Origin of the sequence: Uliginosibacterium aquaticum, assembly GCF_012972705.2 — a bacterium.
GTDB classification, from domain to species: domain Bacteria; phylum Pseudomonadota; class Gammaproteobacteria; order Burkholderiales; family Rhodocyclaceae; genus Uliginosibacterium; species Uliginosibacterium aquaticum.
In genome coordinates this window covers 111,090-224,090 of record NZ_JABCSC020000002.1, presented here as the reverse complement: position 1 = coordinate 224,090, position 113,001 = coordinate 111,090, and the positions used below count along the sequence as shown (strand labels likewise).

The 113,001-nt window shown below is 58.9% G+C and carries 108 protein-coding genes, 2 tRNA genes and 1 pseudogene (2 of these 111 running past the window's edge); 71 read left to right on the top strand and 40 right to left on the bottom strand.

The window, feature by feature from the left end; translation table 11 throughout:
* Positions 1 to 1,264: the 3' portion of a glutamate--tRNA ligase gene (gene gltX, locus HJ583_RS08510; RefSeq protein WP_170021535.1), read on the top strand. Its footprint begins 125 nt before the window's first position; 1,264 of the gene's 1,389 nt are visible here — the last part of the coding sequence; its start codon lies beyond the left edge, outside the window; its stop codon occupies positions 1,262 to 1,264.
* 96 nt (positions 1,265 to 1,360) lie between these two features.
* Here the strand turns inward: gltX and smpB are convergent, their stop codons facing one another.
* Positions 1,361 to 1,810 carry an SsrA-binding protein SmpB gene (smpB, locus tag HJ583_RS08505; protein ID WP_170021534.1) on the bottom strand — a complete coding sequence of 150 codons (450 nt, stop codon included), beginning with the start codon at positions 1,808 to 1,810 and terminating at the stop codon, positions 1,361 to 1,363.
* Positions 1,811 to 1,892: 82 nt separating this feature from the next.
* Between smpB and HJ583_RS08500 the strand changes: the two genes are divergently transcribed.
* Positions 1,893 to 2,348: a type II toxin-antitoxin system RatA family toxin gene (locus HJ583_RS08500; RefSeq protein WP_170021533.1), complete on the top strand. Its 456-nt coding sequence runs from the start codon at positions 1,893 to 1,895 to the stop codon at positions 2,346 to 2,348.
* Complete coding sequence (locus HJ583_RS08495; protein WP_170021532.1) at positions 2,345 to 2,644, top strand: RnfH family protein; 300 nt, start codon at positions 2,345 to 2,347, stop codon at positions 2,642 to 2,644. The genes HJ583_RS08500 and HJ583_RS08495 overlap by 4 nt, the downstream gene beginning before the upstream one ends.
* Before the next feature lie 49 nt (positions 2,645 to 2,693).
* Here the strand turns inward: HJ583_RS08495 and HJ583_RS08490 are convergent, their stop codons facing one another.
* Positions 2,694 to 3,200 carry a DUF4124 domain-containing protein gene (locus tag HJ583_RS08490; RefSeq protein ID WP_170021531.1) on the bottom strand — a complete coding sequence of 169 codons (507 nt, stop codon included), beginning with the start codon at positions 3,198 to 3,200 and terminating at the stop codon, positions 2,694 to 2,696.
* 94 nt (positions 3,201 to 3,294) lie between these two features.
* On the opposite strand from HJ583_RS08490, the gene guaB reads away from it, so the two are divergent.
* The 5 genes from guaB (at position 3,295) to HJ583_RS08465 (ending at position 9,579) form a co-directional block, all read left to right on the top strand.
* The gene (gene guaB, locus HJ583_RS08485) at positions 3,295 to 4,761 is read left to right on the top strand and encodes an IMP dehydrogenase (protein ID WP_101942740.1); all 1,467 of its coding nucleotides are present in this window, start codon (positions 3,295 to 3,297) and stop codon (positions 4,759 to 4,761) included.
* Between the two features lie 120 nt (positions 4,762 to 4,881).
* Complete coding sequence (locus tag HJ583_RS08480) at positions 4,882 to 6,114, top strand: MFS transporter (protein WP_235943787.1); 1,233 nt, start codon at positions 4,882 to 4,884, stop codon at positions 6,112 to 6,114.
* Positions 6,115 to 6,120: 6 nt separating this feature from the next.
* On the top strand, positions 6,121 to 7,674 hold the full coding sequence (guaA, locus tag HJ583_RS08475; RefSeq protein WP_217423355.1) for a glutamine-hydrolyzing GMP synthase: 1,554 nt from the start codon (positions 6,121 to 6,123) through the stop codon (positions 7,672 to 7,674).
* Positions 7,675 to 7,980: 306 nt separating this feature from the next.
* Complete coding sequence (locus HJ583_RS08470) at positions 7,981 to 9,192, top strand: tyrosine-type recombinase/integrase (RefSeq protein ID WP_170021529.1); 1,212 nt, start codon at positions 7,981 to 7,983, stop codon at positions 9,190 to 9,192.
* A 111-nt stretch (positions 9,193 to 9,303) separates the two neighbouring features.
* Positions 9,304 to 9,579 (top strand): hypothetical protein, encoded by a 276-nt coding sequence (locus tag HJ583_RS08465; RefSeq protein WP_170021528.1) that lies wholly within the window; start codon positions 9,304 to 9,306, stop codon positions 9,577 to 9,579.
* Positions 9,580 to 9,634: 55 nt separating this feature from the next.
* On the opposite strand, the gene HJ583_RS08460 is transcribed toward HJ583_RS08465, so the two are convergent.
* Positions 9,635 to 9,889 carry a helix-turn-helix transcriptional regulator gene (locus HJ583_RS08460; RefSeq protein ID WP_170021527.1) on the bottom strand — a complete coding sequence of 85 codons (255 nt, stop codon included), beginning with the start codon at positions 9,887 to 9,889 and terminating at the stop codon, positions 9,635 to 9,637.
* 79 nt (positions 9,890 to 9,968) lie between these two features.
* On the bottom strand, positions 9,969 to 11,318 hold the full coding sequence (locus tag HJ583_RS18955) for a hypothetical protein (protein WP_328824874.1): 1,350 nt from the start codon (positions 11,316 to 11,318) through the stop codon (positions 9,969 to 9,971).
* Between the two features lie 119 nt (positions 11,319 to 11,437).
* Between HJ583_RS18955 and HJ583_RS08450 the strand changes: the two genes are divergently transcribed.
* From HJ583_RS08450 to HJ583_RS08435, 4 genes are all read left to right on the top strand, one after another.
* Positions 11,438 to 12,475: a hypothetical protein gene (locus HJ583_RS08450; protein ID WP_170021526.1), complete on the top strand. Its 1,038-nt coding sequence runs from the start codon at positions 11,438 to 11,440 to the stop codon at positions 12,473 to 12,475.
* A gap of 351 nt (positions 12,476 to 12,826) precedes the next feature.
* Positions 12,827 to 13,042, top strand: coding sequence for a DUF6116 family protein (locus HJ583_RS08445; RefSeq protein WP_217423354.1), 216 nt, complete (start codon positions 12,827 to 12,829; stop codon positions 13,040 to 13,042).
* Positions 13,039 to 13,509, top strand: a complete 471-nt coding sequence (gene tadA / locus HJ583_RS08440) for a tRNA adenosine(34) deaminase TadA (protein WP_170021525.1) — start codon at positions 13,039 to 13,041, stop codon at positions 13,507 to 13,509. The genes HJ583_RS08445 and tadA overlap by 4 nt, the downstream gene beginning before the upstream one ends.
* Before the next feature lie 11 nt (positions 13,510 to 13,520).
* Complete coding sequence (locus tag HJ583_RS08435; protein WP_170021524.1) at positions 13,521 to 14,000, top strand: L,D-transpeptidase family protein; 480 nt, start codon at positions 13,521 to 13,523, stop codon at positions 13,998 to 14,000.
* Here HJ583_RS08435 and ygfZ read toward each other — a convergent pair.
* Positions 13,997 to 15,025, bottom strand: a complete 1,029-nt coding sequence (gene ygfZ, locus HJ583_RS08430; RefSeq protein WP_170021523.1) for a CAF17-like 4Fe-4S cluster assembly/insertion protein YgfZ — start codon at positions 15,023 to 15,025, stop codon at positions 13,997 to 13,999. The genes HJ583_RS08435 and ygfZ overlap by 4 nt on opposite strands.
* Positions 15,026 to 15,113: 88 nt before the next feature.
* On the opposite strand from ygfZ, the gene mltG reads away from it, so the two are divergent.
* The 8 genes from mltG (at position 15,114) to lexA (ending at position 21,260) form a co-directional block, all read left to right on the top strand.
* The gene (gene mltG / locus HJ583_RS08425; protein WP_170021522.1) at positions 15,114 to 16,118 is read left to right on the top strand and encodes an endolytic transglycosylase MltG; all 1,005 of its coding nucleotides are present in this window, start codon (positions 15,114 to 15,116) and stop codon (positions 16,116 to 16,118) included.
* A gap of 2 nt (positions 16,119 to 16,120) precedes the next feature.
* Positions 16,121 to 16,735, top strand: coding sequence for a dTMP kinase (gene tmk / locus HJ583_RS08420; protein WP_235943785.1), 615 nt, complete (start codon positions 16,121 to 16,123; stop codon positions 16,733 to 16,735).
* The gene (gene holB / locus HJ583_RS08415) at positions 16,732 to 17,793 is read left to right on the top strand and encodes a DNA polymerase III subunit delta' (RefSeq protein ID WP_170021520.1); all 1,062 of its coding nucleotides are present in this window, start codon (positions 16,732 to 16,734) and stop codon (positions 17,791 to 17,793) included. Before tmk ends, holB begins: the two co-directional genes overlap by 4 nt.
* 183 nt (positions 17,794 to 17,976) lie before the next feature.
* The gene (locus HJ583_RS08410; protein WP_170021519.1) at positions 17,977 to 18,249 is read left to right on the top strand and encodes an HU family DNA-binding protein; all 273 of its coding nucleotides are present in this window, start codon (positions 17,977 to 17,979) and stop codon (positions 18,247 to 18,249) included.
* 34 nt (positions 18,250 to 18,283) lie between these two features.
* Positions 18,284 to 18,359 (top strand) — tRNA-Val (locus HJ583_RS08405).
* Positions 18,360 to 18,393: 34 nt separating this feature from the next.
* Positions 18,394 to 18,470 (top strand) — tRNA-Asp (locus HJ583_RS08400).
* 86 nt (positions 18,471 to 18,556) lie between these two features.
* Complete coding sequence (locus HJ583_RS08395) at positions 18,557 to 20,446, top strand: SurA N-terminal domain-containing protein (protein ID WP_170021518.1); 1,890 nt, start codon at positions 18,557 to 18,559, stop codon at positions 20,444 to 20,446.
* A 181-nt stretch (positions 20,447 to 20,627) separates the two neighbouring features.
* Entirely contained in the window at positions 20,628 to 21,260 is a 633-nt protein-coding gene (lexA, locus tag HJ583_RS08390) for a transcriptional repressor LexA (RefSeq protein ID WP_170021517.1), read from the top strand.
* Positions 21,261 to 21,526: 266 nt separating this feature from the next.
* Here lexA and HJ583_RS08385 read toward each other — a convergent pair whose 3' ends face one another.
* From HJ583_RS08385 to map, 3 genes and pseudogenes are all read right to left on the bottom strand, one after another.
* Entirely contained in the window at positions 21,527 to 22,552 is a 1,026-nt protein-coding gene (locus HJ583_RS08385) for an Ldh family oxidoreductase (protein ID WP_170021516.1), read from the bottom strand.
* Between the two features lie 576 nt (positions 22,553 to 23,128).
* Positions 23,129 to 25,687 (bottom strand): annotated as a pseudogene (locus HJ583_RS08380) ([protein-PII] uridylyltransferase).
* Positions 25,688 to 25,696: 9 nt separating this feature from the next.
* A complete protein-coding gene (map, locus tag HJ583_RS08375) occupies positions 25,697 to 26,545 on the bottom strand; it encodes a type I methionyl aminopeptidase (RefSeq protein WP_170021991.1) in 849 nt (282 codons plus the stop codon).
* Between the two features lie 290 nt (positions 26,546 to 26,835).
* On the opposite strand from map, the gene rpsB reads away from it, so the two are divergent.
* The 19 genes from rpsB (at position 26,836) to HJ583_RS08280 (ending at position 44,051) form a co-directional block, all read left to right on the top strand.
* Entirely contained in the window at positions 26,836 to 27,585 is a 750-nt protein-coding gene (rpsB, locus tag HJ583_RS08370) for a 30S ribosomal protein S2 (protein WP_170021515.1), read from the top strand.
* A gap of 96 nt (positions 27,586 to 27,681) precedes the next feature.
* On the top strand, positions 27,682 to 28,581 hold the full coding sequence (tsf, locus tag HJ583_RS08365; protein WP_170021514.1) for a translation elongation factor Ts: 900 nt from the start codon (positions 27,682 to 27,684) through the stop codon (positions 28,579 to 28,581).
* A 14-nt stretch (positions 28,582 to 28,595) separates the two neighbouring features.
* A complete protein-coding gene (gene pyrH / locus HJ583_RS08360; RefSeq protein WP_170021513.1) occupies positions 28,596 to 29,309 on the top strand; it encodes a UMP kinase in 714 nt (237 codons plus the stop codon).
* Between the two features lie 10 nt (positions 29,310 to 29,319).
* Positions 29,320 to 29,877, top strand: coding sequence for a ribosome recycling factor (gene frr, locus HJ583_RS08355; protein WP_170021990.1), 558 nt, complete (start codon positions 29,320 to 29,322; stop codon positions 29,875 to 29,877).
* Between the two features lie 33 nt (positions 29,878 to 29,910).
* Positions 29,911 to 30,681: an isoprenyl transferase gene (locus tag HJ583_RS08350; RefSeq protein ID WP_170021512.1), complete on the top strand. Its 771-nt coding sequence runs from the start codon at positions 29,911 to 29,913 to the stop codon at positions 30,679 to 30,681.
* A 2-nt stretch (positions 30,682 to 30,683) separates the two neighbouring features.
* Positions 30,684 to 31,505, top strand: coding sequence for a phosphatidate cytidylyltransferase (locus HJ583_RS08345; RefSeq protein ID WP_170021511.1), 822 nt, complete (start codon positions 30,684 to 30,686; stop codon positions 31,503 to 31,505).
* A gap of 11 nt (positions 31,506 to 31,516) precedes the next feature.
* Positions 31,517 to 32,707, top strand: a complete 1,191-nt coding sequence (ispC, locus tag HJ583_RS08340; protein ID WP_328824861.1) for a 1-deoxy-D-xylulose-5-phosphate reductoisomerase — start codon at positions 31,517 to 31,519, stop codon at positions 32,705 to 32,707.
* The gene (rseP, locus tag HJ583_RS08335) at positions 32,704 to 34,062 is read left to right on the top strand and encodes an RIP metalloprotease RseP (RefSeq protein WP_170021510.1); all 1,359 of its coding nucleotides are present in this window, start codon (positions 32,704 to 32,706) and stop codon (positions 34,060 to 34,062) included. Before ispC ends, rseP begins: the two co-directional genes overlap by 4 nt.
* Positions 34,062 to 36,368, top strand: coding sequence for an outer membrane protein assembly factor BamA (gene bamA, locus HJ583_RS08330; protein WP_170021509.1), 2,307 nt, complete (start codon positions 34,062 to 34,064; stop codon positions 36,366 to 36,368). The genes rseP and bamA overlap by 1 nt, the downstream gene beginning before the upstream one ends.
* 17 nt (positions 36,369 to 36,385) lie before the next feature.
* Complete coding sequence (locus HJ583_RS08325; RefSeq protein WP_170021508.1) at positions 36,386 to 36,883, top strand: OmpH family outer membrane protein; 498 nt, start codon at positions 36,386 to 36,388, stop codon at positions 36,881 to 36,883.
* Positions 36,884 to 36,888: 5 nt separating this feature from the next.
* Positions 36,889 to 37,917, top strand: coding sequence for a UDP-3-O-(3-hydroxymyristoyl)glucosamine N-acyltransferase (gene lpxD / locus HJ583_RS08320; protein ID WP_170021507.1), 1,029 nt, complete (start codon positions 36,889 to 36,891; stop codon positions 37,915 to 37,917).
* A 5-nt stretch (positions 37,918 to 37,922) separates the two neighbouring features.
* Positions 37,923 to 38,360: a 3-hydroxyacyl-ACP dehydratase FabZ gene (gene fabZ / locus HJ583_RS08315; RefSeq protein ID WP_101943476.1), complete on the top strand. Its 438-nt coding sequence runs from the start codon at positions 37,923 to 37,925 to the stop codon at positions 38,358 to 38,360.
* The gene (gene lpxA / locus HJ583_RS08310) at positions 38,357 to 39,127 is read left to right on the top strand and encodes an acyl-ACP--UDP-N-acetylglucosamine O-acyltransferase (protein ID WP_101943478.1); all 771 of its coding nucleotides are present in this window, start codon (positions 38,357 to 38,359) and stop codon (positions 39,125 to 39,127) included. The genes fabZ and lpxA overlap by 4 nt, the downstream gene beginning before the upstream one ends.
* A 14-nt stretch (positions 39,128 to 39,141) precedes the next feature.
* On the top strand, positions 39,142 to 40,281 hold the full coding sequence (lpxB, locus tag HJ583_RS08305; RefSeq protein WP_235943784.1) for a lipid-A-disaccharide synthase: 1,140 nt from the start codon (positions 39,142 to 39,144) through the stop codon (positions 40,279 to 40,281).
* Positions 40,278 to 40,877 (top strand): ribonuclease HII, encoded by a 600-nt coding sequence (rnhB, locus tag HJ583_RS08300; RefSeq protein WP_170021506.1) that lies wholly within the window; start codon positions 40,278 to 40,280, stop codon positions 40,875 to 40,877. Before lpxB ends, rnhB begins: the two co-directional genes overlap by 4 nt.
* Positions 40,874 to 41,665, top strand: coding sequence for a TrmH family RNA methyltransferase (locus tag HJ583_RS08295; protein WP_170021505.1), 792 nt, complete (start codon positions 40,874 to 40,876; stop codon positions 41,663 to 41,665). The genes rnhB and HJ583_RS08295 overlap by 4 nt, the downstream gene beginning before the upstream one ends.
* A 111-nt stretch (positions 41,666 to 41,776) precedes the next feature.
* Complete coding sequence (locus HJ583_RS08290; protein WP_170021504.1) at positions 41,777 to 42,553, top strand: formate/nitrite transporter family protein; 777 nt, start codon at positions 41,777 to 41,779, stop codon at positions 42,551 to 42,553.
* Entirely contained in the window at positions 42,546 to 43,202 is a 657-nt protein-coding gene (locus HJ583_RS08285; protein WP_328824860.1) for an AP2/ERF family transcription factor, read from the top strand. The genes HJ583_RS08290 and HJ583_RS08285 overlap by 8 nt, the downstream gene beginning before the upstream one ends.
* A 96-nt stretch (positions 43,203 to 43,298) precedes the next feature.
* On the top strand, positions 43,299 to 44,051 hold the full coding sequence (locus HJ583_RS08280; RefSeq protein WP_170021503.1) for a HesA/MoeB/ThiF family protein: 753 nt from the start codon (positions 43,299 to 43,301) through the stop codon (positions 44,049 to 44,051).
* Positions 44,052 to 44,060: 9 nt separating this feature from the next.
* Here HJ583_RS08280 and HJ583_RS08275 read toward each other — a convergent pair whose 3' ends face one another.
* From HJ583_RS08275 to HJ583_RS08255, 5 genes are all read right to left on the bottom strand, one after another.
* Complete coding sequence (locus tag HJ583_RS08275) at positions 44,061 to 44,372, bottom strand: hypothetical protein (RefSeq protein WP_170021502.1); 312 nt, start codon at positions 44,370 to 44,372, stop codon at positions 44,061 to 44,063.
* Between the two features lie 122 nt (positions 44,373 to 44,494).
* Positions 44,495 to 45,589 (bottom strand): bifunctional diaminohydroxyphosphoribosylaminopyrimidine deaminase/5-amino-6-(5-phosphoribosylamino)uracil reductase RibD, encoded by a 1,095-nt coding sequence (ribD, locus tag HJ583_RS08270; protein WP_408058195.1) that lies wholly within the window; start codon positions 45,587 to 45,589, stop codon positions 44,495 to 44,497.
* Positions 45,589 to 46,068, bottom strand: coding sequence for a transcriptional regulator NrdR (gene nrdR, locus HJ583_RS08265; protein WP_101943492.1), 480 nt, complete (start codon positions 46,066 to 46,068; stop codon positions 45,589 to 45,591). The genes ribD and nrdR overlap by 1 nt, the downstream gene beginning before the upstream one ends.
* A 121-nt stretch (positions 46,069 to 46,189) precedes the next feature.
* A complete protein-coding gene (glyA, locus tag HJ583_RS08260; RefSeq protein ID WP_170021501.1) occupies positions 46,190 to 47,440 on the bottom strand; it encodes a serine hydroxymethyltransferase in 1,251 nt (416 codons plus the stop codon).
* An 80-nt stretch (positions 47,441 to 47,520) separates the two neighbouring features.
* Complete coding sequence (locus HJ583_RS08255) at positions 47,521 to 48,159, bottom strand: histidine phosphatase family protein (protein ID WP_170021500.1); 639 nt, start codon at positions 48,157 to 48,159, stop codon at positions 47,521 to 47,523.
* 218 nt (positions 48,160 to 48,377) lie between these two features.
* On the opposite strand from HJ583_RS08255, the gene HJ583_RS08250 reads away from it, so the two are divergent.
* The 5 genes from HJ583_RS08250 to ilvN all read left to right on the top strand — a co-directional run bounded on the left by HJ583_RS08250 (position 48,378) and on the right by ilvN (position 53,285).
* Complete coding sequence (locus tag HJ583_RS08250) at positions 48,378 to 48,689, top strand: hypothetical protein (RefSeq protein WP_170021499.1); 312 nt, start codon at positions 48,378 to 48,380, stop codon at positions 48,687 to 48,689.
* A gap of 18 nt (positions 48,690 to 48,707) precedes the next feature.
* Positions 48,708 to 49,187: a CBS domain-containing protein gene (locus HJ583_RS08245; protein WP_170021498.1), complete on the top strand. Its 480-nt coding sequence runs from the start codon at positions 48,708 to 48,710 to the stop codon at positions 49,185 to 49,187.
* 91 nt (positions 49,188 to 49,278) lie between these two features.
* Positions 49,279 to 50,979 (top strand): AMP-binding protein, encoded by a 1,701-nt coding sequence (locus HJ583_RS08240; RefSeq protein WP_170021497.1) that lies wholly within the window; start codon positions 49,279 to 49,281, stop codon positions 50,977 to 50,979.
* Positions 50,980 to 51,319: 340 nt separating this feature from the next.
* Positions 51,320 to 52,984, top strand: coding sequence for an acetolactate synthase large subunit (ilvB, locus tag HJ583_RS08235; protein ID WP_217423374.1), 1,665 nt, complete (start codon positions 51,320 to 51,322; stop codon positions 52,982 to 52,984).
* A 1-nt stretch (position 52,985) separates the two neighbouring features.
* Positions 52,986 to 53,285: an acetolactate synthase small subunit gene (gene ilvN / locus HJ583_RS08230; protein WP_101943505.1), complete on the top strand. Its 300-nt coding sequence runs from the start codon at positions 52,986 to 52,988 to the stop codon at positions 53,283 to 53,285.
* Positions 53,286 to 53,298: 13 nt separating this feature from the next.
* Here ilvN and HJ583_RS08225 read toward each other — a convergent pair whose 3' ends face one another.
* The 7 genes from HJ583_RS08225 to HJ583_RS08195 all read right to left on the bottom strand — a co-directional run bounded on the left by HJ583_RS08225 (position 53,299) and on the right by HJ583_RS08195 (position 61,087).
* Complete coding sequence (locus HJ583_RS08225) at positions 53,299 to 54,396, bottom strand: carcinine hydrolase/isopenicillin-N N-acyltransferase family protein (protein ID WP_170021495.1); 1,098 nt, start codon at positions 54,394 to 54,396, stop codon at positions 53,299 to 53,301.
* 63 nt (positions 54,397 to 54,459) lie between these two features.
* Positions 54,460 to 55,203 (bottom strand): rhamnogalacturonan acetylesterase, encoded by a 744-nt coding sequence (locus HJ583_RS08220; protein ID WP_170021494.1) that lies wholly within the window; start codon positions 55,201 to 55,203, stop codon positions 54,460 to 54,462.
* A gap of 89 nt (positions 55,204 to 55,292) precedes the next feature.
* Positions 55,293 to 56,444, bottom strand: a complete 1,152-nt coding sequence (gene dinB, locus HJ583_RS08215) for a DNA polymerase IV (RefSeq protein ID WP_170021493.1) — start codon at positions 56,442 to 56,444, stop codon at positions 55,293 to 55,295.
* A gap of 17 nt (positions 56,445 to 56,461) precedes the next feature.
* Positions 56,462 to 57,364: a TIGR01777 family oxidoreductase gene (locus HJ583_RS08210; protein ID WP_170021492.1), complete on the bottom strand. Its 903-nt coding sequence runs from the start codon at positions 57,362 to 57,364 to the stop codon at positions 56,462 to 56,464.
* Between the two features lie 73 nt (positions 57,365 to 57,437).
* The gene (locus HJ583_RS08205) at positions 57,438 to 58,121 is read right to left on the bottom strand and encodes a class I SAM-dependent methyltransferase (RefSeq protein ID WP_217423353.1); all 684 of its coding nucleotides are present in this window, start codon (positions 58,119 to 58,121) and stop codon (positions 57,438 to 57,440) included.
* Positions 58,122 to 58,307: 186 nt separating this feature from the next.
* Positions 58,308 to 59,234: a DUF808 domain-containing protein gene (locus HJ583_RS08200; protein ID WP_170021491.1), complete on the bottom strand. Its 927-nt coding sequence runs from the start codon at positions 59,232 to 59,234 to the stop codon at positions 58,308 to 58,310.
* Between the two features lie 59 nt (positions 59,235 to 59,293).
* Positions 59,294 to 61,087: a glutamine--tRNA ligase/YqeY domain fusion protein gene (locus HJ583_RS08195; RefSeq protein ID WP_328824858.1), complete on the bottom strand. Its 1,794-nt coding sequence runs from the start codon at positions 61,085 to 61,087 to the stop codon at positions 59,294 to 59,296.
* 226 nt (positions 61,088 to 61,313) lie between these two features.
* Between HJ583_RS08195 and HJ583_RS08190 the strand changes: the two genes are divergently transcribed.
* Complete coding sequence (locus tag HJ583_RS08190; RefSeq protein ID WP_170021489.1) at positions 61,314 to 61,640, top strand: PilZ domain-containing protein; 327 nt, start codon at positions 61,314 to 61,316, stop codon at positions 61,638 to 61,640.
* Positions 61,641 to 61,690: 50 nt separating this feature from the next.
* Here the strand turns inward: HJ583_RS08190 and HJ583_RS08185 are convergent, their stop codons facing one another.
* The 3 genes from HJ583_RS08185 to ppsR form a co-directional block, all read right to left on the bottom strand.
* Positions 61,691 to 62,017 (bottom strand): cupin domain-containing protein, encoded by a 327-nt coding sequence (locus HJ583_RS08185; RefSeq protein ID WP_170021488.1) that lies wholly within the window; start codon positions 62,015 to 62,017, stop codon positions 61,691 to 61,693.
* 132 nt (positions 62,018 to 62,149) lie between these two features.
* Positions 62,150 to 64,747 carry a sodium-translocating pyrophosphatase gene (locus tag HJ583_RS08180; protein WP_170021487.1) on the bottom strand — a complete coding sequence of 866 codons (2,598 nt, stop codon included), beginning with the start codon at positions 64,745 to 64,747 and terminating at the stop codon, positions 62,150 to 62,152.
* A gap of 227 nt (positions 64,748 to 64,974) precedes the next feature.
* The gene (gene ppsR / locus HJ583_RS08175; protein ID WP_170021486.1) at positions 64,975 to 65,805 is read right to left on the bottom strand and encodes a posphoenolpyruvate synthetase regulatory kinase/phosphorylase PpsR; all 831 of its coding nucleotides are present in this window, start codon (positions 65,803 to 65,805) and stop codon (positions 64,975 to 64,977) included.
* Positions 65,806 to 65,950: 145 nt separating this feature from the next.
* On the opposite strand from ppsR, the gene ppsA reads away from it, so the two are divergent.
* The 5 genes from ppsA to HJ583_RS08150 all read left to right on the top strand — a co-directional run bounded on the left by ppsA (position 65,951) and on the right by HJ583_RS08150 (position 70,779).
* Entirely contained in the window at positions 65,951 to 68,323 is a 2,373-nt protein-coding gene (gene ppsA / locus HJ583_RS08170; protein ID WP_170021485.1) for a phosphoenolpyruvate synthase, read from the top strand.
* Positions 68,324 to 68,423: 100 nt separating this feature from the next.
* A complete protein-coding gene (locus HJ583_RS08165) occupies positions 68,424 to 69,515 on the top strand; it encodes a M23 family metallopeptidase (protein ID WP_170021484.1) in 1,092 nt (363 codons plus the stop codon).
* Between the two features lie 139 nt (positions 69,516 to 69,654).
* The gene (locus tag HJ583_RS08160; RefSeq protein WP_170021483.1) at positions 69,655 to 69,894 is read left to right on the top strand and encodes a hypothetical protein; all 240 of its coding nucleotides are present in this window, start codon (positions 69,655 to 69,657) and stop codon (positions 69,892 to 69,894) included.
* A gap of 18 nt (positions 69,895 to 69,912) precedes the next feature.
* Complete coding sequence (locus HJ583_RS08155) at positions 69,913 to 70,338, top strand: bactofilin family protein (protein WP_101943529.1); 426 nt, start codon at positions 69,913 to 69,915, stop codon at positions 70,336 to 70,338.
* Between the two features lie 3 nt (positions 70,339 to 70,341).
* Positions 70,342 to 70,779 carry an NfeD family protein gene (locus tag HJ583_RS08150; protein ID WP_170021482.1) on the top strand — a complete coding sequence of 146 codons (438 nt, stop codon included), beginning with the start codon at positions 70,342 to 70,344 and terminating at the stop codon, positions 70,777 to 70,779.
* A 437-nt stretch (positions 70,780 to 71,216) separates the two neighbouring features.
* Here HJ583_RS08150 and HJ583_RS08145 read toward each other — a convergent pair whose 3' ends face one another.
* From HJ583_RS08145 to HJ583_RS08125, 5 genes are all read right to left on the bottom strand, one after another.
* Positions 71,217 to 72,212 (bottom strand): aldo/keto reductase, encoded by a 996-nt coding sequence (locus tag HJ583_RS08145; RefSeq protein WP_170021481.1) that lies wholly within the window; start codon positions 72,210 to 72,212, stop codon positions 71,217 to 71,219.
* 27 nt (positions 72,213 to 72,239) lie between these two features.
* A complete protein-coding gene (locus tag HJ583_RS08140) occupies positions 72,240 to 73,304 on the bottom strand; it encodes an alpha/beta hydrolase (protein ID WP_217423352.1) in 1,065 nt (354 codons plus the stop codon).
* Between the two features lie 98 nt (positions 73,305 to 73,402).
* Positions 73,403 to 74,557, bottom strand: coding sequence for an aldo/keto reductase (locus HJ583_RS08135; protein ID WP_170021479.1), 1,155 nt, complete (start codon positions 74,555 to 74,557; stop codon positions 73,403 to 73,405).
* Positions 74,558 to 74,610: 53 nt separating this feature from the next.
* Positions 74,611 to 75,666, bottom strand: a complete 1,056-nt coding sequence (locus tag HJ583_RS08130) for an alpha/beta hydrolase (protein ID WP_170021478.1) — start codon at positions 75,664 to 75,666, stop codon at positions 74,611 to 74,613.
* Positions 75,667 to 75,689: 23 nt separating this feature from the next.
* Positions 75,690 to 76,547 (bottom strand): (R)-mandelonitrile lyase, encoded by an 858-nt coding sequence (locus HJ583_RS08125; RefSeq protein ID WP_217423351.1) that lies wholly within the window; start codon positions 76,545 to 76,547, stop codon positions 75,690 to 75,692.
* Positions 76,548 to 76,715: 168 nt separating this feature from the next.
* Here HJ583_RS08125 and HJ583_RS08120 point away from each other — a divergent pair, with 168 nt between their 5' ends.
* The gene (locus HJ583_RS08120) at positions 76,716 to 77,624 is read left to right on the top strand and encodes a LysR family transcriptional regulator (protein WP_170021477.1); all 909 of its coding nucleotides are present in this window, start codon (positions 76,716 to 76,718) and stop codon (positions 77,622 to 77,624) included.
* Positions 77,625 to 77,675: 51 nt separating this feature from the next.
* Here the strand turns inward: HJ583_RS08120 and HJ583_RS08115 are convergent, their stop codons facing one another.
* From HJ583_RS08115 to HJ583_RS08095, 5 genes are all read right to left on the bottom strand, one after another.
* Positions 77,676 to 78,848: an MBL fold metallo-hydrolase gene (locus HJ583_RS08115; RefSeq protein WP_217423350.1), complete on the bottom strand. Its 1,173-nt coding sequence runs from the start codon at positions 78,846 to 78,848 to the stop codon at positions 77,676 to 77,678.
* Position 78,849: 1 nt separating this feature from the next.
* Positions 78,850 to 79,518: a Rossmann-fold NAD(P)-binding domain-containing protein gene (locus HJ583_RS08110; protein WP_170021476.1), complete on the bottom strand. Its 669-nt coding sequence runs from the start codon at positions 79,516 to 79,518 to the stop codon at positions 78,850 to 78,852.
* Between the two features lie 22 nt (positions 79,519 to 79,540).
* Complete coding sequence (locus tag HJ583_RS08105; RefSeq protein ID WP_170021475.1) at positions 79,541 to 80,932, bottom strand: MFS transporter; 1,392 nt, start codon at positions 80,930 to 80,932, stop codon at positions 79,541 to 79,543.
* On the bottom strand, positions 80,929 to 81,339 hold the full coding sequence (locus tag HJ583_RS08100) for a (R)-mandelonitrile lyase (RefSeq protein WP_170021474.1): 411 nt from the start codon (positions 81,337 to 81,339) through the stop codon (positions 80,929 to 80,931). The genes HJ583_RS08105 and HJ583_RS08100 overlap by 4 nt, the downstream gene beginning before the upstream one ends.
* Before the next feature lie 77 nt (positions 81,340 to 81,416).
* Positions 81,417 to 82,565, bottom strand: a complete 1,149-nt coding sequence (locus HJ583_RS08095; RefSeq protein ID WP_170021473.1) for an iron-containing alcohol dehydrogenase — start codon at positions 82,563 to 82,565, stop codon at positions 81,417 to 81,419.
* A 519-nt stretch (positions 82,566 to 83,084) separates the two neighbouring features.
* On the opposite strand from HJ583_RS08095, the gene HJ583_RS08090 reads away from it, so the two are divergent.
* The 7 genes from HJ583_RS08090 to kdpE all read left to right on the top strand — a co-directional run bounded on the left by HJ583_RS08090 (position 83,085) and on the right by kdpE (position 92,785).
* Positions 83,085 to 84,044: a LysR family transcriptional regulator gene (locus tag HJ583_RS08090; protein ID WP_170021472.1), complete on the top strand. Its 960-nt coding sequence runs from the start codon at positions 83,085 to 83,087 to the stop codon at positions 84,042 to 84,044.
* A gap of 800 nt (positions 84,045 to 84,844) precedes the next feature.
* Complete coding sequence (kdpF, locus tag HJ583_RS08085; RefSeq protein ID WP_170021471.1) at positions 84,845 to 84,937, top strand: K(+)-transporting ATPase subunit F; 93 nt, start codon at positions 84,845 to 84,847, stop codon at positions 84,935 to 84,937.
* Positions 84,934 to 86,718, top strand: coding sequence for a potassium-transporting ATPase subunit KdpA (gene kdpA, locus HJ583_RS08080; protein WP_170021470.1), 1,785 nt, complete (start codon positions 84,934 to 84,936; stop codon positions 86,716 to 86,718). The genes kdpF and kdpA overlap by 4 nt, the downstream gene beginning before the upstream one ends.
* Before the next feature lie 13 nt (positions 86,719 to 86,731).
* Positions 86,732 to 88,819, top strand: coding sequence for a potassium-transporting ATPase subunit KdpB (gene kdpB / locus HJ583_RS08075; protein ID WP_170021469.1), 2,088 nt, complete (start codon positions 86,732 to 86,734; stop codon positions 88,817 to 88,819).
* Entirely contained in the window at positions 88,819 to 89,436 is a 618-nt protein-coding gene (gene kdpC / locus HJ583_RS08070; RefSeq protein WP_328824857.1) for a potassium-transporting ATPase subunit KdpC, read from the top strand. The genes kdpB and kdpC overlap by 1 nt, the downstream gene beginning before the upstream one ends.
* Positions 89,433 to 92,105 (top strand): DUF4118 domain-containing protein, encoded by a 2,673-nt coding sequence (locus HJ583_RS08065; protein ID WP_170021468.1) that lies wholly within the window; start codon positions 89,433 to 89,435, stop codon positions 92,103 to 92,105. Before kdpC ends, HJ583_RS08065 begins: the two co-directional genes overlap by 4 nt.
* The gene (gene kdpE, locus HJ583_RS08060; RefSeq protein WP_170021467.1) at positions 92,102 to 92,785 is read left to right on the top strand and encodes a two-component system response regulator KdpE; all 684 of its coding nucleotides are present in this window, start codon (positions 92,102 to 92,104) and stop codon (positions 92,783 to 92,785) included. Before HJ583_RS08065 ends, kdpE begins: the two co-directional genes overlap by 4 nt.
* Before the next feature lie 390 nt (positions 92,786 to 93,175).
* Here kdpE and HJ583_RS08055 read toward each other — a convergent pair whose 3' ends face one another.
* From HJ583_RS08055 to HJ583_RS08045, 3 genes are all read right to left on the bottom strand, one after another.
* On the bottom strand, positions 93,176 to 94,120 hold the full coding sequence (locus HJ583_RS08055) for a LysR family transcriptional regulator (protein ID WP_170021466.1): 945 nt from the start codon (positions 94,118 to 94,120) through the stop codon (positions 93,176 to 93,178).
* A gap of 103 nt (positions 94,121 to 94,223) precedes the next feature.
* On the bottom strand, positions 94,224 to 94,634 hold the full coding sequence (locus HJ583_RS08050; protein WP_101943564.1) for a DoxX family protein: 411 nt from the start codon (positions 94,632 to 94,634) through the stop codon (positions 94,224 to 94,226).
* Positions 94,635 to 94,674: 40 nt separating this feature from the next.
* Positions 94,675 to 95,376 (bottom strand): pirin family protein, encoded by a 702-nt coding sequence (locus tag HJ583_RS08045; RefSeq protein WP_170021465.1) that lies wholly within the window; start codon positions 95,374 to 95,376, stop codon positions 94,675 to 94,677.
* 173 nt (positions 95,377 to 95,549) lie between these two features.
* Here HJ583_RS08045 and HJ583_RS08040 point away from each other — a divergent pair, with 173 nt between their 5' ends.
* The 3 genes from HJ583_RS08040 (at position 95,550) to HJ583_RS19325 (ending at position 99,399) form a co-directional block, all read left to right on the top strand.
* Positions 95,550 to 96,458: a pirin family protein gene (locus HJ583_RS08040; RefSeq protein ID WP_170021464.1), complete on the top strand. Its 909-nt coding sequence runs from the start codon at positions 95,550 to 95,552 to the stop codon at positions 96,456 to 96,458.
* 143 nt (positions 96,459 to 96,601) lie between these two features.
* On the top strand, positions 96,602 to 96,907 hold the full coding sequence (locus HJ583_RS08035) for a DUF2325 domain-containing protein (RefSeq protein ID WP_170021463.1): 306 nt from the start codon (positions 96,602 to 96,604) through the stop codon (positions 96,905 to 96,907).
* A 404-nt stretch (positions 96,908 to 97,311) separates the two neighbouring features.
* Entirely contained in the window at positions 97,312 to 99,399 is a 2,088-nt protein-coding gene (locus HJ583_RS19325) for an AAA family ATPase (RefSeq protein ID WP_170021462.1), read from the top strand.
* An 18-nt stretch (positions 99,400 to 99,417) separates the two neighbouring features.
* On the opposite strand, the gene HJ583_RS08025 is transcribed toward HJ583_RS19325, so the two are convergent.
* Positions 99,418 to 100,569, bottom strand: a complete 1,152-nt coding sequence (locus tag HJ583_RS08025) for a methionine aminotransferase (RefSeq protein ID WP_170021461.1) — start codon at positions 100,567 to 100,569, stop codon at positions 99,418 to 99,420.
* 209 nt (positions 100,570 to 100,778) lie between these two features.
* Here HJ583_RS08025 and HJ583_RS08020 point away from each other — a divergent pair, with 209 nt between their 5' ends.
* Entirely contained in the window at positions 100,779 to 101,126 is a 348-nt protein-coding gene (locus HJ583_RS08020; RefSeq protein ID WP_170021460.1) for a helix-hairpin-helix domain-containing protein, read from the top strand.
* Here HJ583_RS08020 and HJ583_RS08015 read toward each other — a convergent pair.
* A complete protein-coding gene (locus tag HJ583_RS08015; protein ID WP_170021459.1) occupies positions 101,099 to 101,761 on the bottom strand; it encodes an RBBP9/YdeN family alpha/beta hydrolase in 663 nt (220 codons plus the stop codon). The genes HJ583_RS08020 and HJ583_RS08015 overlap by 28 nt on opposite strands.
* Positions 101,762 to 101,831: 70 nt before the next feature.
* Complete coding sequence (locus HJ583_RS08010) at positions 101,832 to 102,839, bottom strand: sulfate ABC transporter substrate-binding protein (RefSeq protein WP_170021458.1); 1,008 nt, start codon at positions 102,837 to 102,839, stop codon at positions 101,832 to 101,834.
* 635 nt (positions 102,840 to 103,474) lie between these two features.
* On the opposite strand from HJ583_RS08010, the gene trxC reads away from it, so the two are divergent.
* The 9 genes from trxC to ribA all read left to right on the top strand — a co-directional run bounded on the left by trxC (position 103,475) and on the right by ribA (position 112,076).
* Positions 103,475 to 103,900, top strand: coding sequence for a thioredoxin TrxC (gene trxC, locus HJ583_RS08005; protein ID WP_170021457.1), 426 nt, complete (start codon positions 103,475 to 103,477; stop codon positions 103,898 to 103,900).
* Positions 103,901 to 103,907: 7 nt separating this feature from the next.
* Positions 103,908 to 104,336 carry a DUF2141 domain-containing protein gene (locus HJ583_RS08000; RefSeq protein ID WP_170021456.1) on the top strand — a complete coding sequence of 143 codons (429 nt, stop codon included), beginning with the start codon at positions 103,908 to 103,910 and terminating at the stop codon, positions 104,334 to 104,336.
* A gap of 38 nt (positions 104,337 to 104,374) precedes the next feature.
* The gene (locus HJ583_RS07995) at positions 104,375 to 106,042 is read left to right on the top strand and encodes an FAD-dependent oxidoreductase (RefSeq protein ID WP_170021455.1); all 1,668 of its coding nucleotides are present in this window, start codon (positions 104,375 to 104,377) and stop codon (positions 106,040 to 106,042) included.
* Between the two features lie 137 nt (positions 106,043 to 106,179).
* Entirely contained in the window at positions 106,180 to 106,884 is a 705-nt protein-coding gene (locus HJ583_RS07990) for a hypothetical protein (RefSeq protein WP_170021454.1), read from the top strand.
* A gap of 101 nt (positions 106,885 to 106,985) precedes the next feature.
* Positions 106,986 to 107,675 (top strand): ABC transporter ATP-binding protein, encoded by a 690-nt coding sequence (locus tag HJ583_RS07985; protein WP_170021453.1) that lies wholly within the window; start codon positions 106,986 to 106,988, stop codon positions 107,673 to 107,675.
* A complete protein-coding gene (locus HJ583_RS07980; RefSeq protein ID WP_170021452.1) occupies positions 107,672 to 108,916 on the top strand; it encodes an ABC transporter permease in 1,245 nt (414 codons plus the stop codon). The genes HJ583_RS07985 and HJ583_RS07980 overlap by 4 nt, the downstream gene beginning before the upstream one ends.
* Before the next feature lie 97 nt (positions 108,917 to 109,013).
* Positions 109,014 to 109,757 carry an outer membrane lipoprotein-sorting protein gene (locus HJ583_RS07975; protein ID WP_170021451.1) on the top strand — a complete coding sequence of 248 codons (744 nt, stop codon included), beginning with the start codon at positions 109,014 to 109,016 and terminating at the stop codon, positions 109,755 to 109,757.
* A complete protein-coding gene (locus HJ583_RS07970; protein ID WP_170021450.1) occupies positions 109,754 to 111,037 on the top strand; it encodes a hypothetical protein in 1,284 nt (427 codons plus the stop codon). The genes HJ583_RS07975 and HJ583_RS07970 overlap by 4 nt, the downstream gene beginning before the upstream one ends.
* 394 nt (positions 111,038 to 111,431) lie before the next feature.
* On the top strand, positions 111,432 to 112,076 hold the full coding sequence (ribA, locus tag HJ583_RS07965; protein WP_170021449.1) for a GTP cyclohydrolase II: 645 nt from the start codon (positions 111,432 to 111,434) through the stop codon (positions 112,074 to 112,076).
* A gap of 176 nt (positions 112,077 to 112,252) precedes the next feature.
* On the opposite strand, the gene HJ583_RS07960 is transcribed toward ribA, so the two are convergent.
* Positions 112,253 to 113,001, bottom strand: partial view of an efflux transporter outer membrane subunit gene (locus tag HJ583_RS07960; protein WP_170021448.1) — the final stretch only. It continues 760 nt past the right edge of the window; the window shows 749 of its 1,509 coding nt (coding positions 761-1,509); its start codon lies beyond the right edge, outside the window — the gene reads right to left on this strand; it ends in the stop codon at positions 112,253 to 112,255.

Below are 113,001 nucleotides of genomic sequence, written 5' to 3'. Positions count from 1 at the left end.
TATTGAGGATACTGACGTTGCACGCTCTACGCCCGAAGCAGTCCAGGCCATCATTGATGGCATGAGCTGGCTGGAGCTGACCCATGACGAAGGCCCGTTCTATCAGATGCAGCGGATGGAGCGTTACAAGCAGGTGATTGGTGAAATGCTGGCGGCTGGAACGGCTTATCACTGTTACACCCAGCCGGAAGAACTCGAGGTCATCCGTGAGGCGCAACGTGCGCGTGGCGAGAAGCCGCGTTACGACGGTCGGTGGCGTCCGGAGCCTGGAAAGGTTTTGCCTGCTGTGCCGGAGGGATTGCAGCCGGTGGTGCGTTTCAAGAATCCGCTCGAGGGAGTGGTGGCCTGGGACGATCTGGTTAAGGGGCATATCGAGATCTCCAATGCCGAACTGGATGATCTGGTTATCGCTCGTGCCGATGGCACGCCGACCTACAATTTCTGCGTGGTGGTGGACGACTGGGATATGCGTATCAGTCATGTGATTCGTGGTGATGATCACGTGAACAACACCCCGCGTCAGATCAATATCCTCAAGGCTCTGGGGGCGAGTGTGCCGCTCTATGCGCATCTCTCGATGATCCTGGGTGATGACGGCACCAAGCTTTCCAAGCGTCACGGGGCTGTCAGCGTGATGCAGTATGACGAAGAGGGTTTTCTGAAAGAGGCGGTGATCAACTATCTCGCGCGTCTGGGCTGGAGCCATGGTGACGAAGAGGTCTTCTCGCGCGAGCAGTTTGTCGAGTGGTTCGATCTGGATCACATCACGCCCTCAGCCGCGCAGTTCAATACCGAGAAGCTCAAGTGGCTGAATGCACATTACATCAAGCAGACTGAACCGTCAGTGTTGGCGGCTGATGTGGCGAAGCGTCTGGCTGCTCGCGCGGTAAGTGTCGAGGGTGGGCCGGAGCTGGCCGCAGTTGTGGCACTGTACCGGGAGCGTGTATCAACCCTGGTTGAGCTGGCTGATTCGGTGGAGTCATACTTCGTTGAGGTAGCGCCGTCTGCTGAGCTGGCGGCTCAGCACCTGACCGAAAGCGCCTGTTCGGCGCTGGCGTTGCTGGCTAGCAAGCTTGTCCTTGTGAGCTGGGATAAGGTGGCCTTGAGCGGGTTGATCAAGGAAACCTGCAGCGAGTTGGGTCTGAAAATGCCCCAGCTTGCAATTCCGCTGCGCGTGAAGCTGCTTGGTGTGGCGCAAACGCCGTCGATCGATGCCGTCCTGGAGGTGCTGGGGCGTGAGCGAGTGCTGGCGCGTTTGAGGTAAGGCGGGCGGCCTAGCTGCACTCTCCTTATTTGGAGGGTGCAGCCCGTTGCGTGGCGAGGCGCCGAGAACAGCGCTGCTCGCTTTTGCTGCGCTAGGTCAGCGCGTTTTGTCGCGCATGAGGCGTTGCTTCTCGCGTTCCCAGTCGCGTTCCTTTTCGGATTCGCGCTTGTCGTATTGCTTCTTGCCCTTCGCCAGGCCGATTTCCATCTTGACTCGGCCCTTGCTGTAGTGAAGGTCGAGTGGTACCAGGGTGAAGCCGGCGCGTTCAACCTTGCCGATCAATTTGTCGATCTCGTTCGCGTGCAGCAGGACCTTGCGGGTGCGGACCGGGTCAGGCTTAACGTGCGTGGAGGCGGCGAGTAGCGGGCTGATATGCATGCCGATGATGAAAATCTCGCCGCTGCGAATCAGTACGTAGGCTTCCTTGATCTGCGCGCGGCCGGCACGGATGGCCTTTACCTCCCAGCCTTCCAGAACAAGGCCGGCTTCGAAGCGTTCCTCGATGAAGTAGTCGTGAAAGGCTTTGCGATTGTCAATGATGCTCATGATGCTGCGTGGCTGCAGTGTTGGCGCGTGATCCGCTAGAATCGCGCATTCTAGCAGCGACGCAGCAGGCAGCCTCAATCGCATGGCCGAAATCAGAAAGTCCGTTCTTGTTGAACATGGTGCCGACGCTATGTTCAGGCTCGTTGATGGCGTGGAGGATTACGCAGCCTTTCTGCCCTGGTGTGGCGGGGGGGAGGTGCTTGAGCGCAGTGTTGAGCATGTGGTGGCGGTGGTGCATATTCGCTATCACGGGATCAAGGCGCATTTTTCTACTGTGAATGAAGTCGAACCTGGCCGGCGCATCCGCATGCGTTTGCGCGAAGGACCGTTTCGCAAGCTTGATGGGGAGTGGAACTTCACTCCGCTTACTGAGGCGGCTTGTAAAGTGGAGTTCGTTTTGCATTACGAGTTTTCCAGCAGCCTGCTTGAAAAGGTGTTGGGGCCGGTGTTCAGCCAGATTACCGGCAGTTTCGTAGAGGCTTTTATCCGGCGCGCCGATCAGTTGGCCGCTCAGGGTTCCGGAGCTGTATTCAAATGAAAATTGAAGTCTGTTATGCCTTGCCCGAAAAGCAAGAGTTGGTCAGTCTGCAACTGGCAGAGGGCGCAAATATTGAGCAGGCGCTAAATGCGTGTGGTCTGCTTCAGAAGCACCCGGAGATCACGCTCGAGCAAGGAAAGTTCGGCGTGTATGGAAAAATTTGCCGACTTGATACGGCTCTGCGTGACGGTGATCGGATCGAAATCTACCGCCCTTTGATTGCCGATCCGAAAGAGGTGCGGCGCAAGCGTGCTGAAGAGGGGAAGGTCATGAAAAAGGGCGGCGGCGAACTGTAAAAACGCAAAAGGCCGCCCGAAGGCGGCCTTGCTGACTGTCAGGTCAGGCTTACTTGCAGTCTTTGGCCAATTGCGCCTTGCTGCGAGAGATTTCAGCCTGCATCTGCGAATCATCCATCGGGATGTTTTCGCCTTTTTCGTTGGCCTTGCCGACTCGGCCGCCACGTTCGAGCATTGCTATGTTGCGCCGCAGGTCGGAGCAGTAGCGCTCCTTGTCGGCCTTGGCTTCTTGTTCCTTCTTCAGTTTTGCGTCAGCTTCTGCTTTCTCGGCCTGTCGCTGTTTGAAGTCGCGGTCGCGCTCCTCCCATCCTTTAGGGGCAGAGGCTTTTGCTTCAGGGACGCCGGAGGCGTTGGCCACTGGAGGGCTGCCAGCGCTCTTGGGGGCGGCTGCCGGCTCTGGAACCATGTTGCTGCGCACGGCTTTGGCGTCGGTATTGGGAGGCGGCTGGTCAGAAAAATGGGTGCGGCCACTACTGTCTTTCCATGTGTAGACTTGGGCGCCAGCTACCACAGGGAGTGTGCAGGCCAGGGTGATGGCGAGAAGCTTCAGTTTCATGGTGAGTCCTTGAAGGGAGTGCAGGGCCGCCGCTCGGTTTTGCCGGATGGCCCTCCGCCTGTATAATGCCGATTTGCCGGTAAGGATTATAAACATGCGTTTGATCCAGAAGGCGCTGACCTTCGACGATGTTCTCCTGGTCCCCGCCCATTCCAATGTTCTGCCGCGTGACGTCAGCCTTGCTACGCGCCTGACGCGTAACATCAGTCTCAATATTCCGCTGGTTTCCGCAGCGATGGATACCGTAACCGAATCCCGTCTGGCCATTGCTTTGGCGCAGGAGGGTGGCATCGGCATCATTCACAAGAACCTTACACCCAAGCAGCAGGCTCAGGAAGTGGCGCGGGTCAAACGGTTTGAATCCGGCGTCCTGCGTGATCCGATCACTATTCCGCCGACGCTGACCGTACGTGAAGTGACTGCGCTGACTCGCCAGCACAAGATTTCAGGCTTGCCTGTTGTCGAAGGCAAGAAGGTGGTTGGCATCGTCACCAACCGTGATTTGCGCTTCGAAACCAATCTCGATCAGCCTGTATCGTCCATCATGACCCCGCGCGAGCGTCTGGTGACTATCCAGGAGGGGGCGTCGCTCGACGAAGCCAAGGCGCTGATGCACAAGAGTCGCCTTGAACGTGTGCTGGTGCTTAAGGCTAACGGTGATCTGTATGGCTTGATCACGGTGAAGGATATTCAGAAGGCGACTGAGCATCCGCTCGCTGCCAAGGATGCTCAGGGCCGCTTGCGAGTAGGGGCCGCGGTGGGTGTGGGCGAAGGCACTGAAGAGCGTTGTGAGTTGCTGGCTGAGGCGGGCGTGGATCTGATCGTGGTGGATACTGCGCATGGTCATTCGCAAGGTGTGCTGAGCCGCGTGAATTGGGTCAAGAAGAATTTCCCGCAAGTGGAAGTGATCGGCGGCAATATTGCGACTGCCGCCGCTGCGCTGGCTTTGGTGGATGCCGGAGCCGATGCAGTCAAGGTTGGTATCGGTCCTGGCTCGATCTGTACGACACGTATCGTCGCCGGGGTTGGCGTGCCGCAAATCACTGCAATCGATAACGTGGCCAACGCCTTGGCGGCTCACGGCGTGCCTTTCATTGCCGATGGTGGCATTCGCTACTCGGGTGACATCTCCAAAGCTATTGCGGCTGGCGCCAACTGCGTGATGCTTGGCGGTTTGTTCGCCGGAACCGAAGAGGCGCCGGGTGAAACCGTGTTGTTCCAAGGTCGCAGTTACAAGTCTTACCGCGGCATGGGGTCTCTCGGCGCCATGCAGCAGGGGTCGGCGGATCGCTACTTCCAGGACAACGAAGGCGGTAACGCTGAGAAGCTTGTTCCGGAGGGTATTGAGGGGCGCGTGGCCTACAAGGGACCGGTTGGTGCGGTAATCCATCAATTGATGGGTGGCCTGCGCTCTTCGATGGGCTATGTGGGCTGCAGCAGCATCGAAGAAATGCGTGCCAAGGCCGAGTTCGTGGAAATTACTTCGGCAGGTATCCGGGAGTCTCATGTCCATGACGTGCAGATCACCAAGGAAGCGCCGAATTACCAGCACATGGACTGAGTTGCATGGGCCGTCTTCTGATGGCCTGCTCTCAAGACTTCCGGAAATTACTTGATGAATCACCCCGCACCTGCACCTGAACAGCAATCCAAGGGGCGTAGTGCGGGGATCGGTTTCATCATGATCACCGTGCTGATCGACATGATTTCGATTGGCTTGATCATCCCGGTGTTGCCGGCGCTGGTCGGCAGCTTTACCCGTAATCCGGTTGAGCAAGCCTGGTGGTATGGAGCGGTGGCGTTTGCTTTTGGTTTTGCCAACTTCATCGGATCGCCGCTTCTTGGCGCGCTGTCGGATCGCTATGGCCGACGTCCTGTACTGCTGCTTGGCTTCTGCGGTTTGGCTCTGAATTTCTTTGCGACTGCCTTGGCTACTTCACTTTGGATGCTGGTGGCGGTTCGCTTGGTTGGCGGCGCCATGCAGGCCAATGCGGCGGTGGCGAATGCCTATGTGGCCGATATCACACCACCTGAGCAGCGAGCGCGCCGCTTCGGCATGCTTGGGGCCATGTTTGGCATGGGCTTCATTCTCGGCCCCGTGATGGGCGGCATTCTTGGTGCTATCAATTTGCATCTGCCGTTCTTCGCCGCAGGTTCGCTGGCTATCCTGAACTGGTTGTATGGTTATTTCGTACTGCCCGAATCTTTGCCGCTCGAGCGTCGCAAGCCGATCCAATGGCGTACTGCGGTTAATCCTGTTGCATCCTTGCGCAAGTTGAATCAACTCAAGGGGGTGGGACCGTTGGTGGCAGTGATTGCGCTGGCTTCGCTGGCCCAATTCATCTTGCATACAAGCTGGGTTCTGTCCAATAGCTTCCGCTTTGGCTGGGGGCCGGGTGAAAACGGTTGGTCGCTGTTTGCTGTAGGGGTCATGTCTGTGATCGTGCAGGGTTTCCTGCTCAAACATTTCTTGCGCTGGTTCGGTGCCCGCAAGCTGGCTGCGATCGGGCTTGCGTCGGGGGCTGTTGCTTACTTCCTGTGGGGTATGGCGACCCAGGGCTGGATGATGTACGCCGTGATCGGCTGCAATGTGCTGGCATTTGGCGCCATGGCTGCCGTACAAAGCCTGATTTCAAACTCGGCTGAAGCCCATAATCAGGGGCAGACCATGGGGGCTGTGTCTTCGCTCAATAGCCTGATGGCTGTGCTAGCGCCAATGCTTGGTGCTCCATTGTTGGCCACCGTCTCGCATCTGCCGCCGCATGACTGGCGTGTTGGCGCTCCTTTCTTTTTCTGTGCTGCACTGCAGGCCGCCGCTGCCGTGTTGGCCATGCGTTATCTGATGACGCACAAAGCCACGCTGGCGGCCGCTGCGGCCGCAGCTTCCTCTGTTCCCGATTCCGCCACGCCCTGATCCATCATGCACAAGATCCTCATTCTCGATTTCGGTTCCCAAGTTAGCCAGTTGATCGCACGTCGCGTGCGTGAAGCACATGTCTATTGCGAACTGCACTCCTTTGATGTCTCCATCGACTTCATTCGCGACTTCAATCCCACCGGCATCATCCTGTCGGGCGGTCCGAATTCGGTTTACGAGAGTGACTACCAGGCCGATCCGAAACTTTTCGAACTGGGCGTGCCGGTCCTGGGAATCTGCTACGGCATGCAATGGATGGCGCAAGCGCTGGGTGGAAAGGTCGAAGCGGGCAAAGTGCGTGAGTTTGGTTTTGCGGAGATCCAGTCGCACGGCGGTGCGTTGTTTGAGCACCTTGAAGACCGGGTTGGCGATGCAGGGGAAAATTTCCTCGAAGTCTGGATGAGCCACGGCGACAAGGTCACCGCGTTGCCTGCCGGCTTCAAAATCATCGCCAGCAACGCGGCGTGTCCGATCGCAGCCATTGCTGATGAAGACCGCGGCTTCTATGCCGTGCAGTTTCACCCTGAGGTGACGCACACCCTCAAGGGGCGTGACATGCTCAATCGCTTCGTGCTGCAGATCTGCAAGGCGGATCCGTCCTGGACCATGCCGAACTACATCGATCAGGCCGTTGCGAAGATCCGCGAGCAGGTCGGTTCCGATGAAGTGATTCTGGGCTTGTCCGGTGGCGTTGATTCTTCTGTGGCGGCTGCGCTGATTCATCGTGCGATTGGCGACCAACTCACCTGTGTGTTTGTTGATAACGGTCTGCTGCGCCTGAACGAAGGCGAGCAGGTCATGAACATCTTCAACAAGCATCTTGGTGTGAAGGTCATCCACGTGAACGCCACCGAGCAGTTCATGGGCCATCTTGCGGGCGTGACTGATCCGGAAGCCAAGCGCAAGATCATCGGCCGCGAGTTCGTTGAAGTTTTCCAGGCCGAATCCGCCAAGCTGCCCAGCGCCAAGTGGCTGGCGCAAGGCACGATCTACCCGGATGTGATCGAGTCGGCTGGTGCCAAGACCAAGAAGGCCCACACCATCAAGAGTCACCACAATGTCGGTGGCTTGCCAGATACCTTGAAGCTGAGCCTGCTGGAGCCGCTGCGCGAGCTGTTCAAGGATGAAGTGCGCGAGTTGGGCGTGGCGCTGGGCCTGCCGCACGAGATGGTCTATCGTCACCCGTTCCCGGGTCCGGGCCTTGGCGTGCGCGTGCTGGGCGAAGTGAAGAAAGAATACTGCGACCTGCTGCGCCGCGCGGATGCCATCTTCATCGATGAGCTGCGCGCTTTCGACTGGTACGACAAGACCAGCCAGGCCTTCGCGGTATTTCTGCCGGTTAAGAGCGTCGGCGTGATGGGCGATGGCCGCACCTATGAATACGTCGTAGCCCTGCGTGCCGTGTGCACCTCCGACTTCATGACTGCCAAGTGGGCCGAGCTGCCCTACGAGTTGCTGGGCAAGGTCAGCAACCGCATCATCAACGAGGTGCGTGGTATTAATCGTGTGGTCTACGACGTGTCGGGCAAGCCGCCGGCTACGATCGAGTGGGAGTGATTCCACGTCTGGCAGTGCTTGGCATGTACAGGCACAAAAATACACCTAGGCCCGTGATTTTGCGGGCTTTTTTCATGTTTAATGCGGTGCTGGCTGGCATCTTCTGGCACCGTCAAGCAAACTTTTTTCATGGTATTTTGAATGGTACTATCTGGCTTCGATGCCATGATTAGGTCCGATACCATGTAAAGACGCCGCAGGCTGGCATGGTATTGAAGTCGCGGAAAGTATTGTTTTATATAAACAAATATCTTTCTTGGTGGGCTATTTTTAGCATGGTATCAGCAACCGATTGGGGGCGAAAACATGCTGACTGATACCAAGCTGCGCAACCTGAAGCAGCAGGACAAGCTCTACAAGGTGAACGACCGCGATGGCCTCTATGTGGCCGTCACACCAGCGGGCGCGATCTCTTTTCGCTACAACTACTCAATCAACGGCCGGCAAGAGACCATCACCTTCGGACGCTATGGCGTTGGGGGTATCACCCTGGCGGAGGCTCGCGAGCAGTTGGCAGACGCCAAGAAGATGATCGCCAACGGCAAGTCGCCGGCGAAGGAAAAGGCGCGGGACAAGGCCCGGGTCAAGGACGCAGAAACTTTCGACGCGTGGGCAGAGAAATGGCTGCGGGGCTACCAGATGGCTGATTCCACCCGAGACATGCGCCGGGCGGTCTATGAGCGTGAGCTGAAGCCGAAATTCGGCAACCAGAAGCTGATTGAAATCACCCACGAAGACCTGCGGGCGCTGACCGATGCCATCGTGGAACGAGGCGCACCAGCGACGGCCGTCCATTCGCGCGAGGTAGTGCTGCAGGTCTATCGGTGGGCTATCGAGCGTGGCCAGAAGGTAGAGAATCCGGCCGAACTGGTACGTCCGACGACCATCGCCAAGTTCGAACCTCGCGACCGGGCGCTGACGCCCGATGAAATTGCCCTGATGTACCAATACATGGAGCGCATCGGCACTACGCCATCCATTCGGGCTGCAGCCAAGTTGCTGTTGCTGACGATGGTGCGCAAGAGCGAGCTGACCAATGCGACCTGGAGCGAGATCAACTTCAGCGAGGCGTTGTGGACCATCCCCAAGGAGCGGATGAAACGGCGCAACCCCCATCTGGTGTTCCTGTCCCGGCAGGTGCTGGATATATTCATCGCCCTGAAGACATTTGCCGGCGGATCGGACTATGTGCTGCCTTCGCGGTATGACTCAGATTCACCAATGAGCAGCGCGACGCTCAACCAGGTGCTGACGCTAACGTACAGGCTTGCGCAAAAGGAAGGGAAGCCGCTTACGAAGTTTGGACCGCATGACTTGCGACGAACGGCCAGCACGCTATTGCACGAGGCCGGATACAACACGGATTGGATCGAGAAGTGCCTTGCTCACGAACAGCGCGGCGTGCGGGCGGTCTACAACAAGGCAGAGTACCGCGAGCAGCGCACGGCCATGCTGCAAGACTGGGCAAACATGATTGACGAGTGGACCTTGAAACGTTCGAAAGCAGCAAGCAATTGATGATCAGAACTTGGTGCCGAAGAGCGAAGCCAGTTTTAGCCGCTAAAGTGGTTGCAGGAACCTTCGGTTATCGAGCCCTTTTGAGCCGCTAAATCCAGGGAGGGAGTTGCCATGAAATGGACGCAAGAACAGGCTGTAGCCTTTGAATCCGCCTGTGAAATCATTGGGCACCTTATTGGTATAAAGATGGAGCAGATCGAAGCGGAGCTGAATTCTCCCGTTCCCAATCAAGATAGGATCGACGCTCTGCGTGCCGAACGCCGTTCGCTGGCGGCCGAGAGAAATGTACTTCACGTCACAGATACCGAGAAGGTTGGCCGCATCCGTCGTGAATATGGCGCCATGATAAAAGCCTGGGAGTCGTCGCCGACAGCCCCTGCGCAGTAAGCGCTTGATCGCGCCGCGCTGAGGATGTCGGGATGTCGAACCATCTTCGTATTCATCAGCATGTTGATTCGATAGCCCGGTTTATCGAACAGGGGCTGCCGGGACGCATGGCCTGCGTGCCTGACTGTTTACGCGCTTCGATCCATGCTTCGACCTCAGCCAAGTCCCATGCAACGTTTCGGCTGGTCAGAGCAATGCGACGCGGGAATTCTCCCCGCTGCTCCATGTTGAAAATCGTGCGCTCAGAAAGCGGAATCATCGCCAACAACTTCTTGCGATTGATAAGAGTTTTGCTTGTCGTTGCCTGCATTTCTTGGCCTCTTTCAGTCACTTGCAAATATGTGCCTGATGGTGCCTGGTAATGCGGACAGCTTCGACCTATTAATTGGTCACTTTGGTTGACGTCGTGAGCGAGGTTTTTGGCACAAGCGGAACATTGCGGGGATTGATGCTAGAGCTTTTGATACGGCTTGGCGCGTGGTGCCAAGTTTTTGCGCAATGTCCGATTGATTCAGTCCAGACCACTGAAGCATCAGGATCTGCTTTTTGCGGTCGGAGAGCTTCCAGTCCGCCATCAGCCGTGCTTGCTTACGTAGTTCCGCCTTGTCTGCAGGCTGCAGTGTTAGGTTGGAGACATAGTAGAAATAGTAGCTGTCAACGAGCTTGTTGCCCGATTTCACCTGAGGAGTAGCCGGCTTTGCGCACTGCTTGCTGAGTCTGGAAAGCTCAAGATCGAACTGATCCTGAGACCGCAGTGCTTGCCGGTAAGCGGGATTCCACTCGTTACTTTCGAGCTTGGGCCGATGTTCAGAGCAGAACTGATGACTAAGTTGAAATCTTTTGTGTGTCGATGAGTCTTTGGGTTCTTTGGGCTCCACGTCACTCATCTGATTGGGTGTCTCAATGAAGACCGAAAACTCTGTCAGATTCCCGCAGAAGCGGCAAAAGCCGTGCCTCCGCTGGGCATTCAGGCTGACGCCTTTGTTGGGGGCTTTCGATGTCTTGGGGCGTTTGCAGGCACAGTCCCATACCAGTTCAATCAGTGATTCAAGCGTTGCGATAAATTGCTGATCTATCGCGGATTGCTGATCCTTGGTGAGAAGGAACGAGCGTAAGCGAACACATTCAAAAATGTCATCCAGTTCTACGCTGATAGCCTGACACATTGCGATAATGTTCTCAGCTAGTCTTACCATGTCTTTTGGGAGCCATTCGCCGTCCCACGTGCGTCTAAGCCAATCAATAACAGCCTTCAGCTTCCGAATCTTCTCATCAGTAACCGCCAACAAAGAAGACTCCGCCATCGCATCCACGCGCTCAACAGAGATTTCGGCGTGCTCCAGCATTGCTTTAATCTGGTATGCCACGCGAGCGCGCCCCCAATCTACATTTTGTCCTTTGTAAACCAGATCATGTGTAGCAATACTCCACGCATGCTGCAGAAACGTTTTGATCTGAATCTCGAAAATCAGGTCGTCAAGGGGAGTTGGAGGCAACTGGTCGCTTGCTTTGAGTTTTACGTATAGACGCAGATCGTCAAAGCAAAACTCGTCTGGAGACTTGTGTGTCTTCCCTTCCTCAGGAGGGCGGCGGCTCACTAAGTCGCAGATCTCTTCGACGACCTTTAGTGCCTCTGAAATAGAGCTTCTGTTCTCGACAACAAGAGTGCAGGCGAAAAAATCTTCCATCGCCCTTGGATCGGCGACCCTTCCGTATTTTCTTTGCTGACGATCCTGAATTGAGTCAAAAAATTACGTCGTTGCCTGGTGCGCGTGCTGAAAAATTTGTCTTTATCAAAATGTCACAGGAGTCTATCTAAAAAATATGGGGCTGAACCGCACTATAGAAGCCTAGGCTCATGCGCTTGCTAATCCCATCCAGCCGCCTAGCGTGGCTGCCCGAAGATACTCGTTTGGCGCATGAGTATTGCTTCTTCCTCCACGACGAAATCGCGCGCATGCTCGTCGAGTATGAGGGGGCCGACGCCCATAAGGTCAAGTTCAAGTTTTCAAGCGATAGAGAGCGCAAGAGGTTTGAAGCGCTTGCGAAGACAAACGAACCGTTGTCTGTCTTGAAGGCCTTGGGACGACATTCAGAGGCGCGTCGCGTAGTGCTGAGCACGATTACGATGGCCATGGTTTCCGATTGCGCGCACCACATTTACGAGGCTCTCCGGTGCTTCGAAAAGGCAAAGGTAATCCCCGGCTTCAATTTGCTGCGCAAGCCGCTGCTTGACAACTTGATGTACTTCACTTGGATGGTGGCCGACGAGGATGGATTTCACGCGGCGTTTATGTCTGGTGACCCAGCGAAAATCACCCAAAAGGTACTTGGCAACCGCCGTCGCGAGCTTATACAAGCAGCCATAGAGCAAATTGGACTATCTGATTTGGTGCGGACAGATGACCTTCATTCAATGGTTTTTGATGTCAATAATCCAGATGGGCTATATGGATTGTTTCAGCATGCCGTCCATCTGGTGACTGTAGATCGGATTGAGATTAAGACCTCGCCGGAGAATTTCAATTTCATATTCAAACGTCCTGCAGATCCAGAGATCTACAGAATGCTGTACGCGTCACTTCCAACTGCGCTGCTTTACTTGACGTTCCTAGTAATGACGCTTTATCAGCGTATCCATCCTATGGAAAAGGGTACGCGATCTGCGCTCGCATTTCGAGCCATCAATGGGTATCGTTTGCTCTTGGGAGAACAGGCCTCGCTGGCCGTAGCAAACGCCATCGGCAAAGCTCTTTCACCACTTATTCAATGTGCTGACTGCAAGACGCGTCTGAAGGTTACGGTGAGAAATGCCGCGAAGCTTCTTCTTGCTGATTGCTTCCAGTGCACTAAGTGTCGCCGCAAACAACTATTCCCGTTCTCATGGATGTTCTGAACACTCCACGAACGATGCACTTGAAGTGGCCGTTGCGGGCAACGCGCGGACCGTATGGTTTTGAAAGGCAGTGGGCATGTTAGAGCCTGCTGATATCATCTCAGCCTATCGAGGAACCAAATCTTTCGACGTCGAGAGAGTGGCAGCAGCGATCACGGCTGATTGCGGGTGATGTTTTGTCTGGTGTTCGCTGGGCTTCAAGCGAGGAGGGGGCTTGTTTTGGGAACGAAGAAAAATATTTTTGAACATGGTTCTTTTCATGGCATCGAAGGCGATGCATTTTTTAAGTCATTGGCGAACAAGGTTTTTTTTAGTTCGTTGATGACTGAGTGGGAATAAGGCGCGGCGTCCATGCCTGCTTTCTCGCGCCTGATGGCTAGGTTTCTGCCCGGCGCGCTACTCGGGTTGGCGCAACGCCTGCGTTTCCCTCAATTGTTCTTGCTGACACTTGGGCTGTTTCTGCTGGATTTGTTGTTGCCGGATTTCATTCCCTTTCTGGATGAGATCCTGCTGGGCATGTTGACCCTGATGCTCGCCGTATGGAAGCAGCGTAAGGAGCCTAAATGAGTGAGCGAGACGAATACTTCATGCGTGAAGCGCTGGCCTTGGCGCGTGAAGCTGGCGCGCTGGACGAGGTGCCTGTTGGTGCGCTCGTGGTGCTGGACGGTCAGATCGTTGGACGGGGCTTCAATCATCCGATTGGTCGGCATGATCCGACCGCGCACGCTGAGGTCATGGCGCTGCGTGATGCGGCGAAGAATCTTGGCAACTATCGATTACCCGGCTGCGAGTTGTACGTTACGCTGGAACCTTGTGCAATGTGCAGCGGTGCTATTTTTCATGCCCGGATTGCCCGGGTGGTGTATGGCGCGAAGGATCCGAAAACCGGCGTGGCCGGCAGCGTATTTGATCTCTATGCGGAGAATCGCCTTAATCATCACGCGAGCATAGAGGGCGGCGTGCTGGCAGAGGAGTGTGGGCAGATGCTCTCGGCCTTTTTCGCGGCTAAACGCCAGCGCGTGATGACGGCCTGAGGGCAGAGGGCGTGGATCTTCGCGTCAGTATCAAAACCCAGAGCATGACTTTGTATGATGCGGCAGGAGCCACCATCCGCCGCTATGCCATCTCGACGGCCGCGCTTGGCGTTGGCGAGAAGGCCGGGAGTTATCAGACTCCACGCGGGCAGCACCTTGTTCGCGCCAAGATTGGTGGAGGGCAGCCGCAAGATGCGGTTTTCAAGGGGCGTCGCCCGACCGGAGAAGTCTGGACGCCACGGCTTCATGCTCAATTTCCTGAGCGGGATTGGATCCTGAGCCGGATTATGTGGCTGTCCGGTACCGAAGTTGGCTGCAATCGGCTGGGGAGCGTCGATAGCATGCGCCGCTACATCTACATTCACGGTACGCCAGACAGTGAGCCGATGGGCGTGCCCGTCTCGCATGGTTGTATCCGCATGCGCAACCGGGATGTTATCGAGCTCTTCGATTTAGTCCCGGTCGGTACGCTGGTGCTAATCGAGGCCTAGTCGATCGAGTAGGGCAGGGGGGCCAGACTCAGGAGCGGGCCGTCTGGTGCGCCAAGGTGTACTTCGCCAGCTTCGAAGGCCGAGATCTGCATCACGGCCAGCAGATCCACGCCTGCAACAGGCGAGGGTTCCAGCGCGACCAGCTTGCCGCATGATTGTGCACCGAACTCCGGCGCATACAGATCGCTGCCGATGTCCGCATCGTCGGCTGCGGCGAGATGCGCGCGATACATGCGTTTCTTCAACTTGCCGAGGTATTGCGTGCGCGCAACGATTTCCTGCCCGGGGTAACAGCCCTTCTGGAAGTTCACCCCGCCGAGCAATTCGAAGTTGAGCATCTGGGCCACGAATTCGTCTTGTGTCTTTGATGTTATCAGTGGCAGGCCGGCCTGAATGTCCAGCCAGCGCCAGGCCGCAGTGCCGGCTGGTTTGGCGCCGGCGCCGGTCAATGCTTGCCAGAGCTTTTCAACGTTTTGTGCTGGGCAATCAATGATGTAGCGTGATCCGTCGAGGTGGATCACGCGCGCCTCTCCCTGTGAAACATCCAGCGCGTTACTGGGTTCAGCAAGCCCCGCCGCCGCAAGTGCGGCGCCGGCTCCAGTGCCTGCCAGCCCCAGCAGGACGCGCTCGCTGCTGGCGTCCGCAAGTTTCACCTTGGTGCGGAGTACGTACATCGACAGCTTCTTCAGGATGCTGGCGTGCAGGTCTGCAGACAGGGCCAGCAGATAGCCATCGGTGCTGTGCCAGGCAATGAAGCTTGCCAGCATGCGGCCTTTGGGGCTGTTCAGGCTGTTGTGCTGAGCACGTCCAGGCGGGAGTTTCTTGACATCATTCGAGCCGAGGTTGTGCAGGAAGCTGGCGGCTTCTTCGCCGGTAGCCGAAATCAGGCCAAGGTGGCTCAGTGGCGTGAGAACCGTATCGTTGGCAGCGAGCGCTGTTTCGTCACGAGCGGGGAGAAAGCTTACGTACGCCGCGTCGAAGGTGGCGCCTTGGGTCTGCAGAAATGCTTGCAAGTCTGAGGTCATGGTATTTGTCCGGAGGGGGCTGTCTGGGGGTTTCCGTTATTATACGAGGCCGCCGGGCCCGCCCGGCTTCAAGCCCTTCGTATTGTCGATGCTGCGCATTCTTGTCCGTTTCCTGAAGCTGTGTGTATTGCTGAGCGTTCTGCTGCTTGCGACTGGTGCGTGGTTCGGTAGTCAGCCACTGACCATGCGGAGCAACGCCGTGGATTTCGAGATTGTGCGTGGTGATTCCATGAAGCAAGTTTCGCGCACGGTAGCTGATGCAGGCATTAATGTCTGGCCGCCAGTGCTGACCTGGCTGGCTCGCCTTTCAGGGCACTCCATTCGTATCAAGGCTGGCAGCTATCGTATCGACAAGCCGATTACGGCCTGGGAGCTGGTCCAGTTGATGTCGACGGGCGCCAATGCGTACGCAGATGTCACGATTGTCGAGGGTTGGAGTTTTGCCCGCCTGCGCGCCGTGCTCAATGCTCACCCTGAACTGAAGCATGACTCAGCCCAATTAAGCGATGCAGAGCTCATGCACCGGCTCGATCTCGCCGGTAAGACTCCAGAGGGGCTCTTTGCCCCCGATACCTACAGTTTTTCGCGCGGCGCCAGCGACTTCGACTTGCTGTTGCGCGCTCGCCAGAGGATGGATGGGGTGCTGCGGGACGCTTGGGAAAAGCGAGCGGCGGGGTTGCCTTTTAAGACGCCGTACGAGGCCTTGATCCTGGCCTCTGTGGTCGAAAAAGAAACGGGTCGAGCCGCGGACCGGGCTTTGATAGCGTCGGTATTCATCAATCGCTTGCGCATTGGCATGCCTTTGCAGAGTGACCCTACCGTCATCTATGGCATGGGAGCTAGCTTCGATGGCAATCTTCGCCGGCGTGATTTGCAGGCCGATACTCCGTACAACTCCTATACACGCGTCGGCTTGCCACCTACTCCCATAGCATTGCCGGGACAGGCTGCCTTGCAGGCTACCTTGAATCCCGCTCCCAGCAATTATCTTTACTTCGTGGCACGGGGTGATGGCAGCAGCGAGTTCTCACGTACGCTGGATGAACATAACCGCGCTGTGGCGCGCTACCAGAGAGCAGGCAGGAAATCATGACAATGCGTGGCCGTTTCATCACCTTTGAGGGTATTGATGGTGCTGGGAAGAGTACCCAGATTGCAGCCACCATAGACTGGGTGCATTCGCACGCTTACGAGGTCGTGCAATCGCGAGAGCCTGGTGGTACGCCGCTTGGGGAACAATTGCGCGAACTTCTGCTACACGAATCCATGCATCTCGAAACCGAGGCTTTACTGATGTTTGCGGCGCGTCGCGAGCACTTGGCGCAACTTATCGAGCCAGCTTTGAAGCGAGGGACTTGGGTTGTATGCGATCGTTTCAGCGACGCGACTTTTGCCTATCAGAGTGGTGGCCGGGGGCTGCCCGCGGAAAAGTTTTCGGAGCTGGAGGCGTGGGTGCATCCTGGGCTTCAGCCGGATCTGACTTTCCTGTTTGATCTACCGCCTGAAATCGCGGCACAGCGTTTGGTCAGTGGTCGGGCGCATGCAGACCGCTTTGAACTCGAGCAAAGAGACTTTTTCGAGCGAGTGCGCAATGCGTATCTCTTGCGCGCAGAGCAAAGTGGCGGGCGGATTGTCGTGATCAATTCAGCGCGTAGACCAGAGCTTGTTTGTGCGGATGTGCTGGCCCATCTGGAGGAGCGTTTCGCATGAGTCTTGAAGCTTTGCCGGAATGGTTGCAGCCCTTATGGCGTGATCTGCGGGCGCGTGAAGGGCGCTTGCCGCATGCCTTGTTGTTTTGTGGCCCATCAGGAAGTGGCAAGCGTTTGTTTGCCGAGCATCTGGCGCGAGCATTGCTGTGTCAGCAGCGGGATGCTCACGGGGGCGCCTGCGGTCAGTGCCCGGATTGCACCTGGATTGCTTCGGGGAATCACCCAGATTTTTTTACCCTGATTCCAGCTGCTGACGAAGCCGTGGTTGATGATGAAGGGGAGGGCGGTGATGGGGGGAAGAAGGAAAAGGCGAAATCCACCCAGATCGTCATTGACCAGGTGCGCGGCCTTCAGGCTTCGCTTGAAGTGGGGGCGGGCGGGCATGCAGGGGGGCGCCGGATTGTCATTGTCGATCCGGCTGAGGCCATGAATACGGCTGCTGCTAATGCCCTATTGAAGTCGCTCGAAGAGCCGAACGGCTTGGCTATGTATTTGATGCTTAGTCATGCGCCTCGTCGTTTGTTGCCGACGATCCGCAGTCGTTGCCAAGTGATCGACTTTCCGCGCCCGGATGCCGCTGAGGCCGTGGAATGGATGAAGCGTGCCGGCATTGTCAATCCAGCGCTGCTCGGGTTTGCCAGTGGTCTGCCATTGGCTGCTAGAGAACTCGCAGCAGGACCGCTGCAGGTGTCTCGCCAGCAACTTGCAGCCGACTTGTCCAATCTGCGTGTGCGCGATCCTTTGCGCCTGGCTGCAGACTGGGAAGCGCGCTTGAAGGCCAAAGGGGCTGCCGAGGCTGGCTTCACGACGAGTGTTTTGTTGTCCTGGCTGCAGCGCTGGCTCAGTGATGGGGTGCGGGTGGCTCAGGGTTTGTCGCCTCGCTTTTTTGCCGATCATGCTGCTGAATTGCAGCAATTGGCGCGCGGCAATGGGGATGCATGGCTGCACTGCTATCGGGAGATGAACGCCCATCGTCCGTTGGCGCAACACCCGCTTAATCAACGCTTGTTTCTTGAGGAAATTGCTCTAAATCTGTACCGGCGCTTATTGACCCGCTGAATCCAGTCCTGGATAGAGCTAGCTCATTTCCGCGGCTTACGCGGCGCTGCGGCTTGACCATCAATGAGGGGGCTTGTTATAAAACCGGTTCTGGCAAAGGTTTGCCGCCGGAGTGAGGTATCGTACCGGCGATTGATGGAATGACTATCGCAGTTTCAACGCTCAAACATCGAGGGGGTTGTTGTGAACAAATCCGAATTGGTAGAAGTCATCGCGAAGCAGGCAGATATTTCGAAGGCGGCCGCTGGGCGGGCTCTGGATGCCACCATCGCAGCCATCAAGCAATCTCTGAAGAAGAACAATGATGTCACGCTCGTCGGCTTCGGGACCTTTTCTGTCGGCAAACGCGCTGCTAGAACAGGCCGTAACCCCCGTACTGGCGCCGCGATCAAGATCAAAGCAGCAAAAGTTCCTAAATTTCGCCCTGGCAAAGCATTGAAAGATGCTTTAAACTGATTGGCTTAGCGAGCGCTGGTAGCGCTTCGGTTGGGGGCGCTTAGCTCAGTTGGTAGAGCGCCTCCCTTACAAGGAGGATGTCGGCGGTTCGAGCCCGTCAGCGCCCACCAAGTATCCGGTGCTTGCTGTGTTTCAGGTTTTCGCGGAGTGGTAGTTCAGTCGGTTAGAATACCGGCCTGTCACGCCGGGGGTCGCGGGTTCGAGTCCCGTCCACTCCGCCAGATTCAAGACAAAGGCGAACCACGGTTCGCCTTTGTCATATGTGCCGGTCTTCATCCTGCAACTTCTTACTGGTCGCTCATCAATCATGTTTGACGCCGTTCGTAATAATCCAAAAATTGTCCAGCTCTTTCTGGCGCTGATTACGCTGCCCTTTGCCTTCTTCGGCGTTGATGCTTATTTCCGCAATGGCGGCCCGGGTGCCGATGCGGTCGCAAAGGTGGGCAAGGTGGAAATTTCGAGCTACCAGTTGGATCAAGCTGTGCGTGATCAGGAGAACTCCTTGCGCGAGCAGCTGGGTGGAGCGTTTGACAAGGCCTACGTAGAAAGCCCTGCATTCAAGACAGCAGTTCTTGACCGCCTGATCAACGAGACGGCGCTCAAGGGCAGCATCGCTGATAGCCGTTTGGTGGTCAGCGCGGAAGCCGTGCAGAGCTACATCAAGAGCGAGCGCGAGTTTCAGGAAAACGGCCAGTTCTCCTTCCCCATGTATGAAGCCAGGGTGCGTGCAATGGGTCTAACGCCAGCCGCCTTTGAGCAGCGAGTACGGGAAGGGATGGCGCAGCAACAGCTCATGCTTCCGATTGCATACAGTGCATTTGCGCCTGCGCCCAGTGTGCAATACTTCCTGGCGCTTGAAGCAGAAGAGCGCAGCGTGGCTGAGCTGGTATTCGATGCTGCGGGTTACGCTAGCAAGGTCAAGTTGACTGATGATGCAGCGCGCAAGTACTACGATGCTAACCAGGCGCGCTTCCAAACACCGGAGCAGGTGAGGCTTGAGTACATTCAGCTGAGTCTCGAAAGCATTACGCGTAATCTGAATGTTACTGAGGCGGACGCCCGCAAGTGGTACGACGAAAACCAGAAGGTATTTGAGGGTTCGGAAGAGCGCCGAGCCAGCCATATCCTGGTTCAGGTGCCTGCTGATGCAAAGCCTGAGGTTCGGGCTGCCGCACGCAAGAAAGCGGAAGACATTCTGGCTCAAGTGAAATCGATGCCGGCCAAGTTTGCTGAGCTTGCCAAGAGTGCTTCAGATGATCCTGGATCCGCCGAAAAGGGTGGCGATCTGGGCTTTTTCGGTCGCGGCGCAATGGTCAAGCCTTTCGAGGATGCCGCCTTTGCTTTGAAGCAGCGTGAGATTTCGGGCCTGGTGGAAACTGAGTTTGGCTATCACATCATCCAACTGACAGATAGTCGTGGCGGCAAAGCCAAGGGTTATGACGAAGTCAAGGCTGATGCCATGGCCGGGGCGCGTAAGCAGATGGGTAATCAGCGCTTTGCAGAGTTGGCAGACCAGTTCGGGAACATGGTTTATGAGCAGCCGGATGCGTTGAAGCCGGTGGCGGACAAGTTCTCTTTGCCGCTGGTTCAGACCGATTGGCTGGCGCGTGAGGCGTTGCCTCCGCTGCTTCGTAACGCCAAACTTCAGGCGGCTTTGTTTTCGGCTGACTCCCTGCAGAATCGGCGCAATACCGAAGCGGTTGATCTGGGGAATGGGGTGGTCATTTCTGCCCGCATTCTGGATCATAAGCCGGTTGCGACACGTAGTTTTGATGAAGTGAAGTCGCGGGCCGAAGAGTTGGCGCGTGCCGAAGAGGCTTCCAGGCTTGCTTTGGCTGACGGCGAGGTTGCTCTCAAGAAACTGCAGGCTGGCGAAGTCGTATCAGGAGGATGGAAGTCAGCAAAGAGCGTAAAGCGTGGAAGCCCGGAGTTGAGCGCCGATTCACGCAAAGCTATTTTTGCGGTTTCGACTGACAAACTTCCGGCTTACGCAGGCAGTGCTCATGGCGACGCCTACTCGGTGTACCGTATCGAGAAGGTGAATAAGGGTGCGGAAGTTGCTTCGGCTGAGTTGGTGGAGGCGCGGCGTCAGTTTGCATTGACTTTGGGCCAGGAAGACTTGCGTGCCTACATTGCCGGTATCCGCAATCGCCAAGGAGTGCAAGTGAAGACTCGTGAAGCAACGAAGGCAGACTGACCAAGTTTTGTCTATGAAAAAGCCCGCGCATAAGCGCGGGCTTTTTCATTTCTGGTGCCTGATGATCAGAGTTCTAAGCGCCTGATGGTGAGTGTGAGGTGCTAAACACGGATTGCACAAAAATGTACTTGATTTTTTATACAGTACTGTATAAAAATACATTTGTGCACAGGAGCCAAACATGAATAGCGAACTTACCCGACGCCAGCAGGACATTCTGGATTTTATCCGCGGGAAAATTGTTGAGAGCGGTATTCCTCCTACCCGTGTTGAAATTTCCGCAGCTTTTGGCTTTGCGTCGCCGAATGCTGCTGAGAGCCATTTGCGTGCATTGGCGCAAAAAGGAGCTATCAGGCTGGAGTCGGGCTCTGCACGTGGTATCCGCCTGCTGCAGGAGGCGATTGAGCAGGAGCAGGAGAAAGGCTTGCCTCTGATTGGTCGTGTCGCGGCCGGCTCCCCCATTCTGGCTCAGGAGCATATCCAGCGTCACTTGCCGGTTGATCCCGGCATGTTCTCTCCAAGAGCTGACTACCTATTGCAGGTGCGCGGACTCTCCATGATTAATGCGGGCATTCTGGAAGGAGATTTACTTGCTGTTCATCGCTGCAGTGAAGCGCGAGATGGTCAGATTGTTGTGGCTCGGGTAGAGGATGACGTGACGGTGAAGCGATTGCAGCGTCGCCCGCACGGCATTGTCGAGTTGATTGCAGAAAACCAGGATTTTCAACCAATCGTGATCAATACCAAGGACCAAGCACTGATTATTGAAGGGCTTGCTGTTGGTTTGATTCGCGATGGATTTACGCGTCTTTAAGAGTTTTTGTCCTTTCTGGGTGTTCCACTATTTCAGGAAATCAAGGAGTTGTAGCAAATGAAGTCGTCACACAACTATTCAGTCGTTGCTCACAGTCCTTTGCTGGCACAGGCTCAAGCATGCAAGCCCATCGCAGGGGAGGCTGCATTGGCCGTACGGATGTCAATCAAGCCGATGGCGATTCTTGACGTGGTACGCCGACGTGGCCGCAGCTGGGGCCTTCTCGCGCAATACGAAGAGGGGCGTCTGGGTCTGTCTCGCTGAAATCAAGCTTCTATGCGCAGCCCAAGTGACTGGAGCTGTGCAAAAATTTCCGGGTGTAAGGGGACGCCAGCAATCAGATTGTGCTTGCGCTCCTGCCAGCCGCGCTCGCCCGGCCATGTGAATGGGCGGGCGGCCTCACCAAGGTAGCTTAGATAGCTGTCTACTCGCACATGCAGGGTTTCAAGCCCTCCAAATGCATCCGGATTCATTGCGATGAAGAGCTTGCAGGAGTTCGGATCGAGGCCGCTGCGATCCTTTTCCACAATTTCATGGCCGAAAGCTCCGCCAGCCAGTGCAGCGGTCATGAGTTCCATTATCAGCGCCAGACCTGCACCTTTATGGCCGCCAAACGGTAACACTGCTCCGCTCAGGATCGCTTTCGCGTCCGTGCTGGGCTGTCCATTGGCATCAAGGCCCCACCCTGCTGGTAGCTCCCGTCCTTCTCGTAACCAAGTCCCGACCTTGCCGACAGCGGCTTGGCTCATAGCTATATCCAGTACAAGAGGTTCCGCCCCGTTGCTGCGTGGCAGGGCTATGGCAAGTGGATTGTTGCCAATAATCTTGCCTGTAGCGCCCCAGGCGGCCATGGTCGGCATAGCATTGGTTGTGCATAAACCGATCATGCCGGCTTGTGCGGCGTGGCAGGCGTAAGCATGGGCACGCCCCCAATGAGTGGTATGCATGGCGAGGCATGCGCCAATGCCGAATTCGCGTGCGCGCTCAACTGCCTGATCCATTGCTCTGATTGAAACGCTGCGGCCGGGGCCGTTATCACCATCCATCATGCAAGTAGCAGCGAAGCCAGTTTTAAGGCGGATCTGCGGTTTGGCAGTAGCGCGCCCGTCTTTCAGCGCGGCGAGCAGTCCAGGCAGCATCCGCACACCATGAGAAGGAACTCCATGCAGGTCCGCTTCGATCATTATTGATGCTTCTTCGGCTGCCATGACGGCTTCCATTCCCGCCCGTTCCAAGACATTTGAGATACGTCTGGCGAGTTGTTGATGATCGATTCGGATTGGCGTGTCCATGGGGGTCCTTTCTGGAAAGTCTGAAGTGTAAATCCCCTCTAAAGTCCTTGTTCCTGGGGCTAGTGCTTACGGATTGCCACGCAGGCTCAAGATTTTTCCTTGGCGGACGTTACTCCCTTACAGGCGCCAGTATCAAGACTCCTGCGTTTCTCGGTTTCGGGCCGCTGTAAAGCGGCCCGCTTGTGTTCTAGTGGTTAAGTTCGGAGGCTGCTATGTCATCTTTCCTGCTTCTGAAAGAGCCCCTAGAGCAGTAGGGCAAGAGTCTTTTGCGAGTTGTTGCCCCAGAGTGCTGGTTCAAAGAGAGGTGGGGGTGTGGATGTGAGGAAGGTTGAGTTGGGGGCTTGCAGGCTTCAGCTACTGGCTATGAATGCCTTGCTCGAGCGAGCATGCGGAGGATTGAGGGGTGAGGAGGATGATTTGCGTTTGTTGCGACGAATCACGGAAATGAGTGTTGGTTTGCAGGAAGATTCCGGCAGCGTACGTAAGGAGGATCTGAGTGAAGTCGAGGCCCGAATTCTTTGTCGTCACGAGGCTGGCTGAGCAATTTGAGGCGCAGTCAGCCTCGTGTAGTCCGGCCTAGATTCTCAGTGCTTCGAGAAGATCTGCTTCGAGCTGAACTGTTTTGGCGCTATTCCCCAGCAAGGGGCCGCTTACTAGAAAGGTGTCCTCAGCACGTTCGCCAAGTGTGGCAATTTTTGCTGTGTGGAGATTCACTTCATGTGCTGCCAGGATTTTTGCAATCAGGAATAGCAGACCGGGGCGATCGGCTGCAATGATCGACAGGATGTAGTGCTGCCCGCGTTCATCTGGCTGCAAGGAGACGGAGGGAGCGATCGGGAAGTGCTTGAGTTGGCGTGACAGACGTCCACTAGATGGTGCGTCAACCATATCGGCACGTGCTAACTTGGCGGAGAGTTCATGCTCAATTAATGCGATTACATCTCGATAGCTGTCGCGTTCATTGGGGTCCATGACGACAAAGCTGTCTAGAGCGTAGCCGTTGCTGGTGGTGTGAATCTTTGCATCCACGATGCTGTAACCCATGCGCGCAAAAAAAGCGCACAATCTGACGAAGAGATCCTGTTGGTCGCGGGTGTATACCATGACCTGGATGCCGGCTTCGACCTGGCTTGGTCGGGCTTTTACGACAGGCTCGTCACCTCGTGGTCGGTAATATAGCATCCGCGTATGCTAGGCGATTTCGTCGGCGTCGTGGCGCAAGAAGTACAGTGTGTCGAGTTCCCGCCAGAAGGCGCTTTCCGAGTCCGGGCGCAAGCCGAAGAAGCGAAGCTTCTGTCGTACGGCTTCCTGCCGCTCCGAAATACCCATTACTTGATCCGGCTGTTTCCCGCGTAGCAACTGGCGCGATGCCAGAAATAGCGCTTCGAGCAGATTGGCCTTCCAGCCATTCCATACCTTGGGGCTGGTGCCGCGAATGTCGGCGTGGGTCAGGATGTATAGCGCAGCCAGACGGCGTTCCGTTTTGACCAGCGCAACAAATTTTCGGATAACGTCCGGGTCTGACAAGTCCTGTTTCTGAGCAATCTGCGACATTGTCAGGTGGTGCTGGACGAGCCAGACTACCAGTTGGTTGTCCTCTTTCGAAAGACCGTGTTCGCGACAGAAACGGCGCGCGTCGGCCATACCCAGTGTTGAGTGATCGCCGCCACGCCCTTTGGCGATGTCGTGGAAGAGGGCCGCGATGAACAATAGCCAAGGGCGCTCGAATTCACTCGCCAACCGGGTCATCAGAGGATATTCATGAGCATGCTCCTCCATCAGGAAGCGGCGTACGTTACGCAGCACCTGCAGGATGTGCTGATCTACGGTGTAGGCATGGAACAGATCGTGCTGCATCTGGCCAACAATGCGGCCGAAATTAGGCAAGTAGGTGCCCAGGATGCTGTACTGATTCAGACGACGGAACTCATGAGTTTGGCCGCGGGGCTCTTGCAGTAGTTGTAGGAACAAGCCGCGGTTTGTCGAATCACGACGAAAGGCCGGCGTGATTAGTTTGCGGGCGTGCCAGAGGGCACGTAGAGTCCGAACCGTCATGCCCTTAAGCTCGGCGTGCTGTTCCATCAGCAGAAAGGCTTCGAGGATTGCACTGGGATGGCGCTCGAAGATAGCGTCGTCAACAATGTCTAACTGATCGCCCAGGCTTTGAAAGCGTTCATTGATGCACTGAGCCTGCCAGGAGGATAGCGGTTGATAGCGAGCGCCGAGGTTTTGTAGCAGGATAGTGTTGAGCTGGGTGATTTTCTTGGCCGCCAGGTAGTAACGCTGCATCATCACTTCTGAAGCGCGGCGGGCCTTGGTCGCCTTGAGGCCGAAGGCTTTGGCCAATGCCTCCTGATGATCGAAGATCAGCCGATCTTCACGGCGATTGGCAATATAGTGAAGGCGAATACGCACCTGTTGCAGGAGGCGCTCATTCTTGCGCAGGGCATTCACTTCCTCGCGCGTGATGAGGCCATGCCGCGCCAGCTCGCTCCAGCGTGTGCCGAGGCCTGACGCAAGCGCTATCCAGATGATGGTCTGAAGATCACGCAAGCCACCCGGACTCTCCTTGCAGTTGGGTTCGACAGCGTAAGGCGTGTGGTTGAAGCGGTTGTAGCGTTGCTCTTGCTCGGCTCGCTTGGCGTGAAAGAAGCTCTCAGGGTCAAAGCAGCCAGTAGTTCCGGTAACAAAATGCCGATAGAGCGCCTGGCTGCCCGTGAGGCGACGGGATTCGAGCAGATTGGTCTGCACGGTGACGTCGCGGGTGGCTTCTTCAATGCACTCGTCCACGGTACGCACGCTGTGGCCGATATCCAGGCCAAGATCCCAGAGTTGGCCAATGAACTGCTGGATGCGTTCGCTCAACGCAGGATCTGCGTCTCCCCCGAGTAAGACAAGGATGTCGACGTCAGAGCAAGGATAGAGCTCTCCACGGCCATAGCCGCCCACTGCGACCAGTGTGGCATCGGTTGGCATGCCGGTCACCTGCCAGAGTTCGATCAAGATGCCGTCGACCAGCTTTGATCGGCCGTGCAGCATCCGGGTTGGGGTGCCGTGCTGTTCATATTCATTGCGGATCGAGCGCTGGCCTTGCAGCAGGCGGGCGCGCAGCCTTTCGACAATTTCTCGACTCATACGGACGACTCAGTTGCGAGGAATGGACGGGTAGGCCGGGACAATGATCGGCCTGCCTGTAATCCAATCCGGAGCCTTCGGCGCTCCGGCAGAGCTGGTTAGAACCTCTACGCCCTCAGCTGTGACCAGGAGGGTGTGCTCCCACTGGGCTGACAGCGAACGATCCTTGGTAATGATTGTCCAGCCATCCGGCAGCTCAGAGATGGCGGCTTTGCCAGCGTTGATCATCGGTTCGATAGTGAAGATCATGCCTTCCAGAAGTTCGGTGCCCGTGCCGGGGCGCCCGTAATGGACAACCTGCGGCTCTTCGTGGAATTTTCGTCCGATTCCGTGGCCGCAAAATTCGCGAACCACCGAAAAGCCTGCCCCTTCAGCGTGTTGCTGGATGGCGTGGCCAATGTCGCCCAAGCGTGCACCAGGGCGTACCTGTGCAATGCCTAGCCACAGACATTCCAGGGTGATTTGGCATAGCCGCTTCGCAAGAATGCTGCTCTCTCCGCCAACGATGAACATACGGCTGGTGTCGCCGTGAAAGCCGTCCTTGATGACGGTAATGTCCAAATTGACTATATCCCCTTTTTTCAAGGCTTTCGGGCCGGGCACACCGTGGCATACCTGATGATTGATCGATGTGCAGATCGATTTAGGGTATGGGGAGTAACCGGGAGGCGCGTAATTCAGCGGCGCCGGCACACAACCTTGTACCTTGACCATATAGTCATGACACAGACGATCGAGCTCTTCGGTGCTGACCCCGGGTTGGACGAAGGTTTCGATGTAATCCAGTACTTCGGCGGCAAGACGGCCAGCGACGCGCATGCGTTCTATTTCGTCGGCGCTCTTGATGACAATGCTCATTGTGAACAGCTGTTTCATGATCGGGGGAGTATCAAGGCTAACCCAGAAGGCACTACCGGGCAAACCTGTGCGCCAGCTTGAATGCGCTGAGTTGCTTGAGGCTACGGGCTTTGCGCTGCTATAATCATCGGCTAAGTCCAGTTCGGACTTGGCTGGTCGTCCGCAGAACTTCTCTCGGCGGCCGGAAAATCCACACGTTCGCCGGATCGGGTCTGTCTCTTCGGGGCAGCAAGACTGCGCATTGCGCGGCACGGCGAACGGAGGCTAACCCTGATATTGGAGTATCAAAAATGGCAGTGACCATGCGTCAAATGCTGGAAGCCGGTGTCCACTTCGGCCACCAGACCCGCTTCTGGAATCCCAAGATGGCCCCCTTCATTTTCGGCCATCGCAACAAGATCCACATCGTCAACCTCGAAAAGACCCTGGTTAAGTACAACGAAGCCATGGCTTTCGTGAAGAAGCTGGCCGCCAACAAGGGCAATGTGATGTTTGTGGGTACCAAGCGTCAGGCTCGCGAAATCCTCGCTGAAGAAGCCCAGCGCGCTGGCATGCCCTACGTTGACGAGCGCTGGCTCGGCGGCATGCTGACCAACTTCAAGACGGTCAAGGGTTCGATCAAGCGCCTGAAGGACATGGAACAGATGTTTGAAGACGGTTCCGTCGATCGTCTGTCGAAGAAAGAAGCCCTGCTGGCCAAGCGCGAGCTGGAAAAGCTGACCAAGAGCCTTGGCGGCATCAAGGACATGGCCGGCCTGCCGGATGCGATCTTCGTGATCGACGTCGGTTACCACAAGATTGCGATTACTGAAGCCAAGAAGCTGGGCATTCCGGTGATCGGCGTGGTGGATACCAACCACTCGCCGGAAGGCGTGGACTACGTGATCCCGGGTAACGATGACTCGTCCCGCGCGATTCGCCTGTACGCCCAAGGCGTGGCTGATGCCGTGCTGGAAGGTAAGAACAACATGGTGCAGGATATCGTTGCCGCCGCTTCTGACGAATTCGTCGAGGTGCAAGAAGGCGCCGAACAAGCGTAACAAGTCTGCTGCACGCTCGCCGGTGTGGCCCGGATGTCCGGGCTACGCGGCGAACATGTTGTTTCCAAAGTAATTTTTCTGAATTCAGGAGTAAGCATGGCGGCTATTACCGCAAGCATGGTTGCTGAACTGCGCGGCAAGACTGACGCGCCCATGATGGAATGCAAGAAGGCTCTGACCGAAGCTGATGGCGACATGGTCAAGGCCGAGGAAATCCTGCGCGTGAAGCTGGGCAACAAGGCCACCAAGGCTGCTGCCCGCGTGACCGCTGAAGGCATCGTTGGCACCTTCATTTCCGCGGATGGCAAGCTTGCTTCCATCGTTGAAGTGAACTGTGAAACCGACTTCGTGGCCAAGAACGATGATTTTCTGGGCTTCACCAAGTCGGTTGCCGAGCTGATCGCTACGGCCAACCCTGCTGACGTGGCTGCGCTGTCGGCTCTGCCGCTGCAGGGGGCCACGGTTGAAGCCGTGCGTACCGCACTGGTCGGCAAGATCGGTGAAAACCTGAGCATCCGTCGCTTCGAGCGCGTCGAAGCCAAGGGCAAGATTGCTGCGTACATCCATGGTGGCGCCAAGATCGGCGTGCTGGTGGATCTGGTGGGTGGCGAAGAGCAAGTGGCCAAGGATATCGCCATGCACATTGCTGCTTCCAAGCCGAAGTCGCTGGACGCTTCCGGTGTCGATGCTGCGCTGATCGAGTCTGAGCGTCGTGTGGCGATCGAGAAGGCCAAGGAAGCCGGCAAACCGGAAGCCATGATCGAGAAGATCGCGGAAGGCTCGGTGCAGAAGTTCCTCAAGGATGTGACTCTGCTGGGCCAGGTCTTCGTGAAGGCTGAAGACGGCAAGCAGACCATCGAGCAACTGCTCAAGGCCAAGTCTGCCTCCATCGCTGGCTTCAACCTGTATCTGGTGGGTGAAGGCATCGAGAAGAAGGTGACTGACTTTGCTGCCGAAGTGGCTGCTCAAGCCGCTGCTGCCGCTGCTGCACGCTGAACGGAGAACGGAAAATGCCCACTGCCTACAAGCGAATTCTCCTCAAACTTTCCGGTGAAGCCCTCATGGGCGATGATGCCTATGGCATCAACCAGGGTGTGGTGTCCCGCATCGTGGCGGAAGTGGCGGAGGTGACGCGTCTCGGTGTCGAAGTCGGCATCGTGATTGGCGGTGGCAACATTTTCCGTGGCATGGCTGGCGCGGCCTCCGGTATGGACCGCGCCACCGCCGACTACATGGGCATGATGGCTACTATCATGAATGCCATGGCGCTGGGCGATGCAATGCGTGTTGCGGGTGTTGCTGCGCGCGTGCAGTCGGCGCTGAACGTGGAGCAGGTGGTCGAGCCTTATATCCGCAACAAGGCGATCCGTTACCTTGAAGAGGGAAAGATCGTGATTTTTGCGGCGGGTACGGGCAACCCGTTCTTCACCACCGATACCGCAGCTGCTTTGCGCGGTACCGAAATGGAAGCCGAGATCGTGCTCAAGGCAACCAAGGTGGATGGTATCTATACGGCTGATCCGAACAAGGATCCGGCTGCAACCCGTTTCTCGAAAATCTCTTTCGATGAGGCAATCTCACGCAATCTGCAGGTGATGGATGCGACGGCTTTTGCCCTGTGTCGCGACCAGAAGCTGCCGATCAAGGTTTTCAGCATTTTCAAGCCCGGCGCGCTGATGCGCGTGGTTATGGGCGAAGACGAAGGTACGCTGGTGCATATTTGAGGGGCTGATGATGATTCCCGAGCTGAAGAAAACCACCGAACAGAAGATGCAAAAGTCCGTCGAGGCCCTGAAGGCTAACCTCGGCAAGGTTCGTACCGGTCGAGCACACGCTGGCCTGTTGGACCACCTGACGGTTGACTACTACGGTAATCCCACGCCAATCAACCAGGTCGCTAATGTGACCCTGCTGGATGCGCGTACCATCGGCGTGCAGCCGTGGGAAAAGCCCATGATTGCCAAGGTCGAGAAGGCTATTCGCGATTCCGATTTGGGGTTGAATCCTTCGACCATGGGGGATGTGGTACGTGTACCGATGCCCATGCTGACCGAAGAGCGCCGCAAGGATCTCATCAAGGTTGTCCGTCATGAAGCTGAAGAATCTCGTATCGCCATCCGTAATCTGCGGCGGGATGCCAACAACGGCCTAAAAGAAGCAGTCAAGGCCAAGGAAATCTCGGAAGACGATGAACGACGCACGCAGGATGACGTGCAAAAACTTACTGATAAGTACATCGCCGAAGCCGACAAGCTGCTCGCTCAGAAAGAGCAAGAGCTAATGCAGATTTGATGCGCGCGCCGTAATTGTCCGGTTCGCCATTTCATGCTCTCTCGTCTCATCAGTTCGACTCGCGGCATTCCTGAGCGTAATGATGTTCCTGCGCACATAGCCATTGTCATGGATGGAAATGGGCGCTGGGCGCGCAAGCGCCTGTTGCCGCGGGTCGCAGGACACAAGCGCGGGCTGGATACCGTGCGCAAGGTCGTCAAGCTTTGCGTCGATCAGGGTGTTTCGCACCTGACATTATTTGCTTTCAGTTCTGAGAACTGGCGCCGTCCGGCTGATGAGGTCTCATTCCTGATGCAGCTCTTCATGCAGGCTCTGCGTGAAGAAGTCAAAAAGCTCCACAAGAACAACATTCGCCTGCGCGTGATTGGCGATCTTTCTCGTTTTGATTCTGAACTGATCGAAACCATCCGCTCAGCTGAAGCTCAGACTGGCGGCAATACTGCACTCACCCTCTCCATCGCCGCCAACTACGGTGGGCGCTGGGATATTGTGAATGCTGTCAATGCTATGTTGGCCTCCTGCCCCGAGAAGCGGGGGGCATACACGGAAGAAGATCTGGCGCCGCATCTATGTCTGGCCGACGCTCCGGAGCCTGATCTGTATATCCGGACAGGTGGTGAGCAGCGCATCAGCAATTTTCTGCTCTGGCAGTTGGCTTACACCGAGTTTTACTTCACCGATTGTCTGTGGCCAGATTTTGATGAGGCTGCTTTTGCACAGGCGATCGACTCCTATCGCAAGCGTGAGCGTCGATTTGGTCGTACCAGTGAGCAACTGGCCGGCGGCTCCGACAAACAGGACTGAATATGCTGAAGCAGCGCGTCATTACCGCACTGATGCTGGGTGTGGGCATCATTCTGGCCATTTTTTTTCTGCCTGATTGGGCCTGGGGGGCTTTAATCTCTCTGGTTGTGCTGCTTGCTGTGCGTGAGTGGTGCGGGCTGGTCAAGATTGGCGTGCTTGGTCAGCTTGTGATCGCATTGCTAAGCGTGCTGCCTATACTCTATTGCGCCAGCACGCCGCGTGAATTGATTGAAGATCTTCCGTTTTTGCTCGCTGCTCTGTATCTGATTAGTGTTTCGTTCTGGCTGTTTTCGGTTCCCACCTTTCTGTATTTTCGTATGGAACCGGCCGGTTGGTACTGGAAGTACTTCGCGGCAATTCTGATGTTGAGTTCCTGTGGGATGGCAATGCTGGAGCTACGGCGTGCCGATCCTCTGCTGATGGTGGCGGCTATTCTGGTGGTATGCATAGCTGATATCAGTGCCTTCTTTGCGGGCAGGCGTTTTGGCAAACGCAAGTTGGCGCCCGAAATCAGCCCAGGTAAAACTTGGGAAGGGGTGTGTGGCGCGATTGCTGGAGTGCTAGTTTTTTGCTTGTTGCTGTGGTTTTTTGTGCCAGTAATCCGGAATGCACTGAACCTACCGCTCATGTTGATTTTCTCGCTGCTGGCCGTCGCGGTATGTGTAATGGGCGATCTGTATGAATCCTTGCTCAAGCGCGAAGCGGGAGTTAAGGACTCAGGAAGTCTGTTGCCTGGGCATGGTGGAGTGCTGGATAGGATTGATGCAATGCTGGCTTTCATGCCTTGCGCAGGCGCACTGCTTTTGTTTATTCAGCTGGCCTGAGGAGTTCTGGCGTGAAGCAGGTTCTGACTGTTTTGGGCGCGACGGGCTCGATCGGCCTCAGTACGCTGGATGTAGTGAGCCGGCATCCGGAGCGCTATGAAGTCTTTGCGCTGAGTGCCCACCGTCAAGTCGCCAAGCTCGCAGAGCTGTGTCTGCAATTTAGCCCCCGCGTTGCTGTTGTGGCCGGTCCTGGTGAGGCGCTTGAGCTGAGGCGTTTGCTGGTTGGCGGAGTGTTGCCGGAAATTCTGTACGGACCAGAGGCTCTCGAGCTGGTCGCAAGCGCTCCAGACGTCACCACCGTCATGGCGGCGATAGTCGGAGCGGCTGGATTGGGCTCTTGTCTGGCTGCTGCGCGCAGTGGCAAGAGGGTCTTGCTGGCCAATAAGGAAGCTTTGGTCATGGCCGGCGACGTGTTCATGAAGGCGTTGCGTCAATCTGGTGCGGTGCTATTGCCTATCGATAGCGAGCACAATGCCGTTTTCCAGTCGCTTCCTGCAGGCTTTGCCTACGGCCTGAAAGGAAGTGGTGTACGCAAACTGGTGCTGACGGCCTCGGGAGGCCCTTTCCGTCAGTTGGAGCCGGCTTTGCAGCGTACAGTGACCCCAGAACAGGCTTGTGCACATCCGAACTGGTCTATGGGGCGCAAGATTTCAGTTGATTCCGCCACGATGATGAACAAGGGGCTGGAGGTTATTGAGGCGAGCTGGATTTTCGGTATCGATGCAGAGCGGATTGATGTGTTGATCCATCCGGAGAGCGTGATCCATTCCATGGTGCAGTACGAAGATGGCTCTGTGATTGCCGAATTGGGTAATCCGGATATGCGCACCCCGATTGCTCACGCACTGGCTTATCCAGAGAGGATCTGGTCGGGCGTCGAGAGTCTGGATCTCACCCGTATCGCTCGCCTTAATTTTGAAGCGCCGGACTTTGGGCGTTTTCCTTGTCTGCGGCTGGCTTATGCCGCACTGAGGGCCGGGCGGAGCGCTCCTGCGCTTCTCAATGCGGCGAATGAGGAGGCCGTTTCAGCGTTCCTTGAGCGTCGTCTGCGTTTTGATCAGATTGCCCACGTGGTTGAGGCTGTGCTGGATTCGGCGGGGGTGGTTGAGCTGAATGATCTTGATACTGTCCTGGCGGCAGACGCACAAGCTCGCGAGTGCGCGCGTGCGCAGATTCGTTGTCTCGAAACGGTTACTGCATGAGCATCCTGCACTACGCCTTGTCTTTTTTGTTGGCTATCGCCGTCCTCGTAGCTATCCACGAATGCGGCCATTTTCTGGCTGCCCGCTGGTGCGGGGTTAAGGTTTTGCGTTTTTCTCTGGGCTTTGGTCCAGTGATGTTTTCTCGGCGTTTCGGCAAGGATGAGACGGAATTCGTACTGGCGGCTGTGCCACTTGGAGGCTACGTTCGTATGCTGGATGAGCGCGAGGCTCCGGTTGCGAACAGCGAGTTAGAGCGCGCATTCAACACTCAGTCCGTTGGCAAACGCAGCCTCATCGTGCTGGCGGGGCCGTTGGCCAATTTTCTGCTGGCTGTGCTGGTGTATTCCTGTCTGGCTTGGGCCGGCACCCGCGATTTGCCGGCCCGGCTTGGTGCTGTGCCGGCTGCGACAGTTGCTGCCCAGGCTGGACTGCGTGAAGGCGACGTCGTCCTGCGCGTGGATGGCCGGGATGTGCGTGGCTGGAGTGAGTTGCGCGCACGATTGCTGCAGAATGCGCTGAGTGAAGAAGTGCTTGTGCTCGATGTGCAGCGTGGTGAGGCTGAGCTTACATCTTTGAACCTGCCGCTTGCTGGCATCGAGATTGACGAGCGCGCAGCCGACCCGATGTTGCAGCTGGGGCTCGTGCTGCCGCCTCCACGAATTCCGCCAGTGCTTAGCAAGCCGTTGCCGGCCAGTCCTGCCGCACGTGCGGGATTGCTGGCTGGAGATCGCATCCTGGCTGTGAATGCGCAGCACATCGAGATATGGGCTGAGTTCGTTGAGCGGATTGCCTCCTCTGCCGGAAAAGACGTTTTGCTGGAAGTGCAGCGTGGCGAGTCGGTAATGCAACTGACCGTACGGCCTGAAGCCCAGGCTGGTAGCACGCGTGGCCGTATCGGCGTTGCGGTGCAGACAGATGGTATTGATTTGCAGCGCGATTCAATCGAGGTGCGCTACGGCCTCTTCGAGGGGGTGTTTCAGGCGATTACGCAGACTTGGAATACGAGCCGTTTTTCTCTAGAGGTAATGGGGCACATCCTGACTGGGCGTGTCTCTTTACGCAACATATCCGGACCGGTGACCATCGCTGACTACGCAGGTCAGAGTGCCAGCGCTGGGCTTGACACGTACCTGCGTTTTCTGGCGATGGTGAGCATCAGTCTTGGTGTGCTGAATCTGCTGCCTGTGCCGATTCTGGATGGGGGACACTTACTGTATTATGCGATCGAGTACATCCGGGGAAAGCCTCTGTCAGAGCGGCTTGAGGAGCTCGGGCAACGGCTGGGGATGATCATCCTTGCACTACTGATGTCACTGGCCTTTTTCAACGATCTCAATCGGGTATTTTTCGGCTGATGTCAAAGACTTTCACTGCAATCCAGATTGGAGTCCTAGCACTCCTGTCTCCGCTTTCCTTTGCCTACTCGCCTTTCGTTGTCAAGGATATCCGCGTTGAAGGGGTTCAGCGTACCGAGGCTGGTACGGTGTTCAACTACTTGCCGATCCGGATCGGCGACTCAGTCAGCGAAGATGCCGTCGCCAAAGCCATCAAGGCTTTGTATGCCACCGGGTTTTACCGTGATGTGCGTATCGAGGTTGAAAAAGATGTGCTGGTCGTTATTGTTGACGAACGGCCAGCAATCGCGCAGATCGCCTTCTCCGGCAATAAGGAATTTGATGCCAAGGATCTGCTCAAGGGCCTCAAAGAGGTTGGGCTCGCTGAGTCACGCACTTTTGACCGCTCCCAGCTGGAAAAGGCCGAGCAGGAAATCAAGCGCCTCTACCTGACCAAGAGCTACTACGGTGCCGAGGTGAGAACCACGGTTTCACCGCTTGAGCGCAATCGTGTGGCCATCAACTTCGAAGTGAAGGAGGGCCAGGTTGCTCGCATCAAGAATATCCGCATCATCGGCGCATCTGCTTTCAAGGAAGACCGGTTGCTTGGCTTGATGAGTCTCGAGGAGTCTGGCGGCATATTCTCTTGGTTTCGCAATGCGAAGTATTCGAAGCAGCAGTTGCTTGCAGATATCGAAGAGTTGCGTTCCTGGTACTTGGATCGCGGTTATCTGAATTTTTCCATTGAGTCCACCCAGGTTTCCATTACGCCAGACAAGCAGGACGTCTACGTTTCACTTGCTATCAATGAAGGTGAGTTGTACCGGATCGGTTCCGTGAAGCTGGCTGGCGAGTTGCTTGTGCCTGAAAAAGAGTTGCGTGCGCTGGTGACACTCAAGGCTGGCGATGTTTACTCCCGTGCCAAGGTCAATGACGTAACTCGCGCGATTGCTGACCGTCTGGGGAACGATGGTTATGCATTTGCCAACGTGAATGCGGTACCGGAACTTGATGAAGCCAATCGAACGGTTTCGCTGACCTTGTTTGTGGATCCTGCGCGCCGTGCATACGTTAACCGAATCAACGTGGTCGGTAACAACAAGACGCGCGAAGAGGTTGTGCGCCGCGAAATGCTTCAGATGGAAAGTGCCTGGTTTGATCGTGCCAGCGTTGATAAATCCAAGCAGCGCATCGATCGCACTGGTTTTTTCCAGGATGTGTCAATCGATACCGTGCCGGTGACCGATGCCGCAGATCAGGTTGATCTGAATGTGAACGTCAAGGAACGTTCAACCGGCTCGCTTTCCCTCGGTCTGGGCTATTCTGCGACGGATAAACTCGGGCTTATGGCGTCGATTTCCCAGAATAACCTGTTCGGTAGCGGGAATGCATTGTCGCTGGCCGTCAATACAGGCAAGGTCAATCGCACTGCATCGCTGAGTTATGACAATCCGTACTGGACAGTAGATGGTGTCAGTCGCGGCTTCGATATTTATGAACGCAAGACAGATACTGACTCGCTCTCTGTTGGCCGTTATGCCAGCGACGCTAAGGGGGGCGGTGTTCGTTTTGGCGTTCCAATAGGTCTGGATCAACGTATTCATCTGGGCGTTTCAGTTGATAACACGGTGACAACCGTTTACGACGATAGCCCTCAGCAGTACAAAGACTTCGTCAAGCAGTTCGGCGAGGATAATACGACCTTGGCATGGACTGCGGGTTGGTCCAGTGATAAGCGTGACAGCTATCTCTATCCGGTGCGTGGCCTTTACCAAAAGGTCAATATGGAAATTGCCACGCCACCTGCAGAAATGCAGTATGTCAAATTCACATATCAGCTCAAGGATTACGTGCCGGTCAGTACTGACTCTTCACTGATGCTTAGTACAGATTTTGGTTATTCAACCGGTTACGGTGGAAAACCGGTCCCGTTTTACAAATATTATTATGCTGGCGGCATTGGAACTATTCGGGGCTATAAGGATAATTCTCTCGGTGCGAAAGTGACCGATGAAAACGGCAATGAGACGGGCGACACACTGGGCGGAACCAAACGCTGGGTGAATACTGCCGAACTCTTTTTCCCGATGCCTGGTGTCAAGGAAAAGGATCGCAGCATGCGTCTGAGCGTTTTCTTTGATGCTGGTGTTCTTTGGGGGGTGAGTGGTGCGCATTTTGGGGCTCAAGAGATGCGCTACAGTACCGGTCTTGGTTTTCAATGGATGTCGCCGATTGGGCCGCTCAAATTCAGTCTGGGCTTCCCGATTAAGCCGAAGTCTGGTGATGAAACCCAGCGCTTCCAGTTCATGATCGGTGCGGTCAATTAAGCAAAGAGGAGCGGGCAATGCGTGTGCTGGTTGTGGCTTTCTTGTGCGCGGTGCTGGCCCTGCCTGGTATGGCCGCGGCACAGATGCGGATCGGATTCGTGAATGCTGAGCGGGTTACGCGAGAGTCCGCCCCGGCACAGCGTGCCTTGAAGCGTTTGGAGCGCGAATTCGATAAACGGCAGACCGAGTTGCGTAAGATTGAGTCGCAGATGCAGTCCATGCAGGCTGCACTGGAAAAAAACGCTCCTTCTCTGCCGGATACAGAGCGGCGCAGCAAGGAGCGTGAATTTTCCGATCTCAGCCGTGACTTCCAGCGCAAAGAGCGGGCGTTGAGAGAAGACTACGCACAACGCCAGAACGAAGAGCTGGCCGGGATTCAAGATATGGCCAATCGCGTGATCCAGCAGATCGCGGAGCGCGAGAAGTTTGATCTGATCCTGCAGGAGGCGGTCTATTTCAGCCCGAATATTGATATCACGGAGAAGGTGCTTAAGGCCCTCTCTGACATCAGGTGAGCTGCGTGAATTTTAGTCTGCAGGAAATTGTTGAATTGCTGGGTGGCGAGCTGCGGGGTGATGCAAGCGTGTCCATTTCTCAGGTCGCACCACTTGAGCGTGCATCTGTTGGCGAGATCGGATTTGTTGTACATCCTAAATATCGCCAAGCTTTGGTGAGTACCCAAGCTGCTGCAGTGATTTTGCCGGTTTCAATGGCTGAAGAAACTGCCTTGCCGCGTATCATTGCGGCGGATCCCCATCTTTATTTTGCGCGCGTGGCTCAATTACTGAATCCTGCGAAGGGTCCTTCTGCTGGGATTCACCCGCGCGCGGTCGTTCTCTCCGAGTTGCCCGCTTCAGTCAGTGTTGGAGCAATGGCGTATGTCGGAGAGGGCTGTATTGTGGGCGAAAATGTCGTGATCGGCCCAGGCTGTGTTGTCGAGCAAGGCGTTTCGATCGGAGAGGGCAGCACGTTGCGCGCAAATGTAACGGTGTATGCAGATTGTATCGTCGGAAAGAACTGCATTCTGCACGCGGGCTCTGTGGTCGGAAGTGATGGTTTTGGCTACGCTCGGCACAAGGACGGTCGCTGGGAAAAAATTCCTCAGATTGGCCGCGCCGTGCTGGGCGATGGTGTCGAACTCGGTGCAAATGTCACGGTGGATCGCGGCGCGCTGGATGATACGGTTATCGGGAATGGCGTCAAGATCGATAACCTTTGCCACATTGCACACAATTGCGTGATCGGTGACAACACTGCGATGGCGGCACAGGTCGGCATCGCGGGTAGCTCGCGTGTTGGAAGTCGCGTCATGCTGGCGGGGCAGGTCGGTGTTAACGGTCATATCGAGATCGGCAATGACATCCTGATATCTGGCGCCACAGCAGTGACCAAGGACATCAAGCAGCCCGGGGTTTATACCGCCATGTTCCCCGCAGAGCCGCACAAAGATTGGATGCGCAACGCAGCGCGTTTCAAGCGAATCGAAGCGATGTATGAGCGCATGCGAGACATGGAAAAGAAACTGGAAGAATTGGAGAACAAGAAGTGAGTGGGATGGATATTCACCAAATCATGAAGTATCTGCCGCATCGTTATCCGTTCCTGCTTGTGGATCGGGTAATCGAAATGACGCTTGGGGAGCGCATTACGGCGATCAAGAACGTGACGATCAATGAGCCGTTCTTCGTTGGACATTTTCCTCACTCGCCCGTCATGCCAGGTGTGCTAATCATCGAAGCAATGGCCCAGACAGCAGCGATTCTTTCCTTCAAGTCGCGCGGCGCCATTCCGGATGAGAACACCATCCTGTATTTTGCCGGGATCGACAACGCCCGCTTCAAGCGCCCGGTTCTGCCGGGTGATACGCTGACCTTCGAAGCCAAGCTTGAGCGTGAAATGCGCGGTATCTGGAAGTATTCGGCCATCGCCCGGGTCGGCGATGAAATCGCGGCTCAGGCCGATCTCATGTGCGCCATCAAGCAAATCGCATGATTCACGAAACAGCCATCGTCCATCCCTCTGCGAAGATTGCGGAGGGTGTTGAAATCGGCCCCTACAGCGTCATCGGTGAGCACGTCGAGATCGGTGAGGGAAGTGTTGTCGCCTCGCATGTCGTGATCAAGGGGCACACCCGGATTGGGCGCGAAAACAGGATTTTCCAGTTCGCTTCGCTGGGCGAAATTCCGCAAGACAAAAAATATGCGGGTGAGCCGACGCGGTTGGAGATCGGCGATCGCAACATGATCCGCGAGTACTGCAACTTCAACATCGGTACGGCCCAGGATGCGGGAGTCACGCGGATCGGCAACGATAACTGGTTCATGGCCAGTGTGCATATCGGACATGATTGCCAGGTCGGTAACAACACGATCATGGCCAATAATGTGACCTTGGGCGGTCATGTACATGTGGGAGATTTCGCCATTCTTGGTGGTATGGCTGCCGTGCATCAGTTCTGCATTATTGGCGCGCATTGCATGGCTGGCGGTGGTTCTATCATTACTCAGGACATTCCACCTTTCGTGATCAGTAACGGCAGTCCTTGTACCCCGCATGGCATCAATAGCGAGGGCCTGAAGCGGCGCGGCTATTCGTCCGAGGCGATCATGGCGATCAAACGTGCTTACAAGGCGATTTATCGTCAGAATCTGTCGCTCGAAGAAGCCAAGGCCAGCATCTCTGCTGCGGTGGGTGGGGTACCGGAGCTGCAGTTGCTGCTTGATTTCTTCGCGGTCTCCACGCGCGGCATCATCCGCTGAATCCAGGAGGCAGTATGCGAATCGCCATGGTGGCCGGTGAGGCCTCGGGGGATCTGCTGGCCTCACACCTGATCGCTGCCGTGCGTGAACGTGTGCCTGATGCCGAGTTTGTCGGCATCGGTGGTCCGCGCATGCAGGCAGCCGGTCTGCAGTCCTGGTGGCCGGCTGAAACGCTTGCGGTCATGGGGTTTGTCGACGTGCTCAAGCGTTTGCCTGAGCTTCTGCGCGTTCGAAGCGGTCTGTTGCGGCGCCTTAAGGAGGCGCCGCCGGATCTCTTTATCGGAGTCGACGCGCCGGATTTTAACCTTCCGGTCGAGCGCAAGCTGCGTCGGGCAGGTGTTCGTACCATGCATTATGTCAGTCCCTCGATCTGGGCTTGGCGTGGTGGCCGGGTGCACAAGATTGGACGGGCTGCGCAGCACGTGTTGTGCCTGTTCCCATTCGAGCCTGAAATCTATGCCAAGCAAGGCATCGCTGCGAGCTTTGTCGGGCATCCACTGGCCGATGTATTTCCACTTGAAGATCAGCGACTCAAGGCACGCGAACTTCTGCAGATTGATGCGGAAGAGCAAGTGCTTGCGATCCTTCCCGGCAGCCGCAATGGTGAGGTTAGCCGACTGGCTCCGATCTATGTGGAAACCATCAAGCGTTTGGCTGCTGAGCGTCCCGCACTTCGGTTTCTTGTGCCTCTGATTACGCGCAGTACCCGGGATATTTTCGAAAAGGTTCTACATGAGGCCGGTGCGGGTGATTTGCCTATTCGCCTGATGTTTGGGCATGCTCATGATGCGATGGCTGCCTCGGATGTAGTACTCGTGGCAAGTGGAACGGCAACACTGGAAGCTGCTTTGCTGAAACGCCCAATGGTGATCAGTTACAAAGTCGGTAAGTGGACTTTCAAGATCGTGCGGGCCATGGGTTATCTTCCCTGGGTGGGTTTGCCCAATATCCTGGCGCGTGAGTTCCTAGTGCCGGAGTTGCTTCAGGACGATGCCACGCCCGAGAAACTTTCCGCTGCGCTTGGTAAGTGGCTGGATGACGCGGCTGCTCGTGCAGCCTTGGCCGGAAAGTTCGAACAGATGCATCTGAGCCTGCGTCAGAACAACGCGGATAAAGCCGCTGCAGTGGTGCTTGCTGCCTTGGGGCGTGCATGAGCAATCTATTGACATGTGGCGTTGATGAGGCCGGGCGTGGCCCACTGTGCGGGAGCGTGGTGGCTGCAGCAGTGATCCTCGATCCGCAGGCTCCGATCGAGGGGCTGGCGGACTCCAAGAAGCTCAGCCCAGGCCAGCGTGACAGGCTGGCGTTGGCAATCAAGGCGCGCGCCCTGAGTTGGGCGGTGGCTGAGGCGAGTGTGGAGGAGATTGACCGTCTTAATATTCTGCACGCCACCATGCTTGCCATGCGGCGTGCTATCGAGGGTTTGTCCTTGGCTCCTGGTTTGGCTTTGGTCGATGGTAACCGGGTGCCTCCCGGCCTTGTGATGACAGCACGTGCGATCGTCAAGGGCGATGCACTAGAGCCTGCGATTTCTGCCGCGTCCATCTTGGCCAAGACCCATCGCGATGCACAGCTCGAAGAGTTGGATCGCGTCTATCCGCAGTATGGTTTCGCTGCACACAAGGGTTATCCGACTCCCGCACATCTCGCGGCGCTGAGCCGCCATGGGGTAACCCCGGTGCATCGGCGCAGCTTCGGTCCTGTCGCAAGCTTGCTGGCGCAAGGTAATCTCTTCGGCGACGGAGCATGAAGCACATCTCTTCACGTGACAACGCTCAATTCAAGCGCCTGAAGGGGCTTGCCGAAGACGCTCGCAGCCGTCGTGCCGAGGCAGCAACCCTGATAGATGGTGAGCATCTGCTGGAGGCAGCGCTTGAGAGCGACTGGCCCTTGAGTCGTTTGTTGTTGCAGGAGGGTATGGAAAATTCGCCAGTTGTGCGCAGTGCGCTGGCCGCTTTGGGAAAGCGGGGATTGTCTCCGGAAGTGCTGGTGTTGGCTCCCGCGCTCTTCAAAGCATTGAGTCCGGTCGTGACGCCCACCGGTATTCTGGCTGAGATCCCGTTGCATGGGCCGCGGCGGGAAACGGATAGCACTGATGATGTGCTGGTACTGGCCGGCGTGCAGGATGCTGGCAATCTCGGCACGCTGCTTCGCACAGCTGCCGCGGCCGGTTGTCGTCAGGCCTGGCTGGACCGGCAATGCGCCCAGGCTTGGTCACCTAAGGCCATGCGCGCGGGGATGGGGGCACAGTTCCGGCTCGTCATTGAAGAGGGCTGCGATCTCGTGCAACGCTTAGCCAATTGCGATCGGCAGGTACTGGCAACGAGTCTGGCGGATGATAGTGTCTCGCTCTACGCACTTGATCTGCGCGTGCCTAGTGTTTGGGTCTTTGGCTCCGAAGGTCAAGGGGTGCCAACAGATTTGCTGGCGCTTGCAAGCCGGAAGGTGACGATCCAGATGCCTGGAATGATCGAATCTCTGAATGTGGGTGCAGCAGCAGCCGTCTGTTTGTTCGAGCAGGTCCGGCAACGGATTTGAGTTGGAGTGTGGTGGCGTTTTGTCTGGATCAAGGCAAACGCATTTGTGATGTGATGCAATGCAGCACCCTCGCAACAACAGGTCGATACGACCGCTCCGGAGCCCGAATCCATGATTGATCGTCCCCTTGTAGAAAAATCCGCCGCCAGCGGGCAACGCAAGATGAGCTTGCTCGAACGCGACCCCGCACGCTATCTGATGCGCGCGGTGCTCGCTGGCATGTATTTGTCCATCGTGGTCTTCGTGTACTGGGCGTTGTCACATAACTTGCATGGATCTCCATTCGGTAAAGTGATCGCTTCCGCTTTCTTCGGCGTGGGTCTTTCGATCATCGTGTTTACGAATGCCGAATTGTTCACGAGCAACAACATGTACCTCGCGGTTTCGTCCGCAGAGGGGCGTACCACCTGGTTCCAGAGTTCGGTGTTGTGGACGGTCTGTTACGCCGGTAACCTTGTGGGGGCACTGATCGTCGCTGGCTTGCTGTATGGCGCCGGAACCCTGGCAGAACTGCCTGCCGATCACGCTCTGTATGTCGGCGCTGCGCACAAGGTGCATCAGGGCGCGCTGGCCATCTTCATCAAAGGCATTCTTGCCAACTGGGTGGTGTGCCTTGCCGTGCGTTTGGCACTGTCGATGAAGGAAGATATAGCCAAGATCTCGATCATGATTCTGGTGGTTTTCATCTTCCTTTATCTGAGCTTTGAGCACTCGATTGCCAACATGGGTACTTTCTCGATGTCGCTCCTCGGCAACGGCAGCATCGATCTTCGTGACGCGCTCTACAACCTAGTCTTCAGCACCGCAGGCAATATCGTTGGTGGCGCAGTCTTTGTTGGTCTTCCTTTCCGTTATCTGAATCCGGAAGAAGCACGTCCGGGTGCCTGATGACAGAGGCGGCGGCTCCTTTCAAGGAGCCGTTTGCCCTTTCGTCCCTAAAGTTTCTCCATTCAAGGCCGAAATCTCCTCTATCGCCGCCGTTCCAATGAACAGCAGATGGAGGATTGAAGTGAGCCGAGGCAGTGTGTACGGAATCAGCCGCGTTGATAACGAAGTCAGCCGTACCCACGGCTGGCTCGTCACCGTTCAGCGGCGCGGCCAGATCTTCCGCAAGCATTTCAGCGATGGCGTGCACGGCGGCAAGCAGAAATCCTTTCTGGCAGCCAAGCAGTACCGTGATGAAGTCATCGCAAAACATCCACCCTTCTCGATGCGCGAGTACTCCAACATCGTCAAGAAGAACAATCGTTCTGGTGTTGTTGGTGTATGCCGCTACTGTGCCTCCGAAACCCGCGATCTGCCGGAAGAAAAGCAGCGCTGGTTCTGGGTGGCCTCCTGGCCGCTGCCGGATGGGCGCCGCAAACGGGTGAAGTTCTCCGTCAAGAAGTATGGTGAGGAAGGCGCTTTCAAGATGGCCCTCAAGGCCCGCAAGGATGCGCTCAAATCACTTGATGGCGAGTTTGACCCGGGTGCAGTACGGCGCAAGCCAGCACGGCGCCGCAAGGCAGAGGTCGAGCCGGCAAAGCCAGCGCTTTGAAGCGCATCGTGATCCACAGCCCGCAGCCGCAAGGTCTGCGGGCTTTTACGTTCACCGGCTACACTTGCATCTTTGCTTGGGTACAGCGGCTTTGCGATGAATGATGAACAGCTTCTGCGTTACTCCCGTCACATCTTGCTGCCCGAATTGGGTGTTGAGGGGCAAGAGGCCATCTCGGCAAGCAGGGTGCTGATCGTTGGCGCTGGTGGGTTGGGTTCGCCGGCGTCAATGTATCTTGCCGCTGCTGGAGTGGGAGAGATCGTTCTGTGCGATGGTGATACCGTTGATCTCTCGAATCTGCAACGTCAAATTCTGCATGTGGCCGATTCGATCGGCCACAACAAGGCCGCCTCGGGTAAGGAGTGCCTGGCCCGTGTGAACCCCCTCACGCAGGTGCGCGCAGTGGAGTCCAGACTCGATGAACTGGCGCTGACTTCGCTTGTGCAGGATGTTGATCTGGTACTGGACTGTACCGACAACTTTGCGACCCGCCACGCGATCAACCGCGTCTGTGTCGCCGCTTGCAAACCGCTGGTGTCCGGTGCCGCGGTGCGTTTTGATGGACAGGTTTCGGTATTTGATCTGCGTGAGCCAGGCAAGCCTTGCTACCACTGCCTGTTTCCTGAAGGTGAGGATGTGGCCGAAATGCGCTGTGCAGTCACTGGCATCTTTGCTCCGCTGACGGGCATTGTCGGATCCATGCAGGCGGCCGAGGCGCTCAAACTGCTGGCTGGCTGTGGGGAGCCTCTAGTGGGGCGGCTACTGGTGCTAGACGGCCTGGCAATGCGTTGGCGCGAAATGCGTTATGCGCAGGACCCACATTGCACGGTGTGCGGGTCGCCGGCTTGAGGCTTTCGCTCAGGCTGACTGGATGGCGGATACGCCACTCAACTGGCTAATGCCGGCGAATAGCGAATCGAGTTGCTGGCTGATTTTGCTGGCAGCCGTAAGCGCCTCGCCGAACATAAGCAATTCGCCAAGCACCATGCGATCGCTGTTGTCTTCCTTATCCTGATTTAGCAGGCTGGTCAGGATTAGAGCATCGGCCAGCTCTCCAAACCCCGAGCTGAGGTTCGTGGTTGCGCTAGCCGCTGCGGGGGCGATGTTGGGGATTGGAGCGTTTCCGCCAACAAACAGGGCGGAATCGAAGGCGGATACTGCGGGAATCATTTTTAGCGCTTTAGTAGTAGTTCTGTTGAGCGAACTCTACGTTTTTCGCTTGCTGTTTTGTAAGAAGTTTTCTTACAGCGTGATCTGTGCCACAGCGTCAGCACATGCGGAAACACAAGTTGTCAGTTGTGCTTGAATTGGCCCTGGATGCGCAGATCTGGGCCGATAGGCTCAAGGCTGTTGATAGTGAGCCGAGGCGCCTCAGTCAGCGTAGCGAGCGCCGGCAAGTCGAACATGCCTCGCGAGCTGCTGCCCAGCAGGCTGGGTGCGAGGTAGAGCAGCAAGGCGTCAGCTAGACCGGCAGTGATCAGGGCTCCGTTAAGCTGTGCGCCGGCCTCGGTGAGGACTTCATTGATCCCGCGCCGTCCCAGTTCGCGGAGCAGGGCGCTGAGGTCTACTTGATTGTCTGTGCCGGGTAAGTGCAGTACTTCGACCCCCTGGCTCGTGAAATCATCATGGCGTGTTACATCGGCGCGGCAGGTCACAATCAGGGCGCGGCCATCAGCCAGTACGGCTGCATCGGGTGGGCAGCGCAACTGGCTGTCGACGATGATTCGAAGTGGCTGGCGCACAAGTTCGATATCACGCACGGTGAGGCGAGGGGCGTCGGCCAATACCGTACCGATGCCGGTCAGGATGGCGCACGAGCGTGCTCGCCAGTGTTGGCCATCAAGTCGTGCTTCGGGGCTGGTGATCCATTGACTCACACCATTGGCGAGTGCGGTACGGCCATCCAGTGAGGCAGCTGACTTTATCCGGAGCCAGGGGCGGCCGCGCTCCATGCGGGCGACGAAACCTTCGTTGAGCTGACGGGCCTGGTTTTCGAATAGTCCGCAGCGGGTTTCGATCCCCGCCTCACGCAGGCCTTGCAGCCCGCGTCCGGCGACCAGCGGATTGGGGTCCTGCATGGCGCATACAACATGGCGCACACCACTGTTGATCAGGGCTTGGGCGCAAGGGGGCGTACGACCGAAGTGCGAGCACGGCTCTAGCGTGACATAGGCCGTTGCGCCATTGGCCAGCGCGCCGGCCTGACGCAGTGCATGAACTTCGGCGTGCGCTTCCCCGGCACGCTCATGCCAGCCTTCGCCGACGATCTTGCCTTCGCGCACGATGACGCAACCCACGCGCGGGTTGGGCATGGTGGTGTAGAGGCCGCGCGCGGCAAGTTCGAGGGCGCGGGCCATGAAACGCTCATCTTCAGGCTGGAACACGATCAGCTGCGGCTACGTGGGCGGGGTTTCGCGGGGGTGGTGACTTCGCGGATGGCTTCGGAGAACTCCTCCGCATCCTCGAAGTTGCGGTAGACCGATGCAAAGCGGATGTAGGCGACCTTGTCGAGACGCTTCAATTCGCGCATCACCAGTTCTCCCAGTTTTTCGCTTGGAATTTCGCGCTCACCCAAGGAAAGCAGGCGGCCTTCGATGCGATCCAGCGCGGCTTCAACGCTTTCCGCTGTCACCGGGCGCTTGCGCAGCGAGAGCTTCATGCTGCCCAGCAGTTTTTCGCGCTCGTACTCCGCACGGCTGCCATTTTTCTTTACCACCTGCGGCATCTTGAGTTCGATGCGCTCATACGTGGTGAAGCGCTTGTCGCATTCGTTGCAGCGACGGCGGCGGCGGATCAGGTCGCCTTCCTCGTTTTCACGGGTGTCGGTGACCTGCGTCGATGGGGTGCCGCAAAACGGACATTTCATTGTGCGTGCTCGTGCTCGTGCTGTGAAGGGCCTGCCAAATGAAAACGCGACCGGTCTGTACGGGAGAAATCCGTTCCAGAATCCGGTCGCATCAGGTTTTGCACCGTTGTATTGAAGCGGCTTACGCGCCGTACACCGGGAACTTCTTGCACAGCGCCGAGACTTCATTGCGTACGCGCTCGGCGACCGCTTCGTCGTTCGGCGCATCAAGCACGTCAGCCACCAGATGGGCAACGCGCTCGGCTTCGATCTCCGTGAAGCCGCGGGTCGTCATGGCCGGGCTACCGATACGGATGCCGCTGGTGACGAAGGGCTTTTCCGGGTCGTTCGGGATACCGTTCTTGTTCACGGTGATGTGAGCACGGCCCAGAGCGGCTTCGGCTTCCTTGCCGGTGATCTTCTTGCTGCGCAGATCAACCAGGAACAGGTGGCTCTCGGTGCGGCCGGAAACGATGCGCAGACCGCGCTCTTCACCCAGCACGCGGGCCATGACGCGAGCGTTCATCACCACTTGTTCCTGATACTTCTTGAATTCGGGCGTAGCTGCTTCCTTGAAGGCGACAGCCTTGGCGGCGATCACGTGCATCAGCGGGCCGCCCTGCAGGCCAGGGAAGATCGCGGAGTTGATGGCCTTTTCGTGCTCGGCCTTCATCAGGATCACACCACCGCGCGGGCCGCGCAGGGTCTTGTGGGTGGTGGAGGTCACCACATCGGCGTGCGGCACCGGGTTCGGGTAGTAACCGGCGGCGATCAGGCCTGCGTAGTGGGCCATGTCCACCCAGAAAATCGCACCGATTTCCTTGGCAATCTTGGCGAAACGCTCGAAATCGATACGCAAGGCGTAAGCGGAAGCACCGGCAACGATGATTTTCGGCTTGTGCTCGCGGGCCAGAGCTTCCATCTTCTCGTAGTCGATTTCTTCCTTGGCATCCAGACCATAGGCGACGACGTTGAACCACTTGCCGGACATGTTCAGCGGCATGCCGTGGGTTAGGTGGCCGCCTTCAGCGAGGCTCATCCCCATGATGGTGTCGCCAGGTTTGGCGAAGGCCATCAGCACGGCCTGGTTGGCCTGCGAGCCGGAGTTCGGCTGCACGTTCGCGCAGTCGGCGCCGAACAGCGCCTTGAGGCGGTCAATGGCGATCTGCTCGGCCACGTCCACGTACTCGCAGCCGCCGTAGTAACGCTTGCCGGGATAGCCCTCGGCGTACTTGTTGGTCAGTTGCGAGCCCTGCGCTTCCATGACCGCACAGCTCACGTAGTTTTCGGAGGCGATCAGCTCGATGTGATCTTCCTGACGCTGGTTTTCATCGGAAATGGATGCAAACAGCTCGGGATCGATTTTGGCAAGGGAGTCTTTTCTGGAGAACATGGTGTCAGGCCATAAAGCGGAGGGGGATAAAGGCGAATGATAACCCGGCATGGCTGCCCGGGCGAGAGGCAAGGGCTTGTTCAGGCAGAGATTTCGTCGCTGCTCGTCTGCAGGTGGCTGCGTTCGTCCCAGCTCAGCAGAGCCCAGTTGCCGGCTTCATAGCTGATCCAGTTCAGCGTGGCGTTGCTTAGTGGGAAATCCCGCGGCTCCTCCAGCGGCTTGCCGGTGACCAGCCGGTACATGATGTCCATACAGCCACCGTGGCTCACGACGAGTAGATCTTCTCCCGGGTGACGCAGGGCTAGTTCTAGCAAGACAGAGCTGATTCGCTCGGCAAAGGCTGCCAGGGATTCGCCGTTGTCAGGTGGAACGGTTGCGGGCTCTCGCATTCGGATTCGGGGGTAGAGGCCCGGATAGCGTACTTCTGCTTCCGTACGCGTGAGGCCTTGCAAGGCTCCAAAGTGACGCTCGCGAAACCGCGGCTCAAGTCTGGCCTCGGTACCATGCAGGGCTGCTATGGTGGCTGCAGTAACGGCAGCGCGCCGCAGGTCGGAGCAATAAATGGCGGCGAAGCGTTGTGACGACAGGGCTTGTGCGGCAGCAACTGCTTGCGTCAGTCCTCGTGCGTTCAGTGGAATATCCTCATGGCCTTGCAGGCGCTGCTCGGCATTCCAGGCGGTTTCGCCGTGGCGGACCAGACAGATTCGGGTGGGCGGCATCTGTGACATTATTTGAGAAAGTCTGCGGATTCTACCTTCCGCCCCGCCTACGTCGTCTCCCTATTGCCTTCGATGGGTCACCAGCAAAGACTCCACGACCATGAGCCTGCCCTTGATCCGCTGCAGAGTGTGGCGGTGGCACCCTGTCTAGGCAAGGCCCTGCATCTGGCTCGAAGCGTACTGTGCCGGCTGGCCCTTGCCGGGCGTGTTCCCAGAGCTTGAGCGTTGCGGAGCGTCTGGCGCTGCGACGCTTCTTTGATTCTGTCTGCTATCGGCATTCCTGGGATGAGACGCCTTCCGTGCCGACGGATGGAAAAGTCGGACGCATTGATTGGTGGGCGGACGCCTATGACGCTGCCCGGGTGCTGCTTTGCACGATTGGGCATGCCCCGACGGGCGCGTTGCTCACGGATTACAGGCAGCAGATCGAGGGCTATCGTGAAGTGATGCGAGTGATCTTTCCATGGCGCAGGGTTAATGCGCTACTGATGCTCTCAGAGTCCGGAGAGATCAAGTTCGAGCAAGCTTGAGCTGTTGTGGAGGTCCCGATGCTGCTGAGTGATGTACTGGCCATCAAGGGCAAGACGCTCTACACGATCTCGCCGCAGAAAACGCTGGCCGATGCGCTGGCCTTGATGAGCGAGCAGGACGTCGGTTCGCTGGTGGTGATTGAGCGTGGCGCCTTGGTTGGCATCCTTACTTTCCGCGAGGCGCTGGCGGCAATCAATGCTGCCGGGGCACTCTGGCAGGGCGTTTCAGTCGCCGACGCGATGCTGCGTGATCCGGCTGTGGGGGATCCGCGGATGGATCTGTACGAGTTGCGCACCCATTTGGTGGATCACCATCAGCGCTATCTGCCTGTAGTGGAGTCTGGCGTGCTGCAGGGGCTGGTGTCTTTTCACGATGTGGCACGAGCAGTATTGGAGGAGCAGGGCTTCGAGAGCCTGATCCTGCGCAATTTCGTCCGCAACTGGCCTGATGAGGTCTTGCCGATCGGCAAGCCCAGCACGCACTGCTCTGATCGTTGACAGCCTCGTTCAACGTACTCTGGGGTATGCTTCGGGCCCGCGCAAAGGCCCCCAAAGCCTTGCTGCGCCGCAATATCAGCAAGGAAAGCCGATGGAGAAAATCTGGCTGAAAAGCTATCCGGCAGGGGTGCCCGCCGAGATCGATTTGACTGAATACAGCTCACTGGCGGATTTCTTCGCCCGTGGTGTGTCACGGTGGGGCGATAAAGTCGCCTTCATCAACATGGGTGCCGAGCTGACTTATCGTCAGGTCGATGCGCTGTCTGCACGCTTCGCAGCCTACCTGCAGGGCGTACTGGGGTTGCCCAAGGGCGCACGTATCGCTCTGATGATGCCCAATCTGTTGCAGTACCCTGTATGCATGTTCGGTGCGTTGCGTGCAGGCTATACGGTGGTCAATTGCAATCCGCTCTACACCCCGCGTGAACTGGAACATCAGCTAAAGGATTCCGGCGCTGAGGCCATCGTGGTTCTGGAGAATTTCGCCCATACCCTGCAGAGCGTGATTGCAAACACGGATGTCCGGCATGTGGTGGTCACCAGTCTTGGCGAGATGCTGGGCATGCTCAAGGGCTCTCTGGTTGACTTCGTTGTGCGCCGGGTGAAAAAAATGGTGCCGCGCTGGCAGTTGCCTGGGGCTCGCCGCTTCGGCGAGAGCCTGCGTCTGGGCGCACGGCAGACCCTGCGCCCGGTAGAGGTGACACGTGAGGACATCGCCTTCCTGCAGTACACCGGCGGTACGACGGGCGTTTCCAAAGGCGCGATGCTGACCCACGGCAATATTCTTGCCAATCTCCTGCAGGCCCATGTGTGGGTCGGATCCCGGCTTCGCTGGGGGGGCGAGCTGATCGTGACTGCTTTGCCGCTGTACCACATCTTTTCGCTGACCGTGAATTGCTTCGTGTTCTTCATGATCGGTTCGCGCAATCTCCTGATCACCAATCCGCGTGACATGGGCGGCTTCATCAAGGAACTCGGGAAATATCCCTGGTCGGTGATTTCGGGGGTCAACACCCTGTTCAATGCGTTGATGAACCATCCAAAGTTTCCGACCCTGGATTTCTCCAATCTGCGGATGTCGCTCTCCGGAGGCATGTCGCTGCAGAAGACTGTTGCCGAGCGCTGGCGCGCACTGACTGGAAGTACTCTGATTGAAGCCTACGGTCTGACTGAGGCCTCACCCGGCGTGTGCTGTTGCCCAATCGACCAGACTGAATACAACGGCTCGATCGGCCAGCCTGTACCCTCTACCGATATCTCTCTGCGTGACGAGAATGATTGCGAAGTCGCACTTGGCCAGCCCGGTGAGCTGTGCGTGAAGGGGCCGCAGGTCATGCGTGGTTACTGGAATGCGCCGGCCGATACGGCACAGGTCATGACCCGTGACGGTTATCTGCGTACTGGTGATGTAGCGCTGATTGACGAACAGGGCTTCGTGCGCATCGTTGATCGCAAGAAGGACACGATCCTCGTTTCCGGTTTCAACGTCTATCCGAACGAAGTGGAGGATATTGTCTCAACGCATCCGGGCGTGGCGGAGGTGGCTGCGATTGGCGTGCCCAGCGAATTTTCAGGCGAAGCGGTTAAGGTCTTCGTAGTGCGCAAGCAGCCCGGGCTGACGGAAAAGGAGCTGATTGCCCATTGCAAGCAATACCTGACAGGCTACAAGGTGCCACATCTGGTCGAGTTTCGTGACGGATTACCCAAGACCAACGTCGGCAAGATCATGCGCAGATGCTTGCGGGATGAAGAAATTCTGAAGGCCAGAACCCTTGCTGCCAGGACGATATAAAGTATTGCCCGCCATGAAACCTACTGTTTCCTGAGGGTTATTCCGGGCGCTTCGGACACTTGTGTGTTGTCGTCCCCTGTGCTTCAATTGGATCGCGTTTCTCACTTCGGTTTGGCAATTCTCGTGAACTCCGTTTCCTGCTCCGTCCTGCGCTCTGCCCCTGCCGCTTTTGTGGCAGTCGTAGTCGTACGCGTAGTAGTAGGCGTAGGCGGCAACGCGCCGTAACGGGGACGAGTCAGACTCAAGAGATTCAACCCCGCCGGCGCGAGCCGGGCGGGGTTTTTTTATGCCCATCCACGGCGTGTCGGCACTACAGACCAACCAGAACCAGGAGTACACCATGCAGTTGAACGGGGCACAGCTGATCGTCAGGCTGCTCGAGCAGCAAGGCATTACCCGGATTGCCGGCATTCCCGGCGGCGCCGCCTTGCCGCTCTACGATGCACTTTCACAGAGTACGAAAATTCATCACGTTTTGGCGCGTCATGAGCAAGGGGCCGGTTTCATGGCTCAGGGCATGGCGCGTGTGTCAGGCAAGGCTGCCGTTTGCATCGCCTCCAGTGGTCCGGGCGCCACCAATCTGGTCACCGCCATTGCTGATGCCAAGCTCGATTCGATCCCGCTTGTGTGCATCACCGGCCAGGTGCCGAGCAGCATGATCGGCACAGACGCCTTTCAGGAGGTAGATACCTATGGCATCTCGATCCCGATCACCAAACACAATTGGCTGGTACGCGATGTGTGGGATTTGCTTGAGGTGATTCCAGACGCTTTCCGCCTTGCTGAGTCGGGGCGCCCTGGCCCGGTGTGGGTGGACGTGCCGAAGGATGTGCTCACTGCGGTGATCGAACTGGAAGCCTTGCCGGAGCCGGCTTGTCGTGATCCGCTGCCGCTCGTGGAGGCTGCCTTGGTGGAGCGCGCTGCTGGTTTGATCAATGCGGCCCGCACGCCGGTGCTTTATCTGGGGGGCGGGGTGATTGCGGCCGAGGCCTGCACGGCTGCCGTGGCACTCGCCGAGCGTGCCGGCTTGCCGACCACCATGACCCTGATGGGGCTTGGCGCTATGCCAGTCGATCACGAGCTCTCTCTGGGCATGCTGGGCATGCACGGTGCGCGCTATACCAACTATGCGCTCGAAGAGGCTGATCTGCTGATTGTGCTGGGGGCTCGTTTCGATGATCGGGCCATCGGAAACGCCGAAAAATTCTGTCCTAATGCCGGAATCATCCATATTGATATTGATCCGGCCGAGCTTGGCAAGATCAAGCGTCCGAACGTGGCGATTCATGGCGATGTGGCCAGGGTACTGGAGCAGTTGTCCACCAAGGTTCTGAGCAATCCGCGCCGCGAATGGGTGGCGCGCGTGAATGAACTCAAGCGCGCACATCCTCTGGCCTTGCCGGGTGTAGAAGATCCTCGCAGCCATTACGGGCTGGTGCGGGCGGTGGCAGATCTGCTTGATGACGAAGCGGTGATTGCGACTGACGTGGGGCAACATCAGATGTGGGTGGCGCAGGCCTATCCCTTCCGCCGTGCGCGTCAATGGCTTACTTCGGGGGGGCTTGGCACCATGGGTTTCGGGATGCCGGCAGCTATCGGTGCGGCGCTGGAGCAGCCAGAGCGAACGGTGGTGTGTTTTTCAGGCGATGGCAGCCTGAAGATGAACATCCAGGAGATGGATACCGCAGTTGAAGAGTGGGCGAACATCAAAGTTGTGCTGATGAACAACCAGTCCCTCGGCCTCGTGCACCAGCAGCAGGATCTGTTCTACGGGAAACGCATCTTCTCTGCAGACTATCGCCGCCATACCAATTTTCAGAAGATTGCCGAGGGCTTCGGCATGCAGGTCTTCGATCTGGATCAGACCGAAGATCCGCGTGCTTTGCTCGCCCAAGCGTTGAAAACGCCGGGGCCTTGCCTGATTCATTGCTCGATCGACGTGAATCAGAAGGTATTCCCGATGGTGCCTCCGGGCGCAGCCAATACCGAAATGATTGGAGGCTGAGATGAATGCAGAAGTGATTGGGCAAGTGCACAAGGTGGTTCTGGAGCTGACGGTGAAGAACCATGCGGGCGTGATGTCTCACGTCTGTGGTCTGTTTGCCAGACGCGCCTTTAACGTGGAAGGCATCCTGTGCATGCCCGTGGGAGATGGGGCGGAGAGCCGTATCTGGCTGCTGGTGTATGACGATGCGCGTTTGCCGCAGATGATTGCTCAGCTTGAGAAGCTCGAGGATGTGATCCGCGTCGAGCGTCATGCAGCGAATCGTCGCGTATTCGAGCGTCTGGAAGAGTTTTTCCTCTGATCGGCACCCGCGTTCAGATTGCGTGGGGGTAATCCCCCGCGCAATCGCGCACCCAGAGCTTCATGCTGCCTTTGCCCGGGGCCGCGAAGGTCCAGTAAATACTCTCGTGGTTCCAGGTGGGGGGGACGCTGTACGCTTCGCGACAAGCTATTTCCACATCGGTCGCTGGAGCTCCGACCATGTGACGCAAGCGTTGCTCCAGATCTGCTGAGCGGCGTTGCGAGTTTTCCAGCAAGTCGCTGTAGTACCACTCCCAAGGGCTGCCATCCTGCATCACGCGGGTCGGATTCTGCTCTCCAAACGGGCCATTCGGGTCGAAATGGTTGGTCTGTACCAGCAGTCCATCTTTGGCAAGGCGCACGTTATAGCGGCCGTCGCGGGCTATTTCGATGACGGCTGCTGCGTCCGACTTGTCACTGCACAGGGTGATGAACACCGGGGCCGAGAGTTTGGTGCGGGTGATCAGTTCGACCGCAGCCTCAAGCGTATCGATACTCGGGTCTTCAACCAGCAGGCGCAGCAGGAAGAGCGGATCGATGCCGCGTCCGATCGGCTTGAGGCTCTTTGGATTCGGAGCGAAGTTGATGCTGCCGGCGAGTCCCTTGCGACAAAAGGTCAGAACCCCGACCATGCCCTGTACTCCAGCGGTATGCGTGACGCGTCCGGCCGTATTCACATACTCGTAAGCGCGCACCGCCGGAGCCATGACATTCAGGTTCCCCCAGTCCAGGCTGCGCATCAGGCGCCAGCCTTCTGCTGTGCGGACGCAGGTGCTGGAGCAACCGGGCTTGACGAAATTCGAAGCGAGGTGGGCAAAGGTGTATTGACGCTGCATGATCGCCATTTCGGCACGGCTCATCACGCCGACTTCGTCTGCCAGAAAGTCACTGTCGGCGAGAAAGCTGCCAACCTTGCGATACACCGTGTGATACAGCCCCCAAGCAAGCCAGCGTTGTACCGGGAAGCCAAAGTAAGTGCCGCGTAGTGCTTCGCACATGGCGCGAAAGGCCTGCCAGTCGGCCTCGGATGCCCGCAGGGCACCCCAGCGTTCAGCCGGGGCGGCAGCGTCGTGGGCAATACGCAGGGCAGGGCGAGTGTCTTCGAGCATCATGGGGCGAGTCTCCAGCGATCATGCAAATGCGTGTCGCCCGGATTGTGCCCTGAAAAGTATGGCTCAGGGCTTGGCGGCAAGAGGTCTTATGTAGGGAGACAACTCGGGCACTGTGCGTCCCATGGCTTCAACCACCATACGGCCGAGCACATAGGAGCCCTGCTGGTTGAAGTGGGTCTTGTCCGGCACCGTCGTGCCATTGGGGCCGGCCTTGGTCGGGCCTAGTTTGTGGGCTTCGATCTCGCCCAGTTGCTCGAAGTAGCGCTGGCTGATCTCGTGTAGATCGATCAGGGGCACATTCATCTCGGCGGCCACTTTTTTCATGGCAGAGACATGGCCCGGCAGGTCATCTACGATCTTGCCGTCGGCCTGGAAGTAGCGGCGTGCGATCGGTGTGACCAGAACGGGCTTGATGCCGGCGACCCTGGCCTCTTCGATGTAGCGACGCAGATTGGCGGGGTACTCGGTAGCAAGATCGGTTTCACGATCGCCGTGAGAGGCGCTCTGCACATCGTTGTGGCCAAACTGGAGCAGCATCCAGTCCGGCTTCGGAAATTGTGCCGTTGCCCACAGGCCATCCCGGCGATAGGTCTTGGTGCTGGCACCCCCTTTGGCGCGGTTTACGCAATCAACATTGACGAGGTTGGCGCAGAAGCCTGTGCCATAGCCCTGCTTTTCGGTCTGGGTGGAATCGCCAACGAGAGTGATGCGAATCTTTGGGCTGGCAGCTGGGTCTGCCGGGAGCTTGGCGCAGCCCACAAGGCCTAGCAGTGCCAGGATGCCGGTGAAGCGGAGCAGGGAAGGCATGGTGTGACTCGACGGTTGGATGGATTGGCAAGCCTAGCTCAGTGTGGGGCAGCAGGGCTGATCGCTATTGCTGAGTTGTGCGCCGATTTTCAGAATGGCAGGCCGGCTTGCTCGCCCGGCTGCGGGCCCGTTGAGTTCTGCTGTGATCGGCTTTCCAGTTGGCTGACCCGCACACCGAGCAGGCGCAGGCGCTTTCCAAGCTCGACGCGCTTGAGGCATTCTCCGGCAGCACGGCGGATCATGCCGGCATCTGCGGTGGCCTCGGGCAAACTCAGATCCCGCGTAACTGTTGAGAAGTCTTCGTAGCGCAGTTTGATTCCAATGGTGCGTCCGAGCACGCCTTTGCGTTCCAGATCACCCGCCACGCGCTGGCACAGGCGGGTGAAAATTTCGGAGAGCTGGTTGCGATCAGTTCGAGCGTGCAGATCACGTTCGAAGGTGGTTTCGCGGCTGACTGACTTGGGTTCGGAATAGGTCACCACCGGGCGTTGATCGCGGCCGTGGGCTGCTTCATGGAGCCAGCCCCCGTAGTTGCTGCCAAAGTGCTCTTGCAGCCACCACGGAGAGCAGGCTGCCAGTTCGCCGATGTTGTGAATGCCCAGGGCGGCTAATTTCTCCTCGGCTTTGGGGCCGATCCCGTTGACCTTGCGCACTGGCAGAGGCCAGATCCGAGCGGGAATCTCGTCCATCTCCAGCACGGTAAGACCGTCCGGTTTCTCGAGGTCGGAACAGATCTTGGCAAGCAGCTTGTTGGGGCTGATGCCGATGGAACAGGAGAGGCCTGTTGCTGCGCGCACCGCATCCTTGAGGCTTTGGCCGAGCGCACGGGCTTCTCCTGGTAGCTCGGTGAGGTCAAGGTAGATCTCGTCGATACCGCGGTCTTCTATGAGTGGTGCGATTGCGCGTACAGCGGCCTTGAACAGGCGTGAGTAGTGGCGATATGCATCGAAATCTACTGGCAACAGTACGGCATTGGGAGCAAGTCTAGCCGCCTTCATGATGCCCATCGCGGAGCCAACTCCCAGCGCGCGGGCTTCGTAGGTCGCAGTGGTGATCACGCCGCGACCTACGTAATCGCGCAGCCGGGCGTAATGCCAATTGCCATCCCCCGTTTGCCGTGGTGCATCCACGCTGCGCCCCCCGATAACGACGGGTTGGCCACGCAACTGCGGATAACGCAACAGTTCGACAGAGGCATAAAAGGCATCCATGTCGAGGTGGGCGATGCGGCGGCGGGGCATATGCACAGGCAGGAAGTTTAGAGGCGGCTGCGCAACGCACCACGGATTTCAGGATGGCGAAAGTGGTAGCCCGTTTCTATCAGGCGGTCCGGTAATACGCGCTGACCACCCAGCAAGAGATAGGCTCGCTGACCAAGCAGAAGTTTCAGAACGAAAGCCGGTGCTGGTAAGAGCGTCGGACGCTGCAGTATCGCCCCCAGTTCCGCTGTGAAGTCAGCATTGCGCAGCGCCTGTGGGGCGGTGAGGTTGTAGGGCCCACGCGCTGATGTTGTGTCGAGCAGGTGAAGTACTGCGCCAACCCAGTCTTCGATCTGGATCCAGCTCATCCACTGCTGACCGCCTCCCAAGCGCCCACCGAGCCCTAGGCTGAACGGCAAGCGCAGGCGAGCCAGTAGTCCCCCGTGAGGTGTCAGTACAAGCCCGGTGCGCAAGAGGCATACACGGGTGCCGGCCGTTTCGGCGGCGAGGGCCGCTGTTTCCCAGGCGGCGCACAGGCGGGCGCCAAAGTCCTGGGCGCTAGGATTGCTGTAGATGGCATCGGAGCAGGTGGCGTCGCCACAATCACCGTAATAACCGATTGCTGAACCCGACAGCAGTACGCCGGGTTTGTGTCGCGCGCGCTCAATGGCCGCTACGAGTTGCTGCGTGAGGCCGACCCGGCTGCGCCACAGGGTCTGTTTGCGGGTTTCACTCCAGGGGAGGTCGATGATGGGTGCGCCAGCGAGATTGATGATGGCATCGAAGGGCATTTCGGGCCACCATTCATCCAGGCTGCGCAGCGCTCGCACGCCTTCGCCGCACAGGCTGGAAACCTTTTCCGGGCGGCGACTGAGGACTGTCAGACGATGCCCATTGGCAAGCAGGGCACTGCACAAGGCGCGGCCAAGCAGGCCGGTGCCGCCGGTGATCAGGATGTCCATGATTCAGTCTCTCGCGCTGCCGGGGTTCCCGGATTGAACCAGAAAGCGCAGCCGCCTGCACGCCAGCGGCGCTTTATCGCCGATAGCGCAGGATTCGCCCCTTGTAGCGGCTACCATCGGGATGGATGCAGTCGGCGCGGGTGTCGCTGAAAGCAAAGCCTAGTGTGCTCATATGCCGATTGAAGTGCGGACGGTTGCCCCGGTCCGGATCGACGATCAGCACCTCGGCTTGAGCGTAGGCATGACGTTCAATGAAGGCTGGCAGTACGCCGGCTTCGTCGCGCTCATAGAGCACGTCACTGCCGATGATCAGGCCGAAGCGTCCCAGTTCGGTGCAGTCGTCCTGCCAGCCCGTGCGCACGAAGGGCAGAGCACTCATTGCGTTGAGACGCAGGTTTTCCAGCAGGAAGCTGGCTGCGAGTGGGTGAAAGTCGCTGGCAGTGACATCCGCGCCGCGGCGGTGTGCGACGAGGCTGGCAAGGCCCAGGCCACAACCCAGCTCCAGAATGCGTTCGGTAGTGACTATCCGCTCGGCCATCAGGCGCGCAAGAATCTGGCCGGAAGGCCAGAGCAAGCCGAACAGGGGCCAGCTTGCGGGCGGCACGCCCAGCGCTTCGGCTTCGCCATTCGGATCTGAATACTGCTGACGATCGAGCAGCGAGCGGATGTGGAGATCGGCGACGCCGACCACCGAGATGTTTTCGTGCTTGACCTGATAACCCGGCACTGGCTCTACCTGCTTCTTGCCGCCTGCCATGTCGGAAGGCGCGTGAGTCGGAGTTGTGCGGCGGGGAAATGGGCGGGACGGAACGCACAGCCCTGGCGGGCTGGCAGTGCGTGAACGCATTTACGCGGAGCAGAACGCTGCTCGGTTGGTAGTGGGTACAACCGAGCAGGCAGGATACGCGGGCACTCCGCCCTCGTCCAGCCGAGCCTGGGGTTTTTACTGCACCTTGCGCAGGCGGCTGATCAGGGGGGCTAGAAGGCTGACCAGCAGCACGCAAAGCGCACCTGTGAGGATGCCGGCGAGGGCATTGACCAGCGTTGGTAGCAGGCTGGGAAGCAGGGGAATGTCATGCACCCAGACCTCGATCTGCTGCTGCAGGGCGTGACTGCCGGGAATGCCGTGCAGCACGATTGCGCCACCGACGAGAAACATCGCTATTGTGCCGGCCACTGAGAGGGCTTTCATCAGCCACGGGGCAAACCACAACAGACTTTGACCAAGCTTGCGTGCCGCGATGTTCTGCTTTGCGTTGAGGTAGAGGCCCGCGTCATCCAGCTTCACGATCAGGGCCACAAAGCCGTACACCCCGATAGTCATTACGAATCCGATCGTCGCAAGTACCAGAAGGCGACTCATGAAAGGCTCATTGGCCACCGTGCCCAGCGCGATCACAATGATCTCGGCTGAAAGAATGAAGTCGGTGCGCACGGCCCCCTTGATCTTTTCGCGCTCGAAGGCCCGCATGTCGATGCTGGGGTCCTGCAGGGCGTGCAGACGCTCGGCATGCTCGGAAGCTTCTTCTTGAGCATGCAGAAACTTGTGAGCAATTTTTTCGAAGCCCTCGAAGCATAGATATGCGCCCCCGATCATTAGCAGTGGCATGACGAGCCAGGGAGCAATCGCGCTGATCAGCAAGGCGGATGGCACCAGGATCAGCTTGTTGCGCAGCGAGCCGAGGGCTACCGCCCAGACCACCGGCAACTCACGATCAGCACTAATGCCAGTCACTTGCTGGGCATTGAGTGCAAGATCATCTCCCAGCACACCGGCCGTTTTTTTGGCCGCAACCTTGCTCATCAGGGCTACGTCATCAAGGAGGGTGGCGATATCGTCGATCAAGACGAGAAGACTGCTTCCGGCCATGGTTTTCTCTTTCGTGAGGCGTGAAAAAGGGGCTTCTGCGAGCCCCTTCCTGAGCGGGGTTACTTGCCCCAGCTGTCTTTCAGCGTGGTCGTTCGGTTAAATACAAGTTTTCCGCTCTGGCCGTGATCCTTGCGGTCGGCGACGAAATAACCGTGACGCTCGAACTGGAAGCTGGTTCCTGCTGTAGCGTTTGTCAGGCCTGGCTCGATCCAGGTCTGGATTACGCGTTTCGCATTCGGGTTGATCACATCGAGGAAGTTGCGACCACCAGCGTCTGGCTGAGCTTCGGTGAACAGGCGGTCGTACAGGCGGATCTCCGCAGGCGCGCCTTCGGAGGCAGAAACCCAGGTGATCACGCCCTTGACCTTGACGCTGTCAGCGCCTGGCGTGCCGCTCTTGGTGTTCGGCACGATCTCGGCAAGTACCACCGTCACGTTACCGTCGGCATCCTTTTCGCAGCCCGTGCACTTGATGACATAGCCGTACTTCAGGCGTGCCATGTTTTCGGGGAACAAGCGACGGAAGCCCTTTTCCGGCACTTCCTGGAAGTCTTCACGCTCAATCCATACTTCAGGGGTCAGATTGAACTCACGCACGCCCATGGCTTCGTGGTGAGGGTGGACTGGAGCGGAGCAGGGCTCGGTGTGCCCGGTACCAAAGAGTGCGTTCCAGTTGGTAAGTTTGAGCTTGAGCGGATCCAGCACAGCCATGCCGCGCGGAGCTTTTTCGTCCAGATCATCGCGCAAGGCGCCTTCAAGAATGCTGTAGTCGATCCAGCTGTCACCCTTGGAGACACCGATGCGCTCGCAGAACAGCTGGATGGCCTCGGGCGTGTAGCCGCGGCGACGCAGGCCGACGATGGTGGGCATGCGCGGATCATCCCAGCCTTCCACGTGCTTTTCGTTAACCAACTGCATCAGCTTGCGTTTGCTGGTGATTACGTAGGTCAGGTTCAGACGGGCAAATTCGATCTGGCGCGGCAGCGGCTCGGAAAACATGCCGGCGTCGCGCAGTTGGCCGAGCAGCCAGTCGTAGAAGGGGCGCTGATCCTCAAACTCAAGCGTGCAGATTGAGTGAGTAATGCGCTCCAGCGCGTCCTCGATCGGGTGCGCGAAGGTATACATCGGGTAGATGCACCACTTGTTGCCGGTGTTGTGGTGTTCGGCAAAACGGATGCGGTAGATCGCCGGGTCGCGCAGATTGATGTTGGGCGAGCCCATGTCGATCTTGGCGCGCAGGATCATGCTGCCTTCGGCGTGTTTGCCGTCCTTCATTTCGCGGAACAGACGCAGATTTTCTTCGACCGGGCGATCACGCCAAGGCGAGTTCTTGCCGGCTTCGGTCAGCGTGCCGCGATTGGCGCGCATCTCGTCGGCGGTCTGCTGGTCGATGTATGCCATGCCGCGCTCGATCAGCAGTTCGGCGGCGTGGTACATGAAATCGAAGTAGTCACTGGCCTGATACTGATGATGGGTGCCGTTGGCGTCCCACGAAAAGCCCAGCCACTTGATTGCATCGAGAATCGAGTCGACGTATTCCTGGTCTTCCTTCTCCGGATTGGTATCGTCAAAACGCATGTGGCACACACCACCGTAATCGCGCGCGAGACCGAAGTTCAGGCAGATCGACTTGGCGTGGCCGACGTGCAGGTAACCATTCGGCTCCGGCGGAAAGCGGGTACGGATCCGGGCGGGGTCTGGCGCCGCTGCGTCATGCAGGCTGCCCTCGCCAGGCTGGCCGGCCCAGCCACGCTGCGCGAATTTGCCGTTGGCCAACTCGGCATCGATGATGTTTCGGAGGAAATTGGTGGTTTGCGCTGCGGCAGGGGCAGCGTTCTTGTCGGGTGCGCTCACGGGATAGGGTCCGGAATGGAAAACGGGAGGAAACCAGCGGGTTTCGCAAAGCAGCATTCTACCTTTCGACGGAGCCTGTCGGTACTCGGCCGCTTGTGCTGAACTCCCTGAGAGACTTAAAGGGCAGGCCTTCAGTGCAAGCCCGGTGACAGGGCAATACTGGGACATCCTTTGAGTGAGCTTTTACCCAATGCTTGATGCTTCAGACAAAGAGCCGGAGTGCTCCATGCTTACGCAAAGCGAGCGTGAGCGGCGTACTGCTTTGCGCCGGCGCATTGACTGGCCCTTACTGGTAACGCGCACGACGGGGGAGTTGCTGGCATGCCACGCAGTCGATGTCAGCGAAGAGGGCTTGCGCCTGCGCTCGGCTCATGCCTTTGCACCAGGTTCCTTCTTGCGACTGCGTTTGCAGATTCCGGGGCGAGGGGAGTGCATCCTGCGCAGCAGGGTGTGCTATCAGGTACTTGAGTCCGATAGCATTCTGACCGGTGTGCGTTTCGAGCAGGTGCCGCCTCAGTGGGGCGATTGGTTGCGCATGGCACAAAGGCGCTGAAAAACAAAAACCGGCACAAGGCCGGTTTTCTCACTCCATCACAAAAGACCTTACTTCTTCAGGAAGTCTTCACGGATCGGCGTGAAAGTGTCGAGCAGAACACCGGCCTTCAGGCACTTGCAACCGTGCATGATGTTCGGTTCCTTGTAGAGGGTGTCACCAGCCGAAACGATCTTGACCTCGTCGCCGATGGTGAATTCGAATTCGCCAGACAGGACGTGAGTCAGTTGTTCATGCGGATGGTTGTGCATGTAGCCGATAGCGTTATCTGCGAAGTGAACCTCCACCTGCATCAGCTTGCCGTTGTGAGCCAGAATCTTACGGCTGACACCGCCGCCCAAATCTTCGAGTACGCAATCCTTGCCAAATACAAACATGTTTTTCTCCGGGTAAGATCGGTCGATTATAAAACAACGCTAGGGTTTTCCTGCAAGCGGATTGTCCGCTCAAAAAGAAAAACCGGCACAGGGCCGGTTTTTCGAGACAGGTTAGAGGCCCCGGTCGCGGATTTACTTCGATTCGAAAGCTACTTCGTTACTGCCCTGAAGAGAAGCTTCTGGAGCCTCAGTGTTCAGCACTTCAATCCGCATCCCATAGAAGCTGCGATACACGAAGAACAGATTGGCCAGCAAACAGACACCTGCCAGAACATAAGCAAGGCTCTGTTGGCCGTGAGCCACCATACCGACACCCATTTCAACAGCCAGAAGGCCGAAGAGCGTGGTGAACTTGATGATCGGGTTCATGGCCACAGACGAAGTATCCTTGAACGGATCGCCCACGGTGTCGCCAATCACGGCTGCGGCATGCAGGTCGGTACCCTTGGCGCGCAGTTCGGTTTCAACGATTTTCTTGGCGTTATCCCAAGCACCACCGGCGTTGGCCATGAATACGGCTTGATACAGACCGATGATGGCCAGTGAGATCAGGTAGCCGATGAAGAAGAAGGGTTCAACAAATGCGCAGGCCAGCGTGCCGAAGAACACCGCCATGAAGATGTTGAACATGCCCTTCTGCGCGTACTGGGTGCAGATGGCCACGACCTTCTTGGAGTCTTCGGTCGAAGCCTTGGTTTCACCGTCCAGCTTCATGTTGCGTTTGATGAACTCCACTGCGCGGTATGCGCCGGTCGACACGGCCTGGGTGGATGCACCCGAGAACCAGAAAATCGTTGCGCCGCCAGAGATCAGGCCGAGCAGGAAGGGCGGATAGAGCATGGAAAGCTTCTGCACGTCAGCCACGCTGTTCAGACCATCGGTCAGCAGCATGATGATCGAGAACACCATGGTTGCAGCACCTACCACGGCCGTACCGATCAGCACCGGCTTGGCAGTTGCCTTGAAGGTGTTGCCGGCGCCGTCGTTCTCTTCGAGCAGGTCTTTTGCCTTGTCGAAATTGGCGTCAAAGCCAAAGTCCTTCTTCACTTCCGCTTCGATGCCGGGAATGGCTTCGATCGTGGAGAGTTCATACACGGATTGGGCGTTGTCGGTCACCGGGCCATAGGAGTCGACAGCGATGGTCACTGGACCCATGCCGAGGAAACCGAAAGCCACCAGACCAAAGGAGAACACGGCGGCCATGATCTTGCCGTGTTCCGGATTGGCGTTGATAACCTGAGCCAGTTCGCCTTGCGAAACGAGGTAAGCACCGGTCATCAGGGAGACGATGATCACGCCCATCCAGAAGGCCGAGAAATTACCTGCGGTCAGGCCGGCCAGAATGTTCAGACTGGCACCGCCTTCGCGAGAAGCCGTCACAACTTCACGCACGTGACCAGACTTGGTGGAGGTGAATACCTTGACGATTTCCGGAATAATCGCGCCGGCCAGCGTGCCAAAGGTGATGATCACGGAAAGCTGCCACCACAGGCTGGTGTAGGTCACGCCATTGAGGGTGATGCTGCCGATCAGGGCTTTGGAAACCAAGAAGGTCAGGATCAGGGAAACAATGGAGGTCACCCAGACCAGCGAGGTCAGCGGAGCTTCGAAGTCAAACTTGTCAGCAGCGCCATACTTGGCCTTGGCGTAGAGCTCGTTGATCAGGTAGGAAGCGCCGGAGGCGATGATCATCATCACGCGCATCACGAACAGCCACACCAGCAATTGCACCTGAGTGGCAGCTTCCGGAACAGCCAGCATGATGAAGGAGATCAGCGCAACGCCGGTCACGCCGTAGGTTTCGAAACCGTCAGCGGTCGGGCCGACCGAGTCGCCTGCATTGTCACCCACGCAGTCAGCGATCACGCCGGGGTTGCGGGCATCGTCTTCCTTGATCTTGAAAACGATCTTCATCAGGTCAGAGCCGATGTCGGCAATCTTGGTGAAGATGCCGCCAGCAATGCGCAGTGCAGCAGCGCCCAGCGACTCACCGATCGCGAAGCCGATGAAGCACTTGCCGGCAAGAGAGGGGTCGATGAAGAGAAGGATCGCCAGCATGATCAGCAGTTCGGTCGAAATCAGCAGCATGCCGATCGAAATGCCCGACTTCAGCGGAATCGCGTACACCGGGAAAGCTTTGCCTTGCAGCGAAGCAAAAGCAGTTCGGCTGTTGGCAAAGGTATTGATGCGGATGCCGAACCAGGCCACGCCAAAGGAGCCGGCGATGCCGACCAGTGAGAAGGCCAGGATCAGTAGCACTTCACTGGCTGGCAGACCTGCACCGCCCTGGGCGTTCTGAGCGACAAAACCGAAGTAGCCGATGATGATGACGGCAATGAAGGCTTCCAGGATCAGCAGGAACTTGCCTTGCGTGATCATGTAGGTCTTGCAGGTTTCGTAGATCAGTTCAGAAACTTCGGCCATTGAGCGATGAACAGGCAGATTCTTAACCTGGTTGTAGATCACAGCGCCGAAAATCAGGCCCAGCACACAGATCAGAAGGCCCCAGCCCAGCAGCGAACTACCGGTCATGCCATTGAGGAACGTAGCAAGTGCCGGGTCATTGAGCTTCGGCAGGACAAGGTTGGCCTCGCCGCCGTTTGCTATGGCCGGAAGTGAAACTGCGCCGAATGCCAGCGCCAAGAGGCGCTGAAAACGACTTACTAGGGCCTTGCCGCTGCGCGCTAATGCTCGTGCGCCAGCCTGTCCGGCCAAACTTGCAAATGACATAACCGTCTCCTCTTAGGTGCATCTATCAACAAGACACTTTGTATGCTTGCCCGAAGGAACGTTGTGTAAAAAATGAGTCAACGTTTCGGGTGATCGCATTGTTCGTATGCGCCTGCCTATTAGGGTTGACGGTGCTCAAACACCTTTGATGAGTGCGCTGCACAAATCAAAAATTAAAAAGCCCGCGCAGTTTTTATTGCACGGGCGTAGGGGTAAATACCTATATTTCAGTATGTGGAATGATTGATTCGAACCTCCTGCAGAATTTTTGCAGAGATCTCTTCTATGGAGCGGGTCGTCGATTCGATGAATGGAATTCCTTCTCGGCGCATCAGGCGTTGGGCCGCTTCGATCTCCTGTCGGCAGTTGTCCAGGGCCGCGTATTTGCTGTTGGGGCGCCGTTCCTGTCGGATCTGAGACAGTCGTTCTGGTGTGATGGTTAATCCATAGAGCTTGTTGCGATGCTGGGTGATATCTGCTGGTAGTTTATTGCGTTCGAAATCTTCCGGGATAAGCGGGTAATTTGCAGCTTTTACACCGAATTGCATTGCTAGATAAAGACTGGTCGGTGTCTTTCCTGAGCGTGAAACTCCGACAAGGATCACATCGCTCTCGGCCAGCTTTGCGTTGCTCTGTCCATCGTCATGTGCCAGTGCAAAGTTGATGGCTTCTATGCGAGATTTGTAGTCCTCGCTCTCGGCAATTCCGTGAAAGCGGCCAACTGTATGTGTTGAACGCATACCCAGCTCACTCTCCAGCGGCCCGATGTACTGCTCGAAGAGATCGAGATACAGCGCATCGGCCTCCCGCAAGGCGGCTACCACCTCGGCGTTGACTAATGTGCTGACTACGATCGGCCGCCGTCCGTCACGTAGTGCTGCTGCGCGAATCTGCCTGACACAGTCGTGAGCCTTATCGAGACTGTCCACGAAAGGTGCCCGGACATGCCTAAAGCGGCAGTCAGGAAACTGTGCAAGCAGGCTGTGGCCGAGTGTCTCAGCGGTGATGCCAGTGCCGTCCGAGATGAAAAAAACGGTTCGCAGAGAATGTTCTTCCATGAACAAAATCCTTTCCTAACAATCACTTGGTGCGTGATTGGCCGTAGGGGTTCTTTCTGATGCATTGCAGCAATCTGCTCTATAGAATGATCCGCAATACGTCAGTAATCAATAAACCAACCCCAAACAACAGAGAGGTTTTCCCATGAGCCAGCATGTCATCCCTTTCGAAAATCTGCGAATGAGTGACGTTCCTTTGGTCGGCGGTAAAAACGCTTCACTCGGGGAGATGATCAGCCAACTTGATGGAGCGGGTGTCAGAGTGCCAGGTGGTTTTGCTACGACGGCCCAGGCCTATCGAGACTTTCTCGCTCACCAAGGTCTCGCTGACAGGATCAATACCGAGCTTGGCTGCCTGAATGTTGAAGATGTCATTGCCTTGGCTGCAACGGGGGCGCGCATTCGTCAATGGATTGTTGAAACCCCTCTTCCAACTCCGCTGGAAGAAGAAATCAGGGCTCATTACGAGCGTCTGACCAAGGCCGGTGATGGGAGCTTTGCGGTGCGCTCATCCGCCACCGCCGAAGATTTGCCTGATGCATCCTTTGCGGGGCAGCAGGAAAGTTTCCTGAATATCCGTGGTTTCGAGAATTTGCTTCACGCCATTCGTGAGGTTTTCGCCTCGCTCTATAACGACCGCGCCATAGCCTATCGGGTACATAAAGGCTTCACTCATGCCGATGTTGCACTTTCGGTGGGTGTGCAACGTATGGTGCGCTCCGATAAAGGAGTTGCCGGGGTGATGTTCACGCTTGATACCGAATCAGGTTTTCAGGATGTGGTGTTTATCACTTCATCTTATGGGCTGGGTGAAACTGTTGTACAGGGTGCGGTGAATCCTGATGAGTTCTTTGTGCACAAAGCCATGCTTGTGGCTGGCAAGAATGCAGTGATTCGCCGCAGTCTGGGCTCCAAGCTTATTAAGATGGTATTTGCCGACGCGACGGCAGCCGGACGTTCCACCCGGATGCTGGATGTGGCCGAAGCGGAGCGTCAGCAGTTTTCTCTGGCTGATTCCGAAGTGCTTGAGCTGGCCCGATACGCCTGCATCATTGAGAAGCACTACGGCCGCCCGATGGATATCGAATGGGGGAGGGATGGTGAGGATGGCAAGCTGTATATCCTGCAGGCCCGCCCCGAGACGGTCAAATCACAGGAGATCCATTCTCTGGTGCGCCAGAAATATCGGCTTAAGCAACATGGCCGAGTGCTTGCGAGTGGACGTGCCATCGGCCAGAAAGTTGGGGCGGGCCCTGTACGCATCGTGGCCAGTGCTGCAGAAATGAATCGGGTCCAGGAGGGTGATGTTCTCGTGACGGACATGACTGATCCGAACTGGGAACCGGTCATGAAACGGGCGGCAGCAATTGTGACCAATCGCGGCGGGCGCACCTGTCATGCGGCCATTATTGCGCGTGAATTGGGGATTCCGGCCATTGTCGGGTGTGGAGATGCCACCGAGGTCCTGCTTGAGGGAGACTCTGTCACAGTTTCCTGCGCAGAAGGTGATACCGGTTATGTTTATCGCGGTCGGCTCGACTACGAGGTTGTTAGCACCGACATGGGAAATCTTCCCGAGATCCCCGTAAAAATCATGATGAACGTAGGTAATCCGGAGCTGGCATTCGAGTTTGCACAAATTCCGAATGGTGGTGTCGGGCTGGCACGACTTGAGTTTGTGATCAATAACATGATCGGTATCCATCCCAAGGCACTACTCGAGGTTGAGCAAATGCCGGCCAGTGTTCAGGAGGAGATTTTAAGAAAATCAAGGGGTTATGATTCTCCTCGGGGTTTTTTCATCCAGCGTCTGGCTGAAGGAGTCGCTACTATCGCGGCATCATTCTGGCCCAAGCCCGTGATTGTCCGGCTCTCCGATTTCAAATCGAATGAATATCGAAAATTGCTCGGAGGAGAAATCTATGAGCCGGAAGAGGAAAATCCAATGCTTGGTTTTCGCGGTGCCTCACGTTACATCGCTCACAGTTTCAGGGAGTGTTTTGAGCTGGAATGCTTGGCGATGAAAAAAGTACGCGGAGAAATGGGGCTGAGCAATGTTCAATTGATGGTGCCTTTTGTGCGTACACTGGAGGAGGCGCGCGAAGTAGTGCGTCTGCTCGAAGACAACGGTCTGAAGCGTGGAGTGGACGAGCTTAAACTCATCATGATGTGTGAGATTCCTTCTAATGCCTTGCTGGCTGAGCGTTTCCTCGAATACTTTGATGGTTTTTCCGTCGGCTCGAATGATTTGACGCAACTCACCTTGGGGCTGGATCGTGACTCGGGTTTGGTGGCTCATGCATTTGATGAGCGTGATCCAGCGGTCAAGGTTCTGTTGTCGGCCGCAATTAAAGCCTGTAATCGCCTAGGGAAATACGTTGGCATTTGTGGTCAGGGCCCTTCGGATCATGCTGATTTCGCTGAATGGCTCATGGATGAAGGAATTCAGACGATCTCGTTGAATCCGGATACCGTCGTGGATACTTGGCTAAAGCTGGCTGAGCATAGCCGGCACTGACTCCGTTTCAGCAACGCTCAAGGCAAGCAAGGCTCCTCTGGTCGGGGGGTGGCTTGCCTTTTTTGCGTGTTGAAGTGTTAATATCCCGCGGATTCTGCCGATGACAGGCTCTGCAAGAGCTTTATCTTGTAAGTCTGAATTACAACCTGAGTTCGGTGAGCTTTTTCATCTAATTCTCACCGGCTGCGATTTGCAGCAAGCAAGATCGCACGGCGCATCAGGGAGGGATACGATGGCATTTATTCTGCATACATCGCAGGGGGTGGCACAGTCTGGCGTACGCATGCTCAGTCTGAGACGCGTCGTGGCCGGCGCATGCCTGCTGTGTAGTTGCCTTGCAGGCGGCGCATTTGCTTTGGGTTGGGTGCTGGGCCAGCATTTTGGTCCGGCGCAGCAGATACCAGGCATTCAAGCGAGGCAGACTGATCCAGTCAAAGAGCGCTTTACCTTTGATCGCCTGGGTGATGTCAGCGGGCGTTTGCTGACGCTGGAGTCAGAGGCGCGGTCTCTGGTGAAAAAACTCACTGCACTTGAAATGCTTGAGTCCCGTGTTGCCGAACTCAAGACCGGTAAGCCCGCAGTGCAGGCCGGAGTTGGTTCTCAGGCCAAGGGTGGAGCGGGGGGGCGGGTACTCGCGGCGCAACTGTGTGAGTCTGCTGCTGGTCAAGGGGGCGCGAGCGAAATCCAGATCGCAGGCGCAGAAAAGACTCTGACTTGCCTGCAGGATCTGCTGCGCAAGGTCGAAGCCGCTGCGGCAACACGCAGTGTCAATTACATGGCCTTGCCCACACAGCAGCCGCTGCAGGATCAGCGTATCGGCTCGCGCTTCGGTAATCGGGTTGATCCGTTTACTGGTCGGATAGCTTTTCATTCAGGCCTTGATTTCGAGGCTGAGTCTGGTACTCCAATCCATGCTGCGGGTGGTGGCCGGGTCAAGAACGCTGGCTGGGTGTCAGAGCTTGGTTTTGTGATCGAGATCGATCATGGCAACGGCTTGCTCACCCGCTATGCCCACACTTCGAAGATGCACGTAAAAACAGGCGACCTGGTCACGCCCGGACAATTGATTGCGGCAGTCGGGACGACTGGCCGTTCGACCGGGCCACATCTGCATTTCGAAATCCTGCATAACGGACGTTTTGTGGATCCCATGTATTACCTGAATATCGGCGACAAGGTTCCGAATGTCTGAGCGTAAACCTGACCGCATTACACGTACGCTTAGTGGTGCATCTTTTGCCTTGACCATCGACACTTCACGGCAGCGAAAACGGTTTTTGATGCTCTTCGCACTGTGTGTCCTGCTGATGGGGGCCGGAGGCTTTTTCTTGATGCCTTCCAGTGCCGCGCCCGCCTTGCAACTTCACGAAGCGCTTGCCGCCCAGAAGGCAGAGAATGCCAAGCTGCAGGTTGAGCTCTCAGAGCTCAAGATGAGCTTGGGGCATGAGCGTGCAACCCGCGAGTCATTGGAGCGCGAAGTGGCCAGTCAGGCTGAAGCCCTCAAGCAGGCCAACAAGAACCTGAGTTTTTATCGCAGTCATGCGGCCACTGGCGCGCAGGGCGGCCAGTAACGAATCCGGAGTCTCGCCATGTTTGGAAAAAAGAAAGATAGTCCGATCGAGCTGACCAAGCTTTCCAGCCTGATCGCCGGCAATATGGAAGTAATGGGAGATGTGCATTTTCTTGATGGTTTGCGTGTGGACGGACACATCCGTGGCAACGTCTTGCCGCGAAGTGGTGCAAAGAGCCTGCTCGTGCTCAGTGATCAGGGCAGTATTCACGGCAATGTCAGTGCCTACGACGCGGTGATCAACGGCACCATCGTCGGCGATCTGGAGGTTGCACATTTCCTCGAGTTGCAAGCCAGCGCCCGCGTTACGGGCAATATCAGCTATCGGCAACTGCGCATGGATTGCGGGGCGTCGGTTGAAGGCAAGCTGACCCGTCTAGGGGATGCTGAGGACGCTTCCAATGTCGTTGAGCTGGCGGCGACTGCCGCTGGTGGAAGCAAGTAATTCATGACGATTCTGTGGTGGCACTGGATCGTGATCGGCTTCGCGCTTTGCGTGGCCGAGCTTGCCTTGCCGGCACTAGTCTTGATCTGGTTGGGCGTAGCGGCACTGGTGCTGGGTTTGCTGGTGTTGCTCCTCCCCATGCCGATGACACTTCAACTTTTGTTGTGGGCGGTGCTTTCAACCGCCCTTACCTTTGGCTGGCTGCGGTTTTTCCGGCGCAAGCCGGATGATCTGCGTATCGGTAGCTCGTCTGAAGCGCTTGGCGAGATAGGGCTGCTGGTAAAGGATGTAGAGCCTTATGTGCCGGGCGAAGTGTTGTTTCAGCGTCCGGTGCTCGGCTCGGACCGCTGGGCATGTATTGCCGAAGCAAAGCTGAGTGCAGGCTCAAGGGTTCGGGTTTTGGCTGTTGAGGGCAGTTGCGTCCGCGTTGGGGCCGCTTAAACGCCGTGCGACGCGATCCGGATTTGCATCGACGGAGAGAGTCAGCTGCTGCAGCCGCGTCAAACCCTATCGGCACCAAAATATGAAGCCCAAGCGTTTCGGGCTTGGGCTTCGCAGGTCTTTGACCAAGGCACTCACGGCCCGGGTATTCGGCGGTCTGCCGTCAGACTTTTACTGAACTCTCGCCACTGACTGCGGCGGACTAAGAACCATAAAGCCTCCTGTCTCTTGCCTTGCATCGTTCCAAGCAAAGCTGCAAAGGCTTGAAACGCACTCCAAGCTTAGCTCGTGTTGGCTGGAAGACAATGCCTAACTGACGCGGCGTGCTGTGTAAGACGGTGCTTGGCGAAGCGTTGTGCGCCCCAAGACCGCTCCTCGCAATGATGTGAGACATTCAGGCCCTTGCTCCATTCTTCAGGGGCAAGTTACATGATTGGTCAAAGTCCGGTCATTTTCAGTACAGCTTCCGGAAGTCGCTCTCCCTGGATCTCGACTTCTGACAACATGGTCTGGATGCGCCCCAGGTCGTCTGTGCTGAGTTCAAGTGCCACGGCTCTCAGGTTCTCCTCGAGGCGATGTAGTTTGGTTGTGCCGGGGATCGGCACAATCCAGGGCTTCTGAGCGAGCAGCCAGGCCAGGGCAATCTGCGCCGGCGTGGCACCCTTGGCGGCGGCAATCGATTTGAGGACTTCAACCAGCGCCAGATTGGCCTGACGGGCTTCGGCCGAGAAGCGCGGCACGATGTTGCGGAAATCTCCGGCCTCGAACTGCGTGCTGGCGTCGATCTTGCCTGTCAGGAAGCCCGCGCCTAGTGGGCTGAAAGGCACGAAACCGATGCCCAGTTCTTCGAGGGTGGCCAGCAATTCCAGCTCCGGCCCGCGCCAGAACATCGAGTATTCGCTCTGCACGGCGGTGAGCGGCAGCACTGCGTGGGCGCGACGGATCGTGTGCACGCCTGCTTCCGAGAGGCCGAAATGGCGCACCTTGCCCGCGAGCACCAGATCCTTCACGGCGCCTGCTACGTCCTCGATCGGCACGGCCGGGTCCACGCGGTGCTGGAAGAGCAGGTCGATGTAATCGGTACGCAGGCGCTTCAGGCTGGCTTCAACTGCGGCCTTGATGTGCGCCGGCCGGCTGTTGGTGCCCGCGCCGCGTTGGCCCGTCACCGGGTCGATGTCGAAACCGAACTTGGTGGCGATGACGACCCGATCGCGGATCGGCGCCAGGGCCTCGCCGAGCAGTTCTTCGTTGATGAAGGGGCCGTAGGCTTCGGCGGTGTCGAACAGCGTCACGCCGCGCTCGTGGGCAGCGCGCAGCAGGCGGATCATGTCCTGCTTGTCTGCTGGCGGACCATAGATGCTGCCGGTCATGCTCATGCAGCCAAGACCGATGGCAGAGACTTCTAGACCGTTTCCGAGGGTGCGGTACTTCATGTGCATGCTCCTGATGAGGATGTGAACTCAGTGGTCCAGCTGGTGCTTGTGCAGGAAGTCCGACATCAGATCGGCAATCTGCAGGTTGTTCAGGTCGGAGAACGGGAAATGGGTATTGCCCTTGATACCGATCTCCGGCAAATGCACCACCGAAGCATTACCGCCATGGCGATTGATGGCGTCCGCCCACAAACGAGCCATCGCGAGCCGCACACGCCAGCCATCTTGGCCGGGGTTGGCGCTGGGCTCTGTCGGAATGAAGTCCCCGTAGTAGATGACGATGGGAATCTTGGTGAGATTGAGGAACTCGGCCGGAGGGATTGCAACGGCTTCCAAAGCGCCGGCGGAGCTCGCCATGGCAGGGGGAAGCTCGTTCTGCGGAAACACAAAGCCGCTTCCGGGCTCGTAGGAAACGATGGCGCGGATCTGCGGATTCTTCATGGCAGCGAGCCAGCCCATGCCACCGCTGTGCGAATGGGTGACCAGAATGCCCGGTCCGATCTTGTCGAACAAGGCCGAGACGGCATCACTGGTCACCTGAACATCAATCGGGCCGGTATCTGGCGTCATAGCGCGGAAATACTGATCCAGTGCGTCTTTGGAGCGGGAGAACTGCACGCCAGGGAAATAGTCCGGCCACACGCCGACCCGAAACGTGTTGAACCAGCGTTGCTCGTCTGGCATGGCCTCGACGCGGCCGCTCTGCGTGCCGCGTCCGGCCGCACCACGTCGTGGCTGGTCAATCAGATAGGTGGCGAATTGTCGCCGCAGGAAGATGTTCTGGTAACCCTCACGACCGTCTGCAGTTGTCTCCCAGGTCTTGGAGAACTGGCCGAAGCCATGCCACATCACCAGGGGCAGTTTCCTGGCCTTTACCGGCACCTGATAGAAAACCCGGGCGTGATCGCCGTGCAGCGTCTGGCCACCCGAAGAGAGGTTGGTGGTATCAAAAACGCCCGTGCTCTGGATGACCGTGCCTCCTACCGCAAAACTGCCCTGTTCTTGAATCATGAGGGGCTTTGCCGATTTGATCGGACCTGCGAGGGCCAGCGGCGACGCGAGGATCGAGGCGAATGCGAGCATGGCGAGCACGCGAGCACTTTTGTATTGGATATTCATCTTGTTCCTTTGCTCTTGAAGGCCGATTCAAGGCTGAAAATAGACAGGCAAGCGGCTGAAGTGACAGGGCCTTACTTCAATGGGGCTTCGACCCCGCTGAAGGCCAGCACCGCCGGCGGCAGGCGTTCGCCCTGGATCGTGATGGCATCCAACTCGGCGTTCAGTGCCTGCAACTCGGTGGCGCTGAAAGCAATCGTCGCGGCGCCCGCGTTGTCGAGCATGTGAGCCATCTGGGTGGTGCCGGGGATGGGCACGATCCAGGGCTTCTGGGCCAGTAGCCAGGCCAGTGCGATCCGCGCAGGCGTGGTGTTCTTGCGTTCGGCCCAGCGCTTCACGAGGCGTACGAGCACCAGGTTATTGGCCCGAGTTTCGGGGGCGAAGCGGGTTTCGGTCTTGCGGAAGTCGCCGTCGGCAAAGCTCGTTTGCTGATCGATCGAGCCGGTCAGGAAGCCCACGCCGAGCGGGCTCCAGGGCACAAAGCCGATGCCCAGTTCCTGACACAGAGGCAGGACTTCCTTCTCCGGCCCGCGCCAGAGCATCGAGTATTCGCTCTGCACCGCCGTGACCGGCAATTCGGCATGGGCGCGGCGCAAGGTCTGCAGGCCCATTTCGGACAAGCCCCAGTGCAGCACCTTGCCTTGCGCCATCAAGTCCTTGACCGCGCCGGCCACGTCTTCGATCGGCACAGCGGGATCGACCCGATGCTGGTAAAGCAGGTCGATGCGGTCCGTGTGCAGGCGTTTGAGCATGCCGTCGACCGCCTGTTTCACATGGTCCGGACGGCTGATCAGGCCCGGGCGGCGCTCGCCGGTCTGCGGGTCGATATTCCAGCCGAATTTGCTGGTAATCACTACCCGGTTGCGGAAGGGCGCAATCGCCTCGCCAAGAATCCGCTCGCATTCATGTGGACCATAGGCTTCGGCCGTGTCGAAAAAGGTCACGCCGTTTTCATAGGCTTTGCGGATGATCTCGATCATCTCAGGCCGGGCCGGAACCGTTGTCTGATAGGTGCGGGCCATGTTCTGCACGCCGAGGCCGAGGCTGGACACTTCCAGCTTGCCGAGCTTGCGCCGAGGATTTGCCCGCGTGGCTGATTCCGGTATGGCACGGGCCTGCGCCTGTGCAGAACCGGCAAGCCCCGCGCCGGCCAGCGCTGCGCCTGAGGCGACTGCGACCGAATTGCCAAGAAAGTTGCGGCGTGCGCCATCAAATTCGTTCTTGCTCATTGTTCACTCCTCCGTTTCATACGGCCTGGTGTTGGCGGGTGTCAGCAATGCGATCAGAGTGTCTTGGCAAAGAACTGACCGAGCTTGTTCACCGTCTGATCCACGTATTTCGGCACCCAGTAGGTCTCGATATGGGTGGCGCCTTCGATCTTGAACAGCTCCTTGTCATGTGTGCCGGTGGCCTTGGCGAAAGCTTCCTCGCTCATGTACAGGCTGTCGGCCTTGCTGCCGGCAATCAGCAGCAGGGGCTTGTCGATCAGCCCGATCTGGCTGGTCGCATCCCAGCGCATCAAGTCCAGCAGGCTGCTGGTGGTGTACTTGAAGGTCGAGTTCGGATGGGCGTGCGTTTTCCAGTAGTACTCGTACCCTTGGCGATACAGATCAAACGGCAATTTGGCGATCTGCTCGTCGCTCAGATTGGCGTCGCCCGAGTACAGGACGGGGCCGCCCGCCGCCTCCTGAGCGCGTGCAGCCGAGGCCTGCTGTAGACGGGTCTGGATCGTGTTCAGGGCTGAATCCACGTAGCCATTGCGGCGCACCCGACCCGAATTGAACATGCTCAGCGTGGCGATGGATTTGAAGCGTTTGTCGGTTTGCGCAGCCGCCAGCGAGTAGCCACCTCCGCCGCATAAGCCCAGCAGCCCCAGACGTGCGCTGTCGGCGCCTGCGTACTGACTGATGAAATCGGCCATGCCGTGGATGTCTTCAATACGGTAGGACGGTTTGTCCACATTGCGCGGCTCGCCTCCACTGGCGCCCTGGTAGGCGGCATCTGCGGCGATGGTGATGTAGCCACGCTCAGCCATGCGCTGGGCATACAAGCCGGCGACCTGTTCCTTCACTCCACCATTGGGATGAGCGACGACCAGGGTGGGGTATTTTTTGGCGGGATCGTAGTTCGCGGGCGTATAGACATTGGCCGCAATCGTGAGGCCGTTGAGTTTGTAGCTGACGGGGTGGATATTCACCTTTCCCGGCACGTTGACGGAAATCGCTCCGTCATAGGCCAGCGTGAAGGGATTCTGTTTGTAGTCGGCAGCGACGACTGCACCTGACGATGCGCCGACGACAGCGGCCACGATGCTGGCATTGATCAGATTGAGGTTCATGTGAATGCTCCGGGAAATGAAAATTAGCGCGCGGCGGGTGCCGGGGTGTTCTGGAAGACTTCTTTGGCCACCGAGGTGGCCGAGACGGCACTCGGCCAGCCGGCATAGAAAGCCAGATGCGTAATCAGCTCGGACAGCTCGGTGCGGCTCACGCCATTGAGTTGAGCGAGGGCTAGATGGGAGCGCAGCTGGTCCGAGCGATTCATCGCCAGCAGCGCGCTGACGGTAATCAGGCTGCGGTCGCGCTTGGACAATTCCGGGCGCTCCCAGATGTCGGCATACAGCAGCTGATCGGTGAGTTCGGCGAGCTTCGGCGCAGTGGCGCCCATCAGTTGCTGGGCTCGGGAGATCTGCGGCGCCGCCGGAGTTGTGGGGGCGGGAGCAATTCCGTACTGTGCATCGCTGACCTTTTCCATCCAGACAGCGGTTTCCCCGGCCTCATGCTCCTGCACGGACAGATGCGTCATGCTGGCTTCCTGCGTGGCGCCGTGCCAGTGCTTCTGTCCGGGCGGAATCCACACCACATCGCCCTGAGTGATCTTGCGGCGCTCGCCGCCCCAGAACTGCACATAGCCTGCGCCGCGAATCACATGCAGATGCTGCCCGACCGGATGTGAATGCCAGGCGGTGCGAGCTGCTGGCTCGAACGTAACGTGGGCCGCCGATACACGGGATGTGCCCTCGGCTGCAAATAGCGGGGCGACAGAGACCTTACCGGTGAAGCGCTCGGCCGGGCCGATGCTGCCCGGGCGCTGGGCCTCGGCCGTGACCGGAACCGACAGTGCAGTGACCTTCTCCTGTGCTTCAGCCGCACTGGCCGGCAAGGCCAGCAAGCCCGTCAGCGCGGAAGCCAGCAAACGCGGCAATAACTTCGAATCCATTTCATCTCCTCGTGGCCTCAAGCCACAGTGATCCTTCCCGCCGGTTCTCCATAGGGCTCCTGATCATCAGGAGGTCGTGGGAGGCAAGGGCGTGGATTGATCCTAGGTTGCTGCACGCAAATCAACAATGGATGTAAAGTTGCACGACTTGTTCAATATTTTTCATCTATGCTGCGCGCCGGCCTTTCTGAACTCACCGCCTTCATCACCATCGCCGAGGAGCGCAGCTTTCGCGCGGCCGCGCGGATTCTGGGCGTGTCGCCCTCGGCACTCAGCCACACGGTGAAAAACCTCGAAGAGAGCCTCAATACGCGCCTCTTTAACCGCACCACCCGCTCGGTGGCGCTGACCGAGGCGGGCGAGCAGTTCCTGCGCCGCGTGGCGCCCGCACTGGGAGACATCCAGGACGCGGTCAACGAGATGGCCTCTGCGCGTGACCGCCCCTCCGGTTCGATCCGGATCAGCAGCGCGGAGGCGGGGGCGCGAATCTTGATCAGGAATGTGCTGCCAGCTTTTCTGGCGGCTTATCCCGATATTCATGTGGAGTTTGTCGTCGATACCCGCTTCGTGGATATCGTGGCCGATGGCTTTGATGCTGGCATTCGCGTGTTTCAGGATGTGCCGCGCGACATGATTGCCGTCAAGTTCGGGCCCGACTGGAAATTCGTCGCGGTGGCGTCCCCCGCCTATCTTGCGCAGCATGAGTTGCCGCGTACGCCGGAAGACCTCAAACGCCATCGCTGTCTGCGCTTTCGCTTTTCCAGCGGCGCGCTGTATCACTGGGATCTGGCGCACGGCGCGGTCAGTACGACACTCGACGTCGATGGACCGATGACCCTGGGCAATACCAATCTGATGACCGATGCAGCCCTGGCCGGAATCGGCGTCGCCTGGGTGCCGGAATATCTGGTGACCGAGCATGTCGCGGTCGGCCGCCTGATTCACCTGCTGCCCGAATGGAGCCCGACGCTACCCGGTCTGAGCCTGTATTACCCGGCCAATCGTCATCCGCCGGCTGCGCTCAGGCTGTTTACTCAAGCCGTACGGGAGTGGGCGGGTAAATCGGTCGCGGGGTGATCCGGCGGACAGGCACTGCGTATCCGCCGGTAAGGGGAGGGCTTCAGGACTTCAGGACGCGGAAGCTGCGATCAGTGCCACTTTCGGGTTCCGGGGGCGCGGCTGAGCTTGCGCAGCTTTGTCCTCCGGCTGCTGGCGCCACCATGCATGTGTGCTGTTGCCGGCGTGGATATCCAGCCGTTCGCCGAATCGTGGCGTGCTCAGGGCCACGCTGCCTTGTTCGGCCAGCGCGGTGATGCGCTCCAGTGGCTCGGTCCAGGCGTGCAGGGCAAGATCAAATGTCCCGTTGTGAATCGGCACCAGTCGCTGGCCCTTCAAATCAATGTGCGCCTGAAGGCTTTGTTCGGGCTGCATGTGCACATCGGCCCAGGCCTCGTTGTAGGCCCTGTTTTCAATCAGCGTGAGATCGAAAGGGCCGAACCTGTCGCCGATCTCCCGGAAGCCGGGGAAGTAGCCGCTGTCGCCGCTGAAGAACACGCGGCTGTGTGGCGCGATCAACACCCAGGAGGCCCACAGAGTGCGGTTGCGGTCAGTCAGGCTGCGGCCAGAGAAATGCTGTGCGGGGGTGGCGATCAGGCGTAAGGCGCCGACCTGCGTTTCCTCCCACCAGTCGAGTTGCTGGATCTTTGTGGCCGGAATTCCCCAGCCGATCAGACGCTCGCCAACGCCCAGCGGCGTGACAAACATGCCCACCTTGTCTGCGATGGCGAGGATGCTTGCCTGGTCAAGATGGTCGTAGTGGTCGTGCGAGAGGATGACGGCTTCGATGGGAGGCAGATCTTCGCGGGCGATAGGAGCTGCGTGAAAGCGCTTTGGCCCGGCAAAGGAGAAAGGCGAGGCGCGCTCGGCGAAGACCGGGTCCGTCAGCCAGAACTTGCCTTCCAGTTTGAGCAGGACGGTGGAATGCCCCAGGCGCCACAGACTCTGGTCCGGAGCCTGTTGCAGATCAGCGGGGCTCAGGGGCAGGACTTCCAGCGTTGCACCGGGGCTCGCTTCGGGCGATTTTTCGGTCAGGTAGCGCCAGATCCCTTTCAGACTGCCGGCGGAATTAAGGCCTCGCTCCTGGGTGAGGTTGTGGAACTGGCCGTTGGCATAGTGACTGGCGCTCGGCTGCTCGCGCTGGATGTCCGGTGCGGCTTCAAAGATCGACGAGTAGGCCATGATGCTTGTTCCAAGTAGTAAAGGCAGGAGTAGCCAGCGAGGCTTGAGGCGTAAGTGCGGCATCTCAGGCTCCCGTCTGGATCTGCGCGGAGCTCAGCACGGATCTGCCTCGCGCGGTGGGCAGGCCTGAAGTCAGCGCCTGAGCAACGCGCTGCGCCGTAACAGGACGCAGGCCGAGCGGGATCGCGCGCCCGAGCAGTTTGAACAGCGCTGCAGTCACTTTCTCGGCGGCGCGAGGTCTCTGCCCCAAAGCTGCTCGATCACCCAGCAGCAGCGAAGGGCGGGCGATCAGCAGCGCATCGGTTTCGAGTTCAGCCAGCACGTCTTCAAGCTCGCCTTTCACGCGGTTGTAGAACACGCGTGAGCCGGCGTTTGCGCCTGCGGCGCTGACCAGGGCGATACGCCGGGCGCCTGCCGCAAGGGCTGCGTGCGCGACGCTCAGGTTGGCGTCGAAATCCACCGCGCGGAAGGCGGCCTGACTGCCTGCATCCCCGATCGTGGTGCCGAGCGCCAGATAGACCTCGTCCACTGGCGGAAGAGGGGGCAGGGCTTTGAAATCGACCCGATGCACAATCAGCTTCGGGTGTTTGATGGCCAGGCCCCGTCGGCCCAGTGCATGCACTTCGCTGACTGTTTCATCTGCCAGCAGCGTTTGCAGGATGTGTTGCCCGACCAGCCCGGAGGCGCCTGCGATGGCTACGCGCCGTGCTTTGATGTGGCTTGAATCTGTCATTTCCAGCTCCTGAATGAATTTGTTATTTGGTATGAACTTGCGGCGCGCGCGCAAAGAGAAAACGGGCCGAGATCAGCAGGCTCAGGAAGACCAGCAGCGCGCTCACTTCCAGCGTGCGGCCAGTGCGTTGGGCCAGATCGGCCGCGTCTTGACTGATCTGGCCGCCACTGGCGAAGACCACCACCAGCACCGCCAGCCCCAATGAACCGCCAAACTGGTGGGCCACGTTCACGAGGCCGGAAGCGGCGCCGGCATCACGCGCTTCCACCCCGGCCACGCCGGCCATGGTGAGCGGCGCCAGCACCCAGCCTTGCCCCAGGCCGATCAGGATCATCGGCAGAAGCAGGCCGGCAAGGTAGGAAAGCTGTGGCGCGGCAAGCCCCTGCCAGATCAGCCCCAGCACACACAAGGCCAGACCGGTGAGCAACACGCTGCGCGGCCCGAAGCGACGCATCAGACGCGGCACGGAAAACGAGGAGAACAGCTGCGGAATCGTCACCGGCACAAAGGCCAAGCCGGCCAGCATCGGACTGAAACCCAGCACGCGCTGCAGGTATTGCGCGGTGAAGAACCAGAAACCCACCATGCCGGCCAAGAACAGCAGGCGCGCCGCGTAGGCCGCGTTGCGGCTGCGGTCGGCAAACAGGCGCAGCGGCAGCACCGGCTGGCTGGCCCCGCTTTGCACCCACAGGAAAAACGTCAGCAGCAGCACACCGACAGCCATCGCAGAGTGAGACCAGGGCGAATGCCAGCCGACTTCGGCGGCCTCGACGATGCCGAAGACCAGTGCGCTCATGCCCAGCGTGGAGCTGATTGCGCCCGCCAGATCGAACTGGCCGGCATGGCGCGGCGTTTCCTCGATGTAGCGCAGGCTCCCCAGGATCAGCAGCAGGCCGATCGGCAGGTTGATGAAGAAGCCGGCACGCCAGGAAATCAGGTCGGCCAGCAAGCCGCCCAGCACCAACCCAACCGTGGCCCCCATGCCTGCAGCAGCGGCATACCAGGAGAGTGCCCGGGTGCGCTCATGACCTTCGGGGAAATAGACTGAAATCAGCGCCAGCGTGGAAGGTGCCAGCACGGCCGCACCAAAGCCCTGCACGGCGCGGAATGTCAGCATCCAGACCGGCGAAGTCGCCGCGCCGATGGCCACCGAAGCCAGCGTGAAAATGGCCAGACCGGCAATGAACATGTGCCGGCGGCCGAGGATGTCGCCCGCCCGTGCGCCCAGCAGCAGGAAGCCGCCGAAGGCCAGGGTGTAGGCGTTCTGCACCCAGGAGAGGCTGGCCGGCGTGAAGCCCAGCGAGCTCTGGATGCGCGGCAGGCCGGTGAGCACGATCGAGATGTCGATCACGATCATCAGGTAGCTGGCCATGATGATGGCGAGCACCATGCCCGGGTGAGTGACGCGCTTCATTCTTTGGCTCGCCCGGCCAGATACTGCGCATCGCTGACCTGCTCCTGCCAGTCCGCCGCGCTGCCGTCGAGCTGTTCCTGAATCGCGATATGCGTCATCGCGGTAGTGGCGCTCGCGCCATGCCAATGCTTTTCGCCCGGCGCAATCGACACCACATCGCCGGGGTGGATTGCCTGCACCGGCCCGCCCCACAGCTGAACCTGGCCACAGCCTGCGGTCACGATCAGGGTCTGGCCGAGCGGATGGGCATGCCAGGCTGTGCGTGCTCCGGGCTCGAAAGTCACGCTGGCGCCGGATGTGCGCGCCGGCGCTTCGGGCAGGAAGAGGTAGTCGACGCGCACTGCGCCGGTGAAACAGTCGGCAGGGCCCTGCGTGGAGGGCTGCGATCCGCTGCGCGTGATATGCATGAGGGTTTCCTTTCGATCCGGCTCATGGTCGAGTAAATCAGACGGTCGCTTGAGCTGACCGTCTGATGCCGGGGGGCTTACAGGGCGCTCTTGAGAATGCTGCTCACCACATCGTGGGTGTAGATCTCGGCGATGCCGAACCACTTGGCATTACCGAGCACGTTTTCAATCGTTGCGGGTAGGTCGGCCTCGGTGATGCCCAGTTGCGACAGGCGGGTCGGCGTGCCGATCTTGTCGAACCATTTCTCCAGCGCGGCGATGCCTTGCTCGGCGGTTTCCAGTCCGAAGATTTCCGTGGCGAAACGCTGGAACTGCTCCGGATTGCGGCTGTGATACCACTTCATCCAGGCCGGCATAATCACCGACAGGCCCGCGCCGTGCGGCACGTTAAAGAGCGCCGAGAGCGAGTGCTCGATCATGTGGTTCGGGTAGCTGAAGCCGGCCGTGCCGGCATAGGTCAGACCGTTGAGCGCTTGCGTGGAGGCCCAGGCAAACTGGGCGCGGGCATCGTAATCAGCAGGATCAGCCAGCAGGGTCTCGGTGGTTTCGATCACCGTCTTGATGACCGCTTCGACCAAACGTGACTGGAAACGCGGTTGCACCTCGGCGGTGAAGTAGCCCTCGATCGAGTGGGCGATGATGTCGGCGGCGGAATACACGAGGTAGTCGCGCGATACGGTCTGCATCAGCGCCGGATTGACGATCGACACCTTGGGGAAGGTGTGCGGCGAGCCGATGGCGAACTTCTCCTTGGTCTCCTCGTTGGTCACCACCGCGCCATTGTTCATCTCGCTGCCGGTGGCGGCGAGTGTCAGCACGCTGAAGATTGGCAGCGCAGCCGTGATGGAAGCCTCGCGGGTGAAGAGTTCCCACACATCGCCGTCATGCAGCACGCCGGCGGCAATTGCCTTGGAGCTGTCGAGTACCGAACCGCCGCCCACGGCGAGCACGGCCTCGACCTGATGGGTTCGGGCCAGCGCAATCGCCTCGCGCACCGTGGAAATCACCGGATTGCTGACGATGCCGCCGAACTCAACGAAGGCGATGCCCTGCGCGGCGAGGCTTTTACTCACCTTGGCGAACAGGCCATCACGCTTGATGCGCTCGCTGCCGTAAGTGAGCAGCACCTTCTTGATGCCGTGATCAGTCAGATGCTGGCCGATCTGTTGTTCCTTGTCGGTGCCGAAATCGATGGTGGTCGGGTTGAAGAAGGTGAAGTTGTCCATGTGTCGCTCCTGAGGTTTGGGGGTGATGACTTGATGGGCTGAACTTTAGGCTTCACACAAACATTCAACTAGACAGATATCCATTGAATGATTTACAACCAAACAATGCGAATAAGAGGTTTGGCTTAGGGTCTGTTGTCATTCACTCGCCGGTCGCGCTCGTTCAAATGAGCCGCAGAGCAAGGCGTAGCGACGCTGGCAGGGCGGCCCCCTGTCAAGGAGCTGCAACACCGCTCTGTGGATTCATTTGAGCGAGCCCTTCGGGTTGATGCGTATGGCTCGCGCTACTGCGTTGCGTTCCTTGTGCGGGGCGAATTGGCAAACCCGACCCCGCACTGTGTCGTGCGCCTTGTTCCGCAAGCCATACGTTTCAACGCGATCCGGCGGATGAATGTCAACAGACCCTAGCCGCTAACCAAACAGCACTTCGTGTCTTCGTGCCTTCGTGTGAGCCAGGCGTTTAGCACGAAGGCACGAAGACACGAAGGAAGCTTCAACCCAAACAAGCCAGGTACGGCCATGTCCATCAACGAACTGCGCTCCATCACCACCTTCATCCGCACCGCCGAACTGGGCAGTCTGAGCAAAGCTGCAGAGGCTCAGCAGATCACGCCACAGGCCGCCAGCAAGGCGCTGGGGCAATTGGAGCAGTACCTCGGAGTCCGCCTGTTTCACCGCACGACACGCAGCATGTCGCTGACGGAGGAGGGCCAGCGCTTTCTTGAAGCGGCACAGCCCTCCTTGCTCGGCTTGCAGCAGGCTCTGTTGTCCGCGCGCCAGACGCGCGAAGACTTTGCCGGGCCATTGCGCATCGTTGGCCCGCGTTCGGTGCTGCAGCCCGTCATCAGCCCGGTACTGGACGAATATCTTCGCCTATATCCCGAAGTTCAGCCGGACGTGCAACTCGACGACCGCATTGGAAACTGGGTGGAAAATCGCGTCGACGTGGGTTTTCGCATCGGCGCCTCGCCGCAGGAAGGGCTGATCGCCCGTCGTCTGTTTCCGATGCAACTGGTCATCTGCGCCGCCCCCAGCTATTTGCGCAAGTACGGCGTGCCGGAAAACCGTCATGCCCTCAACCAGCATCGCTGCAGCGTATTCCGTCATCCTGGTAACGGTTGTCTTGTGCCCTGGCATCTCAAGATCGGAGATAGCCTGGAGGAGTGGCCGGTGGCCCCGGTCTTCTGTACCAATGACGAGCTGCTGGAGTTGCAGACCGTGCTCGCCGGCGAGGTGATTGGCCAGCTTGCTGCGCCGACTGCAGCCCCCTACATCCGCGCTGGCAGGCTGGTGCCCCTGCTGGTCGAGCATGTGGCGGACAACTACAGCCTCTATGTTTACTACGGCAGCCGTACTGCAATCCCGTCACGGGTGAGGCGCTTCATCGATCTGGCCGTTGACCGGCTCAGCGACAGCAAGGACTTTGTTCTAAGCGCCGAGGAGCTCGCGAGTCGCCGCGCAAGGCTTGTCGGTACATGATTTCTGAGTCTGGCTGCAGCGTTCGTTTTCCTGACTTAGCGCCCGCACTCAGGCCTTCCGCACGCGAGGAGCGAGAGCCGACAGGGTCTCAGAAGCTGTTCACGATCTTACTGCGATGCTGTGATCAGGCTCATGCACTGCTCGGAATCCTCATTGATCAACATAAATTCCGGTTTCTGAGCTGCTTTTCCCCATGGTCTGCTTTGCACAGCAAACCGGCTGCGGCAGCGCAGAGCAGGCTCTGCTAAACCCTGCTTCGCCCCTGCTGACGGCCTCTCGCTACAGATCGTGAGCAGCTCCATCAGAAATGCATGGTGTCGAGGTCTGTTTTCTTGTCCTGCAGGTAGCAGTCACAGGCGAGTTCGATCAATCCCGGGGGCACAGACTTCGATATTGCCCCGCCGGTAGCTGATCAGTGCGTGGTTTTGAAGCGCGCAGGCGGCTTTGGCGACCCCACACGACGCACGTCCAGCATGCAGGCGAGAAACTCGTGGGTGATTGCCTGGGGAAAGCGGTTTTGGGGGATGTATGCACTAGCAGGAAGGCGCCACTGTGCGGTCCTGTAACGCATCCTGCCGGGGTGTTTCAATTTTCTTAACGCAATCTTTACGCGCTTGCATTTCATTCCCACACCGCGTTTACGCCAGCCTTCCTAGAGTTCAGGGCAAGAGAGAACGCGGGTTCTCTCCCTTGCCGGAGAACTCTTTCATGTCTGAATTCATGTGTCTCGCATTGCTGGCTGGCGTAATCGCCTGCGTGGCATTGCTGATTGCGGGCTGCCGCAAACTGGAGGGGCTGAAATGAGCACCCTCTACTGGATCGCTGGCGGCGTCGCGCTGTTGCTCTTCATCTACCTGCTGGTCGCGCTGTTCCGCGCCGAGGAGATGTCATGAACCATTCATCCGTCTTGCAGGTGGGGCTCTACCTGCTGATCCTGTTTCTGCTCGCCTGGCCGCTGGGACGCTATCTGGCCGATCTGTTTGAAGGTCGGGTAGCTGAGCGCTGCCCGCGTCTGGCGGCAGTCGCCGGGCGTTTCTATCGTCTGTGCGGCGTGAATGCCGGGCAGGACATGAGCTGGTGGCGCTACGCCCTGGCCTTGCTGGCCTTCAATGCCATCGGCGTGCTGGTGGTGTATGCGCTGCAACGCCTGCAGGTCTGGCTGCCTCTCAATCCGGCCGGCATGGCCGCGGTGGAGCCCGGCTCGGCTTTCAACACGGCGATCAGTTTTGTTACCAATACCAACTGGCAAGGCTACAGCGGCGAAGCGGCGATGAGCCACCTCACCCAGATGCTCGGTCTGGCGGTGCAGAACTTCTTCTCGGCCGCGACCGGTCTGGCGGTGGCGATTGCGCTGGTGCGTGGCTTCGCGCGGCGCTCGGTAGCCGGCATCGGCAATGCTTGGGTGGACCTGACGCGGGCCACCGTCGGCGTGCTGCTGCCCTTGTCCACCGTGATTGCAGTTTTCCTCGTGGCGCAGGGCGTGGTGCAGAACTTTGCCGGCCCGACCGAAGTCAGCCTGCTGCAGCCGGTTGAATACAGCCAGCCGAAACTCGACGCAGATGGCCAGCCACTCAAGGATGCTGCCGGCCAGGTCGTGACCGAAACCGTGACCGCCAAGACCCAGTCGCTTTCGATGGGTCCGGTGGCTTCGCAGGAGGCGATCAAGATGCTCGGCACCAATGGTGGCGGCTTCTTCAACGCTAACTCGGCCCATCCCTTTGAGAACCCGACTCCGCTCTCCAACCTCGTGCAGATCCTGGCGATCTTCCTGATCCCGGCCGCACTGTGCTTCACGCTAGGCCACATGGTCGGTGACATCCGCCAGGGGCTGGCGATTCTCGGCGCGATGACGCTGATCTTTCTGGTCATGGTGGCGATCGCGATCTGGGCTGAAGGCCAGGCCAACCCGCTGCTCACCGCGCTGGGCATGGATGGCTCCGGCGGCAACCTCGAAGGCAAGGAAGCGCGCTTCGGCAGCGTGCAGTCTGCTTTGTTCGCAGTGATCACCACGGCGGCCTCCTGCGGCGCGGTGAATGCCATGCACGACAGCTTCATGCCGCTGGGCGGGCTGGTGCCGATGTGGCTGATCCAGCTCGGCGAAGTGGTGTTCGGCGGTGTCGGTGCGGGCCTTTACGGCATGCTGGTCTTCGCCATCGAAGCGGTGTTCCTGGCCGGCCTGATGATCGGCCGCACGCCGGAATATCTGGGCAAGAAGATCGAGTCCTACGAGATGAAGATGGTGTCCGTGGTGATCCTCGCCACGCCCCTGCTGATTCTCGGCGGCACGGCCATCTCGGTGCTGGCGTCGGCCGGCGTCTCCAGCATGGCCAACCCGGGTGCGCATGGCTTCTCCGAGGTGCTCTACGCCTTCTCGTCCGCGGCCAACAACAACGGTTCCGCCTTCGCCGGTCTGTCGGCCAACACGCCCTTCTACAACCTGATGCTGGGGCCGGCGATGTGGTTTGGCCGCTTCACCGTGATCGTTCCGGTGCTGGCAATTGCCGGGCGGCTCGCCGCCAAGCCACGTCTGGCTGTCACCGCCGGCACGCTGCCCACGCACGGCCCGCTCTTCATCGTACTGCTGATCGGCACGGTCGTCCTCGTCGGCGCACTGACCTATCTGCCTGCTCTGGCGCTCGGCCCGATTGTCGAGCACCTCAATCTCTTTCTCTGAAAGGAAGCATGACATGAGCAACAAAACTACGCTTCCGCTGCTTGATCCTGCGTTGATTCGTCCGGCCATGCAGCAAGCGCTGTACAAGCTGTCGCCGCGCGCGCAACTGCGCAACCCGGTGATGTTCGTGGTGTGGATCGGCAGTGCGCTGACCACCTTCCTGGCCGTGCAGACCAGCACCGGTCAGGGCGATGCGCCGGCCGGTTTCGTCTGGGCGATAGCCGTCTGGCTGTGGTTCACCGTGCTGTTTGCCAACTTTGCCGAAGCCATGGCCGAAGGCCGCGGGCGGGCCCAGGCCGAAGCCTTGCGCGGCCTGCGTCGCACCACCTGGGCCAAAATTCTGAACGAGCCGCGTCACGGCGCGCAGTGGCAGTTGCGTGAGTCGAGCGACTTGCGCAGCGGTGATGTGGTCGTCGTGTCTGCGGGGGAAACCATCCCCGGCGATGGCGAAGTGATCGAGGGCGTGGCCTCGGTGGATGAATCTGCCATCACCGGCGAATCCGCACCGGTGATTCGCGAGGCTGGCGGCGACTTCTGCTCGGTGACGGGCGGCACCCGTGTGCTGTCCGACTGGCTGGTGATCCGTGTCACGGCCAATCCGGGCGATGCCTTCCTCGACCGCATGATCGCGATGGTGGAAGGAGCCAAGCGCGGCAAGACCCCGAACGAGATTGCACTGACCATCCTGCTCGTGGCGATGACCCTGATCTTCCTGTTTGCCTGTGTGAGCCTGCTGCCTTTCTCGCTTTACAGCGTGGCAAGTGCAGGCCAAGGTACGCCGATCAGCGTCACCGCCTTGGTTGCATTGCTGGTATGCCTGATTCCGACCACCATTGCCGGCTTGCTCTCGGCCATCGGCGTGGCCGGCATGAGCCGCATGATGCAGGCCAATGTCATTGCCACTTCGGGTCGTGCAGTCGAAGCCGCCGGTGATGTGGATGTGCTGCTGCTCGACAAGACCGGCACCATCACGCTCGGCAACCGCCAGGCCAGCGCCTTCCTGCCGGCGCCGGGGGTGAGCGAAAAAGCCCTGGCCGATGCGGCGCAACTCGCTTCGCTGGCCGATGAGACGCCAGAAGGCCGCAGCATCGTGGTCCTCGCCAAGGACAAGTTCAATCTGCGCGGCCGTGATCTGCATGACGCGCACTTCGTCCCCTTCACCGCCCAGACCCGCATGAGCGGCGTCGACATCGACGGGCAGGATGCCCAGCAACACGGCAAGCGCCACATCCGCAAAGGGGCCGCCGAATCGGTGCGCGTCTGGGTAGAAGAGCAGGGCGGCGCCTTCCCCGCTCCCGTGCAGCACAGTGTCGAAGAGGTCGCCAAGCGCGGCGGCACGCCGCTGGTGGTGGCGGACGGGCGCGAAGTGCTGGGCGTGATCGAGCTGAAGGACATCGTCAAGGGCGGCATCCGCGAGCGCTTCGCCGAGCTGCGCAAGATGGGCATCAAGACGGTGATGATCACCGGCGACAACAAGCTCACCGCCGCCGCCATCGCTGCCGAAGCGGGCGTGGATGACTACCTCGCCGAAGCGCGTCCCGAGGACAAGCTCAAGCTGATCCGCGACTATCAGGCCGAAGGGCGGCTGGTCGCCATGACCGGCGACGGCACCAACGACGCGCCGGCACTGGCCCAGGCCGACGTGGCGGTCGCCATGAACTCCGGCACGCAGGCCGCCAAGGAAGCCGGCAACATGGTCGATCTGGACTCCAACCCGACCAAACTGATCGAGATCGTCGAGACCGGCAAGCAGATGCTAATGACACGCGGCTCGCTGACCACCTTCTCGGTGGCCAATGATGTGGCCAAGTATTTCGCCATCCTGCCCGCGGTATTCGTCGGCACCTATCCGCAGCTGGCGCGGCTGGACATCATGCATCTGAGCAGCCCGAGCTCCGCCATCCTCTCGGCTGTGATCTTCAATGCGCTGATCATCATCGCGCTGATCCCGCTGGCCCTGCGCGGGGTGCGTTATCGCCCGCTCGGTGCCGCCATCCTGCTGCGTCGCAATCTGCTGATCTACGGTCTGGGCGGGGTGTTGCTGCCCTTCCCCTGCATCAAGCTGATTGACCTGTTCCTGTCTTCCATGGGAGTTGCATGATGAACACCACCACCGCCCAATTGCCACAATCCATCTGGCGCACGCTGCTGGCTGAAGCGCGGCCTGCCATCAGCCTGTTTCTGGCACTCAGCCTGATTACGGGGCTGGCCTATCCGCTGCTGGTGACAGGTGTCGCGCAGGGCCTGTTTGCCGATGAAGCCAACGGCAGCCTGATCCTGAAAGACGGCAAGTCTGTCGGCTCGGCCCTGATCGGTCAGCCCTTCAGCGACGCGAAATACCTGTGGGGCCGCCCCTCCGCCACCGGGCCGCAGCCCTACAACGCACTGGCCTCCGGCGGCAGCAATCTCGGCCCGCTGAATCCGGCGCTCGTCGACACGGTCAAGGCCCGCATTGCCGAGCAGCGTGCAGCCAATCCGGCGCAGACCGGACTAGTGCCGCAGGAGCTGGTCACCGCCTCGGCCTCCGGCCTCGATCCGCACATTTCCCCCGCAGCGGCGCGCTGGCAGATCGCGCGCATTGCGCAGATTCGCGGTCTGCCCGCTGAGCGGGTGCAGGCTATCATCGAGGCTTGCACCGAGCAGCCTGCCTTCGGCCTGTTTGGTGAGGCGCGCGTGAATGTGTTGCAGGTGAACCTTGCCCTGGATGCCCTGAAGTGACCGACCAAAGGCCCGACCCCGACCGTCTGCTCGCCGCCCTGGAGCGCGAAAGCGAGCAGGCCGCGCGTGGGCGCCTGAAGATCTTCTTCGGCGCCTGTGCCGGGGTGGGCAAGACCTACGCCATGCTGGGCGCGGCCCGGCAGAGGCTTGCCGAGGGCGCGGACGTGCTGATCGGCGTGGTAGAGACCCACGGCCGCAGTGAAACGGCGGCGTTGCTCGAAGGCCTGCCGCTGCTGCCTCGGCGCGAAGTGGCCTATCGCGGGCGAATGCTTGCCGAATTCGATCTGGACGCGGCGCTAGCCCGCAAGCCGGCGCTGATCGTGGTCGATGAACTGGCGCATACCAACATCGAAGGCAGCCGTCACCGCAAACGCTGGCAGGATGTGGAAGAACTGCTCGCCGCCGGGATTGATGTGTGGACGGCACTCAACGTCCAGCATCTGGAGAGCCTCAACGATGTGGTCGGCAGCATCACCGGCATCCGCGTGCATGAAACGGTGCCCGACCAGATCTATGAGCGTGCCGACGAAGTCTCGCTGATCGATCTGCCGCCCGAAGAACTGCAGAGCCGCCTCAAGGCCGGCAAGGTCTATCTGGGAGACGCGGCCGAGTGGGCCGCCGACAACTTCTTCCGCACCGGCAACCTGATCGCCCTGCGCGAACTGGCACTGCGGCGCACCGCCGACCGTGTAGACGCCCAGATGCGCGAATACCGTGCGGACCGGGCGATTGATCGCGTGTGGCAAACGCGTGATCGCCTGATCGTCTGCATCGGCCCCGGCGAGGGCGGCGAGACCCTGGTTCGGAATGCTGCACGCATGGCCAACCATACGCAGGCCGAGTGGATTGCGGTCAGCGTGGAAACGCCCGACATGGCCGGCGAATCCGAATCGCATCGCGGGCGCCGGCGCAATGCGCTGACGCTGGCGGCTTCGCTGGGGGCCGAGGTGTGCAGCCTGAGCGCCGTGAATCCAGCCGACGCGCTGGTGCGCTTCGCCATCAATCGGAACGCGGGCAAGCTGGTACTCGGGCGGGCGCGGCGCGGCGCCTGGCAACGCCTGCTGCACCCCTCCCTGCTGGACCGGCTGGCCCTGATCGAACATGAGCTGGAAATCGTCGTGGTCGGCCTGCCGCATCACGAAAACCGCAAGGAAGCTCCTGAGCGTCGCCTGCCCGTGAACTGGCGCGGCTACGTCTGGGCCATCGCCATCTGCGCTGCCACCACCGCTTTTGCCGCCTTGCTCCTGTCGGTATTCGATCTGGCCAACGTCGTGATGGTCTTCCTGCTCGCCGTGGTGGGCGTGGCCCTGCGCTTCGGGCGCGGGCCGGGCGCGCTGGCCGCCTGCCTCAGCGTCGCGTCTTTCGATTTCTTCTTCGTGCCGCCGCGTCTGACTTTTACGGTCAATGACACGCAATATGTATTTACCTTCGTCCTCATGCTGGTGGTGGCCCTGGTGATCGGCCAGCTCGCGGCCAAGCTGAAGTTCGAGGCGGTGACGGCCGCCGAGCGCGAGCATCGTTCGGCGCAGCTGGCCGAACTGTCACGTGCGCTCTCCGCCGCGCTTTCCACAGAGCAGATCGTCGATGTTGCCCTGCAGAATCTGGCGGGCATTTTTCAGGCGCGCGTCTCCATTCTGCTGCCGGACGCAGACGCCAAGGTGCGGCCAGCGCATGCGCCCGACGGCGACTTCGTCGATCTTGCGGTGGCGCAATGGGTCTTCGAGCATGAGCAGGCTGCAGGCCGCGGCACGGCCACGCTGCCGGCAGCCAAGGCGCGCTACCTGCCGCTGCGTGCGCCGATGCGGGTGCGCGGCGTACTGGGCTTGCTGCCCGGGCATGGGCTGGTGCTGGACGAGCCGGCCATCACCCGTCAGCTGGAAACCTGCATTAGCCAGATCGCCCAGGCGCTGGAGCGGGTGCATTACGTCGAGGTCGCACAGGAGGCGCTGGTCAGCATGGAGTCCGAGCGCCTGCGCAACTCGCTGCTGGCCGCCGTATCGCACGATCTGCGCACCCCGCTGACCGGTCTGGTCGGCATGGCCGACACGCTGGCGGCCCGGCCATCGCGGCCACCAGAAGAGCAGGAAATGATCCTGGGCATGCGCGACACAGCGCATCGCCTGACCGCACAGGTCTCCAATCTGCTGGACATGGCCCGCTTGCAGACCGGTCGCATCGAGGTGAAGCGCGACTGGTGTGCGATTGAAGAGGTGATCGAAACAGCTAGTCGCCAGCTGAGCGTACAACTCGCATCGCACGCGCTGGAAACGCGCATCGAGCCAGACCTGCCCCTGTGCGAATTCGATCCGGTGCTGATTGAGCGCGTGTTGGTGAACCTGCTCGACAACGCCATCAAATACACCCCGGCCTCCAGCCGCATCCGCATCTCTGCCGAACAGCAGGGGCGCATGCTCCAGGTCAGCGTGGACGACGACGGCCCTGGCTTGCCGACCGGCCCGACGGAGCGCCTGTTTGCAAAATTCGAGCGTGGTGACGCGGAATCCGCGCAACCCGGCGTCGGCCTCGGCCTGGCCATCTGCCGGGCCATCGTGAGTGCGCATGGCGGCCAGATTGAAGCGCACAATCGGGCCAATGGCGGCGCCGGCTTCCGCTTCAGCCTGCCGCTGGGCGAGCCCCCTGAGAGCACCAACCTGGAGAAGGATGCATGAGCAGCCGGGTACTGATTATTGAAGACGATCCGGTGATCCGCCGCTTCGTGCGTTCCTCGTTGGAAACCGAAGGCTGTGAAGTTTTCGAAGCAGATTGCGCAGGGCGTGGCCTGATCGAAGCCGGCACGCGCCAACCGGAGCTGCTGATTCTCGATCTGGGCCTGCCTGACCGCGACGGGCTCGAAGTCATCCGCGACGTGCGCAGCTGGTCGCGCATCCCCATCATCGTGCTGTCGGCGCGTACTCAGGAAAGTGAAAAGGTCGCCGCGCTGGACGCCGGTGCCGATGACTATCTGGTCAAACCCTTCGGGGTGCCCGAATTACTGGCGCGGGTCCGCGCGCAAGTGCGCCGCCAGGCCAGCATGGCCGTCGGTGAGCAAGCCGTATTCGGTTTCGGTGATGTGACGGTGGACATGATCCGCCGCCGAGTGACCCGCGCAGGCGAGGAGGTGCATCTCACGCCCATCGAATATCGCCTGCTGACCGCGCTCATCCGGGGCCACGGCCGCGTGCTGACGCACCGACAGTTGATGACGGATGCCTGGGGGCCGGGTTACGCCGAGCGCACCCACTACCTGCGGATCTACATGAAGCAGTTGCGCGAGAAGCTGGAGCAGAGTCCGGCACAGCCTGCCCATCTGCTGACCGAAACCGGTGTGGGCTATCGCTTGCTCAGTTGAAGTATCACGTTGCCCAAAAACATGGTCGTCTGAAGCTGTTCACGATCTGACGGCGAGGCCGTGATCAGGGCTCATGCGCTGCTCTTCCCCACGGTCTGCTTCGCACAGCAAACCGGCTGCGGCAGCGCAGAGCAGGCTCTGCTAAACCCTGCTTCGCCCCTGCTGACGGCCTCTCGCTACAGATCGTGAACAGCTTTTAGAGGCGGCTTACGATCGGCGCAGTAAGATCATGAACAGCCTCTAGGTGCATGGTTTATTGCAAAACCGCATGGTCGGCCCGATCGCTGGCTCCGCCTCTGAAGCCACTGTGCGGCTTAACTATTAATTCTGGCGTCTGCCCTAGCCAATCTGGCACGTATCTGATTTGCGCCAAACGCCCGTGGCGGGCGATCAGCCCCGCCAGTTGCGTACCCCGAGCAGCGCGGCCCGCGTCAGTGGCGCCTGGAGTTGTTCGAGCCACCATTGCAAGGCGCGCCCTTGTTCTGCCTGGCCACCCTTGCGCCAGGCGTAGCTGGACTGGATCTGCTGCTCCGCCCGCTCCACGCGCTTGACGACCAGCCGGCCGGTGTCGATGTAGTTCTGCGCCAGGCAGGTCGGCAGGAAGCCCACGCCCAGGCCACGGATCTGCGCGTCTACCTTGGCAGGCAAGTCGGCTACCGTGAAGACATCCTGACCGGTGAGCAGGCCGATGCTCAGGCTGTCTCCGTGCTGGATGGAGTCCGCGATCGCGACGGCCCGGTGCTGGCGGATGATGTCGTCTGAAAGAGGCTCTGGAACCTGGGCCAGAGGGTGATGCGGGGCGACCGCAAACACGAAGCGCACGACGCCCAGTGACTCGCGTAACAGGCCGGGGCGGGGTTGCTGATCCATTACCACGCCGAGGGCCAGGTCGGCCTGCCCGGAACTCAGTGCGGCCAGCGTGCCGGACAGGGTTTCGGCGCGCAGCTTGAGCCGGGTAGGGGGATTCAGGCTCAGAAAGCCTGAACACAATTCCATCACCGTGCTCCGATCAATGATGCTGTCCACCGCGATGGTCAGCTGGGGCTCCCAGCCGGTTGCGACGCGTTTGACGCGATTGGCCACTGCGTCGATGCCGGCCAGGAGGCTTGCGCCTTCACGCAGCAGTTCGGCGCCTGCCGGGGTGAGCCGGGCCTGGCGGGAGCTGCGGTCAAACAGCAGCACATCCAGCGCGTCCTCGATCTGGCGGACCCGATAGGTGAGGGCGCTGGGCACCATGTCGCTGGCACGGGCGGCAGCGGCGAAACTTCCGGTGTCGGCAATTAACTGCAGCAAGTGGAGCGATGCGGGTGTCAGCACATCACGGGGAGTTGGCATAAGGCTTTCAAACGCTCAATTTTTTTGAATGCTGCCATTGCGGGGTGAGCTGCTGCAAGCGATGAAGCCCTCCGGTAAGCCGGAGGGCTGGTTGTAGCACCGATCAGGCTTCGCGGCGTGCGTCCAGGCTCCAGCCACCAGCGCCCCAGGCCGCTACGCTCAGCAGGCCACCGACCACCGCGATGTTCTTGAAGAACAACAATTGCACAACGAGTTGCTGGTCTGCCGGAACTGCCCAGTAAGCGTGAAAGAAGAACGAGGCCACCAGGGTAAAGGCCGCCAGCACCAGTGCTGCGATACGGGTGCCGAAGCCGGCGATCAGGGCCAGGCTGCCAACGATTTCGACGACCAGGGCGAGCGCTGCGCCCACGGCAGGCAGCGGCAGACCGACTGACGCGATGTAGCCAACGGTGCCGGCAAAGCCGGTGAGCTTGCCGATGCCTGCGGGCAGGAAAAGCGCTGCCAGCAGAAGACGGGAGGCGAAGGAGAGCGGGTTTTGCAGAGTCTTGAACATGATGGTTTCCTTTTTGAGTTAAGAAGAGCGCGGCACGCCTTCAGGCGGCCAGATCAAACACGAGTACTTCGGCATCCTGGCCTGCGGACAGGACGATCAGACTTTCAGCTTCGAGGCGGGCTGCATCACCGGCGCTCAGGCGCACGCCGTTGACCGTGAGGCTGCCGCGGACCAGATGAACATAAGCTTTGCGAGTGGGGTCGAGTACCAGCTCTGCCCGTTCCTCTGCGTCGAAAAAGCCTGCCCTTAGCGTGGCATCGGCATGAATCGTGACCGAGCCTTCCGCACCATCCGGCGAGGCGATCAGGCGCAGGCGACCGCGTTTTTCGTCGGGGGCGAAATGCTTCTGTTCATAGCCGGGGGTAATGCCTTTCTCGCTGGGTTGGATCCAGATCTGCAGGAAGTGCGTGGTGGCATCGGCAGCATGGTTGAACTCGCTGTGGCGCACGCCGCTGCCGGCGCTCATGCGCTGGACCTCGTCGGGCAGGATGGCCGTGCCATTACCCATGCTGTCCTTGTGCGCCAGGGCTCCGGAGAGCACATAGCTGATGATTTCCATATCGCGGTGGCCGTGGGTGCCGAAACCAGTGCCAGGGGCGATGCGGTCTTCATTGATGACCAACAGATTGCCCCAGCCCATGTGGGCCGGATCGTAGTAGTCGGCAAAAGAGAAGGAGTGTTGGCTTTTGAGCCAGCCGTGATCGGCGTGGCCGCGGTCCTGGGATTTGCGAAGGGTCAGCATGTCTGTCTCCTGGGTGATGCAGTGGCGATGGAGTGACTTTAATCCTCAAATACTCTGACTGGATGCAATGATTTTGTCTCCATCATTCAGAATAATTGAATGATTGGTTTTCCGGTGCGCAGCTCGTCAGCGTCTTGCGCTAGGCTTCGTGAAAGCTTGCCAAGGAGCGTCGTATGTCTGAATCGCACGCAAATCAGGATTCGCCTTCACCGATCACCCGTATCGCCCTGCGCAGTGCCGAGCTGGGCGCGGGTTTGAGCATCCGGCGTGCACTGCCGACACGCGAGCAGCGCATGGTGGGGGCCTGGTGTTTTCTCGATCACATCGGCCCGGTGCACTTTGGCAAGGAGGAGGGGCTGCACGTTGGCGCTCACCCGCATACGGCCCTGCAGACCTTCACCTGGATGATGGAGGGCGAAATCCTGCACCGCGACAGCCTGGGCTCGGAGCAGATCATCCGCCCGGGCCAGGTGAATCTGATGACTGCCGGGCGTGGCATCTCCCACACCGAAGACTCCGTGCCGGATGCCAGCACGTTGCATGCGGCGCAACTGTGGATTGCCTTGCCGCCAGAGCAAATCGATATCGCGCCGGCCTTTGAGCATTACCCCGATCTGCCCGGCTGGCTGGAGCAGGGCCTGGGCCTGACCCTGCTGGTGGGCGATTTTTGCGGCCGCTCGGCACCGGTGCGGGTGCATTCCCCCTTGCTCGGAGTGGACATTCGGAGCGAAGGGCATGCCCACGCTGTGCTGCCCCTGCGCAGTGATTTCGAGTACGCATTGCTACCCCTTGAAGGTGCGCTGAGGCTGGCCGGGCAAAGCTTCAGCGCTAGCGAATTTGTGTATATGGGGAAAGGTCTGAATCAGCTCGAGCTGGAAATGGCCGCGGGATCACGAGCGTTGCTGCTGGGAGGGGAGCCGCTCCAAACACCGATCACCATGTGGTGGAATTTCGTTGGCTACTCCAAGCCTTATATTGCCCAGGCCCAGGCCGATTGGGAGGCGCGTGCCGCACGTTTTGGCGAGGTCGAAGGAGGACAGGGACGGCGCATCGCACCGCCGAAAATACCCTGGGCGCAATGAGGCAGCCCATGCCGTAGCCGGATGGATGTGGCAGGCATTTGCTTAGACCAGGCATTGGCATAAGCAGCGAATAAATTCATGGTTCTGCCCGTTGCAGATTATCCCTAAGCTGGGTTTTATCGACTTGGCTTGGGGAGAATGCGATGAAGGCATTGATCGTCGGCGCAGATCACGTGGATCCGATCAGGCAGGAGCTGGAACATAATCCTCATCTGAGAGGTTTCACGGCGACCGAACACTGGACTGGCCGCAAGGTTGGCGACGAGCGCCGCAAGATTCCCAGTGGTACGGGTCTGGTGGTGGTGATCTGCGATCGCATCAATCACCAGCTCCTGCGCAATGTGCGCGATCAGGCCAAGCGCCGCGAGCTACCGCTGCTCTATGCGCGCCACTCGCTGACTGAAATCCGCGAAAAACTGGCCGGCCTGGTGCTGGAGGCTGGGCATTGAGCAGGCTCCTGTGCTGAGCCTGGATCTTGCGCGTTGCCAGTGTTTTCATAGCGCCACAAGGGATGGACCAGGACTGCTCAAAGTAATTTTGTGTTTCACCGGTGAGGCCTGATGCGGCGTGACGAGCGGCTAAACCCGTGATCATTCAGGCCCACAGGCCGCGTCCGGGCCTCAGGTACAAGACCTGCACGGGCGGCGGCAGAGCGCGGGCTCCTCAGCTTGACGCTATCGACGAGGCTGTCCATCCACTAAGCTCAAACAGGGCGCTGCGGGCGTGGATTCTTATTCAGGCCCGAGGTGTGGCCTTGCCCTCGGACAAGGTCCGGGCGCTGATTGCGATTGGTCCATCGGTGCGCTGGTGTTCCAGTCCTGGAGCTTGATGCAGCACTCAGCGAGAGGTGAGCGTGTCCGATTCCTCCAAGCCCAAACTTGTGCCGGCTCAACCCGCCGGCCTCTGGTTCGCCTTCCGCAAATCCATCAGCCGTCTGCAGGACTGGTTTGCGATCCAGTCGAGCCTGGTCCGGCTGGTTGTTCTCGTGCTGGCCCTGCTGATTCCGGGCTCGGCGTTGTACTCGATTTCGCTGACCCAGAAGCAGGCCATACTGGCCGAACAGATCAAGGCCATGGTCATCGAGGGCGAAACGGGTGAGGGCGGGTCGGCGCTGAAGGATCTGCCGGTGGTTTTCGGTACGGGCTCGGTGCTGGGCTTTCTGGAAAAGCATCCGATCGAGCGCATCGTGGTGATCTACCGGGCCCTGATGTGGACCGTTTCGGAGCGCATCCTGTTGGTCGAATCGCGGGGCCGGCAGTATGCGTATTACCCGAGTGACATGGAGACCAAGATATTTGCCGACAAGGCGGTGACGGCACCGTGGGGTAGCAAGCTGGTGTTCATCCCGCGCAGCGAGCTCAGTGCGCGCAATCTCGAGCTGCTTGAGCGCCTCGATCTGCGCTTCTCCGATGCTCGTCCCCTGTCCGAGAAGCGCAGCTGGGCCAGTGCTGCCAGCGGCCTGTTGTCTGCAGCGCTGATGCTGGGTCTGCTGGGTTTTCTGTATCTTCAGCTCAAGGGGCAGTTCAAGTCGCTCAAGTTCATCGAGCCGGCGCAGATTCGCGGCTCCATCGATGAGCTGGTGGGCATGGAAGACATCAAGGCCGAGGTGGCGCAGATCAAGGATCAGTATCAGCGCCGCGCCGAATACGCCGAGTACGGCATCAGCAAGCCTTTCAACGTCATGTTCAGCGGCCCGGCGGGTACCGGCAAGACCAAGCTGGCCAGCTATCTGGCCAAGGAACTCAATCTGCCGATCCTGTTCCACTCGGCGGCCAACCTCGAAACGGGATTCGTGGCCGGCGGCTCCAATACCCTGACGCGGATTGTCGCCATGGCCAAGCGGCGCCGACGCTGCATCGTCTTCCTCGATGAGGCACAGGATCTGTTCATGAAACGCGGCGGGCGCCACCGCAAGTTCGATGACGACACCGCGAACACCTTGTTGTCGGTAATCGACGGGGTGCGCAGCCGGAGTGATGCCAAGATCATCTGGATCGTGGCCAGCAATTTCAGCAGCGAAAGCATGCAGATGGACGAGGCGATGCTGCGCCGCTTCCAGATGAAGGTGGACTTCCGCTTGCCCAATCGCGATGAGCGGCGGGCCATCATCGGGCATTACCTGGCGCAACGCGCCGAGAAGGTCTTGCCCGATCTCGATCTGCATCAGATCGTGGCTGTGACCGAGGGCTGCAGCCCGGCTGATCTTGAGACCATCGTCAATCAGGCCGGCATCATGGCCGTGCAGGCCGGCGAGATGATCGGTGCCAAAACCCTGATGAGGGCGGCCGAGCGCGTGCTCGTCGGGAATGTCAATTCCAACACCACGCAGGATCGCGAGCGTGATCGGCGCATCATCGCGGTGCACGAGCTGGGCCACTTCCTGGTCGATCTTGATTACGAGCGTCAGCGGACCCACGATGACTGGGAGCAGATTCTGGCCGATATGCGCACGCTCAAGATTTCGCTCAAGGCCAACCCGCGCACCAATGCGCTGGGTTTTGTCTTCCACAAGCAGCGCAGCAATCTGCTCAAGACCAAGGACGACATCGAGCACGATGTGCGTGTGCTGCTGGGAGGCATGGCCAACGAGGAGCTGTTCTTCGGTGAGGAGGGCACCACCAACGGCGCACACAACGACATCACGCGCGTGACGCAGTTGCTGCACCACGCGGTGGGTGAGATGGGGATGTATCGCAAGACCCGCCTCAACTTTGGCGCACTCACCCGCGATAACGCCGGCCCGGCACTGGATGAGGAAACCCGCAACATCATGGAGGCGCAGAACGAGCGTCTTTACCGCGAAACCAAAGCCGTGCTGACGGGCTTCAAACCGCTGACCGAGCATCTGGTTGGCAAGCTGCTGGCTGCCAACGAAATGACGCTGAGTGAGGCGCTGCAGGAAATCCGCAATTTCGAGTCAGCCCGGGCGGTGTTGGCCTAGACGCCTGCCTGCGGCCGCTCAGGTGCCTAGCCTGGCCAGGCGTTCGCTGGCTGCCTGCAGGGTTTGCGTTTGCTTGGCAAAACAGAAGCGCACGATTTTCTGTGCTGGTGGTTGCTGGTAGAACACCGAGACCGGAATACTCGCCACGCCGTGCTCGAGGGTCAGCCAGCGGGCAAAGGCCACATCTTCCAGATCCGGCCGGATCGCCGAGTAATCGGCGAGCTGGAAGTAGGTGCCCTGGCTAGGCAGGAGCTTGAAGCCCGCTGACTCCAGCCCGGGTGCGAGCAAGGCGCGCCGCTCGGCAAAGAAGGCGGAGAGGCCTTGCCAGCTTGCAGGATCTGCAAGGTGAGCGGCCAAGGCATGCTGGGCCGGGGTGTTTACGGCGAAGACGAGGAATTGGTGGATCTTGCGGAACTCGGCGCTGAGCGCTGGCGGGGCGACGCAGTAGCCGATCTTCCAGCCGGTGGCGTGAAAGGTCTTGCCGAAGGAATATACCGCGAAGCTGCGCGCACGCAGGGCCGGATGAGTCAGCACGCTCTGATGCGTCGCTCCGTCGTAGATCAGGTGTTCATATACTTCATCGGCGAGCACGAGCAGATCATGGCGCTCGGCTATCGCGGCCAGCGCATCCAGATCGGCCGCTGAAAACACCGAGGTCGCCGGGTTGTTCGGATTGTTGATCAGGATGAGTCGGGTTCGCGGCGTCACCGCGTGCTCCACCTGTTCCCAGTCCACCTTGAAGTCCGGTGCCATGAGTGCGACATGCACTGGTTTCGCACCTTGCGCGAGAATGCTTGGGGCATAGCTGTCATAGGAAGGGTCGAGCAGGATGGCTTCGTCACCCGCCTGCAGCACGCTTGCTATGGCCGTGAACAATGCCTGGGTAGCGCCGGCGGCGACAGTGATTTCGCTATCGGCATCGACTGCAGTGCCATGCTGCAGCAGGAGTTTGGCGGCGATCGCAGCACGCAGGGCAGGCAGGCCTGCCATCGGAGCGTACTGGTTGTGGCCGGCATGTGCGGCAGCAGCGAGCGCATCGAGCAGGGCAGGGTCGCAGGGGTAATCCGGAAAGCCTTGCGACAGGTTGATCGCGCCATGCTCGGCGGCGAGTGTGCTCATCACGCTGAAAATGGTGGTGCCGATGGCGGGGAGTTTGGAGTGGATGGGCATGCTGCGGATGAGGCGTGGTGAGAGAAAGAAAGTGTATACCGGTCGTGGCCAGGGGCTGGCAGATGCTGATTCTCAGTGCGGTGTTAAGCGGGCAGGGTGCTGAAAATTGAATAAGTACATCGTGATTTATTCGTTCGGCTCAGCTTGTGTGCCTGTTTACTATCAAGGAAACCCTCCACCCCTCTTTGCCATAAGGAGTTCTTTCCGCCATGCCAGAAGGTGTATTGAACACCCGTCAGATCAATGCATTGCGTGCCTTGCTGGAGCGGCGTGATTTCACGCCCGAGGATGTCGCGCTGCTGGACTATCACACGCTGTCGCGCATGCCGGGAATCGGTGGCAAGAGCCTGAACATCATTCGTGGCTGGCTGGCCGCCAATGGTCTGGATCTGGCCAACAGCCCGGATGACTATCGCAGCAGCCTGCGCTTCTGTCGCTTGCAGGAGCGTCTCGTCAAAGCCCGGCGTTTGCTCGAGAAGAATGGTTACGAGGTGGCACACACGCCCGTGGATGAGGAGGGCGGTGGCGTTCACACGACGGGTTTTTCGTCGCCATAGAGCCAGCGGTGCCAGTTCGCTTGCAGGCGCTGATTGAATTGGCGGGACTTCCGGGTGGCCGGCGTTTTCTTCCCTGCATCGAAGCGGAAATCAGGGTCCAGCGTACCCAGCGGCAGATCGGATTGCGTCTTGAGCAACTGCTCGAAAATATCGAGTCCTTCCTGCCATGCGCCAAAGCCTGAATCCACGTTGATATGCCCGGCATTGCCGAGATTGATCAGGCGTGCGCCCCACAGGTCTGCCCAGTAAGCGGCCTTCGTCAGGCGCATCCATGGGTCATTGCTGGAAGCCACGACGACGCTCGGAAAGGCGAGTTTTTCGTGCGCGAGATAACTTGCAACATCGAATTTGTCCGGGTCCGCAGGCGCTACGAACATGATGCCCGCAACCTTGTCCTGATAACCGGTGGTTGCCAGCGCCGTTGCGAGGCAGCCGTAGCTGTGGGCGATGATCCAGACGTGGCCCTTGGCGCGGTCCAGCTCATGCCGGATGGCGCCGGCCCAGCGCGGCAGATGGGGGGTTGCCCAGTCATCCTGTTCGATGCGCTGGGTGTCTGGGAGCTTTGTTTCCAGCCAGCTCTGCCAGTGCTCGGGGCTGCTGCCATGCAGGCCCGGAACGATCAGGATTTTTGACATGGCGTGAGGCCCTCCGCAGGAAAGAGCGAGGCTGCATGCAGCCTCGCCTGGCTTGGAACAGCGCGTGCTGTCAGCGAATGCTGATCTGGTCGAAGACGCCGCCGTCGGCGAAGTGGGTCTTCTGGGCTTTCTGCCAGCCGCCGAAGACTTCGTCGATGGTTACGAGCTTCACCTTGGTGAATTGCTTTTCATACTTCTTGGCAATGGCGGGATCGATCGGGCGATAGTAGTTCTGCGCCGCGATTTCCTGGCCCACCGGGGAGTAGAGGTACTTCAGGTAGGCTTCGGCCACCTTGCGGGTGCCGCGACGATCGACGACCTTGTCCACCACGGAGACCGGCGGCTCAGCCAGGATGGAGATCGAGGGCACCACGATGTCGAATTTGTCCGGACCGAGTTCCTTTACTGCCAGATAGGCTTCGTTTTCCCAGGCCAGCAGTACGTCACCGATGCCGCGTTCGACGAAGGTGGTGGTGGCGCCGCGGGCGCCAGAATCGAGCACCTTCACATTGGTGAAGATGTTCTTCACGAAATCCTTGGCCTTGGCATCATTGCCACCCGGTTGCTGCAGGGCATAGGCCCAGGCCGCGAGATAGTTCCAGCGCGCACCGCCCGAGGTCTTGGGGTTCGGCGTAATGATGTCGACGCCTTTTCGGGTCAGGTCATTCCAGTCCTTGATGGCTTTCGGGTTGCCCTTGCGGACCAGGAAAACGATGGTCGAAGTGTAGGGCGAGGCGTTGTGGGGCAGGCGCTTCTGCCAGTCTGTGGGAAGACTCTTGGCGATGTTGGCAATCTCGTCGATGTCGTAAGCCAGGGCCAGGGTGGTGACGTCGGCTTCAAGGCCATCGATCACGGCACGCGCCTGCTTGCCCGAACCACCGTGCGATTGCTTGATGGTGACGGTCTCGCCGGTCTTGGCTTTCCAGTCCGCCGCGAAGGCCTTGTTGAAGTCTTCGTAGAGTTCGCGGGTCGGATCGTAGGAAACGTTCAGCAGGGTGACGTCAGCCAGTGCCTGCGCAGCACCGAGCAGGCTGAAGAGGGCGGCTGCGAGCACTTTCTTGCGCGGGGAGAACTTCATCGGGGTGTCCTTTCATTGTTGAGTGAGGCGACATGGACACTTTATGAAACACCGCTTATCAAGAGAACGAATAAAAATAGCATTGCTAATAACAAAATCATGCATAAGCAATGATTGCTTTTGTTCGCGGCAGCCCCGTGCATCAACTGGCTCACGCCGAATGCGGTGAGGCATGCCCCAGCATCAGGGCCAGCTTTATCCTTCGCGCAGGCCGCCTGAAACGCCTTGCGGAAGAGGGGGGGGCGCGTGGCCACCGTGGCCTGGCCATACACCAGGCAGCGTCTACGCGCAGCCTCAAGCTCGACTGTTCATCGACTAGATCTTGCTGATTCAGGGGTGCGACGTCGTTGGCGCAGACATCCAGCAGTTCTGTCTGCTCGATGACGTGAAACAGGAGCTCTTCATCTTGCTCGATGAAATCCTGATTTTCCCGGGCATGCCGGCGCTTGCACCGTATTCACCATCGGCGACTTGCACTTGTGTCGCTCGGCTTCACGCCATCGCAAATTCTTTGCACTGACCGTGCTTTGATATGCCATGACCCTGGTGAGTGCTACTAGCCTTTGTGTCTAAAAATTGCTATATAACCAAATAGTAGAATAATATTGTCTTAGCTTGTCTACCGGAGAACAGTGATGGAGATCGTGTGTGTCCACTGCAAGTCCATCAACCGCGTGCCAGCCGGGCGTCTGCAGGATGGCCCGGTCTGCGGAGCCTGCAAGCAGCCGATTCTGCCGGCTGAGCCAGTCGTGCTCACAGCAGACAGTTTTGATGCCGTGATTGCGCGTAATGGCCTGCCAGTGTTGGTGGATTTCTGGGCGCCCTGGTGTGGGCCCTGCCGGAGCATGGCGCCGATGTATGCTGAGGCGGCGCGTTTGCTGCATGGCCGTGCTTTGCTGGCCAAGCTGGATACCGAAGCCCAGCCGGCGATCGCCGCACGTTCCGGTATCCGCAGTATTCCCACCTTGGCCCTCTTCAAGGCCGGCCACGAAGTGGCACGCGAAGCAGGTGCCCGTCCGGCGCAGGATATCGTGCGCTGGGCTTCCCCTTTTCTAGGATGAGTGCACGATGAATCGCCTCTTTTCCGTTTTCTTTCTGTTCTGTGCGCTGACGGTGCAGGCGCAAACCCCAGCCAGTGGCTCACTGGAGGTCGAAGTGGCCGGTGTGCGCAATGCCAGCGGCAGCCTGCGGGCAAGCCTTTATCGTCCGCAAGATGCGTTCCGCAAGGAGGCGCAGGCCTTTCGTGTGCTGGTCGTGCCGGCGCAGAGCGGTAAAGCCTTGCTGCGATTCGAGGATGTTCCGCCCGGCTCTTACGCGCTGATGGCCTATCACGATGAAAATGCCAGTGGCAAATTGGATTTGCGCCTGGGGATGTTCCCGCTTGAAGGCTATGGCCTCTCCAATAATCCTGCGGTCTTCGGCCCCCCCGCCTTTGCCGACAGCGCCTTTGATCTGCCCGCCACAGGCAGCCGGATAAGTGTCCAGCTGAAGTACTGAACGGCAAAACTTCGACTCACTCGCCGAAAGGAACTGCCATGAGCACTTCAAACCGATTGCTGATTATTGGCGGAGTGGCCGCTGGGGCCTCCTGTGCTGCGCGTGCGCGCCGTCTTGATGAGCATGCCGAAATCATCATGATCGAGCGCGGGCCGGACGTGTCCTTTGCCAACTGTGGCCTGCCTTATTACGTAGGCGGAGAGATCAGCGATCGCGCGGCCCTTGCCGTACAGACTCCAGGCAGTCTCAAGAGCTTGCTGAATCTTGATGTGCGTACCGGTTGCGAGGCCGTGAAGATTGATCGAGCCGGCAAGCGCGTGGAGGTGAAGTATCTCGCCGATGGTCGCAGCGAATGGATCAGTTACGACAAGCTGATGCTCTCACCAGGAGCTTCTCCTCTGCGCCCAGCCTTGCCTGGAATTAATGACGGACGCGTGTTCACTTTGCGCAATCTGCAGGACATGGACCGCATCGTCGCCGCCACCGAAGAAGGCATGCGTGCAGTGGTGATCGGCGCCGGTTTCATCGGTATCGAGATGGCTGAGCAACTGCGCCACAAAGGCCTCTCGGTAGAGTTGGTGGAATTGCAGACGCAGATCTTTCCGCAGCTCGATTCGCCCATGACGGCGCTACTCGAATCCGAACTGCGTCGTCACAACATTGGGATTACGTTGGGCGATGGTGTAGCGCGTTTCGAGGCACAAGAAAACCATCTGCGCTGCCACCTGAACTCAGGCAAGGTGCTGGACGCCGATCTGGTGATTCTCTCCATAGGTGTCAGACCCGATACTGAACTTGCACGCGACGCTGGGCTGGAGCTTGGCCCGCGCGGCCACATCGTAGTGAATGATTTCATGCAGACTTCCGACCCGTCGATCTACGCCGCCGGTGATGCGGTGCAGACCCGCGATCGCGTAATCGACAGCTCGGTCAACGTGCCCATGGGCGGGCCGGCCAATCGGCAGGGCAGGGTGGCTGCGGATCACATCTTCATGGCGGACAAAGCGCGTCCCTATCCCGGCTCGCTGGGGACGGCCATCGTGCGTGGTTTCGAGGTCGCTGCCGGCATCACTGGCTGGAGCGAAAAACGTCTGCAAGCAGCAGGCAAGCCCTATGCAACGGTCACTGTGAATGACCAGCACCATGCTGGCTACTATCCCGGCGCCAAACCGCTCAGCTTCAAGATCTTGTGGGAGCCTGACAGCGGTCGTGTGCTAGGTGCCCAGGCCACCGGCTTTGAAGGCATAGACAAGCGGCTGGACGTGATGGCCACCGCTATTCTCGGCGGCATGACGATTGACGATCTGTGTCATCTGGAACTGGCCTATGCACCGCCTTTCGGCTCGGCCAAGGATGTGATCAACCTCGCCGGGTTCACCGCCTGCAATCGTCGTGACGGACTGGTGCGCCACATTACAGAATTGCCCACCGATCCACAGGTGCAGATCGTTGATGTGCGCCCCCAACCCCTGGCTGAAGCCTTCCCGGCGCCCGCAAACGTGATCAACATTCCGTTTCCAACCCTGCGTGCCAATCTCGCCAAGCTGGATCGCACACGTCCGGTCCTCACCGTATGTGCCTTCGGAAAAATGAGCTACTTCGCAGCGCGCTTGCTGATACAGGAAGGTTTTGATGTGAAGAGCTTCAGCGGTGGCCTCAAAGCCAATGTTGATCCACGCTCACCCGCAAAAATGCCTACGCCATGAAAGTGGCGTGATGTGCATGCAGATGTTGCCAAAGTTCCCGTTCGCAACATCTGCTTACAAAGCAGGACAAACTGCTAACAGTTTTCTACCGGGGGGAAGCCACACTGCAGTTATCTACTGCTGACCGGAGAAACATCATGTTCAAGCCTGCCCTGATCTTCAGCTTTTTGCTTGCGACTGGGATTGCCAACGCTGCTGACCCCTTTACCGACGCCATGCTGAAGGCCTATGCACCTTACCGTGCAGCGCTCTTCAAGACCAACCAGACCTCACAGCCTGACGCACAACAAGCGATTGCTCAGGCACGCACAAGCTGGGCCAGCATCCTCAAGCAATTCATGGTCAAGGCGCCGCCTCCTTACGACCGCGACACCCAGTTTGCCGATTCGCTCGCCGAGGTCAGCAAGGTATATGACAAAGCGGCTGCCGAAATCGACAAGGGGCAGTTAATTGAAGCGCACGAAACGTTGGAAGAGGCCCGTGATGTAATGGCCCAGCTGCGCGCTCGCAATAACGTGATCGTGTTCAGCGACCACATGAATGCCTATCACGCACAGATGGAGCATGTGCTGATCGAAGGCCCGAAGATCCTCGACGGCGCTAACGGTTTTCTGGAGCTCACCGCCCAGACAGGTGCGCTGGAAATGCTCGCCAACAAGCTCGCCAGCGAAGCCTCGGCAGATTTGCGCGGCAATGAAGAGTTCAAGACTTCGTGTGCTGCCGTTCAGAAGTCGGTGACAGACCTTAAGGCTGCCCTGTTCTCGCAGGACAAGGCTAAGGTCAAAGAAGCACTGGGAAAAATCAAAGTCCCTTATTCCAAGATGTTCATCAAGTTCGGCTGAGCAGGTTTTCGTAGGTGCGACTTCAGTCGCACGCCAAGCTTGGAGGCGGACTGAAGTCCGCCCTAAATCCGGCATCAGGAATCAACACGGGAGACACAACCATGTCATTGATCCAGGCGATAAACATCAAGAAAACCTACCGGGTGGGCGACATCGAATACCCGGCACTGAAAGACGTGAATTTCGAGATAGGTGAAGGCGCCTTTGCCGCTTTCGTCGGCCCTTCCGGCAGCGGCAAGTCGACGCTGCTGAACCTGATTGGCTGTCTTGATCACCCTAGCAGCGGCACGATGAAGGTGTATGGCAAAGACATTTCAACCTTGTCACGCAACGCCGCTGCCGCTTTTCGCGGCCAACATCTGGGCTTCGTATTCCAGGATTTCAATCTGGTGCCGGTGCTGAGTTGTTACGAGAACATCGAGTACCCGCTGTTGATGGTGCGTGGCTGGTCCGAAGCGAAACGTCGCGAGCGCGTGATGCAGATGCTTGAAGCCGTCGGCATGACTGAACAGGCAGACAAGCGGCCGGACCAGATCTCCGGCGGGCAGAAGCAGCGCATTGCCGTGGCGCGCGCACTGGTCGGCGAGCCCAAGCTGGTGTTGGCCGACGAGCCGACCGCCAACCTCGACCATGACACCGCTTACCGCATCCTCAATCTGATGAAGAAGATGCGCGATGACTTCGGCACCAGCTTCGTGTTCTCCACCCACGACCCGAAGATCATGAGCGAGGCCGAACTGACATTCGTTCTCGAAGACGGAACACTCCACCAGCAAGGAGGTGCAGCATGATTGCGACCCTGAAACTCTCAGCGCGCAATCTGATGCGCTACCAACGCCGCACCCTGCTCACCGCCGGCCTGATCACTCTGGGCGTGGTCGCCCTGTTGATCTTCGTGGCCACGGCCGGCGCTTTCAAACAAACCATGGTCGGCGAGATCACCGATGCGATGCTTGGTCATTTGCAAGTGCACCGCAAGGGCTATCAAGCCGCGACAGACAACTCGCCGCTGAACATGAACCTGCAGCCCAAAGCCATCGAGAAGGTGGAAGAATTCCTCAAGGGCGACCCGGATGTGGTGGCGTATTCCAAGCGCGTGAAGATGGGTGCGATGTTCTCCAACTATGCCGAGACCAGCGCAATCCGCCTCAATGGCGTCGAACCCGAGGCGGAAGACGCTACGGTACCGGCCCTGCGCAAGCGCATCAGCGATGGCGACAAGACCGGCCCGCTAGTAAAGGAAGGCGAATTGCTGCTGCCCACCCTGCTGGCCAAGGGACTCAAGGTGAAGGTGGGTGACTCGGTGGTGCTGGTCGTCACCAACGCCTCCGGATCGGTGAATGCACGGCCCTTCACTGTGCGCGGCATCCTCGATCAGGTGACCGGCCCCGGCGGCCGTGATGGCTACATCCACATCAAGGATGCACGCGAACTGCTGCGCATGGAGAAGCCCGAGGTCATGGAAATCGCCGTGCGCCTGAAGAGTCTGAATGCGCTGGAGAAGGTGCAGCAGCGCCTCGCAGGACAGCTCGACACGATCCGCAACAAGGAAGACAAGCCTGCAACCGAATTGCATACATGGAAGGAACTCTCGCCCTTCGCCACCATCGTGAAGATGATCGATCTGATGACGTTGTTCATCCGCATCATGCTGATCGCCATCGTGCTGGTGAGCGTGATGAACGTGATGCTGATGGCCGTGTATGAGCGCATCCGCGAGATCGGCACGCTGGCCGCCATCGGCACCAAGCCCGGCAAGATCATGGGCCTGTTCCTTGGCGAAGGTCTGCTGCTGGGGCTGGCCGGAGCGATTGTCGGCGTGGCGATCAGCTATGCGCTGGTTGCAGTCTTCCATGCCTGGCCCATCGAATTCACCTACGGCCGCAGCCAGCTCTCGCTGGTGCCGGATCTGGCGACAGGTGAAGTGCTGCTGGTGCTGTGCCTGGCGGTGCTGGTATCCGGTCTGGCCAGTCTGCAGCCGGCCTGGCGCGCCGCGAACATGGACCCGATTCAGGCGCTGAAACATGTGTAACTGGGTAGGTGCGGTTTCAGCCGCGCACCGGATGTGGATGGCCGACTGAAGTCGGCCCTACAGAACCCTATGTCCCTGAATTCAATGGAGACTCACCATGAAGAAACTCATCGCACTTTCACTGGCTGCTGTGGCCCTCTTCGCCACCTCGCTCAGCCAGTCTGCCATCGATGGCGTTGCCATCCTGCAGAAGGTCGACCGCAATCTGGAACCCGAGAGCTACGAGATGTACCGCAAGCTCATCAACATCGAGCCGGACGGTACGAAGAAGGAATTCGTGCTGTTCTCGGTGAAGAAGGGCAAGGACAACGTCGCCGCGCTATTCCTAGCGCCGGCCAGTGACAAGGGCCGTAGCACGCTCCGCCAGGGTGACAACATGTGGCTCTACGTGCCAAGCGTAGGCAAACCGATGCGCATCACCAGCCAGCAGTCGATCACTGGTGGCGTGTTCAGCAATGCCGACATCCTGCGGATTGATTACACCGAGGAATACACCGTCACCCGCGCCGAAGATCAGGGCGACACTTACCTGCTCACACTGAAGGCGAAAACGGTGGAAGTCGCCTACGACCAGTTGAAGATGGTGGTCGACAAGAAAACCGTTCTGCCGCTCGAAATCGAGGCCTATGCCAGCAGCGGCATGCTGATCAAGACCTTGCGTTTCAAGGACATCAAGGACTTCGGCGGCGGCATCAAGCGCCCGGCTACGGTCGAGACGGATAGTCCGCTGTACAAGGGTTACAAGTCGGTGATGCTCTACTCCGGCCTGAAGAAGCGCGTGGTCAGCGATGAGGTGTTCACCCAGGGGTTCATGTCACGCCTGGAGGAGTTGCGTAAATGAAAGCATGTGCTGTGGCCATGCTCTGGATACTCTCTGGCATGGCTGCGCAGGCAGAGGAGTTTGTATTCAATGCCAGCGAATTCGAGAAGAAACCTTATGAGTTCGGCGGCTACCTCGAACAGAAGTTCGAAACCCTCAGTCTGCGCGGCGACAGCTCGGCTTACCGCATCGCGTACCCGGGTGAAGCACCGCGCGACTGGCTCAATCGCACCACGACCACCCTGGAGCTTTCCGGCAAGACCAGCTGGTGGGGCTTTACAGCCGATGCACGGGCCCAGGCAAGTTATGCGGCGGACACCCTGCTCGAACGCGTGAGCTATGGAGCCTTGATGGATGGTGGCTTACGCTGGAGCGCGGGGCCTGCATTGACAGTGGACCTTGGCAAGCGCGTGCAGCGCTGGGGCAAGGGCTATGCTTGGAACCCAGTAGGGTTTGTAGAGCGCCCCAAGGATCCGGTCGATCCTACTGCCAGCCGGGAGGGCTTCGTGATGGCTGGCGTAGAGTGGAACCGCAGTTTTGCCGGGCCTGTGAGCGCCCTTGGTCTGACAGGGCTTGTCGTGCCCACAAACGACAACCTGAATAATGATTTTGGCAAGCAGCAGAACCCTAATCCGGCAGCGAAACTTTATTTGCTCGCCTGGGATACCGATGTAGATCTGATGTGGCGGGGAGAGGGCGCGCGTCCGCAGAGCTTCGGTGCCGACTTCTCGCGCAACCTGAGTCCTGCGCTTGAGGTGCATGGCGAGTGGGCGCACACCCTGGATGCGACGCGTACTACGGTCAGCGAAAGTGGCGTCTCCAGCAGCAAGCAACTCGATTACAGCGCATATCTGATTGGCCTTCGCTACCTGACCCTTGGCGAGATCACCCTGATAGGTGAGTACTACCACAATGGTGGTGGCTATACGGCAGATGAGCTGGACGACTACTACGCCTTCATGGACCGCGCTACGGTTCAGGGGGCCTCAGCCAGCTTGAGCAGCAAGGCGCGCACGGTGGCTCAGTCCGGCTATGCCAAAGCCAATCCGGGGCAGGACTATCTCTATCTGAAGGCTAGCAAGGCTGAGCCCTTTGGCTGGCTTTATGGCAGCGTGGCGCTGACCACTATGGCCAATATCGGTGACGGCAGCTGGCAGATCCAGCCCGAAGTCAGCTATACCGGCTTTTCGAATCTCGAACTGCGCAGTCGGGCGATTTTGCTCGGCGGGCCGGAAAACGCTGAGTTCACTACCAAGACTTCGAACTGGCGGCTGGAAGCCTATGCGCGCTGGTTCTTCTGAATGCTTGCGCGCTGTGCAGAGACAAGGCGCTCTTTATTTCACGGTAAGTGTTGAGCAGATCGCCATGGCCGATCCGCCCCTTTGTTTGGGTACAACGAGCTGGCGTGTTCCGGTGAGGCAGGCCCAATGTAAGGGGCTGCATGGTCCCAAATCAGGGCGGATCACTCAATTCATCACCTGGCGATGGATTCTGGCGCAATGCATAGACGAGATAGTGCTTTGGGCTTGGGCACAAGGCCGGGCAAAATAGCGGATTCCTCCGGAAGCGCGGCGCACATCGCCAGTGGGTCGCGATCACTATCCCTTGAGCCTCGGGGCGGGATGCTCCGGAATTTTCGAACCACCTCAGAGCGCGGCTGTCGAACAGCCTTCGAGCAGTCAGCCTTGTCAGTTCATGTCCATCTTTGATCAGATTTCTCAGTCCGTCCTGCCGACAGCGCATGGCGAGTTCCGTGTCCATGCCTTCCGTGAGCATGGTGGTGTGGAGCATCTTGCACTCGTGCGCGGTGTCGTCGAGGGGCAGACGGGGGTACTCGTCCGCGTGCATTCCGAATGCCTGACCGGAGACGTTTTCGGTTCGCGGCGCTGTGATTGCGGTGAGCAACTGGAGCTTGCCCTGCAACGCATTGCGGCTGCGGGCACCGGGGTCTGTATTTATGTGCGGGGCCACGAAGGGCGCGGCATCGGCCTGCAGCAGAAGATTGCGGCTTACGCCAAGCAGGATGAGGGCCTGGATACCGTCGAGGCGAATCTGGCGCTTGGGCAACCGGCCGATCGTCGCAGCTACGCGGCGCCGGCAGAAATCCTGCGCCATCTGGGTGTCGTCAGCATCAGGCTGATGAGCAACAACCCGACCAAGCGACAGGCGCTGGAGCGCGAGGGCGTGAAGGTACTGGAGTCGCTATCACACGAAGTGCCCTCCAATCCGGACAACCGCCGTTACATGCAGACCAAGCGGCAGCGGATGGGACATGTGCTGCGTTTGCCCGATAGCCCGGAAGCCCAGCCCTCGGAGCCGGAGCAGGCCGACGCGCAGTGACGCAGGGCTGCCCGCACCGGAGGATGCCCTTCAGCGCGCGGCAATTGGGGCTTGGGCGAATTTCACTTATGTGACGACTGTGCCGCCTGGCAAGGCCTCCGCATCATGAATGCGGGGCCCGTGTGAGGGCGGGCTTGGCCCCGCCTGCTCACACAGGTGTTTTCACTGCTTGCGGGTCAATTGACGGCGGCCTGTGCCTGCCACCCACCGCCAATGGCGCGGATCAGGCTGACGGTAGCCCGCGCCTGTTCGGCCTCGAGCTGAACGGCTACGCGCTGTTGCAGCAGCACGCTGCGATCGGCATCGATCACATTCAGGTGGCTGACCGAGCCTTCACGATACTGGACCTGAGATAGCCGGGCGGCCCGCCGGGCCGAGCTGACGGCTTCGTCCTGAGCCTGTGTCTGGCTCTCGAGCAGACGCAGATGGGCCAGGTTGTCCTCTACTTCCTTGAACGCGCGCAGCACCGTCTGCTGGTAGTTGGCAGCCTCTTCGAGGTAGACGGCATGTGCCTGATCCACCCCCGCCTGGCGAGCGCCACCATCGAAGACCGGCAGCGAAAGCAGCGTGCCGACCATCGGACCGAGCAGGAAGGTGCGGCTGCTCCATTTGAAAAGATCGCCCAGCTCGGCTGACTCGTAACCCAGTGCCCCGGTCAGCGAGAGGCGCGGGAAGAAGGCGGCCCGCGCCGTGCCGATGCGAGCATTGGCGGCGGCCATCGCGCGTTCGGCGGCGGCGATGTCCGGACGTCTTTCGAGCAAGGCGGACGGTAGCCCGGCTGGCACTTTCAGCTCAACCCGGTCGAGCGGCTGAGGGGGCAGGGTGAAGGCGGCCGGCGCCTCGCCGAGCAGGATGGCCAGGCTGTGTTCGGCCACGGCGCGCTGGCGGGCGATGCCGATGGCTTCCGAGCGGGCCGAGGCGAGTT

Bases quoted from the DNA above. Each gene is read 5' to 3' on its own strand.
- HJ583_RS08240 (WP_170021497.1), top strand. From the start codon at position 49,279: ATGGAGAAAATCTGGCTGAAAAGCTATCCGGCAGGGGTGCCCGCCGAG.
- HJ583_RS08220 (WP_170021494.1), bottom strand. From the start codon at position 55,203: ATGCCTTCCCTGCTCCGCTTCACCGGCATCCTGGCACTGCTAGGCCTT.
- mltG (WP_170021522.1), top strand. From the start codon at position 15,114: ATGCTGCGCATTCTTGTCCGTTTCCTGAAGCTGTGTGTATTGCTGAGC.
- HJ583_RS08280 (WP_170021503.1), top strand. From the start codon at position 43,299: ATGAATGATGAACAGCTTCTGCGTTACTCCCGTCACATCTTGCTGCCC.
- HJ583_RS08295 (WP_170021505.1), top strand. From the start codon at position 40,874: ATGAAGCACATCTCTTCACGTGACAACGCTCAATTCAAGCGCCTGAAG.
- HJ583_RS08210 (WP_170021492.1), bottom strand. From the start codon at position 57,364: ATGGACATCCTGATCACCGGCGGCACCGGCCTGCTTGGCCGCGCCTTG.
- rnhB (WP_170021506.1), top strand. From the start codon at position 40,278: ATGAGCAATCTATTGACATGTGGCGTTGATGAGGCCGGGCGTGGCCCA.
- lpxB (WP_235943784.1), top strand. From the start codon at position 39,142: ATGCGAATCGCCATGGTGGCCGGTGAGGCCTCGGGGGATCTGCTGGCC.
- HJ583_RS08480 (WP_235943787.1), top strand. From the start codon at position 4,882: ATGATCACCGTGCTGATCGACATGATTTCGATTGGCTTGATCATCCCG.
- HJ583_RS08185 (WP_170021488.1), bottom strand. From the start codon at position 62,017: ATGTTTGTATTTGGCAAGGATTGCGTACTCGAAGATTTGGGCGGCGGT.
- HJ583_RS08275 (WP_170021502.1), bottom strand. From the start codon at position 44,372: ATGATTCCCGCAGTATCCGCCTTCGATTCCGCCCTGTTTGTTGGCGGA.
- HJ583_RS07985 (WP_170021453.1), top strand. From the start codon at position 106,986: ATGTCATTGATCCAGGCGATAAACATCAAGAAAACCTACCGGGTGGGC.
- ilvB (WP_217423374.1), top strand. From the start codon at position 51,320: ATGCAGTTGAACGGGGCACAGCTGATCGTCAGGCTGCTCGAGCAGCAA.
- HJ583_RS08155 (WP_101943529.1), top strand. From the start codon at position 69,913: ATGTTTGGAAAAAAGAAAGATAGTCCGATCGAGCTGACCAAGCTTTCC.
- HJ583_RS08160 (WP_170021483.1), top strand. From the start codon at position 69,655: ATGCCTTCCAGTGCCGCGCCCGCCTTGCAACTTCACGAAGCGCTTGCC.
- kdpE (WP_170021467.1), top strand. From the start codon at position 92,102: ATGAGCAGCCGGGTACTGATTATTGAAGACGATCCGGTGATCCGCCGC.
- tadA (WP_170021525.1), top strand. From the start codon at position 13,039: ATGAGTGAGCGAGACGAATACTTCATGCGTGAAGCGCTGGCCTTGGCG.
- trxC (WP_170021457.1), top strand. From the start codon at position 103,475: ATGGAGATCGTGTGTGTCCACTGCAAGTCCATCAACCGCGTGCCAGCC.
- fabZ (WP_101943476.1), top strand. From the start codon at position 37,923: ATGGATATTCACCAAATCATGAAGTATCTGCCGCATCGTTATCCGTTC.
- HJ583_RS08225 (WP_170021495.1), bottom strand. From the start codon at position 54,396: ATGATGCTCGAAGACACTCGCCCTGCCCTGCGTATTGCCCACGACGCT.
- HJ583_RS07975 (WP_170021451.1), top strand. From the start codon at position 109,014: ATGAAGAAACTCATCGCACTTTCACTGGCTGCTGTGGCCCTCTTCGCC.
- ppsA (WP_170021485.1), top strand. From the start codon at position 65,951: ATGAGCCAGCATGTCATCCCTTTCGAAAATCTGCGAATGAGTGACGTT.
- HJ583_RS08135 (WP_170021479.1), bottom strand. From the start codon at position 74,557: ATGAGCAAGAACGAATTTGATGGCGCACGCCGCAACTTTCTTGGCAAT.
- lexA (WP_170021517.1), top strand. From the start codon at position 20,628: ATGAATAGCGAACTTACCCGACGCCAGCAGGACATTCTGGATTTTATC.
- ygfZ (WP_170021523.1), bottom strand. From the start codon at position 15,025: ATGACCTCAGACTTGCAAGCATTTCTGCAGACCCAAGGCGCCACCTTC.
- HJ583_RS08395 (WP_170021518.1), top strand. From the start codon at position 18,557: ATGTTTGACGCCGTTCGTAATAATCCAAAAATTGTCCAGCTCTTTCTG.
- HJ583_RS08290 (WP_170021504.1), top strand. From the start codon at position 41,777: ATGATTGATCGTCCCCTTGTAGAAAAATCCGCCGCCAGCGGGCAACGC.
- ribA (WP_170021449.1), top strand. From the start codon at position 111,432: ATGTCCATCTTTGATCAGATTTCTCAGTCCGTCCTGCCGACAGCGCAT.
- HJ583_RS08470 (WP_170021529.1), top strand. From the start codon at position 7,981: ATGCTGACTGATACCAAGCTGCGCAACCTGAAGCAGCAGGACAAGCTC.
- pyrH (WP_170021513.1), top strand. From the start codon at position 28,596: ATGCCCACTGCCTACAAGCGAATTCTCCTCAAACTTTCCGGTGAAGCC.
- HJ583_RS08050 (WP_101943564.1), bottom strand. From the start codon at position 94,634: ATGTTCAAGACTCTGCAAAACCCGCTCTCCTTCGCCTCCCGTCTTCTG.
- HJ583_RS08345 (WP_170021511.1), top strand. From the start codon at position 30,684: ATGCTGAAGCAGCGCGTCATTACCGCACTGATGCTGGGTGTGGGCATC.
- HJ583_RS08165 (WP_170021484.1), top strand. From the start codon at position 68,424: ATGACAGGCTCTGCAAGAGCTTTATCTTGTAAGTCTGAATTACAACCT.
- HJ583_RS08150 (WP_170021482.1), top strand. From the start codon at position 70,342: ATGACGATTCTGTGGTGGCACTGGATCGTGATCGGCTTCGCGCTTTGC.
- map (WP_170021991.1), bottom strand. From the start codon at position 26,545: ATGAGCATTGTCATCAAGAGCGCCGACGAAATAGAACGCATGCGCGTC.
- HJ583_RS08020 (WP_170021460.1), top strand. From the start codon at position 100,779: ATGCCAGAAGGTGTATTGAACACCCGTCAGATCAATGCATTGCGTGCC.
- HJ583_RS08125 (WP_217423351.1), bottom strand. From the start codon at position 76,547: ATGGATTCGAAGTTATTGCCGCGTTTGCTGGCTTCCGCGCTGACGGGC.
- bamA (WP_170021509.1), top strand. From the start codon at position 34,062: ATGTCAAAGACTTTCACTGCAATCCAGATTGGAGTCCTAGCACTCCTG.
- HJ583_RS08130 (WP_170021478.1), bottom strand. From the start codon at position 75,666: ATGAACCTCAATCTGATCAATGCCAGCATCGTGGCCGCTGTCGTCGGC.
- guaB (WP_101942740.1), top strand. From the start codon at position 3,295: ATGCGTTTGATCCAGAAGGCGCTGACCTTCGACGATGTTCTCCTGGTC.
- dinB (WP_170021493.1), bottom strand. From the start codon at position 56,444: ATGCCCCGCCGCCGCATCGCCCACCTCGACATGGATGCCTTTTATGCC.
- HJ583_RS07990 (WP_170021454.1), top strand. From the start codon at position 106,180: ATGTTCAAGCCTGCCCTGATCTTCAGCTTTTTGCTTGCGACTGGGATT.
- HJ583_RS08385 (WP_170021516.1), bottom strand. From the start codon at position 22,552: ATGGACACGCCAATCCGAATCGATCATCAACAACTCGCCAGACGTATC.
- HJ583_RS07980 (WP_170021452.1), top strand. From the start codon at position 107,672: ATGATTGCGACCCTGAAACTCTCAGCGCGCAATCTGATGCGCTACCAA.
- HJ583_RS08495 (WP_170021532.1), top strand. From the start codon at position 2,345: ATGAAAATTGAAGTCTGTTATGCCTTGCCCGAAAAGCAAGAGTTGGTC.
- HJ583_RS08205 (WP_217423353.1), bottom strand. From the start codon at position 58,121: ATGGCAGGCGGCAAGAAGCAGGTAGAGCCAGTGCCGGGTTATCAGGTC.
- glyA (WP_170021501.1), bottom strand. From the start codon at position 47,440: ATGTTCTCCAGAAAAGACTCCCTTGCCAAAATCGATCCCGAGCTGTTT.
- HJ583_RS08105 (WP_170021475.1), bottom strand. From the start codon at position 80,932: ATGAAGCGCGTCACTCACCCGGGCATGGTGCTCGCCATCATCATGGCC.
- HJ583_RS08000 (WP_170021456.1), top strand. From the start codon at position 103,908: ATGAATCGCCTCTTTTCCGTTTTCTTTCTGTTCTGTGCGCTGACGGTG.
- HJ583_RS08190 (WP_170021489.1), top strand. From the start codon at position 61,314: ATGCTTACGCAAAGCGAGCGTGAGCGGCGTACTGCTTTGCGCCGGCGC.
- HJ583_RS08245 (WP_170021498.1), top strand. From the start codon at position 48,708: ATGCTGCTGAGTGATGTACTGGCCATCAAGGGCAAGACGCTCTACACG.
- HJ583_RS08145 (WP_170021481.1), bottom strand. From the start codon at position 72,212: ATGAAGTACCGCACCCTCGGAAACGGTCTAGAAGTCTCTGCCATCGGT.
- HJ583_RS08200 (WP_170021491.1), bottom strand. From the start codon at position 59,234: ATGGCCGGAAGCAGTCTTCTCGTCTTGATCGACGATATCGCCACCCTC.
- tmk (WP_235943785.1), top strand. From the start codon at position 16,121: ATGCGTGGCCGTTTCATCACCTTTGAGGGTATTGATGGTGCTGGGAAG.
- HJ583_RS08045 (WP_170021465.1), bottom strand. From the start codon at position 95,376: ATGCTGACCCTTCGCAAATCCCAGGACCGCGGCCACGCCGATCACGGC.
- HJ583_RS08090 (WP_170021472.1), top strand. From the start codon at position 83,085: ATGTCCATCAACGAACTGCGCTCCATCACCACCTTCATCCGCACCGCC.
- HJ583_RS08350 (WP_170021512.1), top strand. From the start codon at position 29,911: ATGCTCTCTCGTCTCATCAGTTCGACTCGCGGCATTCCTGAGCGTAAT.
- HJ583_RS08015 (WP_170021459.1), bottom strand. From the start codon at position 101,761: ATGTCAAAAATCCTGATCGTTCCGGGCCTGCATGGCAGCAGCCCCGAG.
- HJ583_RS07995 (WP_170021455.1), top strand. From the start codon at position 104,375: ATGAGCACTTCAAACCGATTGCTGATTATTGGCGGAGTGGCCGCTGGG.
- frr (WP_170021990.1), top strand. From the start codon at position 29,320: ATGATTCCCGAGCTGAAGAAAACCACCGAACAGAAGATGCAAAAGTCC.
- HJ583_RS08010 (WP_170021458.1), bottom strand. From the start codon at position 102,839: ATGAAGTTCTCCCCGCGCAAGAAAGTGCTCGCAGCCGCCCTCTTCAGC.
- HJ583_RS08450 (WP_170021526.1), top strand. From the start codon at position 11,438: ATGCGCTTGCTAATCCCATCCAGCCGCCTAGCGTGGCTGCCCGAAGAT.
- HJ583_RS07970 (WP_170021450.1), top strand. From the start codon at position 109,754: ATGAAAGCATGTGCTGTGGCCATGCTCTGGATACTCTCTGGCATGGCT.
- HJ583_RS08095 (WP_170021473.1), bottom strand. From the start codon at position 82,565: ATGGACAACTTCACCTTCTTCAACCCGACCACCATCGATTTCGGCACC.
- HJ583_RS08255 (WP_170021500.1), bottom strand. From the start codon at position 48,159: ATGCCGCCCACCCGAATCTGTCTGGTCCGCCACGGCGAAACCGCCTGG.
- kdpB (WP_170021469.1), top strand. From the start codon at position 86,732: ATGAGCAACAAAACTACGCTTCCGCTGCTTGATCCTGCGTTGATTCGT.
- HJ583_RS08115 (WP_217423350.1), bottom strand. From the start codon at position 78,848: ATGCCGCACTTACGCCTCAAGCCTCGCTGGCTACTCCTGCCTTTACTA.
- rpsB (WP_170021515.1), top strand. From the start codon at position 26,836: ATGGCAGTGACCATGCGTCAAATGCTGGAAGCCGGTGTCCACTTCGGC.
- smpB (WP_170021534.1), bottom strand. From the start codon at position 1,810: ATGAGCATCATTGACAATCGCAAAGCCTTTCACGACTACTTCATCGAG.
- HJ583_RS08025 (WP_170021461.1), bottom strand. From the start codon at position 100,569: ATGCCCATCCACTCCAAACTCCCCGCCATCGGCACCACCATTTTCAGC.
- tsf (WP_170021514.1), top strand. From the start codon at position 27,682: ATGGCGGCTATTACCGCAAGCATGGTTGCTGAACTGCGCGGCAAGACT.
- nrdR (WP_101943492.1), bottom strand. From the start codon at position 46,068: ATGAAATGTCCGTTTTGCGGCACCCCATCGACGCAGGTCACCGACACC.
- kdpC (WP_328824857.1), top strand. From the start codon at position 88,819: ATGAACACCACCACCGCCCAATTGCCACAATCCATCTGGCGCACGCTG.
- HJ583_RS08500 (WP_170021533.1), top strand. From the start codon at position 1,893: ATGGCCGAAATCAGAAAGTCCGTTCTTGTTGAACATGGTGCCGACGCT.
- lpxA (WP_101943478.1), top strand. From the start codon at position 38,357: ATGATTCACGAAACAGCCATCGTCCATCCCTCTGCGAAGATTGCGGAG.
- ppsR (WP_170021486.1), bottom strand. From the start codon at position 65,805: ATGGAAGAACATTCTCTGCGAACCGTTTTTTTCATCTCGGACGGCACT.
- HJ583_RS08465 (WP_170021528.1), top strand. From the start codon at position 9,304: ATGAAATGGACGCAAGAACAGGCTGTAGCCTTTGAATCCGCCTGTGAA.
- holB (WP_170021520.1), top strand. From the start codon at position 16,732: ATGAGTCTTGAAGCTTTGCCGGAATGGTTGCAGCCCTTATGGCGTGAT.
- HJ583_RS08100 (WP_170021474.1), bottom strand. From the start codon at position 81,339: ATGCATATCACGCGCAGCGGATCGCAGCCCTCCACGCAGGGCCCTGCC.
- HJ583_RS08040 (WP_170021464.1), top strand. From the start codon at position 95,550: ATGTCTGAATCGCACGCAAATCAGGATTCGCCTTCACCGATCACCCGT.
- HJ583_RS08180 (WP_170021487.1), bottom strand. From the start codon at position 64,747: ATGTCATTTGCAAGTTTGGCCGGACAGGCTGGCGCACGAGCATTAGCG.
- HJ583_RS08035 (WP_170021463.1), top strand. From the start codon at position 96,602: ATGAAGGCATTGATCGTCGGCGCAGATCACGTGGATCCGATCAGGCAG.
- rseP (WP_170021510.1), top strand. From the start codon at position 32,704: ATGAGCATCCTGCACTACGCCTTGTCTTTTTTGTTGGCTATCGCCGTC.
- kdpF (WP_170021471.1), top strand. From the start codon at position 84,845: ATGAGCACCCTCTACTGGATCGCTGGCGGCGTCGCGCTGTTGCTCTTC.
- HJ583_RS08460 (WP_170021527.1), bottom strand. From the start codon at position 9,889: ATGCAGGCAACGACAAGCAAAACTCTTATCAATCGCAAGAAGTTGTTG.
- HJ583_RS08445 (WP_217423354.1), top strand. From the start codon at position 12,827: ATGCCTGCTTTCTCGCGCCTGATGGCTAGGTTTCTGCCCGGCGCGCTA.
- HJ583_RS08055 (WP_170021466.1), bottom strand. From the start codon at position 94,120: ATGCCAACTCCCCGTGATGTGCTGACACCCGCATCGCTCCACTTGCTG.
- HJ583_RS08325 (WP_170021508.1), top strand. From the start codon at position 36,386: ATGCGTGTGCTGGTTGTGGCTTTCTTGTGCGCGGTGCTGGCCCTGCCT.
- ilvN (WP_101943505.1), top strand. From the start codon at position 52,986: ATGAATGCAGAAGTGATTGGGCAAGTGCACAAGGTGGTTCTGGAGCTG.
- kdpA (WP_170021470.1), top strand. From the start codon at position 84,934: ATGAACCATTCATCCGTCTTGCAGGTGGGGCTCTACCTGCTGATCCTG.
- HJ583_RS08110 (WP_170021476.1), bottom strand. From the start codon at position 79,518: ATGACAGATTCAAGCCACATCAAAGCACGGCGCGTAGCCATCGCAGGC.
- HJ583_RS08120 (WP_170021477.1), top strand. From the start codon at position 76,716: ATGCTGCGCGCCGGCCTTTCTGAACTCACCGCCTTCATCACCATCGCC.
- guaA (WP_217423355.1), top strand. From the start codon at position 6,121: ATGCACAAGATCCTCATTCTCGATTTCGGTTCCCAAGTTAGCCAGTTG.
- HJ583_RS08490 (WP_170021531.1), bottom strand. From the start codon at position 3,200: ATGAAACTGAAGCTTCTCGCCATCACCCTGGCCTGCACACTCCCTGTG.